Source organism: Campylobacter sp. CFSAN093229 (genome assembly GCF_011068225.1).
GTDB classification, from domain to species: Bacteria; Campylobacterota; Campylobacteria; order Campylobacterales; family Campylobacteraceae; genus Campylobacter_D; species Campylobacter_D jejuni.
In genome coordinates this window covers 1-115,343 of the sequence record NZ_JAAMXB010000004.1, presented here as the reverse complement: position 1 = coordinate 115,343, position 115,343 = coordinate 1, and the positions used below count along the sequence as shown (strand labels likewise).

Annotated in this window: 105 protein-coding genes, 10 tRNA genes and 5 pseudogenes (1 of these 120 running past the window's edge); 36 read left to right on the top strand and 84 right to left on the bottom strand. The window is 30.0% G+C overall.

Annotated features, from left to right (window positions below; translation table 11 throughout):
• The 6 genes in view from FBE93_RS01895 to FBE93_RS01870 are tightly spaced (each overlapping or abutting the next) and all read right to left on the bottom strand, a layout consistent with a single transcriptional unit that may run on beyond the window.
• Window positions 1-1,706: the 5' portion of a flagellar hook-length control protein FliK gene (locus tag FBE93_RS01895; protein ID WP_004315515.1), read on the bottom strand. It extends 544 nt beyond the left edge of the window; 1,706 of the gene's 2,250 nt are visible here — the first part of the coding sequence; it begins with the start codon at window positions 1,704-1,706; its stop codon lies off the left edge, out of view.
• Entirely contained in the window at window positions 1,699-2,886 is a 1,188-nt protein-coding gene (locus FBE93_RS01890; protein ID WP_002916132.1) for an MFS transporter, read from the bottom strand. Before FBE93_RS01890 ends, FBE93_RS01895 begins: the two co-directional genes overlap by 8 nt.
• Window positions 2,864-3,367 (bottom strand): hypothetical protein, encoded by a 504-nt coding sequence (locus FBE93_RS01885; RefSeq protein WP_004315511.1) that lies wholly within the window; start codon window positions 3,365-3,367, stop codon window positions 2,864-2,866. The genes FBE93_RS01890 and FBE93_RS01885 overlap by 23 nt, the downstream gene beginning before the upstream one ends.
• On the bottom strand, window positions 3,367-3,696 hold the full coding sequence (locus tag FBE93_RS01880) for an AtpZ/AtpI family protein (protein WP_165434120.1): 330 nt from the start codon (window positions 3,694-3,696) through the stop codon (window positions 3,367-3,369). The genes FBE93_RS01885 and FBE93_RS01880 overlap by 1 nt, the downstream gene beginning before the upstream one ends.
• Window positions 3,693-4,967, bottom strand: coding sequence for a glutamate-1-semialdehyde 2,1-aminomutase (hemL, locus tag FBE93_RS01875; RefSeq protein ID WP_004315506.1), 1,275 nt, complete (start codon window positions 4,965-4,967; stop codon window positions 3,693-3,695). Before hemL ends, FBE93_RS01880 begins: the two co-directional genes overlap by 4 nt.
• Complete coding sequence (locus FBE93_RS01870; protein WP_002916139.1) at window positions 4,964-5,311, bottom strand: c-type cytochrome; 348 nt, start codon at window positions 5,309-5,311, stop codon at window positions 4,964-4,966. The genes hemL and FBE93_RS01870 overlap by 4 nt, the downstream gene beginning before the upstream one ends.
• 79 nt (window positions 5,312-5,390) lie before the next feature.
• Between FBE93_RS01870 and folD the strand changes: the two genes are divergently transcribed.
• Both folD and lepB read left to right on the top strand, forming a co-directional pair.
• Window positions 5,391-6,239 (top strand): bifunctional methylenetetrahydrofolate dehydrogenase/methenyltetrahydrofolate cyclohydrolase FolD, encoded by an 849-nt coding sequence (gene folD, locus FBE93_RS01865; protein WP_002852542.1) that lies wholly within the window; start codon window positions 5,391-5,393, stop codon window positions 6,237-6,239.
• A gap of 9 nt (window positions 6,240-6,248) precedes the next feature.
• A complete protein-coding gene (gene lepB, locus FBE93_RS01860) occupies window positions 6,249-7,097 on the top strand; it encodes a signal peptidase I (protein WP_004315500.1) in 849 nt (282 codons plus the stop codon).
• A 21-nt stretch (window positions 7,098-7,118) separates the two neighbouring features.
• On the opposite strand, the gene FBE93_RS01855 is transcribed toward lepB, so the two are convergent.
• The 3 genes from FBE93_RS01855 to fspA1 all read right to left on the bottom strand — a co-directional run bounded on the left by FBE93_RS01855 (window position 7,119) and on the right by fspA1 (window position 10,026).
• Window positions 7,119-8,279, bottom strand: a complete 1,161-nt coding sequence (locus FBE93_RS01855; RefSeq protein ID WP_004315495.1) for a molybdopterin molybdotransferase MoeA — start codon at window positions 8,277-8,279, stop codon at window positions 7,119-7,121.
• On the bottom strand, window positions 8,276-9,532 hold the full coding sequence (gene murA / locus FBE93_RS01850; protein WP_004315494.1) for a UDP-N-acetylglucosamine 1-carboxyvinyltransferase: 1,257 nt from the start codon (window positions 9,530-9,532) through the stop codon (window positions 8,276-8,278). Before murA ends, FBE93_RS01855 begins: the two co-directional genes overlap by 4 nt.
• A 65-nt stretch (window positions 9,533-9,597) precedes the next feature.
• Window positions 9,598-10,026: a flagellum-secreted nonflagellar protein FspA1 gene (gene fspA1, locus FBE93_RS01845; protein ID WP_002860516.1), complete on the bottom strand. Its 429-nt coding sequence runs from the start codon at window positions 10,024-10,026 to the stop codon at window positions 9,598-9,600.
• A gap of 95 nt (window positions 10,027-10,121) precedes the next feature.
• Between fspA1 and FBE93_RS01840 the strand changes: the two are divergent.
• A pseudogene (locus FBE93_RS01840) lies at window positions 10,122-10,984 on the top strand (DMT family transporter).
• Here the strand turns inward: FBE93_RS01840 and FBE93_RS01835 are convergent.
• From FBE93_RS01835 to FBE93_RS01825, 3 genes are read right to left on the bottom strand one after another with little or no spacing between them, the layout of a single operon-like run.
• Window positions 10,971-11,537 carry an aminodeoxychorismate/anthranilate synthase component II gene (locus FBE93_RS01835; protein ID WP_004315489.1) on the bottom strand — a complete coding sequence of 189 codons (567 nt, stop codon included), beginning with the start codon at window positions 11,535-11,537 and terminating at the stop codon, window positions 10,971-10,973. The pseudogene FBE93_RS01840 and the gene FBE93_RS01835 sit on opposite strands and share 14 nt — an antisense overlap.
• The gene (locus FBE93_RS01830) at window positions 11,534-13,318 is read right to left on the bottom strand and encodes a bifunctional anthranilate synthase component I family protein/aminotransferase class IV (RefSeq protein WP_165434119.1); all 1,785 of its coding nucleotides are present in this window, start codon (window positions 13,316-13,318) and stop codon (window positions 11,534-11,536) included. The genes FBE93_RS01835 and FBE93_RS01830 overlap by 4 nt, the downstream gene beginning before the upstream one ends.
• Window positions 13,308-14,372, bottom strand: a complete 1,065-nt coding sequence (locus tag FBE93_RS01825) for a tyrosine-type recombinase/integrase (RefSeq protein ID WP_002871813.1) — start codon at window positions 14,370-14,372, stop codon at window positions 13,308-13,310. Before FBE93_RS01825 ends, FBE93_RS01830 begins: the two co-directional genes overlap by 11 nt.
• Before the next feature lie 628 nt (window positions 14,373-15,000).
• Between FBE93_RS01825 and FBE93_RS01820 the strand changes: the two genes are divergently transcribed.
• The 4 genes from FBE93_RS01820 (at window position 15,001) to FBE93_RS01805 (ending at window position 19,014) form a co-directional block, all read left to right on the top strand.
• Window positions 15,001-15,531, top strand: coding sequence for a hypothetical protein (locus FBE93_RS01820; protein WP_004315487.1), 531 nt, complete (start codon window positions 15,001-15,003; stop codon window positions 15,529-15,531).
• The gene (dsbI, locus tag FBE93_RS01815) at window positions 15,528-16,325 is read left to right on the top strand and encodes a protein-disulfide oxidoreductase DsbI (protein WP_165434118.1); all 798 of its coding nucleotides are present in this window, start codon (window positions 15,528-15,530) and stop codon (window positions 16,323-16,325) included. The genes FBE93_RS01820 and dsbI overlap by 4 nt, the downstream gene beginning before the upstream one ends.
• 99 nt (window positions 16,326-16,424) lie before the next feature.
• Window positions 16,425-18,287 carry an aryl-sulfate sulfotransferase gene (locus tag FBE93_RS01810; RefSeq protein WP_207307188.1) on the top strand — a complete coding sequence of 621 codons (1,863 nt, stop codon included), beginning with the start codon at window positions 16,425-16,427 and terminating at the stop codon, window positions 18,285-18,287.
• Window positions 18,288-18,372: 85 nt separating this feature from the next.
• Complete coding sequence (locus FBE93_RS01805; RefSeq protein ID WP_038816858.1) at window positions 18,373-19,014, top strand: thiol:disulfide interchange protein DsbA/DsbL; 642 nt, start codon at window positions 18,373-18,375, stop codon at window positions 19,012-19,014.
• A 33-nt stretch (window positions 19,015-19,047) separates the two neighbouring features.
• Here FBE93_RS01805 and FBE93_RS01800 read toward each other — a convergent pair whose 3' ends face one another.
• A complete protein-coding gene (locus FBE93_RS01800; RefSeq protein ID WP_038816859.1) occupies window positions 19,048-20,034 on the bottom strand; it encodes a c-type cytochrome in 987 nt (328 codons plus the stop codon).
• Window positions 20,035-20,243: 209 nt separating this feature from the next.
• Here FBE93_RS01800 and FBE93_RS01790 point away from each other — a divergent pair.
• Window positions 20,244-20,394, top strand: a pseudogene (locus FBE93_RS01790) (hypothetical protein).
• Here FBE93_RS01790 and FBE93_RS01785 read toward each other — a convergent pair.
• Genes FBE93_RS01785 through FBE93_RS01765 form a run of 5 tightly spaced genes read right to left on the bottom strand, consistent with a single transcriptional unit; the run spans window position 20,372 to window position 24,853 of the window.
• Complete coding sequence (locus FBE93_RS01785; RefSeq protein ID WP_165434117.1) at window positions 20,372-21,004, bottom strand: hypothetical protein; 633 nt, start codon at window positions 21,002-21,004, stop codon at window positions 20,372-20,374. The pseudogene FBE93_RS01790 and the gene FBE93_RS01785 overlap by 23 nt on opposite strands.
• Window positions 21,001-21,243, bottom strand: a complete 243-nt coding sequence (locus tag FBE93_RS01780) for a hypothetical protein (protein WP_002852415.1) — start codon at window positions 21,241-21,243, stop codon at window positions 21,001-21,003. Before FBE93_RS01780 ends, FBE93_RS01785 begins: the two co-directional genes overlap by 4 nt.
• Window positions 21,227-22,273 (bottom strand): DHH family phosphoesterase, encoded by a 1,047-nt coding sequence (locus tag FBE93_RS01775; protein ID WP_165434116.1) that lies wholly within the window; start codon window positions 22,271-22,273, stop codon window positions 21,227-21,229. Before FBE93_RS01775 ends, FBE93_RS01780 begins: the two co-directional genes overlap by 17 nt.
• Window positions 22,274-22,281: 8 nt before the next feature.
• Window positions 22,282-24,456 carry a flagellar biosynthesis protein FlhA gene (gene flhA / locus FBE93_RS01770; RefSeq protein ID WP_002852599.1) on the bottom strand — a complete coding sequence of 725 codons (2,175 nt, stop codon included), beginning with the start codon at window positions 24,454-24,456 and terminating at the stop codon, window positions 22,282-22,284.
• On the bottom strand, window positions 24,443-24,853 hold the full coding sequence (locus FBE93_RS01765) for an RrF2 family transcriptional regulator (RefSeq protein WP_165434115.1): 411 nt from the start codon (window positions 24,851-24,853) through the stop codon (window positions 24,443-24,445). Before FBE93_RS01765 ends, flhA begins: the two co-directional genes overlap by 14 nt.
• A gap of 174 nt (window positions 24,854-25,027) precedes the next feature.
• Between FBE93_RS01765 and rpsO the strand changes: the two genes are divergently transcribed.
• On the top strand, window positions 25,028-25,300 hold the full coding sequence (gene rpsO / locus FBE93_RS01760) for a 30S ribosomal protein S15 (RefSeq protein ID WP_002852579.1): 273 nt from the start codon (window positions 25,028-25,030) through the stop codon (window positions 25,298-25,300).
• Window positions 25,301-25,384: 84 nt separating this feature from the next.
• On the opposite strand, the gene FBE93_RS01755 is transcribed toward rpsO, so the two are convergent.
• Both FBE93_RS01755 and flgL read right to left on the bottom strand, forming a co-directional pair.
• Entirely contained in the window at window positions 25,385-28,225 is a 2,841-nt protein-coding gene (locus tag FBE93_RS01755) for a DNA translocase FtsK (RefSeq protein ID WP_165434114.1), read from the bottom strand.
• Window positions 28,226-28,334: 109 nt separating this feature from the next.
• Entirely contained in the window at window positions 28,335-30,587 is a 2,253-nt protein-coding gene (flgL, locus tag FBE93_RS01750) for a flagellar hook-associated protein FlgL (RefSeq protein ID WP_165434113.1), read from the bottom strand.
• Between the two features lie 180 nt (window positions 30,588-30,767).
• On the opposite strand from flgL, the gene FBE93_RS01745 reads away from it, so the two are divergent.
• Together FBE93_RS01745 and FBE93_RS01740 are read left to right on the top strand one after the other, a co-directional pair.
• A tRNA-Leu gene (locus tag FBE93_RS01745) sits at window positions 30,768-30,854 on the top strand.
• Window positions 30,855-30,863: 9 nt separating this feature from the next.
• Window positions 30,864-30,938 (top strand) — tRNA-Gly (locus FBE93_RS01740).
• A gap of 28 nt (window positions 30,939-30,966) precedes the next feature.
• Here FBE93_RS01740 and abc-f read toward each other — a convergent pair.
• The 10 genes from abc-f to pheS form a co-directional block, all read right to left on the bottom strand.
• On the bottom strand, window positions 30,967-32,898 hold the full coding sequence (abc-f, locus tag FBE93_RS01735; protein WP_165434112.1) for a ribosomal protection-like ABC-F family protein: 1,932 nt from the start codon (window positions 32,896-32,898) through the stop codon (window positions 30,967-30,969).
• Between the two features lie 3 nt (window positions 32,899-32,901).
• Entirely contained in the window at window positions 32,902-34,191 is a 1,290-nt protein-coding gene (locus tag FBE93_RS01730; RefSeq protein WP_002934323.1) for a HAMP domain-containing sensor histidine kinase, read from the bottom strand.
• Window positions 34,185-34,847 (bottom strand): response regulator transcription factor, encoded by a 663-nt coding sequence (locus FBE93_RS01725; RefSeq protein WP_002934322.1) that lies wholly within the window; start codon window positions 34,845-34,847, stop codon window positions 34,185-34,187. Before FBE93_RS01725 ends, FBE93_RS01730 begins: the two co-directional genes overlap by 7 nt.
• The gene (serA, locus tag FBE93_RS01720) at window positions 34,834-36,417 is read right to left on the bottom strand and encodes a phosphoglycerate dehydrogenase (protein ID WP_002934321.1); all 1,584 of its coding nucleotides are present in this window, start codon (window positions 36,415-36,417) and stop codon (window positions 34,834-34,836) included. The genes FBE93_RS01725 and serA overlap by 14 nt, the downstream gene beginning before the upstream one ends.
• Window positions 36,414-36,902: a hypothetical protein gene (locus FBE93_RS01715; RefSeq protein WP_059110920.1), complete on the bottom strand. Its 489-nt coding sequence runs from the start codon at window positions 36,900-36,902 to the stop codon at window positions 36,414-36,416. The genes serA and FBE93_RS01715 overlap by 4 nt, the downstream gene beginning before the upstream one ends.
• Window positions 36,902-38,572 (bottom strand): 30S ribosomal protein S1, encoded by a 1,671-nt coding sequence (locus FBE93_RS01710; protein ID WP_165434111.1) that lies wholly within the window; start codon window positions 38,570-38,572, stop codon window positions 36,902-36,904. The genes FBE93_RS01715 and FBE93_RS01710 overlap by 1 nt, the downstream gene beginning before the upstream one ends.
• Window positions 38,573-38,703: 131 nt before the next feature.
• A complete protein-coding gene (locus tag FBE93_RS01705) occupies window positions 38,704-39,537 on the bottom strand; it encodes a 4-hydroxy-3-methylbut-2-enyl diphosphate reductase (protein ID WP_002857098.1) in 834 nt (277 codons plus the stop codon).
• Entirely contained in the window at window positions 39,527-40,813 is a 1,287-nt protein-coding gene (aroA, locus tag FBE93_RS01700) for a 3-phosphoshikimate 1-carboxyvinyltransferase (protein WP_165434110.1), read from the bottom strand. The genes FBE93_RS01705 and aroA overlap by 11 nt, the downstream gene beginning before the upstream one ends.
• Window positions 40,810-43,131, bottom strand: a complete 2,322-nt coding sequence (gene pheT / locus FBE93_RS01695) for a phenylalanine--tRNA ligase subunit beta (protein WP_002877346.1) — start codon at window positions 43,129-43,131, stop codon at window positions 40,810-40,812. Before pheT ends, aroA begins: the two co-directional genes overlap by 4 nt.
• Window positions 43,128-44,120, bottom strand: a complete 993-nt coding sequence (pheS, locus tag FBE93_RS01690; protein WP_002852567.1) for a phenylalanine--tRNA ligase subunit alpha — start codon at window positions 44,118-44,120, stop codon at window positions 43,128-43,130. Before pheS ends, pheT begins: the two co-directional genes overlap by 4 nt.
• Window positions 44,121-44,242: 122 nt before the next feature.
• Between pheS and FBE93_RS01685 the strand changes: the two genes are divergently transcribed.
• Window positions 44,243-44,608, top strand: coding sequence for a histidine triad nucleotide-binding protein (locus FBE93_RS01685; protein ID WP_002857192.1), 366 nt, complete (start codon window positions 44,243-44,245; stop codon window positions 44,606-44,608).
• 29 nt (window positions 44,609-44,637) lie between these two features.
• Here FBE93_RS01685 and FBE93_RS01680 read toward each other — a convergent pair whose 3' ends face one another.
• Together FBE93_RS01680 and FBE93_RS01675 are read right to left on the bottom strand one after the other, a co-directional pair.
• Window positions 44,638-45,207: a DJ-1 family glyoxalase III gene (locus FBE93_RS01680; RefSeq protein WP_002869165.1), complete on the bottom strand. Its 570-nt coding sequence runs from the start codon at window positions 45,205-45,207 to the stop codon at window positions 44,638-44,640.
• Window positions 45,200-45,379: a hypothetical protein gene (locus FBE93_RS01675; protein ID WP_011812746.1), complete on the bottom strand. Its 180-nt coding sequence runs from the start codon at window positions 45,377-45,379 to the stop codon at window positions 45,200-45,202. Before FBE93_RS01675 ends, FBE93_RS01680 begins: the two co-directional genes overlap by 8 nt.
• An 82-nt stretch (window positions 45,380-45,461) precedes the next feature.
• Here FBE93_RS01675 and FBE93_RS01670 point away from each other — a divergent pair, with 82 nt between their 5' ends.
• Window positions 45,462-46,205, top strand: coding sequence for an amino acid ABC transporter permease (locus tag FBE93_RS01670; RefSeq protein ID WP_059110922.1), 744 nt, complete (start codon window positions 45,462-45,464; stop codon window positions 46,203-46,205).
• Window positions 46,198-46,926, top strand: a complete 729-nt coding sequence (locus tag FBE93_RS01665; RefSeq protein ID WP_002934313.1) for an amino acid ABC transporter ATP-binding protein — start codon at window positions 46,198-46,200, stop codon at window positions 46,924-46,926. Before FBE93_RS01670 ends, FBE93_RS01665 begins: the two co-directional genes overlap by 8 nt.
• A gap of 27 nt (window positions 46,927-46,953) precedes the next feature.
• Here FBE93_RS01665 and FBE93_RS01660 read toward each other — a convergent pair whose 3' ends face one another.
• The 4 genes from FBE93_RS01660 to FBE93_RS01645 form a co-directional block, all read right to left on the bottom strand.
• Window positions 46,954-48,420, bottom strand: a complete 1,467-nt coding sequence (locus FBE93_RS01660; protein ID WP_165434109.1) for a sodium:alanine symporter family protein — start codon at window positions 48,418-48,420, stop codon at window positions 46,954-46,956.
• Window positions 48,421-48,523: 103 nt separating this feature from the next.
• The gene (locus FBE93_RS01655; protein WP_002857075.1) at window positions 48,524-48,991 is read right to left on the bottom strand and encodes a tRNA (cytidine(34)-2'-O)-methyltransferase; all 468 of its coding nucleotides are present in this window, start codon (window positions 48,989-48,991) and stop codon (window positions 48,524-48,526) included.
• 2 nt (window positions 48,992-48,993) lie between these two features.
• Entirely contained in the window at window positions 48,994-49,980 is a 987-nt protein-coding gene (locus FBE93_RS01650) for an alanine racemase (protein ID WP_002934311.1), read from the bottom strand.
• Window positions 49,981-50,958, bottom strand: a complete 978-nt coding sequence (locus FBE93_RS01645) for a murein L,D-transpeptidase family protein (protein ID WP_002856863.1) — start codon at window positions 50,956-50,958, stop codon at window positions 49,981-49,983. It abuts the gene before it with no gap.
• A gap of 156 nt (window positions 50,959-51,114) precedes the next feature.
• Between FBE93_RS01645 and FBE93_RS08285 the strand changes: the two are divergent.
• The 4 genes and pseudogenes from FBE93_RS08285 (at window position 51,115) to FBE93_RS01625 (ending at window position 53,102) form a co-directional block, all read left to right on the top strand.
• A pseudogene (locus FBE93_RS08285) lies at window positions 51,115-51,584 on the top strand (hypothetical protein).
• Window positions 51,585-51,669: 85 nt separating this feature from the next.
• The gene (locus FBE93_RS01635) at window positions 51,670-52,089 is read left to right on the top strand and encodes a copper chaperone PCu(A)C (RefSeq protein WP_002934307.1); all 420 of its coding nucleotides are present in this window, start codon (window positions 51,670-51,672) and stop codon (window positions 52,087-52,089) included.
• Window positions 52,090-52,092: 3 nt separating this feature from the next.
• Window positions 52,093-52,545 carry a hypothetical protein gene (locus tag FBE93_RS01630; RefSeq protein WP_165434108.1) on the top strand — a complete coding sequence of 151 codons (453 nt, stop codon included), beginning with the start codon at window positions 52,093-52,095 and terminating at the stop codon, window positions 52,543-52,545.
• Window positions 52,542-53,102: an SCO family protein gene (locus tag FBE93_RS01625; protein ID WP_165434107.1), complete on the top strand. Its 561-nt coding sequence runs from the start codon at window positions 52,542-52,544 to the stop codon at window positions 53,100-53,102. Before FBE93_RS01630 ends, FBE93_RS01625 begins: the two co-directional genes overlap by 4 nt.
• Window positions 53,103-53,108: 6 nt before the next feature.
• Here the strand turns inward: FBE93_RS01625 and cysM are convergent, their stop codons facing one another.
• From cysM to ciaB, 3 genes are all read right to left on the bottom strand, one after another.
• The gene (gene cysM, locus FBE93_RS01620) at window positions 53,109-54,008 is read right to left on the bottom strand and encodes a cysteine synthase B (RefSeq protein ID WP_165434106.1); all 900 of its coding nucleotides are present in this window, start codon (window positions 54,006-54,008) and stop codon (window positions 53,109-53,111) included.
• Between the two features lie 126 nt (window positions 54,009-54,134).
• Window positions 54,135-54,431: an HU family DNA-binding protein gene (locus FBE93_RS01615; protein WP_002859562.1), complete on the bottom strand. Its 297-nt coding sequence runs from the start codon at window positions 54,429-54,431 to the stop codon at window positions 54,135-54,137.
• Window positions 54,432-54,532: 101 nt separating this feature from the next.
• A complete protein-coding gene (gene ciaB / locus FBE93_RS01610) occupies window positions 54,533-56,365 on the bottom strand; it encodes an invasion protein CiaB (protein ID WP_002934304.1) in 1,833 nt (610 codons plus the stop codon).
• A gap of 61 nt (window positions 56,366-56,426) precedes the next feature.
• On the opposite strand from ciaB, the gene FBE93_RS01605 reads away from it, so the two are divergent.
• The gene (locus tag FBE93_RS01605; protein WP_002853544.1) at window positions 56,427-56,840 is read left to right on the top strand and encodes an acyl-CoA thioesterase; all 414 of its coding nucleotides are present in this window, start codon (window positions 56,427-56,429) and stop codon (window positions 56,838-56,840) included.
• 39 nt (window positions 56,841-56,879) lie between these two features.
• Here FBE93_RS01605 and kcuS read toward each other — a convergent pair whose 3' ends face one another.
• The 9 genes from kcuS to FBE93_RS01560 form a co-directional block, all read right to left on the bottom strand.
• On the bottom strand, window positions 56,880-57,077 hold the full coding sequence (gene kcuS / locus FBE93_RS01600) for a KCU-star family selenoprotein (protein WP_002867452.1): 198 nt from the start codon (window positions 57,075-57,077) through the stop codon (window positions 56,880-56,882).
• Window positions 57,058-59,169 carry a carbon starvation CstA family protein gene (locus FBE93_RS01595; protein ID WP_165434105.1) on the bottom strand — a complete coding sequence of 704 codons (2,112 nt, stop codon included), beginning with the start codon at window positions 59,167-59,169 and terminating at the stop codon, window positions 57,058-57,060. The genes kcuS and FBE93_RS01595 overlap by 20 nt, the downstream gene beginning before the upstream one ends.
• 166 nt (window positions 59,170-59,335) lie before the next feature.
• Window positions 59,336-60,265: a ribose-phosphate pyrophosphokinase gene (locus FBE93_RS01590; protein WP_002856539.1), complete on the bottom strand. Its 930-nt coding sequence runs from the start codon at window positions 60,263-60,265 to the stop codon at window positions 59,336-59,338.
• Between the two features lie 107 nt (window positions 60,266-60,372).
• Entirely contained in the window at window positions 60,373-61,032 is a 660-nt protein-coding gene (locus FBE93_RS01585; RefSeq protein WP_059110924.1) for an amino acid ABC transporter permease, read from the bottom strand.
• A 10-nt stretch (window positions 61,033-61,042) separates the two neighbouring features.
• Complete coding sequence (locus tag FBE93_RS01580; protein WP_002853332.1) at window positions 61,043-61,795, bottom strand: amino acid ABC transporter permease; 753 nt, start codon at window positions 61,793-61,795, stop codon at window positions 61,043-61,045.
• Between the two features lies 1 nt (window position 61,796).
• Window positions 61,797-62,576 carry a bifunctional adhesin/ABC transporter aspartate/glutamate-binding protein PEB1a gene (peb1A, locus tag FBE93_RS01575; RefSeq protein WP_002853252.1) on the bottom strand — a complete coding sequence of 260 codons (780 nt, stop codon included), beginning with the start codon at window positions 62,574-62,576 and terminating at the stop codon, window positions 61,797-61,799.
• Window positions 62,577-62,597: 21 nt separating this feature from the next.
• Complete coding sequence (locus FBE93_RS01570; protein ID WP_002865902.1) at window positions 62,598-63,326, bottom strand: amino acid ABC transporter ATP-binding protein; 729 nt, start codon at window positions 63,324-63,326, stop codon at window positions 62,598-62,600.
• Between the two features lie 135 nt (window positions 63,327-63,461).
• Window positions 63,462-64,250 carry a CheR family methyltransferase gene (locus tag FBE93_RS01565; RefSeq protein WP_002865901.1) on the bottom strand — a complete coding sequence of 263 codons (789 nt, stop codon included), beginning with the start codon at window positions 64,248-64,250 and terminating at the stop codon, window positions 63,462-63,464.
• A gap of 15 nt (window positions 64,251-64,265) precedes the next feature.
• The gene (locus FBE93_RS01560; RefSeq protein WP_002934273.1) at window positions 64,266-64,820 is read right to left on the bottom strand and encodes a chemotaxis protein CheB; all 555 of its coding nucleotides are present in this window, start codon (window positions 64,818-64,820) and stop codon (window positions 64,266-64,268) included.
• 165 nt (window positions 64,821-64,985) lie between these two features.
• Here FBE93_RS01560 and rpiB point away from each other — a divergent pair, with 165 nt between their 5' ends.
• The 6 genes from rpiB to ychF are packed head-to-tail and all read left to right on the top strand — an operon-like array spanning window position 64,986 to window position 69,463.
• A complete protein-coding gene (gene rpiB / locus FBE93_RS01555) occupies window positions 64,986-65,423 on the top strand; it encodes a ribose 5-phosphate isomerase B (RefSeq protein ID WP_002934272.1) in 438 nt (145 codons plus the stop codon).
• Window positions 65,423-65,755: a membrane protein gene (locus FBE93_RS01550; protein WP_002853247.1), complete on the top strand. Its 333-nt coding sequence runs from the start codon at window positions 65,423-65,425 to the stop codon at window positions 65,753-65,755. Before rpiB ends, FBE93_RS01550 begins: the two co-directional genes overlap by 1 nt.
• Window positions 65,752-66,300 carry an adenine phosphoribosyltransferase gene (apt, locus tag FBE93_RS01545; protein WP_002934271.1) on the top strand — a complete coding sequence of 183 codons (549 nt, stop codon included), beginning with the start codon at window positions 65,752-65,754 and terminating at the stop codon, window positions 66,298-66,300. The genes FBE93_RS01550 and apt overlap by 4 nt, the downstream gene beginning before the upstream one ends.
• Before the next feature lie 18 nt (window positions 66,301-66,318).
• Complete coding sequence (locus tag FBE93_RS01540) at window positions 66,319-66,915, top strand: DedA family protein (protein WP_165434104.1); 597 nt, start codon at window positions 66,319-66,321, stop codon at window positions 66,913-66,915.
• Window positions 66,912-68,363 carry a leucyl aminopeptidase gene (locus FBE93_RS01535; protein WP_002934270.1) on the top strand — a complete coding sequence of 484 codons (1,452 nt, stop codon included), beginning with the start codon at window positions 66,912-66,914 and terminating at the stop codon, window positions 68,361-68,363. Before FBE93_RS01540 ends, FBE93_RS01535 begins: the two co-directional genes overlap by 4 nt.
• On the top strand, window positions 68,360-69,463 hold the full coding sequence (ychF, locus tag FBE93_RS01530) for a redox-regulated ATPase YchF (protein ID WP_087699923.1): 1,104 nt from the start codon (window positions 68,360-68,362) through the stop codon (window positions 69,461-69,463). Before FBE93_RS01535 ends, ychF begins: the two co-directional genes overlap by 4 nt.
• A gap of 21 nt (window positions 69,464-69,484) precedes the next feature.
• On the opposite strand, the gene argH is transcribed toward ychF, so the two are convergent.
• Genes argH through FBE93_RS01505 form a run of 5 tightly spaced genes read right to left on the bottom strand, consistent with a single transcriptional unit; the run spans window position 69,485 to window position 76,982 of the window.
• Entirely contained in the window at window positions 69,485-70,867 is a 1,383-nt protein-coding gene (argH, locus tag FBE93_RS01525) for an argininosuccinate lyase (protein ID WP_165434103.1), read from the bottom strand.
• Between the two features lie 9 nt (window positions 70,868-70,876).
• Complete coding sequence (gene pckA, locus FBE93_RS01520) at window positions 70,877-72,451, bottom strand: phosphoenolpyruvate carboxykinase (ATP) (RefSeq protein WP_002934267.1); 1,575 nt, start codon at window positions 72,449-72,451, stop codon at window positions 70,877-70,879.
• A gap of 12 nt (window positions 72,452-72,463) precedes the next feature.
• Window positions 72,464-74,263 (bottom strand): biotin/lipoyl-containing protein, encoded by a 1,800-nt coding sequence (locus FBE93_RS01515; RefSeq protein WP_165434102.1) that lies wholly within the window; start codon window positions 74,261-74,263, stop codon window positions 72,464-72,466.
• 31 nt (window positions 74,264-74,294) lie between these two features.
• On the bottom strand, window positions 74,295-75,635 hold the full coding sequence (locus FBE93_RS01510; RefSeq protein ID WP_165434101.1) for a sodium-dependent transporter: 1,341 nt from the start codon (window positions 75,633-75,635) through the stop codon (window positions 74,295-74,297).
• Between the two features lie 12 nt (window positions 75,636-75,647).
• The gene (locus tag FBE93_RS01505) at window positions 75,648-76,982 is read right to left on the bottom strand and encodes a sodium-dependent transporter (protein ID WP_165434100.1); all 1,335 of its coding nucleotides are present in this window, start codon (window positions 76,980-76,982) and stop codon (window positions 75,648-75,650) included.
• Between the two features lie 232 nt (window positions 76,983-77,214).
• Between FBE93_RS01505 and FBE93_RS01500 the strand changes: the two genes are divergently transcribed.
• The 5 genes and pseudogenes from FBE93_RS01500 (at window position 77,215) to FBE93_RS01480 (ending at window position 79,820) form a co-directional block, all read left to right on the top strand.
• Window positions 77,215-77,553, top strand: coding sequence for a F0F1 ATP synthase subunit C (locus tag FBE93_RS01500; protein ID WP_002853683.1), 339 nt, complete (start codon window positions 77,215-77,217; stop codon window positions 77,551-77,553).
• A 35-nt stretch (window positions 77,554-77,588) separates the two neighbouring features.
• Window positions 77,589-77,674 (top strand) — tRNA-Leu (locus tag FBE93_RS01495).
• 1,077 nt (window positions 77,675-78,751) lie between these two features.
• Window positions 78,752-78,968, top strand: a pseudogene (locus tag FBE93_RS01490) (type II toxin-antitoxin system HicA family toxin).
• 3 nt (window positions 78,969-78,971) lie between these two features.
• Window positions 78,972-79,331 (top strand): type II toxin-antitoxin system HicB family antitoxin, encoded by a 360-nt coding sequence (locus tag FBE93_RS01485; protein ID WP_002779573.1) that lies wholly within the window; start codon window positions 78,972-78,974, stop codon window positions 79,329-79,331.
• Window positions 79,332-79,475: 144 nt separating this feature from the next.
• Window positions 79,476-79,820 (top strand): hypothetical protein, encoded by a 345-nt coding sequence (locus FBE93_RS01480; RefSeq protein WP_002922649.1) that lies wholly within the window; start codon window positions 79,476-79,478, stop codon window positions 79,818-79,820.
• A 24-nt stretch (window positions 79,821-79,844) separates the two neighbouring features.
• Here the strand turns inward: FBE93_RS01480 and FBE93_RS01475 are convergent.
• Both FBE93_RS01475 and traN read right to left on the bottom strand, forming a co-directional pair.
• Window positions 79,845-82,563 (bottom strand): annotated as a pseudogene (locus tag FBE93_RS01475) (conjugal transfer protein TraG N-terminal domain-containing protein).
• Window positions 82,564-82,825: 262 nt separating this feature from the next.
• Window positions 82,826-83,329 carry a conjugal transfer protein TraN gene (traN, locus tag FBE93_RS01470; protein WP_223209628.1) on the bottom strand — a complete coding sequence of 168 codons (504 nt, stop codon included), beginning with the start codon at window positions 83,327-83,329 and terminating at the stop codon, window positions 82,826-82,828.
• A 530-nt stretch (window positions 83,330-83,859) separates the two neighbouring features.
• Between traN and FBE93_RS01465 the strand changes: the two genes are divergently transcribed.
• Window positions 83,860-84,771: an AEC family transporter gene (locus FBE93_RS01465; protein ID WP_002853470.1), complete on the top strand. Its 912-nt coding sequence runs from the start codon at window positions 83,860-83,862 to the stop codon at window positions 84,769-84,771.
• Window positions 84,772-84,778: 7 nt separating this feature from the next.
• On the opposite strand, the gene FBE93_RS01460 is transcribed toward FBE93_RS01465, so the two are convergent.
• The 12 genes from FBE93_RS01460 to secA form a co-directional block, all read right to left on the bottom strand.
• Window positions 84,779-88,291 (bottom strand): acyl-[ACP]--phospholipid O-acyltransferase, encoded by a 3,513-nt coding sequence (locus tag FBE93_RS01460; RefSeq protein ID WP_165434099.1) that lies wholly within the window; start codon window positions 88,289-88,291, stop codon window positions 84,779-84,781.
• A gap of 44 nt (window positions 88,292-88,335) precedes the next feature.
• Window positions 88,336-88,716 carry a hypothetical protein gene (locus FBE93_RS01455; protein ID WP_165434098.1) on the bottom strand — a complete coding sequence of 127 codons (381 nt, stop codon included), beginning with the start codon at window positions 88,714-88,716 and terminating at the stop codon, window positions 88,336-88,338.
• 66 nt (window positions 88,717-88,782) lie between these two features.
• Window positions 88,783-88,859, bottom strand: a tRNA-Asp gene (locus tag FBE93_RS01450).
• 51 nt (window positions 88,860-88,910) lie between these two features.
• Window positions 88,911-88,986 (bottom strand) — tRNA-Val (locus FBE93_RS01445).
• Window positions 88,987-88,992: 6 nt separating this feature from the next.
• Window positions 88,993-89,068, bottom strand: a tRNA-Arg gene (locus tag FBE93_RS01440).
• A 19-nt stretch (window positions 89,069-89,087) separates the two neighbouring features.
• A tRNA-Lys gene (locus FBE93_RS01435) sits at window positions 89,088-89,163 on the bottom strand.
• Between the two features lie 4 nt (window positions 89,164-89,167).
• Window positions 89,168-89,244: transfer RNA gene (locus tag FBE93_RS01430), tRNA-Asp, on the bottom strand.
• 51 nt (window positions 89,245-89,295) lie between these two features.
• A tRNA-Val gene (locus tag FBE93_RS01425) sits at window positions 89,296-89,371 on the bottom strand.
• A gap of 7 nt (window positions 89,372-89,378) precedes the next feature.
• A tRNA-Lys gene (locus FBE93_RS01420) sits at window positions 89,379-89,454 on the bottom strand.
• Window positions 89,455-89,515: 61 nt separating this feature from the next.
• Window positions 89,516-90,301: an amino acid ABC transporter permease gene (locus FBE93_RS01415; RefSeq protein WP_002934401.1), complete on the bottom strand. Its 786-nt coding sequence runs from the start codon at window positions 90,299-90,301 to the stop codon at window positions 89,516-89,518.
• Between the two features lie 22 nt (window positions 90,302-90,323).
• The gene (locus tag FBE93_RS01410) at window positions 90,324-91,529 is read right to left on the bottom strand and encodes an ABC transporter permease (protein ID WP_165434097.1); all 1,206 of its coding nucleotides are present in this window, start codon (window positions 91,527-91,529) and stop codon (window positions 90,324-90,326) included.
• Window positions 91,526-94,114, bottom strand: a complete 2,589-nt coding sequence (gene secA, locus FBE93_RS01405; protein ID WP_002934403.1) for a preprotein translocase subunit SecA — start codon at window positions 94,112-94,114, stop codon at window positions 91,526-91,528. Before secA ends, FBE93_RS01410 begins: the two co-directional genes overlap by 4 nt.
• A gap of 100 nt (window positions 94,115-94,214) precedes the next feature.
• Here secA and lolA point away from each other — a divergent pair, with 100 nt between their 5' ends.
• On the top strand, window positions 94,215-94,724 hold the full coding sequence (lolA, locus tag FBE93_RS01400; RefSeq protein WP_002934405.1) for a LolA-like outer membrane lipoprotein chaperone: 510 nt from the start codon (window positions 94,215-94,217) through the stop codon (window positions 94,722-94,724).
• Here lolA and FBE93_RS01395 read toward each other — a convergent pair.
• Entirely contained in the window at window positions 94,721-95,455 is a 735-nt protein-coding gene (locus tag FBE93_RS01395) for a hypothetical protein (RefSeq protein ID WP_002934406.1), read from the bottom strand. The genes lolA and FBE93_RS01395 overlap by 4 nt on opposite strands.
• Before the next feature lie 9 nt (window positions 95,456-95,464).
• Window positions 95,465-96,808 (bottom strand): ATP-dependent DNA helicase Pif1, encoded by a 1,344-nt coding sequence (gene pif1, locus FBE93_RS01390; RefSeq protein ID WP_002934407.1) that lies wholly within the window; start codon window positions 96,806-96,808, stop codon window positions 95,465-95,467.
• A 48-nt stretch (window positions 96,809-96,856) separates the two neighbouring features.
• Here pif1 and FBE93_RS01385 point away from each other — a divergent pair, with 48 nt between their 5' ends.
• On the top strand, window positions 96,857-98,203 hold the full coding sequence (locus FBE93_RS01385; protein ID WP_002934408.1) for an SH3 domain-containing C40 family peptidase: 1,347 nt from the start codon (window positions 96,857-96,859) through the stop codon (window positions 98,201-98,203).
• Window positions 98,204-98,214: 11 nt separating this feature from the next.
• Here the strand turns inward: FBE93_RS01385 and FBE93_RS01380 are convergent, their stop codons facing one another.
• The 14 genes from FBE93_RS01380 to rpmH all read right to left on the bottom strand — a co-directional run bounded on the left by FBE93_RS01380 (window position 98,215) and on the right by rpmH (window position 112,198).
• Entirely contained in the window at window positions 98,215-99,087 is an 873-nt protein-coding gene (locus FBE93_RS01380) for an N-carbamoylputrescine amidohydrolase (RefSeq protein ID WP_165434096.1), read from the bottom strand.
• Complete coding sequence (locus FBE93_RS01375; protein WP_002853697.1) at window positions 99,084-99,971, bottom strand: cation diffusion facilitator family transporter; 888 nt, start codon at window positions 99,969-99,971, stop codon at window positions 99,084-99,086. Before FBE93_RS01375 ends, FBE93_RS01380 begins: the two co-directional genes overlap by 4 nt.
• On the bottom strand, window positions 99,968-100,945 hold the full coding sequence (locus FBE93_RS01370) for an agmatine deiminase family protein (protein ID WP_002934410.1): 978 nt from the start codon (window positions 100,943-100,945) through the stop codon (window positions 99,968-99,970). The genes FBE93_RS01375 and FBE93_RS01370 overlap by 4 nt, the downstream gene beginning before the upstream one ends.
• A 98-nt stretch (window positions 100,946-101,043) precedes the next feature.
• The gene (locus FBE93_RS01365) at window positions 101,044-101,478 is read right to left on the bottom strand and encodes an META domain-containing protein (RefSeq protein ID WP_002866888.1); all 435 of its coding nucleotides are present in this window, start codon (window positions 101,476-101,478) and stop codon (window positions 101,044-101,046) included.
• 9 nt (window positions 101,479-101,487) lie between these two features.
• Window positions 101,488-103,080, bottom strand: coding sequence for a methyl-accepting chemotaxis protein (locus tag FBE93_RS01360; RefSeq protein ID WP_165434095.1), 1,593 nt, complete (start codon window positions 103,078-103,080; stop codon window positions 101,488-101,490).
• 98 nt (window positions 103,081-103,178) lie between these two features.
• Window positions 103,179-104,711 carry a bifunctional phosphoribosylaminoimidazolecarboxamide formyltransferase/IMP cyclohydrolase gene (gene purH / locus FBE93_RS01355; RefSeq protein WP_002934415.1) on the bottom strand — a complete coding sequence of 511 codons (1,533 nt, stop codon included), beginning with the start codon at window positions 104,709-104,711 and terminating at the stop codon, window positions 103,179-103,181.
• 2 nt (window positions 104,712-104,713) lie between these two features.
• Window positions 104,714-105,484 (bottom strand): DnaJ family molecular chaperone, encoded by a 771-nt coding sequence (locus FBE93_RS01350; protein WP_002934420.1) that lies wholly within the window; start codon window positions 105,482-105,484, stop codon window positions 104,714-104,716.
• Window positions 105,481-107,667, bottom strand: coding sequence for a phosphoribosylformylglycinamidine synthase subunit PurL (gene purL, locus FBE93_RS01345; protein ID WP_002934422.1), 2,187 nt, complete (start codon window positions 107,665-107,667; stop codon window positions 105,481-105,483). Before purL ends, FBE93_RS01350 begins: the two co-directional genes overlap by 4 nt.
• 10 nt (window positions 107,668-107,677) lie before the next feature.
• Window positions 107,678-109,006, bottom strand: coding sequence for a tRNA uridine-5-carboxymethylaminomethyl(34) synthesis GTPase MnmE (gene mnmE, locus FBE93_RS01340; protein ID WP_165434094.1), 1,329 nt, complete (start codon window positions 109,004-109,006; stop codon window positions 107,678-107,680).
• A complete protein-coding gene (locus tag FBE93_RS01335; protein WP_002934424.1) occupies window positions 108,999-109,817 on the bottom strand; it encodes a Jag N-terminal domain-containing protein in 819 nt (272 codons plus the stop codon). Before FBE93_RS01335 ends, mnmE begins: the two co-directional genes overlap by 8 nt.
• Window positions 109,814-111,406, bottom strand: a complete 1,593-nt coding sequence (gene yidC, locus FBE93_RS01330; protein WP_002892955.1) for a membrane protein insertase YidC — start codon at window positions 111,404-111,406, stop codon at window positions 109,814-109,816. Before yidC ends, FBE93_RS01335 begins: the two co-directional genes overlap by 4 nt.
• Window positions 111,403-111,744 carry a membrane protein insertion efficiency factor YidD gene (gene yidD / locus FBE93_RS01325; protein ID WP_002865962.1) on the bottom strand — a complete coding sequence of 114 codons (342 nt, stop codon included), beginning with the start codon at window positions 111,742-111,744 and terminating at the stop codon, window positions 111,403-111,405. The genes yidC and yidD overlap by 4 nt, the downstream gene beginning before the upstream one ends.
• Window positions 111,741-112,067, bottom strand: a complete 327-nt coding sequence (rnpA, locus tag FBE93_RS01320; protein WP_002934425.1) for a ribonuclease P protein component — start codon at window positions 112,065-112,067, stop codon at window positions 111,741-111,743. The genes yidD and rnpA overlap by 4 nt, the downstream gene beginning before the upstream one ends.
• A complete protein-coding gene (gene rpmH, locus FBE93_RS01315) occupies window positions 112,064-112,198 on the bottom strand; it encodes a 50S ribosomal protein L34 (RefSeq protein ID WP_002776864.1) in 135 nt (44 codons plus the stop codon). The genes rnpA and rpmH overlap by 4 nt, the downstream gene beginning before the upstream one ends.
• A gap of 130 nt (window positions 112,199-112,328) precedes the next feature.
• Here rpmH and FBE93_RS01310 point away from each other — a divergent pair, with 130 nt between their 5' ends.
• The 3 genes from FBE93_RS01310 to FBE93_RS01305 are packed head-to-tail and all read left to right on the top strand — an operon-like array spanning window position 112,329 to window position 114,600.
• Window positions 112,329-112,808: a GNAT family N-acetyltransferase gene (locus FBE93_RS01310; protein WP_002934426.1), complete on the top strand. Its 480-nt coding sequence runs from the start codon at window positions 112,329-112,331 to the stop codon at window positions 112,806-112,808.
• Complete coding sequence (locus FBE93_RS08280; RefSeq protein ID WP_002922565.1) at window positions 112,805-113,413, top strand: uracil-DNA glycosylase family protein; 609 nt, start codon at window positions 112,805-112,807, stop codon at window positions 113,411-113,413. The genes FBE93_RS01310 and FBE93_RS08280 overlap by 4 nt, the downstream gene beginning before the upstream one ends.
• Window positions 113,410-114,600, top strand: a complete 1,191-nt coding sequence (locus FBE93_RS01305; RefSeq protein ID WP_002865964.1) for a hypothetical protein — start codon at window positions 113,410-113,412, stop codon at window positions 114,598-114,600. The genes FBE93_RS08280 and FBE93_RS01305 overlap by 4 nt, the downstream gene beginning before the upstream one ends.
• On the opposite strand, the gene FBE93_RS01300 is transcribed toward FBE93_RS01305, so the two are convergent.
• A complete protein-coding gene (locus FBE93_RS01300) occupies window positions 114,592-114,966 on the bottom strand; it encodes a thioesterase family protein (RefSeq protein ID WP_002934427.1) in 375 nt (124 codons plus the stop codon). The genes FBE93_RS01305 and FBE93_RS01300 overlap by 9 nt on opposite strands.
• Window positions 114,967-115,343 lie beyond the last annotated feature (377 nt).

The following is a 115,343-nucleotide window of genomic DNA, read 5'->3' as shown; positions in this document are numbered from 1 at the left end:
TTGGTAGAAAGATTGAGTTTGTGTTCGAGATTTTTAATTTCTGCTTGATTAAGCTTGGCATTTTGAGTATAGGGTTCAAGTTCTTTTAAGCTTTCATTAAGTCTACGAGAAAGATTGTTTAAATTTTTACTTAAATCTTGCACTTGTTCTAGATCTAAATTTTCTACATTAAATGCTAAATTTTTTACAATATTTTGTTTTATAAATTCCTGATTTTTAAAAATATTTTGCATAGTTTGGTTATTGTTAGATTGAATATTTTGAGAATTATTTAAATTTTGCGTGTTGTTTGTGTTAGGATTTGAAGTGTTGGTATTTGTATTGATTGAAGTTTTGTTTTCTGTTTTTGTTTCATAAAATTTTGGATTTTCTTTGATATTTTCTTTTGATTTTTCTTGTTTTCCATCTTTAATTTTTTCTTGGTTTGGAGTAGAGTTTTTTATATCATTGTCTGGCTTATTTTCTGTTTCATTGTTTTGAATATCATTTTTTGTATCTTGGGTATCTTCTTCGTGAGTTTTTATATCAGAATCTAAATTTTCATCTTCTTTTATATCAGTTTCTTTTGCATGCGAATTTTCTTCGTTTTTTGAATCTTGCTTAATATCGGTTTTAGTATCATCTGTGAGAGTTTCTTCTTTTGATGCTTTTATATGTTTTTCTTCATCTTGGTTTTTTGTGTTATGATTAAGTTTTTCTTCTTTCATATTTTCTTTGTTACTTAAAATATTTTCTAAAATATTTTCTTTATCTTGTATTTTAGAAGCTTGATTGCCTAGTATATTTTTTAAAGTATTTTCAAGTTTTTCAAAGGCGGTAGCAGTTTGCTTAAGGATGTTTGGATCTTTTATCATTAAATTTTCTGGCTTATTAAGAGCTTTGAAAAAATCATTTTTGATGGAATTTAATTCTTTTAAAATTTTATTAGCTATAGGGGTGATTTTTTCTTGAGCATGACTGGGATTTTTACTTATATAATTTTTAAAATTTTCCAATTTAGAACTTAAATTTAAAAGTGCTTTAAAAGAACTTTGATTTAAAATTTGCTTATTTTCATTTTTGCTAGAATTAATAATATTTTTTAATTCTTTTAAAGTGTCTTTTGGGCTTAAATTTGTATTTGCAAGCTGGGCTATCTGAACGCTTAGTTTTTCGCTACTAAGACCTTTGATTGTACTTAAAAGAGAGTGAAAACTTTTGGGTAGTAATTCTTCGTTTAGGGCATCTTTTAATTTAGCTTCTAAAAATACGCCTGAATTTTTAAACAAAGGAGCTAAGTTATTGTTTTTTATTTCACTGGCAGGTTTTAAAATTTGATTTAATCTGTCTAAAACTTGTGTAAAAGTATCACTTTTTGCAAGTTCTGTACTTAAAGTTTTTAATTCATTAGCAAAATTAGGAGCTAAATTTAAATTTTTTCCTTGTTTAAGTACAGGGGAATCGGGATTTTTTTGAGCATTGATTTGATCTAAAAGTTTATTAACAAGTTCTTTTAATTTGGTACCTGTTTCATTTTGAACAAATTTTGCTAGTATTTCCTCACTACTAGCGTCCTTGCTTAAACCTAAATTTTGCTTTAAAGCTTGTGCAAGTGCTTCTTTTGGATTGTCTTTTAAATTTGTTTTATCTTTTGAAGCAGAGTTATCTACTTTTAAATCATTTTTTTGCGTATTGGCAATTTGACTTGCTAGTTGAGTATTAATCATCAAATATCACCATATTTCCAGGCTTTTTCTTAAATTTTTTATTTAAAATATTTGGTTTATTGATAGCAAAAAGAATTAAAAATGCTAAAGAAACTATATAAAACCATATAAAACCTTTGATTTCAAAATATTGCATTAAAAAACCTAAAATTAAAGGGCCAAACAAAGAGCCCAAAGAATAACAAAAAAGAACCCCACGACCTAACTCTACACCTTTATTTTTGCTTACTAAAACATCATTTGCTCTAGCAAGTGCTAAAGCATATAAACAAAATATTCCTATACCAAGAGTAATTCCTAAAAAATATTGCATATACAAATGAAGTTTAAAAAAGATAAATATAAGCATAGTGATAAATCCTATGCTTGCGCAAGTGATAATGGCAAATTTGCGACCAAGTTTATCTGAAATAGTTCCTATGATGGTTTGTGCAATAAAACCACCTAAAACCCCACAAAATATAAAATAAGAAACCGCTTTTGTATCAAAACCTTGCAAAAGTATAAATAAAGATGCCATAGAAAAAAAGCCATTTATAAGCATTCCGGCTATAAAGCTTGTGACGATAGCTAAAGGAGCTATATCAAAAATTTTAGGTATAGAAATAGGACTTGATGCGGGCAAAACAGGTTCTTTGATTTTAATTAGATTTAAAGGTAAAGATGAAAGTAAAATTAAAGTTGCACTGAGAATAAATACACTATGTTTGCTCAAATTTAACGCTATGATTAAAACTCCAATACCAAACGCAAGATAAAAAACAATTTCATAAAAACCTAAAATTCTAGATCGAATGGCATTTTTGCTTTTTTCATTAAGCCATGATTCTATGACCATTAAAAGTCCATAGTAGCAAATCCCTATGAAAAATCTTAAAATAGCCCAAAAGATAAGATTTTCGCTTACTGTATGAAGCATAGCTGAAATTCCAAAAATAGCACCAAATAGCCCAAAAGAGCGTATATGACCTATACGAGAAATAATTTTATGAGCACTGATAGTTCCAACAAGAGCACCTACAAAAAAACAAGAACTTACTACTCCAACAGCTAAAGAACTTTCTCCGTTTTCTTTTAATATAACACCTATAGAGCTTACTATCAAGGCATTACCTGCAAATAAAAATGCCATACCAGCAAAAAGTGCTGTCATTGATTTAATAATTTTTTTTGGACTCATACTTTTTTATATATAAAATAAAAATAAACACACAAACTAGCAAGGATGAAATTCCACAAATATAAGCAAAGATATCTAATTTATCTTGGCGATGTAAAAATAAAAATCCAGCAACCAATATTACATAAGCCATCAATTTAAAGAGAGTAAAAAACATAGCAAAAAAATGGATTTTCTCTTTAACATTTGGCTTTAAATCGTCTTTTAGAACTTTAAAATGAATAATTTTTGATAAATTTTGTTTTTTTTTGATAAAAAGCGATGAAATGAAATTAAAATCTTTTTCATAATTTTTTGATTTTTTTATAATGGCTTTTTTATAATTTAAATAAGAAGCAAAAATAATCAATAAAACACTAAAAAAAGCTATTTCATAGCTTAAAAATGTATCTAATTTAAAATGATTTAACGATGAAAATATGATCCAAAAAAATAAATGAATAATGGCAAAAATACAAAATAGAGCTTTTTTATGTTCCATTATTTGTTCTTTTCTTTTTGAATTTTTTCTTTGATCAACTCATCTCTTTCTTTAAATTCTTCATAGCTTTTTATTTGAACTTTATAAGCTTTGTAAACATTAAGTATAGCAGCACTGATCCCCCAAAAAACTCCAAGCCAAAAAAGCCAAGGATAAGGAGTAAATTTTTTAAGTAAATATCCTATTCCCACACCTATAAATACAGCAACAACCATAGAGATACCAAGACTTAAACCATCCGCAGCTTCAAGAGTTTTGCGAATGATTTTTTGTCTTTTGCTGTTGGAATTTTCTAAGTGATTTTTTTCTTCTTTTAAAATATTGCTCATATTCTTTTAAAGCTTTCCCTAACAGCCTCTAGTGTTGTATCTATAATTTTATCATCCATTTTTGAACATATAAAGCCTGTTTCAAATTGAGAAGGTGCTAAATAAATTCCATTTTCAAGCATATTTTTGTGAAATTTTGAAAATAATGCTAGATCAGATTTTAATGCATCTTGGTAGTTTGATACAGGATCTTTGGTGAAAAAGTATCCAAACATAGAACCTACATGACAAGCTTGCAGCGGAAGTCCTTTTTCATCTGCTAATTTTTTCATTCCTTGGGTAAGTTTTTTTGCTAATTTTCCAAGTTTGTCATAAAGCTTGGTTTTCTTTTTGGCTTTTGTAAGACTTGCTATACCTGCAGCCATTGCCAAAGGATTTCCACTTAAAGTTCCTGCTTGATAAACTCCACCCAAAGGACTTAAAATATCCATAATTTCAGCTCTAGAAGCAAATGCTGCTGCAGGTAGACCACCTCCTATTACCTTACCAAAAGTAATTATATCTGCTTGGATATGATTGATTCCATAGGAACCAAGGTAAGATGCTCTATATCCACTCATTACTTCATCAAAAATCAGCAGAGTTTGATTGTTTTTACAGATCTTAGCAAGTTCTTCTAAAAAATCTTGTTTAGCTGGAACTAACCCCATATTTCCAGCAATAGGCTCAATGATAACACATGCAATATCTTTATTTTTTTCAAAAAGCTCTTTAACGCTATTTATATCATTATATTTCGCTACTAAAGTGTGTTTAGCTACATCTTCTAAAACACCTAAAGAACTAGGAGAGTTAAAAGTAGCAGCACCACTTCCTGCACTCACCAATAATGAATCAGAATGCCCGTGATAACATCCTTCAAATTTTAAAATTTTATCTTTTTTAGTAAAGCCACGGGCAAGACGAATAGCACTCATGGTTGCTTCCGTTCCACTGCTTACAAAGCGGATTTTTTCTAAATGTGGAAAATCAGATAAAACAAGCTTGGCAAGTTCAGTTTCTAATAAAGTTGGAGCTCCAAAACTTGAACCTTTATGAAGTGCTTTTTGACAAGCTTTTTGTATATCTTTATCGCAATGTCCAAAAAGTAAAGGCCCCCAGCTTTGAATATAGTCTATATAAGAATTTCCATCTATATCGAAAATATAAGCACCTTTTCCATGAGAAATAAATTTTGGCTCACTTTGAACATTTGCAAAAGCACGAACTGGAGAATTTACACCGCCTGCGATGAATTTACACGCTTCTTTAAAAGCTTTTTTGTTTGTCATTTTTCTTCCTTGCTAAATTGCTTGATGTAATTATATAAAGTTACAATTTCATCATTTGTTAAAGAGTAATTTGGCATGATTGATTTTGCGTCTTTACTCTGATTAAGAGAATTTTTAAAATTCTCAAAACTAAGATTTTGTATACTTGGAACTTTATAAGCTGTTTTAATACCATTTTTCATATAATATCCTAAAATTTGTTCGCTTCCATCTGCTCCATGACATTCTTTACAACTAATGCCCCTTGGATTTTCATAAAGCATTTTAGAGTATTCTTTAAGAGTGATAAAATCAGCACCAAAAAGATTGATACTAAATAAAAAAAACATTAAAACAATTTTCAAAGTTTCACCTTGTTAATGAAGTTTTAATATGATACAATTTTTACTTTAAAAAAGTGATTAAATTTATAGAAGGAAAATAATGACTTTGCTTGATGGTAAAGCTTTAAGTGCAAAAATCAAAGAAGAATTAAAAGAAAAAAATCAATTTTTGAAAAGCAAAGGGATTGAAAGCTGTTTAGCTGTTATCTTGGTTGGAGATAATCCTGCAAGTCAAACTTATGTAAAATCTAAGGCTAAAGCCTGTGAAGAATGTGGAATTAAATCTTTAGTTTATCATCTTAATGAAAATACTACACAAAATGAACTTTTGGCATTGATTAATACCTTAAATCACGATGATAGTGTTCATGGAATTTTGGTTCAGCTTCCCTTACCTGATCATATTTGTAAAGATTTAATACTTGAAAGTATTATAAGTAGTAAAGATGTTGATGGCTTTCATCCTATTAATGTAGGATATTTAAATTTAGGCTTAGAAAGTGGGTTTTTGCCTTGTACTCCACTTGGAGTTATGAAGCTTTTGAAGGCTTATGAAATTGATTTAGAAGGAAAAGACGCTGTTATTATAGGTGCTTCAAATATAGTAGGTCGTCCTATGGCTACTATGCTTTTAAACGCTGGAGCTACAGTAAGCGTTTGTCATATTAAAACCAAAGATTTGAGCCTTTATACTAGGCAAGCTGATTTGATTATAGTAGCAGCAGGTTGTGTGAATTTACTTCGATCGGATATGGTAAAAGAAGGAGTGATTGTTGTTGATGTTGGAATCAATCGTCTTGAAAGTGGAAAGATAGTTGGAGACGTGGATTTTGAAGAGGTATCTAAAAAATCTAGTTATATAACTCCTGTTCCAGGTGGAGTAGGTCCTATGACTATAGCCATGCTTTTAGAAAACACAGTTAAATCTGCTAAAAATAGACTTAATTAGGGAAAATCTATGGAAATTTTAAAGAAATTATATAAATTTTCACAGTCTTGGACTGGAACAGTAGTTATTGTTCTTTTGGTGATTTTTTTCTTTATACAAGCTTTTGTTATTCCTTCTGGTTCTATGAAAAACACCTTATTGGTAGGGGATTTTTTATTTGTTAAAAAATTTAGCTATGGTATCCCAACTCCTCATATTCCTTGGTTGGAAATTCCTGTTTTGCCAGATTTTAATAAAGATGGACATTTGATAAAAGCACAAGGGCCACAAAGAGGAGATATAGTTGTTTTTAGAAATCCTAGAAATGAAAAAGAACACTTTGTAAAGCGTTGTGTAGGTACAGGAAGAGATAGGATAGTTTATGCAAATAAAACACTTTATGTAAGAATGCATGAGGGTGATGATTTCATGAGAGAACATTATCCAAATGATCTTGTTACTCTTGGAGGACAAATTTATGTAAAAGAACCTTATAAACAAAAAGGTATTCATTATAATCCAAAAAAAGATATAGAAAGCGATATTTTACGCTTTCTTAGCATAGGTGATTTTGCTATGTCTCCAACTTATATTAAAGAACTTGGAAATCATATAGGTTTTAGCGGAGGAAATGCTTATGTTTTTGATGTACCTGAAAATGAGTATTTCATGATGGGTGATAATCGTGATTATTCTTATGATAGTCGTTTTTGGGGCTCTGTTCCTTATAGGTTGATAGTAGGTAAACCTTGGTTTGTATATTTCTCTTGGGATAAAGATAAAAATGTTCGCTGGGAAAGGATAGGGCGTTTTGTTGACACCTTGGAAAATGATGAACAATATATCCATGATCATGATGATGAGGATAAATTAAGCTAATGTTTGTGAAAAACACAAACATTATATTTTTAAAAGCGTGATTTCATCACCTTTTTTTAATTCGCTTGTATTTTCTTCACTTATAAGTAAAAACTCACTTTTAACAAGTGGAAGTATCATGCCAGAGCCAAATTTGTTTTCATTAAATGGTGTAAAAATATCTTTTTCTAAATTTCCTAAGATGAGATTATTTCTTCCATTTTTAAGCTTTAAATCTATGCCCATTGTAGCATGAAATTTTAAAGGATTGTCTAGATTTCCACTTAATAAATCAATGATTTTTTTAGCAAAAATAAAACAAGAAAGATAAGCTGCCATAGGATTTCCTGGTAAAATCAATACGAAATTTTTACCCTTTCTATAAAGTTTAGTAGGTCTTGCAGGGCGTGCTTTTAGGCCTTTAAAAAGCGGAGTAAAGCCTAATTCATCTAAAGCTTTTTCCATAAAATCAGCCTCGCCAACGCTTGCACCTCCTGAAGTGATTAAAAGATCAAAATTTGTATTTTCTAAAGCCTCTTTAGTGCTTTTAAAATCATCTTTAATAATACCCAAATAAGAAGCATTTTGAAGCATGGTTAGTAAAGGCAAAGCATTGGCATTATAAATACTTTCTTCATCGCATTCTTGCCAAGGTTCTTTTAGCTCATTTCCACTTGAAAAAATACCTATGCGAATTTTTCTTATGACTTCTATTTTATAAAGCCCTTGAGAAGCAAGCAGGGCGATATGTTTATCATTAAGTTTGGTGCCTTTTTGAAGTAAAATTTCACCTTTTTTTAATTCTTCGCCTTTATAGCGATAGGCATTGTATTGTTTAGGGGCTTTTTTAATGATGAGTTTATTTTCTTCTATATACTCATCTTCTAACATTAAGATAGTATCAGCATTTTTGGGCATTTTAGCCCCTGTCATGATTTTATAGCATTCATTCTTAGCAACTGTATAAAAATTTTTATCTCCTGCAAGAATAGTCCCTTTAATCTCCAAAGCCTCATTGATATCAGTATAATTAAAAGCATAGCCATCAAGAGCAGCATTGTCAAAACTAGGTAGATTTTTTCTAGCGTATAAATCTTTAGCTAAAATTCTATCCTTTGCTTTTTCAAGGCTAATAAGCTCACTTTCATCTAAGCATGAAATTTGATTTTCTAAGTCTTTTAAGGTTTCAAAGATATTTTTCATTCTTCAAGCCTTGTGATTTTAACACCTAAACCTTTAAATTTTTCTTCTAAATTTTCATAACCTCTATCAAGATGATAAATTCTATGGACTTTGCTTGTGCCTTTAGCTGCAAGAGCTGCTAAGATAAGGGCTGAAGAAGCACGCAAATCTGTAGCCATGACATCAGCAGCGTTAAGTTCTTTTCCGCCTACTATAGTAGCAATATGACCGTTGAGTTTAATATCCGCACCCATTCTTAAAAGTTCGCTTACATGCATGAAGCGATTTTCAAATAGTCTTTCATCGATAATGCTAGTTCCATTAGCCTTTAAAGCTAGTGCCATAAACTGCGCTTGCATATCGGTTGGAAAGCCTGGATATTCACTTGTCATGATTTCTACAGGTTTAATTTCTTTAGCAGGAAGTAGGGTGATACTATCTTCTGCAATCAAAGTTTCAAAACCCATTTGATGAAGTTTTGCTAAAACTGCACTAAGATGAGTGGCGTTAACTTTATCTAAAGTAATTTTAGAATTTGTAATAGCCCCTGCACAAAGATAAGTTCCTGCTTCAATTCTATCAGGTATAACGCTAAATTCTTTAAATTCTAAAAGTTCTCCATCGCTGCCATAAATTTCAAGTTCATCTGTGCCTATGCCTTTGATTTCAAGTCCTGCGTCTTTTAAAACTTCGCAAAGTTGAACTACTTCGGGTTCTTTTGCAACATTTAAGAGTTTGGTTTTACCTTTAGCTAGAGCTGCTGCCATGATGATGTTTTCACTACCTGTAACCGTGATTTTATCAAAAAGAATTTCATTGCCTTTTAAATTTCCACTAGCTACGACATAGCCTTGTTTAATTTGTATATTTGCCCCCATTTTTTCCAAGGCTAAAAGATGTAAATCAATAGGTCTTTGTCCTATGGCACATCCACCAGGCAAAGATACTTCACAATGCCCAAAACGAGCAAGCAAAGGCCCTAGAGTAAGTATAGAAGCACGCATTTTACGTACAATGTCATATTTGGCTATGGTTTGATTAAGAGTGTTTGTGTTTAATAAAGCACTATTGTTTTGAAAATTGACTTTAGCTCCTAAATTTTCTAGCAAAGATATAAGAGTTTTTATATCAGCAACATTAGGAATATTGTTGATTTTTACTTCATTTTTAGCAAGTATGCTTGAAACGATCAAGGGTAGGGCAGCATTTTTTGCCCCGCTTATTGTAACATTTCCGCTTAGATGATTTGTGCCTTCGATTTCTAGATAAGTCATATTTTTCCTTGAAAAAGTTTAAAAATGCATTATTATAGCATTCTTAAACTTTTGAAAAAATATAATCAAGCTTGTTGGCTTTGGAGTTCTTGAATTTGAGCTTGAATAGTTGAAGCTTGGGCATTTAATGTTGCTATTTGACTTTCAATACTTTTGATTTGATCCTCATTAGCTTTAGACATTTTCGCAGTTAGTTCAACAATTTTTGCTTGAATTTCTGCAAGCTTTTGTGTTAATTCTGTAAGTTTATCTTCACTATTGCTGCTACTATCTTGTTGCGTGTTGTTTTGTGCGTTTAAAGCTTGAGCTGGAGCTTGAGAATTGTTTTGATTAGAAGTATTTGATTTTTCTTTGGCTTCTTTGCTGATATTTACCTCTACAGCTGGATCTTGCGCTAAAGCGTTTTGTTCTTGATTTTTAGAGTTTTGATTTTCTTCGTTTGAGTTGACTTTAACATATTGACTTAAGCTATTTAAGGAATTGTTAATTTGCATATTTTCTCCTTAATTTATAATATATATTACACTAAATCGACATTATTTTAAAAAAAATATACTATAATTTAAAATAATTTTTATTAAGGTTTGTAATGGGTGTATTTTTAGTTCTTTTGGGAGGTATTTTTTGGGCTATTAGCGGTGTTTTAGCTGAATACCTTTTTAAAAATTAGATTGGGTTTGTTTTTATAGGCTTTTATCTACAGGGTTAATTTTAATTTTTTTAAGTTTTAAAACTCAAAAAATTTTCGTTTTTGCAAATTTAAAAGAAAGCTTAAGTATTTGTATGTTTGGATTTTTTGGGCTTTTGCTAACACAATTTGGTTATTTTAAGGCTATTTATTATACCGATACTGGAACTGCAACAATGATACAATATTGTGCACCTTTGATTATAATGCTTTATTTGTGCTTTAAAAATAAAAAATTTCCTAAATTGATAGAAATTTTGGCTTTGATTTTGATTATTTTTGCTTTGTTTTTGCTTGCAACTAAAGGAGATATTGAAGCGGTGGTTTTAAATTATTGGGGTATTTTTTGGGCTGTTATAGGAGCTTTTGGGGTTGCTTTTTATTCTTTAAGTGCTAGAGAAGTGATATTAAAATATGGTCTTTTTTGGATAATGGGTTGGGTAAGTCTTTTTGCTTCTTTTGTATTTTTATTAATCTTGCAATTTGATAAGGGTTTAATTCACTATGCTTTTAACTTAAAAGCATTTTTTTCTATGGGCGGGATTGTCTTTATCGGAACTATAGGGGCTTTTTGTTTGTATTTAAAAGGAGTGGAATATATAGGCGCTCTAAGAGCCAGTATGATTGCCTCCATAGAACCTGTAGCAGCTGCTTTAATGAGTTTTTTATTTTTAAAAACCCGTTATAGCTTGCTTGATATTTTTGCTTTTGTTTTGATTATATTGAGTGTTATTTTAAATGCAAAAAAGACTAAAGCTTCATAAAGTTTTTAAGTATTTTTTTGCCTTTTTGAGTTAAAACCGCTTCAGGGTGAAATTGCAATCCATAAATAGGATATTTTTTATGTTTAATTGCCATAATAATATTTTCTGAATTATGAGCTAAAATTTTGCATTTTTCAGGCATGGAACTAATGTGTAAAGAATGATATAAGCAAATTTCAATTTCTTTTTTAATACCCTTAAAAATAGGATCTTTTTTAAAATAAAGTTTAGAAATTTTACCATGCATGGGATTTTGCATTTTAGAAACCCTGCCGCCAAAAACTTCAGCTATACACTGATGTCCTAAACATATGCCTAAAATTTTTTTATTTTTTTTAAAATATTTGATTGCTTTTAAGCTTAATTTAGATTCCTTGGGAGAATGAGGGCCAGGAGAGATGATAAGATGAGTAAAATCAAATTTTTCTAATTCTTTAGCTTTTTTAAAGGCATCATTTTTTATCACTTTACATTCAAAACCAAGTTCTTTAAGATAATAGATGATGGTATAACTAAAAGAATCATAATTATCTATAAATAAAATTTTCTTCATTGTAATTTTACCTTTTTTAAACCACGCACGGAATTAATACAATAAATATTTTCTGCTTCAAATAAATCTTGTTTAAATAATGCTTTTTCTTTTATCAAACCAAGATTGATTAAGAAATTTCTATATACGCCATTTAACATACCGCTTTGAATTTGTGGAGTATAAAATTGAGCGTTTTTTTCTAAGATGAGATTGGTTCTTGAGCCTTCGCAAAGTTCATCTTTTTCGTTAAAAAAAGCTATGTCATAACACAAGTTTTGTTGCCATTTGTATGAGTGTTGATTATAAAAAGTACGCAACGAGCTTTTGTGATAGAGATTGTCACTTTTTGAATTAATTTTATCATCACTTAAAAGCAAAATATCGTTTGAATTTTGTCTTAAGGCACTTTGTTGAAAATCGTATCTTCCGTCTTTGTATAAAATAAGCTTTAAAATTCCTTCTTTATGTGGATTTTTAAAGGGTAGGGGAAAATTATAAAATAAAGAGTGTTTTTTGTGGAAAATTTTTTCATCGAGTTTAAAAAGTGTAAAATTTTGATATTCTTTATAAGAACTTTTTTGATTTAAAATATTATAAAAATCTTTAAAGAGCTTGTGAGTGTTAAAATTAAATTTAAGAGCTGAATTTATAAGCCTTAATAAATGTTCTTTTAAAAATAAAATTTGAGAATTTTTAAAATACATGGTTTCAAAAAGATGAAAATCACAAGGATTTAAGATCGCACTTTTAAGTTTTAATTCTTCAAATTCATCTTTGAAATTTGAGTCCCAAACCAAGCCACTACCCGTGCTATAAGTATAAATTTCATCTTGTTTTTCTAAGGTGCGTATGGCTACGCTAAATTTATTTTTATTTTTGTGTATTAAACCTATAGTTCCGCAGTAAATACCACGATCTCTTTGTTCTAATTCTTCAATAAATTTAATGCTTTCAAGCTTTGGAGCACCTGTAATAGAACCGCAAGGAAAGAGAGCTTTAAAAATTTGATATAAAGAAATATTTTTTTTAAGTTTTCCTTGTACGCTTGAAGTCATTTGATGTAAAGTAGGGTGACTTTGAATTTCAAAAAGTTTGGTTTTTAAGCTTTTTTTTGTGATGATTTTTGAAAGATCGTTGCGTAAAAGATCACAAATCATAACATTTTCACTTAGATTTTTTGTATCATTTTGCAAGAAGGTTTTATTTTCTTCATCTTTTATAGGATCTTTATCACACTTAATTGTGCCTTTCATAGGTTTTGTAAATATTTTTCTTTTTTTGGTCTTGAAGAAAAGTTCAGGTGAGAAGGACAAAATTTCTCTTGTTTCATCTTTTATAAAAGCTTTAAATTCAGTATCTTGTCTAGAAAGCAAAAGTTTAAAAAGTTCAAAAGAATCCATTTTGCTATGAAATTTAAAATTTTGAGTGAGGTTGATTTGATAAACTCTTCCTTTGGAGATTGCCTCTTTAACCTTGATGAAATTTTCTTTGTAATTATCTTGATCTAAAAAATTTATAAATTCAGGAATAAATTTTTCTTCATCAATATCTTCTTTTTGAAATTTTTTTCTTTTTTTAAAAGCAAATACAGACAAATAAGCTTTTTTGCTTGTGAAATTTTTATCTTGAAAATATCTATATAGCTCATAATCAGCAAGCATTAAAATATAAAAATCATTTTTATATTTTTCTATAAATTTAAAGCACTTTTTACTTTCTTTGTGGTTAAAGGCTTTTAAAATGTGTTTTAAATCATGGTAAAAATATCCACCAAAAATAGCATAGTTTTCAAGAGTCACTTAATTCCTTTGCAACCTGTGCGGCAAGTTTTAATTTATCATTATCAAAATGAGTATAAATTCTTGAAGTATTTAAACTCGCATGCCCTAAAGCTTCTTGAACTAAAACTAAATCTTTTTGCTTTTTATAAAGTAGGGTGGCAAAAGTATGACGCAACATGTGAGCACCATTTTTTTGTTTGCGAATTCCTGCACGAAATAAAAGCTGTTCTACTATGCGACTGACATAAGATTGAGTCAGTGGAGTGCCTTTTTTATTGACAAAAAGTAGGGCGTCTTTGCTCATATAATTAATACTTACATTTTTAAGCAAATCGTAAATAAGTTCTTTTTTTATCATTACAACACGATATTTATTGCCTTTAGCTCTTATTCTTATGATATAAAGATCGTTTTCTTCGCTAATATCACCCATTTTGATATTGATAGCTTCGCTTACCCGTATGCCTGTAAAAATGATGATTTTAATAATAAGTTTATTGCGTACAGTATTGTTTCTAAAATCTGCATTTTCAATAGCATCAAGAAATTTTTTAAGCTCTTCTTCACTCATAAATTCAGGTAATTTTACCCCTTTAGAACCTGCTATACCTGCCCAGTTTTTAAGATTGATATCGAAAATATGCGCTTTTTCATCTTCTTCATTTTGCTTGTCTAAAAAATCAAAAAAATTAATCACAGCAATACGGTAATTTTTTTTACTTGCATCTGATAAAGCACCTGTTATACTTGCCAAAACTTCTACAATGAGTTCTTCATCAATCTGTTTTAAAGAATAAAGCTTGTAAAAATTTAAATATTCAAATACTTTTTTTAAGGGGTTAAAATAAGTATTAACTCCACTTAAACCAGCATTTCTTGCTTTTTTTGCTAGAGCATCAAGTTCATCAATATTTTTTACACCTTTTGTAAGAGCAAAATTAACTTCTGCTAAAGCTTGTGGATTTTTTAGCTCTTTGTTAGATAGCGAATTGAGTTTAAATTTTACATATTTTGCCAGCCAAAATAAGAATGATTTTTCAAAATTTTCTTCACAATCTAAAGGGTATTTCATAAAAACTTTTCCTAAAATCTAAAATTTTTAGCTTTTTAACTATAAAAGGTATTTTAGTATTAACTTAGTAAAAAAAAGCTTTTTTAGGAAAAAGTTTGTTTTTATATGCAAGGCAAAAAGATTGAAATATTTTTATTAAATAAATCTTATATCAATCATAAAAAGATATGATAAAAGGTAAAAATATGTAAAATTTATAATTTTGTATTGAAAACTATAATTTTCAAACTTTTTTATATATACCTAGATTATTCTACTTTGATATAGATTAAGCTACTATTTTTACATACTTTTATGATTTTACCTTTTGAGTGAAATAAACTTATCCATAAAATATAATGTAAAAAATTGATAATTTTATTTTGTAAATTAAAATTATATTTTACTTTTATTGAAAACTATAAAGAATATTTAAAAATTAAATTATTTTATATTATTATCAAAATATACATAAAAATGATAACTTGTGCATTAAATTTTTTAATCCCCTATTCTTGATTTTTAGTTAAAGTAAATATGCTTAGTTATAAAATTTTTAAGAATATTTTTATTTTAATAGTTTTATAATGGTTATTACATAAAAACTTAATAAAAAGTTTTATCAAAACCAAATTTCAAGGAGAAGGTAATGAAATTTCCAGTAAAATTAGCAAGATCTATTGTTGTATGTGCTTTTTTAGCAGGTATAAGTGCTAGTGCATTAAGTGAAGGTAAAGAATATGTAACTATTGCTAACGCTGATAATTCATTGATTGAAATTTTTTCTTATCGCTGTACTCATTGTTATGATCATCACAAATTTAATACCATGGGTAAAGTTAAAGAAAAATTACCTAATTTAACTTATAAATTTTATCCTGTAAGTTCTATGGGAGATTATGGAAAGCAAGCTAATGAAATTTTTGCTTTTGCGGCATTTAAGGATGGTGTAAATAAAATTGATCCTACGGATAAAAATAGTTTGACTCATAAAGTCGCTGAAGCTTATTTTAATGCATATTTTAAGAAAAAACAAAGATGGGAAAATGGTAAAAATCCTGAAGCTTTTTATAGTGTCGGTTTAAAAGCAATGAATGTAAGTAAAGCTGATTTGGAAAATTTCTTAAAAACTCCAGAGGCTTTGATTGAAATTACTAAAGAACTTAGCAAGCAAAAATGAGTTGTATAAAAATGAAAGATAATTGCAGAAATTTTTCACTTTCCAAATGGCAAGATACGCGCAAACCTTGGTTAATTTTGATTATAGTTACTATAGGGCTTACTTGTATAGCACATTTTTTATTTCAAGAATATCTTTTTATGGAACTTTGTGAACAATGTGTGTATATAAGATTTGATATGCTTGTTATGGCTATAGGCGGTATGATTGCATTAATCAACCCTACAAATAATATTATAAAAATTTTTTCTTATAGCTTAGCTTTTTATGGAATTTGGCTTGGCTTTGAGCATTGTCTAACTTTAAATCATATTCATGAAGTGGTTCATTCTGAAAATCCTTTTGCAGGTGTAGATGGATGTCGTGAAATTCCTATTTATCCATTTAATTTACCTTTGCATGAGTGGGCTCCTAGTTGGTTTTTGCCAACAGGAGAATGTGGGATGGATACCCCTGTAGTTCCAGAAAATGCTTATAATCATCTCAATGCTTTTCAAAAATTTTTTATAGGAACTCCACCTGATTTTGAAAATGGGCTTTATAGCAATGGTTGGTATTTGATTCCTAGTTTAAAGTTTATGAATATGGCAATTTGCTGTCTTATAGCATTTTTATGTTGTTTTATTGTGCTTTTTGCAATGTTTATAGCTTATGTTTTAGATAAAAATAAACCTAATGCTAAAATTTTTGCATTGGCGATTGTTATTTTGGTTTTAGTGCTTAAATTTATAGGCGAACCAAAGAATCCAAATCAAAATATAGCTAGTTTAAACCATTTAAATCAAGTTGTTTAAAGATACTCTTAAAATACGCAACAAATTATTTTTGTTGTGTATTATTAAAATTTTATTAAGCTATCTTAGGATAGCTTAAATAATTTTAAAGGATTGATCATGAGACTTAGCAAAACTCTTTGCATGGCACTTTTGGCGGGTTCTACCCTACTTGCACCTAATGCTTTAATGGCCATGGGTGGTCCTAGTGGAGCGAAAATAGATTGGCAAATTCAAGGACAAATAGGTGCGATTAAAATGAATCCTTATGGATTGTCTCCTTTGACCGCTATTATTATGGATAATGGTTATGTCTTAAGTGATATAAAAGTAACCATTGTTCCTAAAGCAAATGGCCAAACTATCTCTTATAATGTGAATTCTAAAATGGCTAAGACTTATGGTGGAATTCCTATTTTTGGACTTTATCCTTCTTATTTAAATACAGTAAAGGTAAGTTATACTAAAACTGCAAATGGTAAAAGTCAAAAAGTCATTGATGAGATTTATAAAATTACAACTCCAGGGGTTAGCATAGAACCAAGTGGAAGTACTGATCAAAGAGGAACTCCTTTTGAAAATGTGAAAGTATTAAAAATGGATCCAAAATTTTCAGATAGGTTATATTTAGTAAATAATGTTCCTGGAAAACAATCTGGCAAAGGCTCACAATCTGTATGGAATAATCCTGTAGGTGGCGCTATGGAATGGGATGAAAATTCAAATGTCTTTATCATAGATACCAAGGGTGAAATCAGATGGTATTTTGATAACGATAAGCTAATGAACTGGGATAATATTTACAATCGTGGAATTATGATGGGCTTTCATCAAAACAAAGATGGAGCTTTAACTTGGGGATTTGGTCAAAGATATGTAAAATACGATGTCTTAGGAAGAGAAATTTTCAATCGCAAATTACCTGCTGCCTATATAGATTTTTCTCATGCTATGGACAATATGCAAAATGGGCATTATTTATTAAGAGTAGCTTCAGCAAATACTTTGCGTCCAGATGGTAAGCATGTACGCACAGTGCGTGATACTATTATAGAAGTAGATGAGAATGGTAATGTTGTTGATGATTGGAGATTGTATGAGATTTTAGATCCTTATAGAAGTACTATTATCAAAGCTTTAGATCAAGGTGCAGTGTGTTTAAATATAGATGCAAGCAAAGCGGGTAAAACTTTAAGCGATGAAGAGCTTGCCAAAATGGATGAAAGTGACAAATTTGGAGATATAGCAGGTACAGGTATAGGTAGGAATTGGGCTCATGTAAATAGCGTTGATTATGATCCAAGCGATGACAGTATTATTATTTCTAGTCGCCATCAAAGTGCTGTTGTTAAAATTGGTCGTGATAAAAAAATAAGATGGATTTTAGGGGCACATAAAGGGTGGAATAAAGAATTTCAAAAATATTTATTGCAACCTGTAGATAAAAATGGCAAAAAAATTATTTGCGATGATGATTATAGCAAATGCCCAGGTTATGAAAATGAAAATGGTGGATTTGATTTCACTTGGACGCAGCATACAGGCTGGAGAATTGATAGTAAATCAAACAAGCGTTATATTTATATAAGTGTTTTTGATAATGGTGATGCAAGAGGAGCTGAACAACCTGCATTTGCAAGTCAAAAATATTCTCGTGCTGTAATTTATAAAATCGATCAGCAAAATAAAACTGTGGAACAAATTTGGGAATATGGTAAAAATCGTGGAAATGAATGGTTTTCTCCTGTAACTTCTTTAACTCAATATGAACCAGATAAAGATTCTATTATGGTTTATAGCGCAACAGCTGGAATGGCTTTTGATCTTAGCAAAGGTGTAAGTCTTGGAGAGCCAAAACCTGAAATTGATGAATTTAACTGGGGTGCTAAGGAGCCTTCGGTTCAAATTCAATTTAGCGGTTCAGGCACGGGTTATCAAGCAATGCCTTTTAGTGTTGATCAAGCATTCAATCCTAAAAAATAACAATAAGCCTAAAAATAAATTTGGGCTTATTTATTTTTTTTAAATAAAATTATCTTTGAAAATTTTATTTAACCAAGGATATAATATGCGTAAATTTTTTTGCAAATTTGTTTTAGCTCTTGTATTTTATTCAAGTTTTGCATTAGCAAATAATAGTTTTATTACTCTTAATCCAAGTTTACCCAACTCTGAAAATAGTGTAATAGAAGCATTTTCTTATAAATGTATACATTGTTATAATCATCATAAATTTGGAACTCTTGAAAAACTGAGAGAAGCTTTTCCAAATTTACATTTTAAACTCTATCCTGTAAGTTTAATGAATGGGGAATTTTCCAAAGAAATGAATGAGCTTTTTGCCTTTGCTCAATACAAAGATGAGCAAAATGGTAAAGATGCGAGTTATTCTGATAGTTTATCTCATAAACTTGCTGATGTTTATTTTGTTTCTTATTTTTTAAATAAGCAAAGAAATTTTTCAAATTTAGATGAATTTTACGACATAGGTTTAAAGGCTATGAATGTAAATAAAAATGAAGTATTAAATTTTTTAAATACCCCAAAAGCTAAAGAAATTTTAAGCGAGTTTCAAAGAGCTAATGATATAGCTAAAACCTATGGCACCCCTGCTTTTGTTGTTAATGGAAAATATCAAATTAACCCAAGCGCAATCAATTCAATGCAAGATTTAGAAGATCTAGTTAAAAAATTAAGCAATATGAAATAATAAATTTTTAAGGTAATAAAAATTGCCTTAAAATTATTTTTTGATCATATTTGTATAAGGTCCATAGCGATGTTGGGTTGTAGAAAAGCTATCATCATAAGGTTCTACATCCATATCTAAAGGCTTAACTTTTCTATCCGGAAAGTCTTTATCTCTATTTGCTTTAATAGGACGAGCTTGTGAATTCATGTAAGCTGCTACATCATAAGCATCTTCAAGACTTAAGTCAGGCGCACCTTGAGGCATATTTTCTTTAATATAAGAAGCAGCTTTGATAAGACGATACATTCCAGCTCCTGTATTATAACTATCATCACCCCAAAGTGGTGGATAAAGATAATACGCCCCTGCGCTATCCTCATTTTTAAGCCCTAAGCCATTTTCTTGATGACAAACGGCACATTTATCCATATAAATTGCCTTACCTTTTTTAGGATCAGCTGCTCTTGAGATGAAATCTATCTTCTTAAGTCCCTGCCCTTCTATCTTAGCTCCTACTGGAACTCCTTGAGATAACCATTGCATATAAGTTAGCATGGCTTTCATTTCAGGTGCATCGCTAGGCATTCTTTTGCCATTCATAGAGCGTTCAAAACAGCCATTGATCCTATCTGCTAAGGTAATTACTTTATCTCCTCTGGCATTATATTGTGGAAATCTTGCCCAAATTCCTACAAAACCCGATTGATTTTGCACACTTCCACCATTAGCATGACAGCTTGAACAAGAAAGATTATTTCCCGCAAATCTTTTTTTAGGATCTTTTGCCTGTGGACCCACATATTTGCTTGTTTCATTAAGAATTTTATTTCCTAAAATAACCATTTTGCTATATTCTGAATTTTTTGGCATCTTAGTTTCATCTATAGTGCCATCTTCATTTAATGCCTTAGGCAAATTCCATTTAGCAGTAGGCAGGTCAATACCTGTTGCACTCTTGGTTTTTTCCAAATTTGGATCTAAGGCTAAAGCACAACTTCCACATAACAACAAAGTTAAAACTATAGAAAATTTATTCATCAATTTTCCTCCTTATTTTGCGTAATTTAAATTCAGTATAAGACTTTATTTAGAAAAAGTCAATAAAACCTAATTATATTTTAAGAAAAAAGCTTTAAACCTTAAAATAATATTCATTTATATTTAAAATAGAACTTATAAATATTTAAAGCAAAAATAAAGTTTTTTCGCTATAATAAAATCTTGCAATATTTTTAAAGGTTAGGTTAATGAAAAATTTAAGCATTCAAGAAAAAAAAGACTTAGACAACTGTGTTTTTCAAAATCTTGGAAGGCAAGATACTTTTACTTTAAGCGCGATTTTTAAAAATTTTTATTTAAAAATTAAAGCATTTATTTATTCTAAATAATACCACTTAAAATCTTTTTTTGTGTAGGAAAGATCTTTAAAAGAAGGTGATTGGATAAATAGTTTGCACTCTTTATCCAAATTTTCTATTCCGTATATTTTCATAGCCATTCTTGAGTCATGTCTTGTAAGTTCTATTCCAACGCAAGCTTGATTATTGATTTTGTAAAGTAAAGTGCCACCGTCTTTTTCATCTATATTTAAAATATCCAAATTCTTATTTTTACTCATATCTTTTACATCTTTACTAAAAGAATATCGGAGTTTATAATATATCATAATATCCTGCATGGTATTTTTCAAATTTTGTAAATTTTCATTAATCACGTATCCATTATTTTTATAAAGTTTTAAAAAATCTTCATTAAGAAATTTTCGAAAACTTTCATCTTTAGATAATTTTTGACAAGAATTATAGCTATTTAAAATTCTAACTTGACCAGCTTCTATTAAAAGTTCAAGGCAATCTTTATTTTCTTGTGAAAATTGTACTAATTTAACTTCTTGAATCTTAAAATCTTTATTTGGTTTTTTTTCATAAGCAAAATCATTTAATTTTTCATAAATATTGGCAAAACTTAAAGAATATAAACTAAAAAAAAATAAAATACACTTTTTCATTGAAAAAAATCTTTGTATTTATTTTTTAGAAATTCCACAACTTCTAAAATTTCATCAACCCCTTCTTTATTGGAATTTTCGAGCACATTATCTATATTATCAATATAAGCTTCTATTGCATTTTCTAATTTTTCTCTTTTAACTCCAGCGTATAAAAGCATAGCTTCTAAAACTATGCTAAGCTCATATTGTAAATCTTCTAGTTCATTTTTTAAGGTTTTATTATTGTTTTGATTCATTGTTTTCCTTTTTAAGTTCTTTGCTTTTAATTAAATCAATAATTTGAGCCTTAATATGATTATAATTTGCCCCATCTTTAAATGTCGCAAAAAGTCCACCACTAGCATTTTTATGTCCACCACCACCTACTAAATTTTTAGCCATTAAACTTACATCTATTTTTCCATTTGCACGAAAACTTAAGGTTTTTCTAGAACTAACATCAATAAAAAAGTCATAATCAGGATTTTTTACTAAAAAATCATTTCCAATAACAGAAGTATTGCCTATATTTGAAGTTAAGATGCCTTTATGACCTTCATATTCTATGCTGAAATTTTCTTTTAGCTCACTTAGTTTTTCAACTACAAAGTAAGAAATTAAATTAGAAAGAGTATCATCATTTTTTCTGGCAAAATAATCCTTTTTTATAAAATGAGTAGCATTATCGAGTAAAATATTCGCATTTTCTTTTTCTATAAATTTCCAAGCCTTATCAAGCAAGAAAAACATATAATCGATTTGAGATTCTTTAAACATCACGCGATTGATTTCTTTTGCATTGGCAATCAAGCTTAAAAAAACCTTTCCAAGTTCAAAATTTTCATCCTCGCTTAGCCAAATATCAACAGCATTAACCACATCAACAAATTTTGAAAGTTCTAAAACAGGAGTGCAGATTTTAGAGAAAAAATCATAAACGATTTTAGTTGCACATCTTTTAGAATCAAGTAAATACCAAGAATATTTTTGAGCACATTCTTCGCCACTTTGATGATGATCAAGAAGAAAAATTTTAATATTTTTCTCTTGGCAAATTTTTTCAAATTCTTCGCATTGATTTAAATTTAAATTTAAATCTGTTATTAGAATAATAGCTTTTCCGAAATTTTCATCTTTTTCTATATCGCCTATAATAGAGTTAAAATTTTCATTAATTTCTTTACCATAATTAGAATTATAAAATTTCACATTTTTAAAATAAAAATTTACTACAAATTGACAAGCATAACCATCAAGATCTGTATGCGAAAGATGATAAATTTTCATTATATTCCTTAAAGTTCTATCCTAATAATACCCTCGGTATTAAAATTTGTATTTTCTGCAATTTCTGCAAAACTTAACACTACTATATTAATGCTAAAATTATAACAAATATCAGCAATGAATTTTCTAAGCTGCGGTTCAACGCAAAGTATAAAAGGCTTGATACGACCATTTGCTACCGCGGCAACTTCAGCCCTTAGAGTATCTACTAAAGTACCTGTTTGAGCTACACTTAAAGGCAAGTGATAACTTCCATCTCTAAATTGTACATTTTCCATTAAAACTGCAGAGCTAGCAGAGTCTAAGATAAAAATATCCAAATTTCCTTTATCATCTAAATACATATTTGTAATCATCCTAGCTAAAGACGCCCTTACATGTTCAATAATCATATCAAAACTCTTGCTTACTTCTGCTATATCGCTTACAGATTCTAAAATAGTAAGCATATCTTTAATTGGTATGTGATGCTTAAGCAAGTCTTTGAGAATTTTTTGAATAAGACTTACAGGTGCAACACCTAAAGCACCTTCTACGATGATTGGATAATCATTTTTAACCTTATCAAGAAGATTTTGCACCTCTTGGCGTGTGAGAAGTTCGCTTGCGTGTGCTTTGATAAGTTCGCTCATATGTGTTGAAATAACACTTGCAGGATCTATTACTATATAGCCATTTAATGTTGCTTCATCTTTTAAATTCGCATCAATCCAAAGTGCATCAGAGTTAAAAGCGGGTTCTTTTGTAGCAATCCCTTCTATCTCTTCTGTGATAAAACCACTATCCATGGCTAAATATTTATCCGGATAAATTTCGGCACTTGCTATAGACACGCCCTTGAGTTTAAAACTATACTCATTTGGTTTAAGTCTTAAATTATCTCTTATTCTTATTTTTGGCATTAAAAATCCTAAACTTTCAGCAATACTTCTTCTCATTGAGCGAATTCTTTCTGTAAGTTCGTTTTCAGCAAGCTTAATAAGTCCGTATCCAAGTTCAAGTTCTAAAATTTCAACTTTGAGTATGTCGTTAATCTTGTGCTCTTCTTCTTTGAGAATTTCTTCTTCGCTTTTCTTAGCAGGCGCTGCCGTTGTCCCACCTGCTCCACTTTGAGATGCAGCTGCAGCACTTGGTTTGCTTTTTTTAACTGTAGTTATATCAATTTTACCTTCCTTAACCTGCTTGGTAAGATAACCAAGGCTTAAAAATACTAAAGCCATAAAACCTAAAGATAAGGTTGGTAAGCCAGGCACTAACGCAAAGATAAAAAGTACAAAACCTACTATTAAAAGCGTGCGATATTCACTTAAAAGTTGAGTTAAAGTTCCTTCTGCAAAATTTTCCTCATCTTTGCTTGCACGAGTGATAATTATAGCGGTTGCGGTAGAAGTAATAAGCCCTGGAATTTGCGATACAAGTCCATCACCTATGGTTAAAATAGTATAAGTAGATGCAGCATCGCTTAAAGCCATATCGTGCTGAAAAGATCCTATTAAAAAACCACCTATGATATTTATAATAGTTATGATAATTCCTGCAACAGCATCTCCTTTGATAAATTTAGAAGAACCATCCATTGCACCATAGAAGTTTGCCTCAGCAATAACTTCTTGACGTCTTGCTCTAGCGGTTTGTTCATCAATAAGTCCTGCATTTAAATCCGCATCAATAGCCATTTGTTTACCTGGCATCGCATCAAGCGTGAATCTTGCCTGTACTTCAGAAACCCTTGTACTACCTTTTGTTACAACCATGAAATTAATCAATACTAAGATACAAAATACAATCACACCAATGACCATATTTCCACCAACAACAAATTCTCCAAATGCTGCTATAATCTCACTCACGGCTTCAGGACCGTTTTGTCCTTCGCTTAAAATCATCCTTGTAGTAGCTATATTTAATGAAAGTCTAAATAAAGTAATAATCAAGATTAAAGTTGGAAAAGTTGTTAAATCTGTCGGTTTGGGTATATAAATAGAAATTAAAATAATTAATACCGATAAAGCTATACTTAAAGCTAAGAAAAAGTCCAAAATAGGACTTGGTAAAGGAACTATAATAATAGCCAAAATACAAACTAAAAAACCAACAATAGTTAAGCTTTTAGCTTTTAAAACAGGGGCAATTAAAGGCCCCAAGAAAGGAAAAACTAAATCGACTATTTTATTTTTTGCCATTATTTTTCATAATATCTTCTAAAGTAATAGAATCTAAAATTTCATCTACTTTATTTTGTAAATTTACTAACATAGGCATTAAGGTGCAATTTTCTTCTTTATTATTTGGACAAGTGCCACCACTGCATTCAAATACACTGATATCCTTTTTTTCAGCACTATTAACAATTTCTTTTATAGTATATTGACTTGGTTCTTTGATTAAAACAAAACCGCCTTTTGCCCCTTTAAAGGATTTTAACAAGCCATCTTTAGCTAAAGTTTGTAAAATTTTAGCTAAAAAACTTTTAGGAATATCAAGCTCTAAAGCTAAAGAATCTACATCTTGAGGTGTTTCTTTTTGAGAAATATAAATTAAAGAAAGTAAAGCGTATTCGCTAGCTTTGGTAAATAGCACAGATTCTCCTTATTATAACTACAGAAATAGCTGTAATTATAATAAATAATTCTTAGAAAAAGACTTAAATTTTGACAAAACCTTCTAAAAAAGATAAATTCAGTTTATTTTTTGCTTTTTAAGGTAAAATTATAGTTCTTTAATTTTATTATTTTACCAATCAGGAGGTCTATCATGGCTTTGGATTCGGCCAAAAAAGCAGAAATAGTTGCGAAATTCGCTAAAAAACCAGGTGATACTGGTTCAACAGAAGTTCAAGTAGCTCTTTTAACTGCAAGAATTGCAGAACTTACAGAACATTTAAAAATCTACAAAAAAGACTTTTCATCAAGATTAGGACTTTTAAAACTTGTAGGTCAAAGAAAAAGACTTTTATCTTATCTTAAAAGAAAAGATTATAATTCTTATAGTAAGTTAATTACCGAATTAAATCTTAGAGATAAATAATTTTAAGCCCTTTTTATAGGGCTTTTATCTTTATAAATTTCTTCTTTTGTAATTAGTTTTTATATCAAAAATACAAGAAAAATCTTATAAAATTTCCCTTTGTCCTTTGGCATCAGGTTCGCTTAAAACTCCATTTTGCGTAAGTTGTTCAATAATATTTGCAGAGCGGTTATAGCCGATTTTTAAACGGCGTTGCAAATAAGAAATGCTTGTTTTTCCATCTTCTAAGATTACTCTTTTAGCTTCTTCATAAAGCTCATCTACTTCCCCATCAAAGCTTTCATTTGTTGTAACACCCACGCTTTGCTGATCTTTTAAAAAGCTTTCATCATATTCTACGCTTTGTTGATCCTTTAGAAAATCCACGATTTTTTCTATTTCAAATTCACTCGCAAAAGGCGCATGTAAACGCACTATAGAGCTTGTTCCAGGAGGAGTAAATAAGCAATCTCCTCTTCCAAGTAAACTCTCAGCGCCCATAGCATCTAAAATAACTTTAGAATCAATTTTTTGCCCTACTTTATAAGAAATTCTACTTGGTAAATTCGCTTTGATCAGTCCTGTTACAACATCAACAGAAGGTCGTTGTGTAGCTACAATCAAGTGAATTCCACTTGCTCTTGCCATTTGTGCAAGTCTTCCTATATAAAATTCTACATCTTTACCTGCAGTCATCATTAAATCAGCAAGTTCATCGATAATTACTACAATAAAAGGAAGTTCTTCGCCGCCTAATTCTTTCATTTTTTCATTGTAATTTTCTATATTTTTGGTTTTTGCATCAGCCATTAAACGATAGCGTCTTTCCATTTCAGCCACCATATTTGAAAGCGCATTGACTGCTTTTTTTGGATCTGTGATAACAGGAGTTAAAAGATGAGGAATATCATTATAAATGCTAAATTCAAGCATCTTAGGATCTATCATCATCAAACGCAAGGTTTTTGGAGAGTTGCGATATAAAAGACTTAAAAGCATAGAATTTATCCCCACACTTTTACCACTACCTGTAGTTCCTGCGATGAGTAAATGCGGAAGTTTTTTAAGATCAGTTACAAAAGCGTTACCTACTATATCTTTGCCCAAAGCTATGGTTAAAGGACTTTTAGCGTTTTTAAAAACTTCGCTTTGTAAAATTTCTCTTAGATAAATAGTTTGAATTTCATCATTTGGGACTTCTATGCCTACAACATCTTTTCCTGGTATTGGAGCTTGAATACGGATTGATTTTGCCATTAAAGCCATAGTTAAATCATCTTGTAAATTTAAAATACGACTTACTTTTACATCTGCACTAGGACGAAATTCAAAAGTAGTTACCACAGGACCAACGTAAGTGCTTATAACATCACCGCCTATTTTAAAACGACGCAACTTTTCAAGAAGATTGTAAATTTTTTTATCTATTTCACTTTCATTGATTTCTTGTCTATGTTCTTTTGGATTAGCCAAAAAATCTAATGGTGGCAAGGTGAAATCTTTTGGTTTTTCTACTTCGCCCTGCTCTATTTCACGCAATAAAGCTTGGTTAATAGCAATTTCTTTGGCTAAAACTGCTTTTTGAAGTTTAATTTCTTGATCATTTGTTTTTTTATCATCAATTTCAGTTTCTGTATTTTGGATAAAATCGAGTGTATTTTTTTCTTCTATAACTATTTCATTTATATTTTTTATAGGAGTAGGTTCTATATAAGGATGATTTAACTCTTCTACAATGGGAGCAAATTCAAAGATATTGTCTGCTTTATCTGGGTTTTTATTTTCATTTATTTTGTTTGATTCCTCTGTTTCTGTTTTGATTGTTGTTAAGTTATTAAAACTATATTTATTCCCTTCTATAATATCGCTTGAATTTATCGCATCATATTCTTCTAATTTTTTAATTTCTTGTTTTACTTTATTTTCTAAAATTTCATTTTGATAGGCTTTGTATTCTTGTTCTAGTTTTTCTTTTTTTATCAAATTCTCTCTAAGTTCAAGCTCTTTTGTAAAAATTTTTGGTTTAACTTCTTGTTTAGAAACTGGAATTTCAATATTTTTACGCTTATAACTTGGCTCATCTAAATTTTTATTTGTATCTATTTGCTTTATATCTTCAAGTTTTTTAGGTTTTAAAAAACGTTCAGGAATCATATCTACCTCTTCTTCTGAAATAAAATTAAAATCTTCATCAAGACTAATGCTCATTTTACTAGCTTTTTGTGCGAAATTTCGCACTTGTTGAGAATGCTCATGAACAAAACTTCTTGATTCTTTTAAACTTTGTTTATCAATCTCTATGGTTTCATCTAAAATTTGATTTTTTAGTTTTTCAAAATTTTCCTTAGCTGTGGTAATTGAATTTTTACTTGCATTGATATTGCTATCTTTAATTATCTGTTCTAAGTTATTGGTTTTTTCTTTTTCATTTATTTGTGAATTTTTGTATATATTATCTTGTAAAATATTTAATTTTGGCGCCATAGGTTCTGATTTGCCTATATCTTCTTTCTCATTTTCTCCACCAAATACACGCATAAGTAAAGATTTAAAAGCTTGCTCTACTTTTAATAAATAAGTAAAATCCAATTCTATTTTTAAAATTTCTTTTGCAAATTTTGGAAACAATAAAACCAAAGAAAATAGCAAAAGCAAAAGAGCGAAAATTCCACTCCCTGTATACCCTAAGATTATAGAAAAAAATCCATATACAATTTCTAAAATATACCCAAACCCTCTATAAAAGACAGAAAATAAAAGCAAAGTAGAAAAAAGGGCTAAAGAAAAACCAAAAAGCTCTCTACGCTTAAAATTTTCTATTTTATAATTTTTTTTATAATAGAGATAATTTAATATAAGCAAAGAAAATGGATAATAATACCCAAATTCTCCAAATAAAAATAAATTAGCCTTGTAAACCCATTCTCCCATGCTAGGTGCTAGCATACAAAGACAAAGATAAAAAATAACAAGTGTAGAGCTGGTAAAAATGGCTTCTTTTTTAATATTCTTTCCTTGAAAATAAAATCAAAACCAAATTATACCATAAAAAATTTTACATATAATTTAATAAGCTAAGTTGGGAAATTGTTGTACTAGCTTTAAGAGAAGCTTGATATGCAAGTTGAACTTGCATTAAATTCATCATTGCTTCACCATAATCTACATCAATAACATTTGATTTGATAGATTGTACATTTACGCTTAAAAAAGTAGAACGAGTATTCACATCTTCTATTGTGTTGTGATATGCACCCATAGTTGTATTAAGCTTACTAATGTGATCTGCTAAATGATCAAGCCTTTCTAAAGCTCCTTGCATACCTGTATTTCTAGGATCTTCACTTTCGGAATCTGCTCTCATATTGCCTTTTAAAACAGCATCAATCATTGAATCTAAATCTTTAATAATATCCACATTTGGCTCATCAATAACCAAAGAGTTGTTTGCGCTAAAACTAAAATTTGGACCATCTTCTACTTTGGCAGTTGTACTTAATGGAGGAGTTGGAAATTTACCACTTTGAGAATCGCTAAGAGAAATTTCTATATTAGTACCTGAAGAAAGTTTGTCAGTAACACTAATACGGCCTTTATAATCCATACTTACATCAACAGTAGCTTGTGAATCTTTCATGAGTTGTTGTAAATTATTATAACCATTTGCATCAACTTTTCCATTTGTAGCTGTTATGCTTTGGGTTGGAATTTTATCTGCAGCAAACATACCTATAATATCATTAATTTGACCATAAGTAATATCATTTGATCCTGTAACAACTCCACTATTTCCAGTTGCAGGATCGGTATGGGTTATAGGAAAACTTATAGTTTGACCTGGATTATTAGGATCAGGATAGCTTACAGTTGAAGTTTGTAAATTTATAGTAACATCGTAAGAATTTCCACCTTTGGAATTGACTTTTAAATTTAAAGTAGTACCATTTAGGCTATCTCCTGCCATTACCTCGCTAAGTTTGGTTGAATCAGTTGCATAAGCATTGCTTCCTTTGATAACTTGAGAAACATTACCATAAACAGTATTTCCATTTTTTTCAAAATATACATTATCATAATCAGCCCCATTAGTAGCATTTCCATCTGTATCTGTCATTTTACTTTTGATAAAATCAGTTTGTTTTAAATCGATTTCAAAGTCTTGTCCGTTGATTTGAATGGTTACAGGGCTGTTTAATTTTGTTATATCTCCGTTACTAGGAGCAGCTGTAGCAGCTTGCATAACCCTATTTGTAACTTCATCCATTGAAATGCCTTCTTGTTTGGCAGCATCAATAATACCTGTAAGTTCAGCTCTATCATCGGCTTGTGGTGTGAAAGCTACAGCGTGAAAATCGAGTTTGTTGTTGCCTTGCTTTAGATCTGTAATTTGAATTTGACCACTATCATTCATGCTTACTTCTACTACTTTATTATTTGGAGTATTACCATAAAGAGCTCCGATATTTTCCATTACATCTTCTAAAGTATCTTCAGGTTTTACAAGTACAGCGCTTTTAAAGCTTGTTCCATCAGGTTTAGTACCTTGAACATAAAGAGTTGTTGGAGGAAAATCTAGCTTGCTATCATCATATTCGAAGTCTTTGTCAGCATCTAAGCTATTATCTTTTACATAACCTTGTCCGATAAGCTGTTGCCATTTAGAATCTCCTGTGAGATATTTAGTTTTATCAGGATTTTGAGTAAGATCCCAACGATTATCTGTAAAACTAACATTGGTGCTTATTTGTTTTTTATAGTCTCCGTCTGCTTTAAAAAATAAATCCCAGCCTGGTATATTGTATGGGCTTTCAGTTCCAGCTCCAGTTACTACATTAATATTATTTTTATCTCCATAATAATTTCCATTAGAATCAAAAGGTTTGTTTGCAACTTGAGAACCTGCAAAAAGATACTGACCATTAACACTGGTATTTGCAAGCTGAACTATACTTTCTTTTATGCGTTCTAGTTCTTTTGCTATAGCCTCTCTTGAAGTTTGAGAATTGCTATCGCTTGCAGCTTGAGTTACTTTAACTTTAAAATCTTCAAGAAGTTTAACCATATCTTGCAAGGCTTTCATACTATTTTGAGTCATTTCTTGAGCTCTACTTGTTGATTCTTTTACTTGTTCTAATGTTTTAATTTCATATTCAAGACGCGTATTATCTATATAAGTGCTTGCATCTTCATATGAATTTTGTATTTTTAAACCTGAAGCAAGTTGTTGAGATATCTGATATAAAGCACTTTGACCACCCATAGAATTATTCACACTATTTGTGAAGTTAAGTTTATTTGTAATTCTCATTTTTTTCCTCTAAAGTATTAAAGTTAAAATCTTTTCAAACATTGCTAATAGATAAAAGCAATAACTGTTCCAAAAATTTAAATTATATAATTTTATATCGTCTTTTCGAAAATACTTTTTATTTTTAAAGTATTTTTTAGCCTAAAAAAGTATAATTTTAGCTTTAAATCTTAAAAATTAGCCCGAGTGGTGAAACTGGTAGACGCGCCAGACTCAAAATCTGGTAAGGGCAACCTTGTGTCGGTTCGAGTCCGACCTCGGGCACCACTTATTTTTGCGGGAATAGCTCAGGGGTAGAGCACAACCTTGCCAAGGTTGGGGTCGCGAGTTCGAATCTCGTTTCCCGCTCCATAGAATAAAAAATATAAAATCTTTTTAATTATAAATTCTCGCTTTTCTCTAATACTAAAAAATACTCATTTTCTAGAATTTCAAGTTCTTTTTGCATCACTTCAAGTTCTTGATAAAGCTTGTTAATACCTATTTCTTGATATATATTTGGATCGGATAAATCTTGATTTAATTTAGCTATCTTTTGCTCTAAAAAATCTATTTTTTCAGGATGGTTTTTTAATATCTCATTTTCTTTGTAGCTTAATTTTTTAGAGCTTTTTTCTTTTTGGTTATTATTTTGCTCTTGGGTTTGAAGCTCTAAAGCAAAATTATCCAATTCTTCAATTTCTTTTTCATTTTCAAGATATTCAGTATAAAGAGTGTGTAAAATATTTATATATCCATTTCCCTCAAAAGTATAAAGTTTTGTTGCGATTTTATCAACAAAATATCTATCGTGTGATACTAGCAAAATAGCCCCTTCAAAACTAAGTAAATATTCTTCTAATATATTAATCGTAGCTATATCAAGATCATTAGTTGGCTCATCTAAAATCAAAAGATCATATTCTTTAGTAAAAAGCAAGGCTAAAGCAACGCGATTTTTCTCTCCACCGCTTAAAAGAGCTACGCTTTTATCTAAAAATTCCTTAGGAAATAAAAAATTTTTCAAATATCCATAAACATGCATATTTTTACCGCGAACTTCAACCCTATCTCCACCATTGGGACAAAAAATTTCAAGCAAGCTTTTATCAGAATTTACCAAGCTTCTAGCCTGATCAAAATATCCTATCTTAAGCTCTCCACGTTTTATTTCGCCGCTATCTTGTTTGATTTGTCCTAGAAGAATTTTTAACAATGTCGATTTCCCACAACCATTTCTTCCTACGATAGCTATGCGTTCACCTTGTAAAATACGCGTTGAAAAATCTTTAAAAAGATTTTTATCGTTTATATTTTTGCTTATATTTTTAAGCTCAAAAAGCATTTTTTTACGATTGATCGTTTTTTCTCCATTAAAATTTAAAGCCGCTCTTGAAATTTCAAGTTTTAAACGTTTAATTGCTCCGGGATTTTTTTTCGCTTCTTCACGCATTTTGAAAATACGTTCTTTTCGTCCTTCATTTCTTTTAAGTCTTGCTTTAACCCCTCTTCTAAGCCATTCTTCTTCACTTTTTAATTGCTTTAAAAGAGTTTCATGGCTCTTAGCAAGGCTTTGTAAAATTTGTGTTTTTTTCTCTAAATAGTTTGCATATCCGCCTTTAAAAATACTAAGTTTACCCTGCTCTACTTCTACACACTTGTGTGCTATAGCGTCAATAAAATATCTATCATGAGAAATAAAAATCACACACATCTTTGAATTTTTTAGCAATTCTTCCAAAAAGCTTGTCATATATACATCTAAATGATTAGTTGGTTCATCAAGCAATAAAATATCAGGATTTTTTAGTAAAAGCATGCAAAGCCCAACGCGGCGTATTTCTCCGCCACTTAAAGTAGACATAATGCGATTTTCATACTCAAGCAAACTAAATTCTTTTAAAACGCGTATTATTTTAGATTCTATATTCCAAGCATCTTTACTATCAATCAAAGTCATAAGTGTATCTATTTTTTTAAGATAATCTTTATTACTAGGATCTTCTTCTAATTTTTTATGCAGTATTTCATATTCTTCTAAAGCATTGTAAATTTCTGCAAGCTCTTGCTTGATGGCTTCTTTTACACTTAAATTTGCGTTAAAATCAACGGTTTGTGAAAGCATGGCTATGCTTTTTCCATTTTGTCTTATTACTCTACCACTATCTAAAGGAAGTATGCCTAAAAGCGTTTTTAAAAAAGTAGATTTTCCTTCTCCATTTTTCCCTATAATAGCAATCTTTTCTCCCTCGTTTGCACTAAAATTTGCTTCATTTAAAACTATTTTGTCTCCAAATTTTTTTGAAGCTTCGATTAAATCTATAAGAGCCATTTTTTATCCTTGACTGAGTTTAAAGCTAAAACTAGAACCATAGCCTAAAGTGCTAGAAATTTCAAGATAACTTTTATGTATATTTAAAATTTTTTTTACTAAAAAAAGTCCTAAACCAAAAGAATTATCGCTTTTTACATCAATTTTATAAAATTTTTTTGTAATCAATTTTATTTTATCTTCTTCTATGCCTTTTCCAAAATCTTGCACTATTATTTTTTGATCTCTTGCTGTTAAAATGACTTCTTTTTGACTATATTTTAAAGCATTAGAAAGCAAATTTATAATCACTTGCTCGATTAAAAATTCATCAGCCTTAACTTTCGTGCTTTTACCTTGCAATACAACTCTTTCAAAGCCTGGGTTTTTAGTGATTTTTTCACATAGAAAAAAAAGATCAAATTCTTGCATTTGCAAGGCTTCACTATTAAGATTAAAAACAAAATTAAGCTTATGGGTTAAAGCATTAAGTTTAATACTTTGACGCGAAATTTTTTCTAGTAATTCCTTTTTTAATTTTTTATCTTCCAATTTCTCGTCTTTTAACATCTCTAAGCTAAGATCAATCACGCTTAATGGATTTTTAAGCTCATGAGAAATAGCAGAAATCACACTAGCAAGCTGAGTATTTTTTAAAGTGATTTTATCGCTTTGTTTTTTATTTTTTTGGGTATTCTTTAGAATTTTATCCTTAGTTTTTAAAAGTTTCTCATTTAGCAAATTAAATTCTTTAAACATTCCTTTTTCTAATATAACAACTTTATGATCCCCTATAGAATCCAAAAAATCCAAAATTTTATTAAAATTTTTCTCTATTTTTCTACCTAGCAACAACATTAAAATAAAAACAAACAGCAAGCATACTCCAAAACCGATTGCTATTTTTGTCCAAAAAAGTTCCAAATCTAAAAAACGAGGATAAACAATAATAATATATTTATATCCTTTGTAAATAAAGCTTTTAGTGAGAATTTTTTTTGAATTGAAATTTAAAATTTCTCCTTCTTTAAGATTAGAAAAAAAATCAGGATTTTTTACAGAACTTATTTTCATATTATTGTTTAGGATAATAAAATCAGCCCTAGTATCTTTAGCAAAATCCTTGATATTAGCATCATTTAGATGCTCTAAGAGAGAAAACTTTAAAACATCATCAAGGCTTTTGATTTTTTGTTCATATTGTTTTATAAGCAAGAAATTAAAATAAGAGTTAGTAAAAGTATAAAAAATAAATCCAAAAATCAAAGCCAATACAACAAAAAAAACTATAAAAATATTTTTAGTTTTTAGCATAATTTATAGCCAACACCCCTAACACTTATAATATGATCTTTTAGTTTTGGAAATTTATTTCTAAGTCTTGTTAGAGCTATATTGATTGTTTTATCGCTTGTAGTATCATCTTTCCAAACACTTTCACTTAAAAATTGTCTAGTAAGCAAGGTATTTGGATTTTCAAAAAAACATTTTAAAAGCTCATAGTCAAGATTTGAGATTTCTAATTTTTGATTTTTGTAAAAGAATTCATAATTAGCCAAATCTAAAATAAAATCACCAAAAGATAGCTTTTCTTCTTCTTTCTTATGGTGTTTTAAAATTGCTTTAATGCGAAGCAAAAGCTCATTAAAATCAAAAGGTTTGCAAACATAATCATCACAACCACTTTCAAAGCCTTCGAGCAAATCTTGATGCAAAGCCTTGGCTGTAAGAAAAATAACTGCTTCTTTGTATCCTTGCTCTCTTAAATCTTGAATTTTTTCTAAAGAATCCCCACTTGGCAAATTTCTATCGACTATCAAAAGATCGATTTGCTCATTATCGAGCAAATCTTCAACTCCAAAAAAATCCACTAAAGATATAACTTCATAACCACTAGATTTTAACTTTAAAACAAGCAGTTCATTTAAATCTATATCATCTTCTATAATTAAAATTTTAAATTTCAACATATTGGACAAATACACACGCCTCTAATTGTTTTAGTTCATCTAATACTTCTTTTTGAACTTTTTCATCAATCAAAACAACAGCCAAAGCATACCCAAAACCATCTCTACCAAGCCTAAAATCAGCTATGTTGATATTTTTAGCTGCCAAAACGGAACTGATTTTAGCTATAACTCCTGGTATGTCTTTGTTTTTAAAAATAATCATTTTTCCTTTTGGCTTAAAATCAGTTTTAAAGCCATTTAATCCAACTATGCGTTGTTCATTTTCATTAAATACTGTTCCTGAAACACTGATATTTGAATTTTCGGTGATAATTTTAACGCTAAGTTTATTATTATAACCACTATTTGGAAGAGTTTCGCAAGATAACTCAACTCCTTTTTCTTTGGCTACAAATTCTGCATTAACATAATTAATTTTCTCTCCTAAAATTCCACCCAAAGCACCAACAGCTGCAAAGGTTAGCATAGAATTTGCATACTCGCCAATAATTCCTTCAGCCTCTAATTTAATACTTTTTATAGGATTTTTATCAATTTGAACAGCTAAAAAAGCCATTTTAGAAACAAGTTCTATATAAGGAGCTACAAAAGGTGGTAAATCTTCAGTTTTAATTGGTAAATTTAAGGCATTAGGATAAGCCACGCCTCGTGCTGCGCTTAATGCTTGCTCACAAGCTTCTCTTGCGATATTGTCTTGACTTTCTAAAGTATTTGCTCCTAGGTGAGAAGTAACTGAAATATTTTCAAAGTCTAAAAGAGGATGATTAGTCGCGGGTTCTTTATCGAACACATCTATACCAAGCCAAGCTATTTTACCACTTTTTAAACCTTCATATAAAGCCTCTTCTGTGTACAATCCTCCACGAGCACAATTTATTAATCTTATTCCATCTTTCATTTTTGCAATTTCTTGCTTTCCTATCATACCATTGGTTTCTTTGGTTTTTGGTGTGTGAATGGTAATAAAATCACTTTTTTCTAAAATTTCATCTAAATTTTTTGCTTGCTCCATATCTAAATCTGTAATTTTAGAAGCAGAAATATACGGATCATAGGCTAAAATTTTCATACCAAATGCTTTAGCGCGGATAGCTACTCTTGAACCTATATTTCCAAAACCTATAACCCCTAGCGTTTTGTTCATCAATTCAATGCCATACCATTTTTCTCTTTCCCATTTTCTTTCAATTTTTAAAAAATTATGAGCATTGACAAAGCTTCTAGCTGATGTTAAAAGATGTGCCATTGTTAGTTCAACTGCGGCAATAGTATTTGCAGTTGGGACATTCATCACAATCACTCCTCTTTTAGAACACTCTGGAATATCAACATTATCTACGCCCACCCCAGCACGCACAAGCGCTTTTAATTTTTTGGCATGATTTAAGAAATTTATATCTACATCTGTAGAACTTCTAGTAATAGCAACTTCAACATCGCTTAGCATTTGCATAAGTTCATCTTTTGGAACTTTTGCAGCTTCTATAAGCTCAATATTTTCAGCTTTTCTTAGAATATCGACACCTTTATCCAAAATAGCATCACATACTATAATCTTTTTTTTCATAACCAAATTTCCTTTACTTCTGTATTTATTTTATATTTTTTTAATTCTTTGATAATATCATCTATAAGTTTTTCATTACCTGTATCCAAAAAGATTTCTGGACTATCACCTGATTTAAGAAGAAAATACTTCACATTAAAAGAATTTAAAGTCTGTCTTAAGCAAAACATAGAATAAATATCATATTTTCCAACTATAAGTTGATAATATTTATTTTTCTCCTTAAGCTCGCTAGTATCCGCATCAAAATATAAGGTAAATTTTTCTGCTGCTGGGGTAAAATCTCTTGTAGGCCATTTTGCTAATTCTTCTTGCCATGAAAGATCTTGATTTTGGGTTTGAATGCTTGGCTGTGTATTTGTATCTTTAGCAAATTGTGGAATGAAATTTACATTAGCTTTAAATTGCCAAAGCAATGTAAAAACAACAGCAAGCAAAATGAGTAATAAAATACTCAAAATGCTTATTATAATGTATTTTCTCATTAAGCTAGCTGATCTTTAATGATATCACCTAAAGTCACTTTATCATCATTATTGATTTCATTAAGAACTTCTCTTTCTTTCATTCTAACAAGATTTTTAACACTTAGGCGAATTCTATTTTTCTTTTCATCAATAAAAACTATAGCAGCTTCAATATCGTCGCCAATTTTTAAATTTTCAAGCATAGAAGTGCTTATATCTTCTTTATGAATTAAAGCATCAACATTTTTACTTAGCTCTACAAAAACACCAAAATCTTTAATATCACGGATAGTACCTTTTACAATATCGCCGACTTTATGAATTTTGGCATATTCTTGCACTGGAGAACTGCTTAATTCTTTTGTGCTTAATGATATTTTTTGGTTTTCTTCGTCTATTTTGATAATTTTTACCTTGATTTTATCCCCTTGAGAGAATTTGTCTTTGCATTTATCGTTTCTATCCCAAGAAGCATCTTCATTATGCAATAAACCTTCAATACCACCAAGTTTAACAAATGCACCAAAAGAAGTTACTGAGGTAATTTCTCCTTCAACCACATCTGCAATTTTGTAAGATTTCATAAATTCATCAAAAGGTCTAGAAAGTAAATTTCTTAAAGATACTCTTAAGCGTCTTTCATTTGGATTGATTTCAATTACTTCAACATCAATTTCTTGACCTTTGTTGATATAATCTTTTGGATTTTTAATATTTTTATCCCAAGAAATTTCACTGATATGTAAAAATCCTTCTATATCATTTCCTAAATCTACAAAAGCACCATAAGGTTCTATATTTGATACTATTACTTTAATGGTATCACCTACATCAAGAGTATCTTTTATCTCGCTCCATGGATCAGGTAAAGCCGCTTTTATAGATAAGGATAAATGTTTGCGTTCTTTATCATACTTTATAACTTTAACTGGAACTTTATCGCCCTCTTTATAAAGTGTTCCAGGATTTACAGGTCCTTTGTAAGAAATTTCGCTGTAATGAACAAGACCATCAACACCTCCTACATCTACAAACATACCATAAGTGGTAATTTTTTTTACAATACCTTCAATTAAATCTTCTTGTTGCGCTATATTATTGATCAATTCTTTGCGTTTTCTTCTCTCATCATCTAAAGTTTTTTTACGAGAAACAATGATACTTTGCTCATCTTTGTTGATTTTAATAATTTTAACTTTAAACGTTTTGCCTATAATATTATTTGTTTCTTTGAAGCCATATTGAGATTTTGGTAAGAAAAATTCAACATCATTTTCATCAACAACTATCAATCCGCCTTTATTTTTCCCAACTACTTTTACGGTAAAAATATCATCTTGATTTTCTTGATAGTTTTTAATAAATTCAATAACTTTTTCTTTTCTCAAAGCTTTTTTATGAGAAAGTAAAGATCTGCCACCACGAGAACCCATAACAGCAACTTTAATACTATCGCCTACATTAAATAATAGCTTAGAATTATCATCTTGTATTTCGCTAAGAGCTAAAATACCTTCAGATTTTTTACCTATATCTACATAAACTTCATCATTTTTGATCTCTACAATCACACCCTCTGTTGTAGCCTCTTCTCTTGATTTATCGAAAGCTTCTAAAAGCTGTCCAAAATCTTCTTCCTCAAGATAATCATCTACGCCGCCTTGAACTTTTTTGTTCACCTCGCTCATTATGGTCCTTTAAAATAATTTTTAGAAATTGATTGATTTTACCTTATTTTTCTTTAATTAGTGTTAAGTTTTTTTATTTTTGTTAATTTTTTTTAAATTTTTGACTTTTTTATTCTATTTGAAAACATTTTTTAATTAATCTTAAAATTTTCTATTTTGGCGATAACTTTTTGTATGATCCAATCAGGAGTACTAGCACCTGCACTAATGCCACAATGTTTTTTATCCAAAAACCATTCTTTTTTTAACTCTTCTTCGGTTTCAATTAGATAGCTATCTTCACAATTGGTTTTTGCAATCAAAAAAAGTTGTTTTGTATTGGCTGAGTTTTTACCCCCTACAACAACCATAACATCACTTTTAAGCGAGAGTTCTTTAATAGCATCTTGATTTTTAAAGGTTGCATCACATATAGTATTAAAAACCCTTACTTCTTTGGTTTTAAGTATTAAAAAATTTACTATCTCCATAAAATGCTCAGGCTTCTTAGTTGTTTGGCTTACCACAGCTATTTTATTAGGAAGTTTTATATTTTGAAGTTCTTTTTTATCCAAAACCACATAAGCTTTTGTACTTACATAACTTTTTACTCCTTTAACTTCGGGATGATTTTCATCTCCAAAAATAACAACTTCATAACCCTCCTTGCTCATTTGCTCGCAAATTTGTTGTGGTTTTGTAACAAAAGGACAAGTGGCATCAAAAATTTCTATATCTTTTTTTCTCAATTCTTCTAAATCTTGCTTTGTAATACCATGAGTTCTTATAATAGCCTTTTTTTCATTGCTTAAAGCTTGTATATTTTCCAAAGTTTTGACATTAAAATTTTTTTGCAAACGAGAAATTTCTTCGTTATTATGAATAAGAGGGCCTATAGTTGCGGCATCTTTTATTTGTTCTGCTTTTTTAATAGCTCTTTTAACACCAAAACAAAAACCATAGTTTTTTGCTAATTCAATAATCAATCCTAGCTCCTAAATTTGATAAAATCTCTATAAAATTTGGAAAAGAAGTTTTTATACAATCACTATCATCAATCTCAATTCCACAAAGCAAACCTAAAATAGCAAAACTCATAGCAATACGGTGATCTCCATAGCTTTTAATTTTTGAAGATTTTAGTTCGCATCCACCTTCTATTTCAAAACCATCATCAAGTTCTCTAGCTTTAACACCACAAAGCTTTAGATTTTCAACCATCACAGCAATCCTATCGCTTTCTTTAACGCGTAATTCTTTAGCATTTATTAAACTAGATTTACCCTTAGCCAAAGCAAAAGCTATAGCCAAAGCAGGCGCTTCATCTATCAACCAAGCAATATTATCTTTAACTTCTATGCCATTAAGCTTGCTAGACTCCACCCTGATCTCACCAATAGTTTCAAAATCATTTTGAGTTATTGTCATTTCAAGTTTTGCACCCATTTTTTGCAAAATTTTATACGCCTCTATACGAGTAGGATTAAGTAAAATATTTTTTAAAATAATTTGAGATTTAGGCAAAATAATAGCAGCTAAAGCAAAATAAAAAGCCGAAGAAGGGTCATTAGGAATGATTATATTTTGAGCTTTTAAAGGTTTTTTTAAAGGACTTATTTCAAGACTTAAGCCATCATTGCTAACCCTTATTGGAGCTTTCATAGCCTTTAACATGTTTTCACTATGATTTCGACTAAGAGAAATTTCACTAAAAGTGCATACATTACCAGCTCTAAAAGCAGATAAAATCATAGCTGTTTTAACTTGAGCCGAAGAAATTTCGCTTTTATAGTTAAAAGCTTTTAAATTTTGACCTTCTATGCAAAGTGGAGCTAAATTTGCCTCATTTCTTCCATAAATTCTAGCGCCTATTTGAGTAAGTGGTTTGCTTATCCTTCTCATAGGACGATTGTTTAAATACTTATCTCCATTTAAAACAAAAAAACCAGAAATTCCTGCTAAAAATCCTATCATCAAACGCATAGCAGTTCCTGAATTTCCACAGTCTAAAATACAATTTGGAGATAAAATTTCTTTAGGGGGTATAATTTTGACGCAAGAATCTTTTTGTTCAATTTTAGCTCCAAGATTTTTTATAATTTCAAGAGTGTTTAAAGTATCTTGAGCTAAGAGATAATTTTGAGCCTTATTTTCTTCTTGTGTTAAAAGCGAAAATATAGCAAAACGATGAGATATGCTTTTATCTGCTGCTATATTTTCAAGTATGGCATTTACAGGGGTTTGCAATTTGTAAATTTTCATCTTAAATCAAGACCCAAATTTTTAAGAGTATTTAAAATTTTATCCATACATTCATTGACTTGATTATCCTCTAGAGTTTTATTTATATCCCTAAAAGAAAAACTTATAGTAATGCTATAAAATTCTTTAAGGTTTTCATCACTATAAATATCAACTAAACGAAAATTTTCAAGTATTTCTAAATTCAATTCTTCAATACAATTTTTAATCTGATTGTATTCAAAACCTTTAGGTATTAACACGCTAAGATCTCTAGTGATAGCTGGGAATTTGGAGTAAGGCTTAGCTATTTTAAAATCTTGCCTGATTAAATCTAAATCAAGTTCACAAATATATGTTTTTGGTAAATCTCTCTCATTTTCTATTTTTAAATGCAAACGGCCTATAAAACCTACTTTAATATCCGATAGATAAATATCTGCTTGTTCATAAGGGCTTAAAATATTATATTTTGATGATTTTAGCTTAAAATCACCTATAATATTTTTAATGTCTAAAAGAAAATCATAAAATTGCACCGATTCAGGTTTTGCCTTGTTGGAAATTTTAGCTTCTTCTTTTAAGCCAGAATGGATAAATGCGATACGATTTAATTCTTGATTATTAACATTGAAAACAGCCCCTAGTTCAAAAAGTTTAATAATTTTTTTAGAATTTTTTGCATTTAAACTTGCTGCATTTAACAAATGATTTAAAAGGGTTGTTCTTAAAGTATTAAGTTCTGCTGTAATTGGATTAATTAGTTTTAATTTAACAGAGTCAAAACCCAATCTTTTAAGTTCTTCTTCATTATCCAAAACATAATGTAAGCTTTCAAAATAACCACTAGCTACTGCTCTTTTCCTTAAATTCAAAAACTCAATATAATTTTTATATGCAGAATTTAAACGATTTTTTTCTATAAATTCTAAACCCTTAGAAGCAATATTATCAATACCTATAATTCTTACAACTTCCTCGCAAATATCTGATAAATTTTTAATATCAGGACGATGTAAAGGTGCTTTAACATTTATAAGCCCTTCACCTGAAAGTATGAGCTCAAAACCTAATTTTTTCAATATTTTTAATACTTCATCTTTATCAACATTTTGCCCTATTATATCGCCAATACTTTCAATACTTATTGGTATGATTGGTAATTCTTTGTCAGTTAAAATTTGTTGAGAAGAACTATAAATAACAAGATTTGGAATCTGCTCAAAAATACTAAGCAAAAAATCCATTCCTAAATTTAATTTAGGTTCACTTCCCCTAAAACTTCTATAAAGCATTTTTTCATCTTGATCTTTATGATATATTTTAGCATCTGCAATTACCAATGGATCGGTATAATTAGCCTCAATAATAATTATTTTAGAATCATCTTTACATCTACTTTCATTATTTTGGAAAATTCCGCTAAAGCTTAAAAGTTTATCTTTGCAAGATACTTTTGTTTCTCCATGCACTTGCTTGCTTAAATTAATGGTAAATTCTTCATCTTTTTCAGAAAAACTACTTAAATCATAAGCATTAAAAAGAACACCAGTTGAATGCGTTGCATAATTTAATAAATTTTCTATGGAATTTTTTCCCAAACCTTCAATTTGAGCAAGTCTTAAACTAAGTAATAAGTTTGTTTGAATTTCTTCTTTTAACTCTATGGCTCGATAATTATAAAGTCCATTAAGTTCTTTCTCAGCTGCTAAGCGCAAAATTCTACCGATACCTAAAACATTTTCACTTTCTTTAAATGGTTTTGGTTCTTTTAAATTTAAATTTAAAGCTGTAGCCAAATCACGAGCAATACCATAAATACTTAAACAATCACCCCTATTAGGAGTAAGTTCTACTTCTATTAGCTCATCATTAAAAATTTCATAAGTATTTAAAGCTCTCCCAAGTTCTAATTTCCCTATACTCTCATCTAAAAGCATAATTCCTTCATTGATTTTTTCAAAACCCAGTTCTAAACTAGAACAAAGCATACCACAAGAATCCACTCCTCGTAATTTTGCTTCTTTTATTTCCATACCGTTTGGCATGATAGCACCTTTAGTTGCAACAGCTACAAATTGTCCTGCATCAACATTCGCAGCACCGCAGACAATTTGCAAGGTTTCACTTCCGATATCAACTTGACAAATGCTTAATTTATCTGAATTTTCATGTTTAATTTTTTCCTTAACATAGCCTACGACAACTTTATCTGGAGCCTTTAAAGCGCCAACCCTATCAACTTCTATACCTATAGAGTTTAAAGTTTTAGCTATTTTATCCGAACTTATTTCTTCAAGTTCTAACCAATCATTCAACCAACTTTTAGTAATTATCATCTAAACTGCTCCAATAATCTCAAATCACCTTCAAATAAAGATCTTAAATCTGGAATTTGATGCAAAAGCATTGCAAAACGCTCTACTCCCAATCCAAAGGCATAACCACTTACATTTTCATAACCAACAAAATTATAAACATTAGGATCAACTATTCCACATCCTAAAACTTCAAGCCAACCTGTATGTTTGCAAACTCTACAACCCTTTCCTTTGCAAAACACACAAGAAATATCAACTTCAGCAGAAGGCTCTGTAAATGGGAAAAAACTTGGACGAAAACGAACTTTCACATCTCCGAACATATAACGCAAAAAATCTTCCAATACACTTTTTAAATTTGCAAAGCTAACCTTTTGCCCTTCTTCCACCACAAGGCCTTCAACTTGATGAAACATAGGAGTATGCGTAATATCAAAATCTCTTCTAAATACAGCACCAGGGGCTATCATCCTAATAGGAGGTTTTTGTGCAAGCATTGTCCGTATTTGCACTGGCGAAGTTTGTGTTCTTAAAAGCCTTTTATCATCAAAATAAAAGGTATCTTGCATATCTCTTGCAGGGTGAGATTTAGGCAAATTTAACGCTTCAAAATTATGAAAGTCATCTTCTATTAAAGGCCCTTTTTCTATGCTAAAATTCAAAGCTATAAAATACTCTATGATTTTATCCATGGTGCTCATAACAGGATGCAAGGCACCTGTTGTAATACTTTCATCAAAATAGTTAAAATTTAAAGCATCTTGTTTCATTCTTTCTTCTAAAGCAAGATTTTCCAAATCTTTAAATTTGGCTAAATAAGCCTCATTAAATATTTCTTTTTGTGCATTTAATTTAGCAGCAAATTCTTTTTTCGCCTCATCTTCTAACTCTTTAAGCTTTGTAAAGCCTTCTGTTAAAATACCTTTTTTTCCAAGAACGGAAATCCTAATGGCTTCCAAATCATTTAAATTCTCACATTTTTGAATCTGTTCTATAAAATTTTGCAATTTTCTTACCTTAAATAAAATATTTCAAGTTCTAATTCTATTAAAAACTATTTTAAATTCAGCATAAAAACCAAACTTTAAAGATATAATTGTATCAAACCAACAATAAAAAAGGATAAATAATGCAAGAAAAAACAATTTTTGAACTCATAGTTGAAGGTAAACTTCCATGCAATAAAGTGCTTGAAAGTGACGATTTTCTAGCATTTCATGATATTGCACCCAAAGCACCCATACATATACTTATAATCCCTAAAAAACATTTTAAAGACTTTCAAGAATTTGATCCTGAACTTATGGCCAAAATGACAAGTTTCATACAAGAATTAGCTGTTCTTTTAGGTGTAGATAAAAGTGGATATCGCTTGGTAACAAACTGTGGAAAAAATAGCGGACAAGAAGTTTTTCATTTGCATTTTCATATGCTTGGAGGTTTTGAACTGCCTAAGGAAAAAACAAAAAAAGAAAATCCTCAAGCTTTATTTTAGTTTAAATGGTAGAAAAACTACCATTTAAACTATTTTGTCAAAGGTAGCAACATTCCCTCATATAATTTTTGATAAATTTCATCACCGCATAACTTTTTAGCTAGCTCTAAACCAAAAAGAATTGCCGTAGCTGGACCTGCTGAAGTTATAACATTTTTATTTACAACTACAGCCTTGTTAACACGATTTCCATTAAGTCCAACTTCACAACTAGGATAGCAAGCAAACTCGCCCTCTAAAACACCTGCTTCATTTAAGACTATAGGAGAAGCACAGATTGCGGCAACAATTTTATTTTTGCTATGAAGTTGTTTAATGATATTTAAAATAACATTTGAATTCTTAAGATTCATCATACCTTCAAAGCCACCCGCCAAAGCAATGGCATCTAAATTTTCTATATCAACATCCTCTATAGAACAATCTGCTTTTATACTAATGCCATTAGCACCTTTTACTAATAACTCACTGTTTAACGAAGCTATAACAACTTCCAAATCTGGATTTAATTCTCTTGCTCGTTTTAAAACATCCGCAATTCCTATAAATTCAGCTTCCTCAAAACCTTGAGCCAATGGAATTAATACTTTTTTACTCATTTTGTTCTCCTTTTTTATATTTTTTAAATCTTTCTTCTCTTTCTTTGTTTTTTTGCATCATTTGACGATTAAAACCTATGACCAAAACAATCATTAAAAACACAAAAATAACTATTAGAATGAAATCTAAAATTTCCATAAATACAACCTTATTTTTGGGAAATTCTAACACATTTTTTTAAATCTTTAGAGAAAATTCAAAGATATTTCTATAAAATCTTTTTTTAAATAATTCCTCTGAAAAGGTTTACAAATTGAATCAGAAAAATATAAGAATTTTTGTTTTTTTTGTTATTATTATTTTATGGGGCTATTTTTCTTTCCCGATAGAAATATTAAAAATTCAAGATCCTAGTGGAGTTGTAAGCTATGGCTATACAGAAAATGCAAAAGCTTATTTAAAAAGTTATCTTATTACGCTTTTATTAACTGCTTGTGCTGTTATTATCGGAGTGATTGTTGGTTTTAGCTTAGCTATTTTACGCTTCTCTAAATTTAAAACACTTAATTTTATTATAGATGAATATATAGACATTATACGAGGAACACCGGTAATTTTACAATTGATGATTTTTGCTTTTGTAATTTTTACTTTTATAGATAACCTTTATGCAGCCATTCTTGCACTAGGACTTAATAGCTCGGCTTATATAGCAGAAATTGTAAGAAGCGGCATTAATAGTGTAGATAAAGGACAAATGGAAGCTGCAAGAGCAATGGGACTTGATTACAAAACTTCAATGAAAGAAATTATTCTTCCTCAGGCTACTAAAAACATTCTACCTGCATTAGCTAATGAATTTATTTCTTTATTTAAGGAAACTTCTGTTGTAGGATTTATTAGTGTTATTGATATTACCATGCAAAGTCAAAGCTTGCAAGCCGTACTTTACAATCCAAAACCTATTATTTTCACTGGACTTGTTTATTATGTAAGTGTAAAAATTTTTAGTTATTTTGCAAAAAAACTTGAACTTAGGATGAATAAAAATGATTGAAGTTAAAAATTTACAAAAAAAATATGGAGAATTAGAAGTTTTAAAAAATATTAACACTACAATCTCAAAAGGCGATGTAATAGCTATCATAGGTCCAAGTGGAGGCGGAAAAAGTACATTTTTACGCTGCATCAATCGCTTAGAACTAGCTGATAGTGGGGAAATTTTAATCAATAAACAAAACATACTTGATAAAGAAATTGATATTAATAAGATCAGGCAAAAAGTTAGCATGGTATTTCAGCATTTTAATCTTTTTGCTAATAAAAATGTTATGGAAAATTTATGTTTAACACCCATTAAAACAGGAATTTTAAGTCAAGAAGAAGCCATAAAAAAAGCAAAAATACTTCTTGCTAAGGTGGGTTTAGCAGACAAAGAAAATATAATGCCCCATAAGCTCTCTGGCGGACAAAAACAACGCATAGCTATTGCTAGAAGCTTGATGATGAATCCTGATGTTATTTTATTTGATGAGCCTACTTCAGCTCTAGATCCTGAAATGATAGGCGAGGTTCTAAGCATTATGAAAGATGTTGCAAAAGAAGGTTTAACTATGCTTGTAGTAACTCATGAAATGGGCTTTGCTAGAAATGTTGCCAATCGTATATTTTTTATGGATAAAGGAAAAATTGCTGTTGATGCAAGCCCTAAAGAAGTATTTGAAAATCCTAGCAATGAAAGATTGAGAGAATTTTTAAACAAGGTTTTAAATCATTAATTCATAAGCCATTAAGGCTTATGAATTTTAATCCCAACATTCAGCGTTTTTAATTCCAAGTTTGCTAGCATTAAATTTAGGATCTATACCAGATTTTTGTTGCGTATTAAAATCTTTTAAAACTTTATTTACTATACCACCTAAAAGCAATAAAGATATAATATTTGTCGTTGCCATGAAAGCCATAGTCAAATCAGCCAAATTCCAAGCAAGTTTTAAATTCATTTGCGAGCCTATAAAAATCATAGCCACAGCTGTAATTCTAAACAAATTCATTACAAATTTGGAATTTGTTAAATATTTAACATTAGCTTGAGCATAATAATAATTTCCTATTAAAGAAGTTATTGCAAAAAGAACAATAGCTATAGTAATAAAATGGATTCCAAAGCTACCATAATACTCACGCATAGCTTCTTGAACTAAAGGCATTCCACCATCAATTTTACTTTCTCCAAGTCCTAAATATGCCATAGAAAAAAGAACTAAAAATCCAGAACTTGTACAAACAACAACATCAATCAAAACTGAAAAGGCTTGTATAACACCTTGTTTAGCTGGATGACTTGTCAAAGCTGCTGCAGCTGCATTAGGTGCCGAGCCCATACCTGCTTCATTTGAAAAAAGTCCTCTTTTAATCCCTATAACTAAGGCAGAACCAGCAAAACCACCAAAAATCGCTTTAAAATCAAAAGCACTTTGTAAAATCATATGAACCACATAAGGAATTTTATCAAAATTCATTAAAACAGCAATCACAGCAAGTAAAACATAAGCTAAAGCCATAAAAGGAACAATTAAAGAACTAATTTTACCTATTTTAGTATGGTGAGAAAAAAACATCCATGCACCAAAAATAGTTAAAACAATACCAATAATCATTGGCCAAGAACTTGATGCAAAATCTACAGCAGCATTTGGATTAAACATATCATAATAAACTTTAAAAGACGAAGTCATTGTTTGACTTTGAAGTCCGTTAAATCCATAAGCATAAGTAATAATAAGAATAAAAGCAAAAAAAGCTCCAAAAAAATGTGAGCCTAAGGCTTTTTTTATATAATAAGCTGGACCACCTTTAAACCCGCCTGTATCATCTTTTGATTTGTAAACTTGAGCTAAGGTGCTTTCAGCAAATGCTGAGGCACCGCCAAAAAATGCCATAACCCACATCCAAAATAAAGCACCAGCGCCACCTGTAGCCAATGCCAAAGAAATTCCAGCGATATTTCCTATACCAACTCTAGAAGCAGTTGAGATCATCAATGCCTGAAAAGGTGAAATATGTTCTTTAGTGTGTCCTTCGTTTTTTTCTGTAAGAATTTTAAATACAGAACTCAACATACGAAACTGAACAAAGCGAGTTAAAAAACTATAATAAAGCCCACAAACAATAAGTAAAATTACCATAATAATGTCTGTATTTGGGACAATCTTATTAGCTATAATATCAGACGCTTTATTGGCAAAATCTAGCATAATATCTAAATTCATCCAAACTCCTCAAAAAATAATCTAAATTTTACTTTAACATAATTTCTATAAAAAGGACTTTATGATTTTATTTGTTTTAAGTTATTGTGTAAATTTGAAACTTTTAAGAAACAAAATTGCTAAAATTTTGTCTTAAAGCTTCATAAGAGATTATACCAACGCTTGTAGCTAAATTTAAACTTCTTCCATAAGATTTCATAGGTATAGTTATAGCATTTTCCCAATTTAATTGCATTAATTCCATAGGTAAGCCATAACTCTCACTTCCAAAGAATAAGAAATCATTTTTCTGAAATTTTGCATCAAAATAAGCTTTTTGACTCTTAGTTGTTGCGAAAAAAAAGCGATTTTTATAAATCATATTTTCATTTAAAAATTCTTCAAGATTCTCCCAAATAATGGGTTCTAATTTATCCCAATAATCAAGCCCTGCTCTTCTAACAGCCTTTTGAGAAATATCAAAAACAGTTGGTTTAACGATATGAAGTTTAAAACCAGCATTAAAACACATTCTACCTATACTACCTGTATTTTGCGGTATTCTAGGGTGAACTAAAACTATATTAAACATATTTATACTAGAACTCTTTGAATGTTAGGATTTAATTTTACTAAAATTTCATAGTTAATAGTATGAAAAAAATCAGCCCAAATATCAGCATCTTTAAACACGCAAATTTCCTCGCCAGAATTTTCACAAGAAAAACTATCCATTGACATCTTTCCAAGCATTGCTTTTCCATTTCCAAGCACTAACTCCCCTTTTCCATTGTATCGGAAAAGACCATCAGCATAACCCAAATCATAAGTCGCTACTTCCATATCCTTTGCAGCAGTAAAAATGCCTCCATATCCTATACTCTGTCCTTTTTGTAAAATCCTTTGACTTAATCTATGAGCATACAAGCTTAAAACTCTTTTTAAATTTGAATCCCCATATCCAAATTGAACAAGCCCAACTCTACAATATTCATCTTCGGGAATTTTCCCTCTAAATAATGCTGCAGAATTATGCGAATGAAATAATAAATTTGAAAAATATTTTTTTACTATCTTTTTAGCTTTTTGAAAATTTTCTTTTTGAACAAAAAAACTTCCATCCATTTCATCTGCACTAGCAAAATGTGTAAACATTCCAGTAAGTTTTAAATCACTACTTTGAATAAGATCTATAGCATGTTCTAAATTTTCTACACAAATTCCATTGCGATGCATGCCTGTATCTATTTTTAGATGTATTTTTATATCTTGCTTGTATTTTTTTACTTGGGAAATATCATTTAAAGCATAAATAAATCTAGAATTTTCATTACCATGAGGACGATGTGATAGTATTAATATATTCTCAAAAAATTCTTCGATTTCTCGAGCTTCTTCTTCACTCTTAACAGCAACAAAAGAAACTCCTAAATTTTTGGCTAATGGAGCTAAAAGCTTAGCTCCATGTCCATATGCATTATCTTTAAAAACGCAAATTAATCTTTGAAAACTCCCTATTTTTTTAGCAATATGTCTTAAATTATATTCATAAGCTTTTTGATCAATTTTTATTAAAGACATTTATTGCTCTGCTAAAATTTTCATTTTACCTTTACTATCTATCTTAACGTATAAAATTTTATCGCCTCTAAACTGATAGTTTTTAGTGTAATAATCCTCATAAAATGAAATTCTATACATAGTTTCATTTTCTAAATTCGGATAAGGGCTGATATTAATATCTGAAAATTTAATCTTTTTATCTTCTTTACGAGAAAAAATAGATTTTTTCATGGAAGCAAACTGTTCAAATTTCATTTTATCAAAACGTTTAAATTCTTGCTCATCATAAAAACTTAAATAGGTATTAGTGTCACTATTTGTCCAAGCTAGTTTCCATGTAAAAAGATCAGCCAATAAACTAGCTATTTGATCCTTTTTAGCTCTAATTTTTTCTTTTTCTTCTGTCATAACAAAAACTTTTTTATCTTGTACAACTTGTGCAAATTTCTCCAAATTATTATTAAATAAAGCAATACATCCTCTTGTTTTAAATTCATCAAGTCTAGAACCATCTAAAGGATAGCCATGGATCCAAATACCACCACCTGTTTTTCCTTGTACTTTATCAAGTAAATTTGGATAAGTTGTAGCAAAAGCAAAGGGACCATAATAAGGATCACCTGGATTAAACTTACGGCCTAACTCATAAAAACCTACTGGCGTTTTCAAATCTCCTTCTATTTTTTTATCGCCCATTAATCCAGTTATTATTTCTTTTTGTTCAAAATCTTTTCTTATTTTTCCGTCCTCGTAAGAATAAACACGGAGAATTTTATCTGTTTTATTTGTAAGCACGATAGCAACATTATCATCATAGTATCCAAGTGAAATATTTTTATCTCCTATTTCACTTAACCAAAAATCCTTTTGAGTTAATTCTTTTTCAATCGCTACACCAACAGCATCTAACCCTTGATTAAGATAAATTTTAACAAGATCTGAGGCATGTAACATCAATGAAGAAAGTGTAATTAATAAAGCAAGTCGTTTTAACAATGTTTTTCCTTAGGTATTTCAAAATTTTTTAAGTCAAAAATGTTTGTGATTATAATATTTTTTTTCTTAAAAAATATTAATTATATTAACAATGCGGCCTTATTTATGATATAATTTTTATAAATCATAAAGGCTTGTTTTAAAAGGTTGTCTATAATGATAAGAAATTTTTTTATAGTAATGTCTTTTTTAGGCATTTTGTTTTTAGCTTTTTATGCATTATATGATAAAAAGAAAGAAAGTGTATTTAGCTTAAATACATGCCAACCTCTAACTTGTGACTTAAATTTACAGGATTGTGTTTTTTCTTTTAATAAAAAAATATTGAAGTTTCAGCCTACCCAAAACCTATAAAAATTTTCAATAAAACTACTATAAAAATTAAAAATTTTCCTCATTATTCTAATTTAAAGATTAAAATTTATAGTTTAAATTCCTATATAGGCGATATCATTCCTAAATTTAATATAGTTAATGGTGATATTCTTATAAATTTTATAGGTAGAAGCATTACCGATGATTCTAGATTTAGGGTTGAATTTTTAAACAATAATGCTCCAACTGGTTTTTTCTTTGATTTTGATGTTACTATGCAAAAAAATTTTCAAACAGGTAACACACATTGAAAAATTTTCAAAATTTTATATTCAAATAAAAATATTTTTTGATATAATGAACAAATATTTAATATTATAAAAATAAGGATACAATATGAAAAAAATTCTTCTCTTAGGTGCTCTTTTTGCTGTAAATCTTTGGGCTGTTAATGATATAGAGGTAAAAAATGCCTTTGTAAAACAAACTCCACCTCATGCGCAAAATAGTGCTATTTTTCTTACCATTTTTAATAATACTAATAAGGATATTGCTCTAATAAGTGCCAAAAGCGATATCAGTGAAGTCAGTGAGCTGCATACACATATACATAAAGATGGAAAAATGATGATGCAAAAAATTCCTGAAATTATTATAAAAGCTCATTCAAGCACAGAGCTTAAATCAGGAGGTTACCATATAATGCTTTTAAAACTAAAAAAACCTATTATTAAAGACACGAAGGTAAATTTAGATTTAAAATTTAATAATCATAAAATCATAGAGTTAAAAAATATTGATTCTAAAGAATTTTAATTAATGAGAAAAATTATTTTTATCCTAGCTTTTGCTTTTGTTATTGCTATTTTATATATTATTTTTGATTTTTATATAATAAAAGATTCTAAAAAAATAACAAAAGCTGATTTTTCTACCCCATTGACTTGCGATCTTAATGTTAAAGACTGCACATATAGTTTTAATAATAAAGAAGTCTTAATTTCCCTAAATCCCAAACCCTTACAATCTTTAGATGTTACAAATCTAAAGATTGTAAATCTAGGAAATTATAACAACTTAGGAATTAAAATTTATGGATTAAATATGTATATGGGTGAAATTAAACCTAAAATACATCGATTAAATTCAACAGACTATGAAAGTAAAATAGTTCTTGCTGCTTGCGTTTTAGATACTATGCGTTTTAGGGTAGAATTTATAGATAATAATAAACCCATAGGGTTTTATTTTGATTTTGAGCTAAAAAAATGAAAAAAAATATTATTTTGTTTATAGTTATAGTTGCCATTATTTTAGGTGTAATATTTTTTATTAAAAATCATCAAAATTCTTATGATTTTATCTTAAAATCAGATTTAAAAGAGGAAAACACCCTAAAAGATTTTAAAGGAGATAAGCTTATTATCTATTTTGGATACACTTATTGCCCTGATGTTTGTCCGGCAACTCTTAGTTTAGTAGGCAAAGCCTTAAAGCAAATCAATAATCCTAAGGCTCATCTTCTTTTTATTTCTTTAGATCCAAATAGAGATAACAACTTAAGCAATACAAACGAATGGTTACGATACTTTTACCCAAAAGCAGATGCCTTAATTGCAAAAGATGAAAAAACTCTTCAAAAAATAACAAAACAATATAATGTTCAATATCAAAAAATAGATCTAAATGATTCTTTTATGGGTTATTCTATAGCACATAGCAATATGCTTTATCTTATTGATGAAAAAGGTCATTTTTATAAAGAAATTAGCGATTTAAATCCACAAGAAATTTTAAGAGAACTTAGAATTTTTCTAAATTCTCAATAATTATACTTAAGCAAAAAGATCAGTTGAGAGGTATCTTTCAGCCGTATCGTTTAGCATAGTTAAAATTCTTTTATCTGGAAATTTCTTTGCTAGCATACTTGCGGCAAATACATTTGCTCCACTTGATATACCTACCATTAAACCACTTTTGGCAAGTTCTTTGGCTGTATTTATAGCATCTTCATTACTTACCGTGATCACTTCATCTATAATTTCTTTATTTAAAATAGCAGGTATAAAATTCGCCCCTATTCCTTGTATTTTATGGCTTCCCGCTTCACCTTTGCTAAACAATGGAGAATTTAGAGGCTCGACTCCAACAATATGCACTTTTTCTAATTTTTCTTTTAGTATTTCCCCAACTCCACTAATAGTACCGCCAGTTCCAAAACCAGCTACAAAAATATCAAGTTTATTATCCAAATCTCTTAAAATTTCTAAAGCCGTATTCTTACGATGCGCATTTTTATTTGAAATATTTTCAAATTGAGAAACCATAAAAGAATTTGGAGTATTTAATAATATTTCATTTGCTTTATCAACCGCTCCTTTCATTCCTAAATTTGCAGGAGTTAATTCTAACCTAGCACCAAAGAGTGTTATCATTTTTCTTCTTTCTAAACTCATAGATTCAGGCATTACAGCAACAAATTTAAGTCCCAAATCTGCACAAATCATAGCCAAAGAAATTCCAGTATTTCCACTAGTTGCTTCAACTATTGTAGTATCTTGATTAATTTTTTTACTATCTAAAGCATCTTTAATCATTTCAAAAGCTGCTCTATCTTTTATAGAATGACTAGGATTTAAAAATTCACATTTAGCAAAAACATTGATACCAAATTTTTTCAAATGTATAATAGGAGTATTTCCTATAAGCTCGCTTACTTTTTCATATGCTTTCATAATTTTAATATCCTTTTTTATTTAATAATGATAGTTTTATAAAAGTTTAAAAAAATAAAGTAAATAAAAGATACAAAATATCTGAATTAATTAAGAAAGAAGGCTAGAATTTATCTAGCCGAAGTTTTATTTTTTCTTTTTGCCGCTTGCTTTTGCAACAGCTTCTTTAAGGTTTTTACCTACCTTAAATTTTGCAACTCTTGTAGCAGGAACTTTGATTGTTTTTCCTGTGCTTGGTACTCTAGCTTCTCTAGCAGCTCTTTCTTGAGTTGAAAAAGTACCAAAACCAATAAAACTGATGCTATCACCTTTAGCTAAAACATCAGTAATAGTAGAAATAACTGCATCAGTAGCAGTAGTAGCGTCTTTTTTTGTTAGCCCAGCTGTTTGAGCAACTAATGAAATGAAATCTGCTTTAGTCATAAAAGCTCCTTTGTTTTAATTGAAACGCCTAATTTTAGCATATTTAAAAAACAATATCAAGTAAAAAACAGCCTTTTTTAAGTTTTTTTCAAAAAACTTTATTATTTTTTCTTATATCTTTCAAATTCTCCGCTATTATCAATTTCATTGCCAATTTTCTCGTATAAATCATAATAAAATTTAACAAATTCTTTACACTTAGGCATAATAGGAAGAAAAATATTATCTTCAATTTCACAAAATCTACTTAAAAACTCTTTTGCATCAAGTCTTAAAGCATAGTATTTTGCTAATTCATGATAATTTTTTAAAGTTAGTTCTTTAAATTTTTCATAATGCCCTAAATCAAAATTTATCTTCAAATTATTATTTTCAAAAATCAATACTTCACTTTCAAAAAGCAAACTAAGATGAATAAGTCCTTCTGTATAATAAGGTCTAACTTCATCAACCCTTTGCCAAGAAATAAGTCCAATAGCTCTTTTTATAAGTTCATGAAAAACAGGCATTATCAAGTCATCTTGTTCATGATAAAAGAAATTTATAAGTCCACCTGTAGTAGCTTTATATTCTTCTATATTTTTAAAAAAACCACTCTGATTCATTGTTTTTTCGGTATCATTAGCAATAAAAAATATATGACCAAATTCATGACCTATAGTTGATACCTCATAAACCCTTTTCCAAATTTTTTCCTGATAAAATAAAATATTTCTTCCAAAATCCAAAAATTCTTTATCAAAAATCTCGCTAGAAATTTTCATAAAAGGCTTTGTTTTAGCATTTTCATATACAAAATTTATAAAGGCAAATATTTTTTTGCCCGCCTTAGAACTTACAAACTCATCATTTGGAACAACTTGAGCTGAGAATAAACCTTTAAGTTCAGCACCATAAAATATCATCGGAGTGCAAATATAAAGTTGAGTTTTTTCTATATTAGATAAAACTTCTTTTTCTAATTCACAATCTTCAAGTCCTATATTTTTATAAACATGTTCAAAACTTTCTTTAATTTCATTACCAAATTTCAAAACATCAAAATCATTTTCATCTTCTATTCTTATATCCCATTCTAATGCCACCGCATGAGTATAATTATCTTCATAATATTCTAAAGGATGTCCCACTTGTAAAGGTGATTTTACTTTCATCCAAGCAAATTCAGCTTCTTGCCAAGCTTTTATAACTCTATCTTCATCTTTTTCACAAAACGCCAATTTTAATTTTTCAAAATATTCTATATAAGCTTTTTCCTCTTCGTTGCTAGCAAATATTTTAAGCTGATCAATCATATTTTCAAAAGCAAATTCTAATTTTAAAATTTCATTCTCGAAAAATCTCGCATAAGGAACAAATTTCCATAAATTTCCTATTCTAACTAAAACACCATAGCTTCGCTCACAAATTTCTCCTTCTGGAGTTTTTTGATATAAATGATTTTTACGTAAAAATTCCATTGCATCATCTAAATTTGGAAATTGAGTAGATAAAATTTTATTATTTTTTTCTATAATTTCTTTAGTCCAAGAAATTTCAAAAATATTCATAATTAAACCTATATTATGCACTCCTTGTATTAAGGACTGATAAAAATTATTTAAAAGTTTTTTCTCTTTTATTTCATTAATTAAATTTTGATGTTCTTTTTCGTAAAACTTTCTAACCTCTTCATAGAACTTATGTTTTAACTCTATAATCTTATCTTCCTTAAAGTTGTTTTTTTTCCACTCTTGAACTAAATTTTCTTCCTTTAAATCAACCAAACGCCTAAGTATGGCTAGCATAGTTGTTGTATCTTGTTTTAACTCACTTAAAGAAATCAAAGATCTAAAATACTCGCCCACATCTTCTTTGTCTAAAAACTCATATAACGCATTATTTTTTTCTTTGTATTTTCTAACCAATTTAGCTATTTCTTTAAAATTATTCATACTTTTATTCTCCTTTTTAACTTTTTTAATTATAATTCATTTTTTAAAATAAGGAGTAAAAATGAGAGATATGGGAGAACCAAAATTAAAAATTGTAGCTATGCCAAGTGACACAAATCCAGCAGGAAATATTTTTGGCGGATGGATACTTTCACAAATCGATTTAGCAGGAGCTATCGCAGCAAGAGAACTTTCTCCTGAACGCGTTGTAACCATCTCTATGGATAAAGTAGTTTTTAAAGAACCTGTTTTTATAGGCGATATAATTTCTTGCTACTCTAAAGTTGTAAATGTGGGCAACACTTCAATCAGCGTTGAAGTAGAAGTCACAGCTCAAAGAGTGGATTCTCAAGGTTGTACTTCTTGCATTAATGTAACTTCGGCTTTAGTAACTTATGTAAGTGTTACAAGAGATGGAAAGAAAAAGCCTATTAGTGAAGAACTTAAAAGAATTCATGGCTTTTTAAATGCTTAAAGCTTATTTTGTATGATAAAACTTTATCCTTTAAGCTTATCAGCATTTATTTAAACCGCCACTATTATATTTTTTATCTAGACATTCTTTGAAAAATTCCCCTCTGGTTTTTGGAATTTTTCCTGGATGTTTTTGTTTCATGTGTTCTAAATACTTATCATAACTAGAAAGTCCCACCAAGGGATGAAAAAACCTTTCGGCTTTTTCATAATAATACTTAAATTTTTTGAAATTCATCAATCTTAATATACTTAGTTTCTTTAAGAGGAATTTTAATTTTACCTAAGCAAATTCCTATACAAGAAATTATAACAAGCAAGGTAGCTATCATAAAGAACACACAAAGAATTGCATTAAGTAAATTTCCAACTTTACTTTGAGTGGCTATTGAAATTTCTTTTTTAATTGTAGAAATTTCTTTTTCATCTTTAGTATTATTTAATTTAAATTCTAAATCTTTAATTTTTTGACTTTGTATGCTAACGGCGGCTACATGACTTACCGCATTTGCTACTTTATTGCCTTCTTCATAAGGCATAATTTTTTGAATTCCTCCATACAGAGTTGCCACTAAGACAAATACCGCAGGTACTAAAGTAACCCAAGTATATCTTGCCTTGCCCATTTTTACAAGTATAGTTGTAGCAAGAAGCAAAGCCATACCCGCAAGCATTTGATTACTCACGCCAAAAAGAGGCCAAAGTGTATAAATTCCTCCCTTAGGATCAATGGCGCCTTGATAAAGAAAATATCCCCAACCTGCAACACTTAAAGCCGTAGCCAAAAGTCCAGCTGGATAATTATGAATATCTCCTAAAGGTTTATAAACATTACCCAATATATCTTGCACCATAAAACGACAAGCCCTTGTCCCAGCATCCACCGCTGTTAAAATAAATAAAACTTCAAACAATATAGCAAAATGATACCAAAAAGCCATCAAATCCACGCCGCCAAAAAGTTCATGCAAGATCAAAGCTACACCTATAGCAAAAGTTGGAGCTCCACCTGTTCTTGAAAGTATAGTATGCTCTCCTATATTTGCGGTTAAAGTAGTAATTTCTTCAGGAGCAATACTAAATCCCCAACTTGAAATGGTTTGTGCTACATTTACAACATCTGTTCCTATCAAAGCAGAGCTTGAGTTTATAGAAAAATAAAGACCTGGATGTAAAATACAAGCACAAATTAAAGCCATAATCGCCACAGCGCTTTCAGCAAGCATAGAGCCATATCCAACAGCCAAAGCATGAGTTTCGTTTTCAAGCATTTTAGGAGTAGTTCCACTAGAAATCAAAGCATGAAAACCACTGATCGCACCACAAGCAATGGTAATAAATAAAAATGGAAACACTCCACCTGCAAATACTGGACCTGTTCCATCAAAATACTGAGTATTTGCTTTTGGCATTTGTAAATCAGGAGCAACCAAAACAATAGCTACAGCCATTACCACAATAACACCGATTTTCAAAAAAGTTGAAAGATAATCTCTTGGAGCAAGCAAAAACCACACAGGTAAAACAGAAGCAATGAAACCATAAGCCATCATAACAATTGCCAAAGTTGGAGCTTCTAAAGTAAATATTTTAACCCAATAAGGATCAGCAGCTACAACGCTACCATAATGAATAGTCAAAATTAAAAGCACAAAACCTATTATAGAAGCCTCCCCTACTCTACCTGGACGGATAAAACGCATATAAATTCCCATAAATATTGCTATAGGAATAGTCATTGCGATAGTAAATAAACCCCATGGAGATTCTGCTAAAGCTTTTACAACTACCATAGCTAAAATGGCAATAATAATAAGCATAATGCCAAAAATCGCTACCATAGCAACTCCACCTATAAATTTACCCATCTCATCCTTAATCATTTCGCCAAGACTTCTACCTTTTCTACGAGTAGATATAAAAAGAACAACAAAATCATGTACAGCACCTGCTAAAACTCCTCCTACTAAAATCCAAAGCATAGAAGGCAAATATCCCATTTGAGCAGCCAAGATAGGTCCTACCAATGGACCCGCTCCTGCAATAGCAGCAAAATGATGTCCAAATAATACAGCTTTATTTGTAGGCACAAAATCACGCCCATCATTTTCTACAAGTGCTGGTGTTGCACGATTTTTATCAAGTTCTAAAACCTTATAAGCTACAAAACGCCCATAAAATCTATATCCTATCATATAAATACATACAGCAGCAACCACCAAATAAATCGCTGATACACTTTCGCCATTTTGTAAAGCTAAATAACCAAAACAAATAGCGCCTAAAGTTGCAACAAACAACCATAAAATTTTAGTACTTAACTGAGTCATATTTCTCCTAAGAAAATAAAATATTTTCAAAGAATAGCAGATTTATAGATTAAATTGTATAGAAAGATGTTTAGTTTTTTCACATTTTTAACAAAATATATGTTTTTTGTTTCTTTAAGTAGTATAAAAATGAAAAGCTTAAAAATAATCTTTAAGCTTTTTTAATCTAAATAAAAAGAGAATTTACACTTTCGTTATGATAAACACGACGTATTACTTCAGCAAAAACAGGTGTAACGCTTAATACTTTAATATTTGGTAATTGCTCTTTTAAAGGTATAGTATCTGTTACCACAAGCTCATCTAAAGCTCCACTTGCTATTCTCTCATAGGCTTTTCCACTTAAAACTGCATGAGTACAGCAAGCCATAACAGATTTTGCACCTTTTTCTTTTAAAGCTTCCGCGGCTTTAACTATAGTGCCAGCAGTATCAATAATATCATCCACTAAGATAACTTCTTTATCTTTTACATCTCCAATAATATTCATTACTTCACTTTCATTGGCTTTTTCACGACGCTTATCAACTATAACTATATCAAGTCCTAAATGCTTTGCAACACTCCTAGCTCTTGCAACACCCCCTATATCTGGACTTCCTATAATAGCATTTTTAAAATGTTTGGCTTTAATGTAATCATTAAAAACTATACTTCCATAAAGATTATCTACTGGAATATCAAAAAAACCCTGAATTTGTCCTGCATGCAAATCTATCGTAGCTACGCGATCAATCCCAGCTGCTTGAATCAAATTAGCCACAAGTTTAGCAGTAATTGGCACTCTAGGATTTGCTTTTCTATCTTGTCTCGCATAGCCAAAATATGGGATAATAGCCGTAATTGAATTTGCACTTGAGCGACGCAAAGCATCTGTAAGAATTAAAAGTTCCATTAAATTATCGTTTGTAGGAGCGCAAGTACTTTGAATAATAAAAACATCCTTTCCGCGTACACTCTCATCAATTTGAACGCTAATCTCTCCATCACTAAACCGCTTTACTCCAGCATCACTTAAAGGCAGGGAGAGATATTTAGAAACTTGTCTTGCAAATTCGACATTAGCTGAGCCTGAAAAAATTTTATAACCTCGCATAAAAAACCTTAATCAATAAAATTATGAATTAATACAAAAGATTTTAATAAAAAAAATGTTAAAAACTGCTGTAAATTTAAAAAGCTTATATAAAAATATAAGCTTTTTTAAGAAATGCAAGCTGTCTTTTTGGCATAATATCTTACCAACATAGAAAGCGAAAAACATATTATAAAATAAATTCCCGCAACAACACCTATCATCGCTAAAATTTCTTCAAAACTTGTTAGTTTTGCCAATATAGTTTTTGAATTATAAGTAAGTTCAGCTATACCTAAACCCGCTAAATAAGCTGTATCCTTTACAGTGGTTACAATTTGAGATAATAAAGCAGGTATTATTTTTCTAAAAGTTTGTGGTAAAATAATATAAAAAAGAGTAAAAAATTTACCAAAACCTTGAGAATAAGCTGCTTCAAACTGACCTTTTGGTATAGAATTTAATCCACCTCTAATAATTTCAGCCATAACCGAACTCGTATAAAGTGAAAATCCTATAGTACCCCAAAAAGCTTGAGGAAATTGTCCAAAAAATACAGGTAGAACAAAACAAGCTGCAAGCATCCATAATAACAAAGGAGTATTTCTAAAAATATCTATATAGCAAGCTGCTAAAAATTTACTTAATCTATCCCCATAATTTTTAGTTATAGCTAAAAAAGTTCCAAAAACAATCGAAATAATACAAGTTGCTAAGGCTATTTTTAATGTCAGAAATAAACCTTGCATTAAAAATTCAATATTTTGTGCATTAAAAACATTTTCCATTAACAACCCTTTATCTCGTTAAATGTGCTTTTTTTAATTTATTTTCATAAGCCTTTGCAAAATAAGCCAAAGGATAACAAATTATAAAATATAAAACCGCTGCAAATATATAAGCTGGCGCATAATTTCCATAATCAGCTGCATAGCTATCAGCAGAATGCATTAACTCAGCTCCACCTACAATAAGCAATACAGAGGTATTTTTGATTAAATTTACCATTTGATTTGTCATCGGTGGTAAAATAATTCTAATGGTTTGAGGTACTATAATATAACGCATTTGTTGAATATAAGTAAACCCTTGAGAAGCAGAAGCTTCAAACTGACCTCTTGGCACAGCCAAAATTCCACTTCTAACCACCTCGCTTACATAAGCTCCGTGATAAGCTCCAACACCCAATACACCAATAGTAAATATATCAAGTCTTATACCTAAAACAGGCAAGGCATAAAACAAAAAGAAAATTTGTATTACCAAAGGAACATTTTGAAAAAGCTCTACGTAAATTCTAGTGTAGGCTCTGATAATTTTAAATCTACTTGTAGCCATAACTCCGCCTATAGTTCCAAAAATTGTAGCTATAAGCAAAGCAAGAATGCTTACTTCTAAAGTATAAATAAAACCATTAATAAAAGCATCTTTATTATCCAAAGCATCTAAAAATTTCCATACCGCAAAAGGGCTTATACTATTTTCATCATATAAACCCCAAGAAGTAAGAATTTGTCTTAAATGTTCAACAAAACCTACACTTTCATTCATATTATAAACCCCATTTTTTCGCTAAAGCATCAATTTCATTTTTATGTTCTTTTACAAAATCATCAACATATTTTGCAAAAGCTGGATCATCTTTTTTGGTTACAATACCATAACTTTGTGGTTCAAAACTATCTGGCAAAATTTCACTTTTATCATCCACATAGCCTAACAATATTGATTTGTCTACAGAAAACGCATCAACTCTTTTAGCATCTAAAGCAGCTTTTATACTTGGATAATCAGGAAATTCACTAAATTTAACATCAATACCAATTTTTTTAGCAGCTTCACCTATAGCTTTTTTTGTAGTTGCAGCTTGAGCCACTCCAATATTTGCACCTTTCATATCAGCTAAAGATTTATATTTTTTTTCTTTTAAGACTAAAAGCCCTATAGCATCTTGATAATAAGGCTCTGAGAAATTATAAATTCTTTTTCTCTCTGGAGTAATAGTAAAAGTTGCTATCACTGCATCTACACTACCATTATCAAGCAAAGGGCCTCTTGTTTTAGCATTAACTGCAACTAGTTTTATTTTTTTATCATCACCCAATATACTTTTAGCTAGCAATTTAGCAACATCTACTTCGAAACCTTTAATTTCACCTGTTGCTTGATCAAGTAAAGCATAATGCGGAACATCATTTTTAACACCAACTATTAATTGTCCTTTAGATTTAATAGACTCAAGTTTACCTTCTGCTGCATTAGCATTGCTAAATGCAACACAAGCACCTAGAGCAAAAACTGCCAACTTTAACAAAGATTTTCTAAAAACCATTTTTTCTCCTTTCAATTTTGGTTAATTTTTAAGAATTTTCCCTAAAAAGAGTCGCGCTCTTTCAGTTTTTGGATTTGAGAAAAATTCACTAGGAATATTTTCTTCCACAATAGCACCATCTTCCATAAAAATAATCCTATCTGCTACTTCTTTTGCAAAACCCATTTCGTGTGTAACAACCACCATGGTAGTATTGCTTTGATGTGAAATTTCTTTCATTACATCTAAAACCTCTTGTATGGTTTCTGGATCAAGGGCTGAAGTAGGTTCATCAAATAAAATATAGGGTTTTTTAGTACAAAGTGATCTTGCTATAGCAACGCGTTGTTGTTGTCCGCCTGAAAGGGTTGCTGGATAAACATTTGCTTTATCCACTAAACCTACGACTTTTAAATACTTAAAAGCTGTTTCTTCAGCTTCTTTTTTAGATTTTTTTTGAAGTTTCATTGGAGCTAAGGTCAAATTTTGCAAAACCGTCATATGTGGATATAAATTAAAATGCTGAAAAACCATTGCACAATATTTTCGACAAATTTCAATTTTATTTTTATGATTTAAAACAAGATTGTTAACTACGACCTCGCCTGAACTAACTTCTTCAAGCCCATTCATGCAACGGATAGTTGTACTTTTTCCACTTCCACTTGGACCTATAATAACAAGCTTCTCACCTTCTTTAACAGAAAGATTAATATTCTTTAGAACATGATGAGTTCCGTAGTATTTGTTTACATTTTTTAATTCAATCAAGTTTTTTCCTTTATTTTTAACTAAATATAAAATTAATTAAAATTATTTTATCATTAAATAAAGAAAACCACTTCAAAATGTAACTTATTTTTACTAATAAATTTCTAAAGTGTAACTTTTAGTAATTTTTAGAATTTATACTTTTTCATAGTAAACACCTCTTGGAGAGAAAATCTTTTTAAAATAAATAGTCTCTGGAATTAAATCAGCATTGCCAACATAAAGCCTTCCTTTATCATTTAAAATTCTATGAAATCTCTCCATAAGTTTTAGTTTTGATTCATGATCAAAATAAATAATCATATTTCTAGAAGCTATAATATCAAATTTTCCCAATCTTGAAAATTTTTCTTCAAAAACATTGCAAAGTTCAAATTTACAAGTACAAAGCTCATTTTTATTAATAGTATAAAATTTATCTTCGCTTTCTAAAAAAAACCTTCTTTTTTCACTCTCGCTCAATCGCTGTAAAGTTCTTCCTTGATATTTTCCAAGTTTTGCTTTTTCAATCACGCTTGAATTAATATCAATGCCTAAAATATACATATCTTTAATAAAATTCTGTGCAGCCAATAATGCCAAAGAATATACCTCTTCTCCACTTGAACAAGGGGCGCTTAGGATATTTACTCTCTTTTCTAAGCTTTTGGCATAATAAATTATTTCTTTCAATTGAGCCAATTCTCTTAAAAAATAAGTTTCACCTATGGTTACAAAATCTAAAGTTTCTTGTTTAAGTTGTCTATTGCTTTTTAATTTTCCCAAAAATTCGGAAAAATTTTTAGTATTAGTTCCTTCAAGAAATTTATTCAACTTTAAAGCTAGTATATTTTTTTTATCGGTTAAATCAATACCGCTCATTTCGTTGATAATTTTTATAAATTCATTAAGTTCTAATTCGCTAGGAGTTATTTTTTTTTCCATGCAATTTTCCTTTTATTAATCCTGATCAATAAAATTTACAATTTCTTTTTTAATTTCTTTTAAGCTCATAGGTTTTAAATGCGGATTCATATCTTTTGCTCTTTTTGGCATACCATAAACGACGCTATCTGCTTCATTCTCGCATAAACATCTAACTCCTGTTTTATAAAGCTCAAATAAACCTTTTGCGCCATCATCTCCCATGCCCGTTAAAATAATAGCAAGTATTTTATTTGTTTTTGCCAAAGAAACAGCGGAATGAAAAAGTAAATCCACACTCGGTTTAAAGCTTGAAGCCACATCTTGCCAAGCAGCTACAATATTTAAATTTCCAGATAAAATAGTATTTTTAGGGCAAATATAAATTTTATTGCTTAATATCTCTTTATCATTCAATAAGCACACTTCACTAAAAGCTTCTTTATTAAATTGCTCCACAAAAGATGGAATAAAACTGGCACTCATGTGTTGAGCTATAACTACACAAGTATTTTTTATATCAATATCCTTTAAAAGAAATTTAAGCTGATTAGGACCACCTGTTGAAGATCCTATGAGTATGAGCTTCATTTTCTTCTCCCCTTAATTTATTGAAATTTTATTTTTCTTGTCACGTAATTCTAACATATATAAAGAAAAATAAAGCTTATTTTTAAAAAAAGAAAAGCTGTTTTTATGATTTAATATGATAAGATTAGGTTTTTATCTTATTTTATATAGTAATGTAGGAAACCAATGCTTAGGGAAAAAATTTATATTGCTAGTGATCATGCTGGTTTTGAATTAAAAGAAAAAATTTGCGTATTTTTAAAAGAAAAAAATATAATTTTTAACGATTTAGGAACAAACACTTGCGCAAGCTGCGATTATCCTGATTATGCACATTTACTTGCCGAAAAAATAGGCGAACGAAGCTTTGGCATTCTTATTTGTGGAAGTGGAATTGGAATTTCTATTGCAGCAAATCGTCATAAAAACATTCGTTGTGCATTATGTCATGAAAGCTTAAGTGCAGAACTTGCAAGAAGGCATAATGATGCCAATGTTTTGGCATTAGGCGGAAGATTAATCGGGGTTGAATTAGCTATAGATATTATAGAAAAATTCATTCAAACTCCTTTTGAAGAAGGGAGACATATGCAAAGAATTCAAAAAATTGAGGTAAAAATATAATGTTTACAAACTGGCTTGTTTTAACTATATTGATTTGTGCAACTATCTATCTTATTGTAATGTTGTTTTACTATAAAACTCTACTTAATAAAGAAAAAACATCAAAAGATTTTATCAAAAACAATCTTGATGATACTGAGATTGTCATTAGAAAACTACAAATTCAACTTCAAAGAAGTCTTGGAAATATAGATATACTCACAGAAGAACTTAATAAAATCAAAGCAGACCTTACATCTTTAAGAACTAGAAATTCTCAATATCGTTTGGAAAATGACAAACTAAGACAAAGAATTAAAGAATTAGAAGCAAAAATCGAGGCATTATTATGATAAAACTAACACAAGAAGAACAAAAATACCTGCTTGATAGCATTAGGATTATTCCTGATTTTCCAAAAAAAGGAATTATTTTTAGAGATATTACCACTCTACTAAATAACAAAGAGGCTTTAAATTTTCTACTTAAACATTTAAAAGAACGCTACAAAGATTACAATCTAGACTTCATAGCAGGAACAGAAAGCAGAGGATTTATCTTTGCATCTATGATTTGTGCAAAACTTAATCTTCCTTTTGTGCCTATTAGAAAACCTGGAAAACTCCCTTTTGAAACCTTTAGCTGTGAATACGATCTTGAATATGGCAGCGATAAAGTAGAACTTCATAAAGATGCATTTAAAAATATTCAAAATGCAAGAGTTTTACTTATAGATGATTTAATAGCAACTGGCGGAACAGCTATAGCTTCATATGAACTCATTCAAAAAGCTGGAGCAAAATGTGTTGAAGCTTGTTTTTTAATGAATCTTAAAGATTTAAATGGAGCAAATAAACTTGAAAAACTTACTTCAGTTTATAGTGTTTTAGAAATTTAAAACTATAGAAAGGTACAAATGGAAGAATTTTTAAAAAATTTACTTTACCAATACAAAGATCTAGCTTATATTATTATTTTTTTATGGTGTATTTTAGAAGGAGAGTTAGCTTTAATTTTAGCAGGTATTTTTGCCCATCAAGGACATGTAAATTTAGGCTTTGTTATATTTATAGCAGGTCTTGGCGGTTTTGTAGGCGATCAAATTTATTTCTATATAGGAAGATATAATAAACGCTACATACAAAAAAAATTAAAAACTCAAAGGCGTAAATTTGCAGTAGCACACCTACTTTTACAACGTTTTGGTTGGCCTATTATTTTTATACAACGCTATATGTATGGCTTTAGAACCATTATACCTATGAGTATAGGAATCACGCGTTATAGTGCAAAAAAATTTGCTATTATCAATCTTTTTAGTGCTTGGGTTTGGGCATCAATCACTATACTTTTAGCTTGGTATTTTGGAGAACAAATTTGGAAGATGGTGACTTGGGCTGAAGAACATTGGTATTATGCAGCCATTATTATTATAGCTTTTTTATCCCTTTTATTATTTGGTTTTAAACAAATGGAAAAAGCTATACTTAAAGATAAAAGGAAAAGATCATGAAATTTGAATTAAACGATAAAAAACTAGATGCTATAAAAGCAGACTTTGAACTTGTTTTTATACAGGATAAAAATTTAAAAAATTTCAACAAAGAAAAAGATTTTTTTAAACTTAATAATTACAAAGGCGAAGGTGTTTTATTGGACTTAAACAATAAAAAGCTTTATTTAGAGCTTAAAAGCCTTGCTTATGAGGATATAAGATTAAGTCTTTGCACAGCATATAAAACTCTTGAAAAGCTTAATATTAAAAGCGTAAAACTTCCTAGCATAATAGGAGATTGTGTAGTTAGAAGTTTTGCATCTTTGGTTGAAGGCGTACTTTTTGGAGCTTATAAATTTGACAAATATAAAAACGAGAAAAAAACAAGTACTTTGGAAAAATTTATTATTTCAAGCGAAGAATTAAATGGTAAGAAATTTAATAAAGATGAAGCTAAGATAGGTTTAGAGCGTGGAGAAATTTTAGCTAATGCCACAAATTTTACTAAAAATATAGTCAATGAAATTCCTGAAATTTACACCCCTTTAAAAATGGCAGAAGATGCACAAAATTTAACTAAAGAAAATAAAAACATCACTTGTAAAATTTATGATGAAAAATTTTTAGCCAAAGAAAAAATGAATGCCTTTTTAGCAGTAAATCGTGCCTCGGTACATCCACCACGCCTCATTCATCTAAGCTATAAAGCCAAAAATGCAAAAAAACGTGTTGTATTTGTTGGAAAAGGCTTAACTTACGATAGTGGTGGATTAAGCTTAAAACCAGCTGATTTTATGCTTACAATGAAAGCTGATAAAAGCGGTGCAGCAGCAGCAATGGGAATCATAAAAGCCGTAGCTGAACTTGCTTTAGATTTAGAAGTGCATTGTATTTTGGGCGCAACTGAAAATATGATAGGTGGCAATGCTTACAAGCCTGATGATGTGTTAATCAGTCGTGAAGGTGTAAGCATAGAGGTAAGAAATACAGATGCAGAAGGACGCTTAGTTTTAGCTGATTGCCTTTCTTTTGCACAGGATTTAAAACCTGATTTACTTATCGATATGGCAACTCTTACTGGGGCTTGTGTTGTAGGACTTGGTGAATTTACAAGCGCTATTATGGGAAATAATGAAGATTTGCAAAATGATTTTTATCTAAGCTCTAAAAAAAGCGGGGAATATACCACAATCTTACATTTCAACCCTCACTTAAGAGAACTTATAAAATCAAATATTGCCGATGTTAGCAACACTGCCTCTAGTCGCTACGGAGGTGCAATTACCGCAGGATTATTTTTAGATAAATTTATTCGTAAAGAATATAAAGACAAATGGCTACATCTTGACATAGCAGGACCTGCTTATACAGAAAAATCTTGGGGATATTCTAGTTTTGGCGCAGGTGGAGCTGGAGTTAGAATGTGCGTTAATTATTTAATTCAAATTTTAAGGAAAGCTAAATGAGTTTAAGTGTAGGTATAGTAGGACTTCCAAATGTTGGCAAATCAACAACTTTTAATGCTTTAACTAAAGCACAAAATGCCCAAAGCGCAAACTATCCTTTCTGCACCATAGAGCCTAATAAAGCCATGGTTGAAGTTCCTGATTTAAGACTTAATGAACTTGCTAAAATAGTAAAACCTGAAAGAATTATGCATTCTTTAATAGAATTTGTAGATATCGCTGGACTTGTTAAAGGTGCAAGTAAAGGAGAAGGCTTGGGAAATAAATTTCTTTCAAATATACGTGAAACTGAGGTTATTTTGCATATAGTACGTTGTTTTGATGAAGAAAATATTACCCATGTTGAAGGTGGAGTTGATCCTTTACGTGATATAGAAATTATCAATACAGAGCTTATTTTAGCAGATATTGAGCAACTTAGTAAAAAAATAGAAAAACTCACCAAAGAAGCCAAAGCCAATCAAAAGGGCGCTAAAGAAAGTCTCGAACTTGCAAATTCCTTACTTGATCATTTAAACAAAGGCTTAGCTGTAAGCTCTTACCCTGAAAAAGAAAGTGAAATTTATCAAGCCTTAATCAAAGAATTAAGACTGCTTTCTGCTAAAGAAGTGATTTATGGTGCAAATGTTGATGAAAATGGTATTAGTGAAGATAATGATTATGTAAAAGCTTTAAAAGAATATGCTAAAAAAAATGATCATGAAGTTATCAAGCTTTGTGCAAAAATCGAAGAAGAATTAGTAGGATTAAGTGATGAAGAAAGTCATGAATTTTTAAGTTCCCTAGGAGTTAACGAAAGCGGTCTTGATCAAATCATACGCACTGCTTTTGCTAAGCTTGGACTGATCAGTTATTTTACCGCTGGTGTAGTTGAAGTGCGTTCTTGGACAATCAAAAAAGGCTGGAAAGCACCAAAAGCAGCAAGTGTAATTCACAATGACTTTGAAAAAGGTTTCATAAAAGCTGAAGTTATCTCTTATGAAGACTATATCCAATACAAAGGCGAAAATGGCGCCAAAGAAGCAGGAAAGCTACGCCTTGAAGGAAAAGACTATATCGTTTTAGATGGCGATGTAATGCATTTTAGATTCAATGTTTAGGCAAAATAGCCTAAACAATATTTATAAATTTTGAATAAAACCTTCCAAAATTTGAATTTGCTTTTCTACGCTTGCAATAGAACTTGAGCCTTCACTTTGCTTAGAATTTAAAGAAAATTCAAAATTTAAAAGTTCCATAGCTTTTTCATCAAATACAGGATCTATTTTTGAAAGATCTTTAATTTCACTTATATCAATGCCTTGTGCTTCAGCTTGTACAACAACATTTCCCACTATAAAATGTGCTTTTCTAAAAGGAATATTTTTTTCACGCACCAAATAATCTGCCAAATCGGTAGCCAACATATGACCTTTTTTACAAGCATTAAGCATATTTTCTTTGTTGATTTGTATTTCTTTTAACATTGCATTTAAGATAATTAAGCTGTCTTTAGCGGTTTTTACACTATCAAAAATCCCCTCTTTATCTTCTTGCATATCTTTATTATAAGCTAAAGGTAAAGCTTTCATTATAGTTAAAAGAGAAATTAAATTTCCATAAACACGCCCTGTTTTTCCACGTATAAGCTCACAAACATCGGGATTTTTTTTCTGAGGCATAATAGAACTTCCCGTTGAAAAACTATCACTTATGGTTATAAAAGAAAATTCTGAGCTTGAAAATAAAATCATTTCCTCACAAAGTCTTGAAGTGTGTGTAAAAATAACTGCTATATCATAAAGCAAATCAAGAGCAAAATCCCTATCACTCACTCCATCCATAGCATTTGGCATAATATCTTTAAATCCTAAAATTTTAGCACTCAACTCACGATTGGTAGCATAGCTTGTTCCTGCACATGCACAAGATCCAAGTGGTGAAAAGTCTGCAAGTTCTAGGCTATTTTGCAAACGCTTAACATCTCGCATTAACATAAAAGCATAAGCTAAGATATAAAAAGAAAAACTCACAGGCTGAGCGTGTTGTAAATGTGTAAAACTTGGCATAATAGTTTTTTTATGCGCTTTAGCATGTTTGAGCATGGTTTGAATCAATTCTTTTAAAAGCTTTATAAGTTCAATATGAGATTTTTTTACAAAAAGTTTAAAATCAGTAGCCACTTGATCATTTCTACTTCTTGCAGTATGTAGTCTTCCGCCAATTTCACTACTTATAATCTCGCTTAAACGCTTTTCTATAGCCATATGAATATCTTCATCTTTGATATCAAAAACAAATTTACCTTGCTCTATTTCACTTTTAACTTGTTCTAGGCCTTTTATAATAGCATCTAATTCTTCTTTTTTTAAAATATCACAACTTTCAAGCATTGTAGCATGTGCTATGGATCCTTGTATATCTTCATTAAACAAAGTTTTATCTACATTTAAACTCGCATTAAATTCCTTTAAAAGCTCGTCGCTTGCACCACTAAAGCGTCCTGACCACATTTCATTTTTCATTTAAACGCCTTAAATTTTTGGTCCAAATTTGCTAAATTCAATGCCTTCTTTGACATCTTCATAGCGTTTGAAATTTTGTATAAACATATGTGCTAATTTATCTCTTGTTGCAATATAATCATTTTTATCTGACCAAGTATTTATAGGATTTAAAAGCATGCTTTCTACACCTTCTAAAGCTTTTGGAATAGCTAAATCAAACACTTCAAAATTTTCAAATTCGCATTTTGTAATACTTCCATCTAAAATAGCATTAATGCAAGCCCTAGTAGCCTTAATGCTCATTCTTTTACCCACACCGTAGCTTCCACCGCTCCAACCCGTATTAACAAGATAAACATTAACTTCATGTTTTTCAATCTTTTCACCAAGCAATCTCGCATAAACCGTTGGATGCAAAGGCATAAAAGGTTCTCCAAAGCAAGCTGAAAAAGTTGCTTGAGGCTCTGTTATACCACGCTCAGTTCCAGCTACTTTTGCTGTATAACCGCTTAAAAAATAATACATAGCTTGCTCTTTACTTAATTTACTCACCGGAGGCAAAATTCCAAAAGCATCTGCACTTAAAAATATAATATTTTTTGGATGCCCTGCTTTTAAGCTAGGCTCATGATTTTCAATATGCTCTATAGGATAAGAAACTCTCGTATTTTCTGTTTTTGAAGCATCAGCATAATCAACACTCTTATCAGCTCTTAAAACTACATTTTCCAAAAGTGCATTTCTTTTAATAGCTCCATAAATTTCAGGCTCATGCTCAGGATCAAGATTGATTGTTTTTGCATAACAGCCACCCTCAAAATTAAACACACCTTCATCATCCCAACCATGTTCGTCATCACCTATAAGTTTTCTTTTTGGATCGGTTGAAAGCGTAGTTTTTCCAGTGCCACTAAGTCCAAAGAAAAGCGCTACATCGCCTTTTTCTCCGACATTTGCACTACAATGCATAGAAAGTTTATTTTCTAGTGGCAACCAATAATTCATCATAGAAAAAATACCTTTTTTCATTTCTCCGCCATACCAAGTTCCACCAATAACCGCTATATTTTCTTCAACATTAAAGATTACAAAAACCTCTGAATTTAAACCATCTTGTTTGTAATCTTCATTGATACATTTGCAAGCATTATAAACAATAAAATCTGCTTTAAAATTCTCAAGTTCTTCTTGACTTGGGCGAATAAACATATTTTTAACAAAATGTGCTTGCCATGCAATTTCAGTAATAAATCTTACTGCTTTGCGACTTTGCAAAGAAGCACCACAAAAAGCATCTTGAACATAAATTTTCTTTCCACTTAATTCTTGTTTTGCTTTAGTCAAAAGCTTATCAAATAATTCTTTTGTAATGGGCTGATTTACCTTTCCCCAAGCAATATACTTACTAGATGGATCTTGTTTTACAAAATATTTATCTTTAGGACTTCTACCTGTAAAAATCCCTGTATCTACACAAAAAGTATCATTATCCGTACTTAAACCTTCATTATTTGCTTTTTCATGAGCATTTAATTCATCATAACTTAAATTATGAAAAATTTCTTTTATATTATCCAAACCTAAATTATCAAATTTTTTCATCTTTCCCTCACTTTAATTCTTATAGATAGCTAATACTTCGCCTTCGTTAACAGTATCGCCTATTTTAATACAAAGCTCTGAAATAATTCCATCTTTTGGAGCATTAACTTCAATCTCCATTTTCATTGCTTCTAAAACCATGATGGCTTGACCTGATTTTACTTCTTCACCTTCGTTAACATAAATTTTAAAAACATTACCTGAAATACCTGCTAAAACTTCATTTTCAGCATCTACAGAACTTATTGAATTTGAAGAAACAATATTTTTATTTTCTTCTACTTTTTTTACACTTTTAACATTAACATCTTTATCAAAACCATAGCTTACCTCTACATGATATTTGTTACCATTTACAGCTACGGTAAATTTGTTTTCATCTACACTCATAGGTTTTGGCATACTAGCTAATTTGCGTACATTTACCTTTGCCTCTCCTTTTAAAAATGCTATACCTTTTTCTTTACAAGCTGCTGCAATAAATATATTTTCTTCACTCGTTTCTATACTCTCTTTTTCAAGCAAGGTTTTGGTATAAGCTATACTTTTACTCTCATCTTTATCAGCTATATTAATAGCAAGCTCTGTAGTAGGTTCTAAATTAAGCTGTTTTGAAGCAAGTTCAATAATGTTTACATCGGGTGCAACTGGAGTTTTTCCAAAATAACCGAGCACCATTTTTCCATAACCTTCTGCGATTTTTTTCCAAGATCCAAACATCACATTATTAAAAGCTTGTTGAAAATAAAATTGAGAAACTGGAGTAACTGAAGTACCAAATCCACCTTTTTCTACAACTTCTCTCATAGCATGAATGACTTGTGGAAATTTATCTAAGATATTATTATCTCTCATCATTTGTGTATTTGCTGTTAAAGCTCCTCCTGGCATAGGGGAAAAAGGAATAAGTGGATTTACCATAGTAGCTTCAGGTGGTAAAAAATATTCTTTTAAACAATCTTTTAAAACTTCTTCGTATTTTAGAATTTTTTCTTCCTCAAGTCCGCCTAAATCATAATCTTTGCCTTTTAAAACATGCATCATGGTTAAAATATCAGGCTGAGAGGTTCCGCCACTTACTGGAGCCGCAGCCAAATCAATACCATCAACCCCTGCTTCAAGTGCTGCAAGATAGCAAGCTATACTCACTCCTGCAGTTTCATGCGTATGAAGCCTAATGTGTGTATCTTGAGGTAAAATTTTTCTAGCCATTTTAATGGTTTCATAAATTTTATTTGGATTAGAAGTTCCACTTGCATCTTTGAAACAAATACTATGAAAAGGAATTTCTGCTGCTAAAATTTCTTTTAAAATTTTTTCATAAAAAGGCACATCATGGGCACCTTTACAATTTGGCGGTAAATCCATTAAAGTGATAGTAATTTCATGCTTTAACCCATGTTTTACTATGCATTCACCACTAAATTTTAAATTATTTACATCATTAAGGGCATCAAAATTTCTTATCGTTGTAGTACCGTGTTTTGCAAAAAGTTTTGCATGCAAATCAATAAGCTCACTACTTCCAGTGTCTAAAGTAACGGTATTGACCCCTCTTGCTAAAGTTTGAAGATTGGCATCTTTTCCTACAATAGCTCTAAATCTATCCATCATGGCAAAAGCATCTTCATTAAGATAAAAATACAAGCTTTGAAATCTAGCACCACCGCCAAATTCAAAATGTGTAATGCCTGCTTCTTTTGCTGCTTCTACTGCAGGAAAAAAATCATCCATTAAAACCCTAGCTCCATAAACAGACTGAAAACCATCCCTAAAGCTTGTATCCATTACATCGATGAATTTTTTAGCCATTATTTTTCCTTAAAAAAATATTTTTTCATTATTATACAAAAATTTGATAACACATTGCCAAAATTATTGCTATAGGCGATATAAAACGAATAAAAAACAACCAAATTAAGAAAATTTTTCGACTTATAAATTTAGAAAAAATTTTATAAATTTGTTTTTTATTCATAAAAAAACCTACAAATATAGAGCATACTATAGCACCAAGTGGAAGTAAAAAATTTGAAGTTAATTTATCCAATAAAGTAAAAAAATCTTTTCCAAAAAAACTAAACATAGAAAAAAAATTTAAATTTAATGACAAGATACAACAAATTCCAAAAACAAAAACAAATAAACCTATTAAAAATAGAGCTTTAGTACGAGAAATTTGATAGTTATTAATCATATAAAAAGTTAAAGGCTCTATCATTGAAACAGCTGAAGTAATACCAGCAAAAAAAAGTGCTAAGAAAAAACAAAATGCAAAAATATAGCCTAAAGCTCCAAGTTGATTAAACAAACTCATCAAGGATACAAAAACAATTCCTGCTCCTTGAATATGCGGATCGGCTCCAAATTCAAAGATAAAAGTAAAAACAATAAGTCCCATGATAAAAGAAATCAATAAGTTAATCAAAGCAATATACACTGAACTTTTTATAAAATTTGTTTTTTTATCCAAAGCCGATGAATATGTAACTATACAACCTATTCCTAAGCATAAGGTAAAAAATGCAAGCCCTAAAGCTTCGGCAATAGAGCTAAATTTAAAATGTGAAAAATCAGGATAAAATAAATAAGAAAAAGCATTTGCAAAACCTTGCTTAAATCCCATACAATAAAACAACATAAAAACAAGCATTAAAAATAAGCTAGGCATTATAACAACGTTTAATTTTTCAATCCCTTTGATTAAACCTTTAGATACTATTAATAAAGTAAGAAAAAAAGATAAAGTGAAGAAAAAAACAGAACTTGTCAAATTTGTAGTAATTAAATTCTGAAAATTACTTGCTGCTTCATCTAAGGTTTTAGGAAGATAATAAAGACTAACTACAGTATATTTTAAAACCCATCCCATAATAACTAGATAAAAAGAGAGAACAAAAATACCACCTAACATAAAAACGCCGCCATATCGCCATCTATTGCCATATTTTATGGCAAGATTTGAATAAGCATTTGCAAGATCACTTTTACTTAAACGTCCCATAGCCACTTCAGCCAAAAAAATACTAAATCCTATGGTTAAAGTAAAAAACAAATATAAAAGCACAAAAACAAAACCACCATTTTCTGCACTTAAAGTTGGAAATTTCCAAGCATTACCTAAACCAATGGCTCCACCAGCAACAGCCAATACAAAACCGATTTTTGAAAAATATATTCTCATTATTTTTCAAACTCACTTTAAAAAAGCGGCTATCATAACTATAACAACAGCCAAAGGGGAAATAAATCTCAAAAACACATACCAAAGTTCAAAAAATATACCCCTCATATAAGGTTCAAATAAAATTTTTAAAGCTTCTTTTTTCATCACAAATCCCACAAAAATAGCTGCCAAAATTCCACCTAAAGGCATAATAACCTTACTTGAAATACTATCAAGCAAATCAAAAAAACTCATTCCAAAAAATCCAAACTGAGTACTTTTTAAAGAAGATAAAATACACAACATTCCTAAAATATAAACAACAATTCCTATTAAAATCAAAGCTTTTTTACGACTCATGTCAAAAGTATTAATAAGATAAAAAGCAAAAGGCTCTATCATTGAAACAGCTGAAGTAATACCAGCAAAGATTAAAGAAATAAAAAATGCTGCTCCAAAAATACAACCAATCACTCCAATCTTTTCAAATAAAGTAGCCAAGGAAATAAAAACAAGTCCTGGTCCTTGCTGATTAGGATTGTAACCAAATTCAAAGATAAAAGTAAAAACAACCAAACCCATTAATAAACCAACTAAAAGATTGATAAAAATAATATTTAAAGTACTGGTAATAAAATTGGTTTTATCAGGCAGACTAGCAGAATAAGTAATAATCGTTCCAACACCCAAAGAAAGACTAAAAAAAGCAAGTCCTAAGGCTTCAAGAACATTTGAGGTGTTGATTTTGGAAAAATCAGGTACAAAAAGAAATTTAACCGCCATCATAAAACCATCTTTACTAATAGCATAAACAAGCATCAAGATTAGTAAAATAAATAATGAAGGCATCATCCAAACATTTAATTTTTCAATCCCATTCTTAACACCTTTAGAAACAATATAAAAAACACATAAAAAAACCAAAGTAAAACAAATAAACTGACTTAAAAAATCCTCGCTTGTAAAAAATCCAAACTGCGCTTTACTTACTTCTAGATCCATAGGCAAATTTCCAGTGATACTTAAAAACACATATTTAACTATCCAGCCAATCACCAAGGTATAAAAAGAAACTATTAAAATCGCCCCTATCATAGTAAAACCAACATAAGACCAAGCTTTTTTATTTGAAGGTGCTAACTTTTCATAGGCATTAACCGGATCTTTTTCACTAATTTTTCCTATGCTAAGCTCAGCTAAAAATATCACAAAACCTACACCCAAAGTAAGAATTATATAAAGCAAGATAAAAGCAGATCCACCACTTTGACCTACTAGTGTTGGAAATTTCCAAGCATTACCCAAGCCCACCGCTGAACCTGCTACCGCTAAAATGAAACCTATTTTTGAAAATTTAGAACTCAATGTTGCAACCTTAACTTAAAAATTATTTTAAAATATTATTAAAGCAAAAAAACTTTTAAGCTTTATTGAAAACAATCAAATTTAAATCAAAAATGTGAATTTTTGTAAATTTCAATAAAAATAAAGATACTTTTGGTTATAATTCGGCTTTATTTTTAAGTCTTAAGTAGGGATACGCAAGCCGAACTGATTTAAAAATTGAAAAAATTTTTTTTATAGAAAGGTTAAGATAATGAAAAAAGTTCTTTTTTTATTATTAGCATGTGCAGCAGTAGCTTTTGCAGCTGAAACTAACGCTCCAGTAGAACAAGAAGCTATTAATGTATGGATTAAAGCATTTTCAGTTCTTGCAGCAGGCTTAGGTCTTGGTGTTGCAGCACTTGGTGGTGCTATCGGTATGGGTAATACTGCAGCGGCAACAATTGCAGGAACAGCTAGAAACCCTGGTCTTGGGCCAAAATTAATGACAACTATGTTTATCGCTTTAGCGATGATTGAAGCACAAGTTATCTATGCTCTTGTTATCGCGCTAATAGCACTTTATGCAAATCCTTTTATAGTTTTACAATAAAACTTATTAAAGCCCTTTTTTGGGCTTTTTTCTATGCGGTTATGGTGGAATTGGTAGACACGCCATCTTGAGGGGGTGGTGCGCTCTGCGTGTGCGAGTTCAAATCTCGCTAACCGCACCATTTATACTGCTAACTACATAAATTAACATAAATATAAAACTTAAAAAATATCTATAAAATAGGACTTTAAAACTATCTAAAATCTAAATTAAATTTTTCCGTTAAAATCCATTTTAAAAATTTTTCCCTAACTTTTCTCCTAACTTTTTATTTTTTGTTTTAAAAAGTTAGGAGAAATTAGCTTAAGGAGTTTATTTTAAATGCTTACACAAAAAGACATAATAAAAAAGATAAAAACTATTTTTATAAGAAGTTTTTTGTATTTGATTATAAAGATATCCAAAAATAAGAAAATTAACAAGAGACTAAAAGTATTAAGGTGCATTGATTTGCGGAAAGGAAATTCTATCACACAAATAATCAATAAGATGATAAAATATTTATTCAAAAATACTATAATTAAAGCATATTAGGCATGGCTACTCTTTCGGTTGCAAGAAAGAGACATGATGAGTAAGATCATTGAATTTTTAGTTCTTGTCTTAGAATTAATTAATGAGATAATCAAGCTCATTTGATATAACCATTGAAAAATTTTATAAAAACCACGCTTAGTCTAAGCTTAATACATTTATACTAAAAAACATTTAACCGAAAGAGAAGTGGCTTTCGGTTACGAGAAATTCATAGCAAAAATACTTTTACAAAAAAATAGAAAAGATTGGCAAAAAATTAGAAAAGCAAAAAACAAGATTCACTATAATAAAAAATCCGCCTTGAGTTTTCACTCTTGGCGGAAATTTATCAATCAAGACTAACTATGAAACGACATAGTAAGCGTTTTGTGAGATTATACCTAAATTTTAGGTTTTTTAAGCTTAAAGTTGAAGTATTTTTCTAACAAAACCGCAGGGGCAGAGAAGCCCCTTGCCTTTGTTAGTACATGAAACTACAAATTCTCATTCATTTTTCCAAGTCAAATAAAAAAGAAATCCGTTTCAAAACACAGCTAAATAATCCCAGTCTTAATACTTTTAATTAAATATACAAAGAGAGTAAGATTAAAAGAATTGCGTTCGGTTTATAAGTGATACTTAATAAAAAGTGTGTATAATACATACTCATAAGGATATTATAGTGAGTAAAAAAGATAAAATTAAAAAATAATCCTAACAATGTGCGCTTTGAAACGCTTAAGATTTTATTAGAAAGCGAAGGTTATGAATGTTTTAATAAAGGCGGATCACATTATCAATTTAGAAAAAAAGAATGTGATCTTATTACTATTCCATTTAAACGCCCTATAAAGGCTATATATGTCAAAATGGTTTTAAAAGCTATAACAGGAGAATGAATGATGAAAGACTTAGATTACTATCTTAATCTACCTTATGAAATTATTATAAAAAAACTTGATGAAAAAGATGGCGGAGGATATTTTGCAAGATATAAAGATTTCCCTTATATTATGGGAGATGGTGAAAATGAAATAGAAGCCTTAAAAGATCTCAAAGAAGCATTTAAAGGAGCATTAGAAGTTATGCTTGAAAAAGGTGATTATATTAAAGAACCTATTGATAATGAAGCAAAAATTAGAATTAATATTACCTTGCCTAAAAGCTTAGTAGAGGCAATAGATACAATAAGCGATAATAGAAGTAAATTCTTAGCCGATCTTGCAAATAGCGCTATAAAGTCTTATAAAATAAGCACTTAAAAATTGACATAGTTAAATAAAAAAAGAAACCCGTTAAAACCCCTAAAAAATAGGCATTTTATAGCAAAAAAACTTGCAAAAATTATTAAAATATGGTATAATTTTATTAAAAATATGAATAAGTTATAATTGAAAGGAATAAAGATGGATAAAGCAGTAAATATGAAATCACCAAAAATGAAATTAATAAATAAAATAGCAATAGGATTAGGAGTAGCAGTAATGTTTGCTTTGATATTATTAAGCTGTTTATTAATAAATATTTATAATATAGGCATTAAACATATAATTTTAAGTTTTATAATTAGTTTAGTGTGTTTATTTTTAGTATTACTTTTAATAAACGCCACAAATAAACCGTTCAAAAAAACTTATCCTAAAAGAGACAACTGTTATGATACGCATTTCAAACAAAGCGGAATATCAAAATATTCAACCCTTTCGCTGTCTAATCCTTTTTATAACAATTTATATTCCAATGAAGATTAATTGAGAAATTAATCTCAATTAATCTTAGTGTATAGCAGGATCTCCTGCTTTTCCATCTATTAGATGATTGGCTTTTTTAATTTTTTCTCCAACTTCATTGTTTAAATTAGATTTGACTGCTACACCCTTAACTTCTTGACTATCTGGCATTGTTGTAGTATTGCTTGTTCTTTTACTGCTTTTATTTACTTGATCTTGGTTTAAATTAGATTGAGTTAAAACACTTTTTTCTGATCCATCAACAGTTTTAAAATTCATACCTGCAGCGTGTGGCATAGTAGTATTATTTGGACTAACAATGCTTTGAGCGCCATATTGACTATTATACTGTGCAAGTTGTGCAGGATCATTCTTAATCATATCGGATACATAATTACCTGCTTTTGCAAAGTATTCATTTTGTTGAGCTGTATTAAGGCTGCTAAAGTCTTTATTATCTCCTGCAGCAAGATCTCTTGCAACCACATTAAGTGTATTGTCAATATTATTAGTACTGACAGATTGAATACCTTGTTCTGTTTGGGTATAGCTTTGAGCATATCCAACTATTTTTGAATAAGCTGTAGAATCGCCACCTAAAAGCGTATTGCTCCAAGAAGAATCCATACCTTTTGTGATAGATAGAGTTTTAAGAGAAGCTCTTTCCATTATTTCATTATATGCAGCTTTTTGAGCTTCTGAAAAAGTTTCAACATTTCCTATACCTCTTTTTGAACTCGCACTTGATTGAATTTCAGCACCATTTCCAAGAACGCTAAAACCTGCATGAGCAGAAGCTGCTAATGCAATTTCCGCCTTTTCTTCGCTAGTTAAATCAGTTCTATTTTGAATCTCTTGTCCAATATTATTTGCAAAAGCCTTCTTAAATGCTTCATCTCCTTTCTCCATAAATCCTTTAGCTTCATTTAATGCACTAGCTCTACCGCTTTGACTCATATGCGAATATTGATCATTAAAGTTTTTATTCCAAGCATCAGAATTTGCTTGAGATACGCTATTAATAGTTGTCATAGCTCCTGCACTAAGTTTGGCACCTGACATCATACCATCAACATTTGTTCCTGTCATATTTGCATTAGAGATTTCAGAATTCTTTGTATTGTCACCCATAACTGATTGAGTATTAAATTTAGTAACCGCACCATCTATATTTCTTGCATATTGAAGTGATGCTACACCTGCATTCATCGCCCAAACTTCATCTCCCCTAGGAGCAGCAATGTTAGTTTGTGTAGATAAGGCTTGCTGATTTGCAAAGCTTCCAGCAGCTCTTGAAGCACCTGTTAGAGCTTGAGATAACCCAGAAGCAAAAGTTATAAATCCTTGCTCACTTGCTTTAGCTATAGCATAAGCTAAAACAGGAGTACTCATTACAAGATAATTCATGAAATTTGATCTATTTGCTACTTCTTTAAATATAAGCATGTTATCTCCTAAGCTTAAAGCTGCTTTTCCACCTGTTATTACTTGTGCAACATTCATAAGATTAAAATCATTTATAAAATTAATAATACAAAGTATAGGAGTCCAAAGCACTATCCAAATACACAGAGTAAAAAACATCTTAATATGAGCGTAAGAGCCAAATACAATAGAAAGCAAAGCAACAAGCCAAGATAAACCTATGATAATAGCTGTTAAATAAGCTTTAGCTAAAGGCAAATAAGTTTGTGCCATGTGTCCTTGTGCTTGCATACTTGCGTAAAATTGCTGATCCGCATAAGCAGTATTTGCAGCCACAGAAGCAGGATTTAAACCTACTGATTTAGCGGTATTAATGATTGCATCTTGAGAAGCAAGCATTATCATGGATTGCTGTAAATAAGATCTAGCACTTACAGCTTGTTCGTTATAGATTTGTGCAGCGCCTAAGAACTTTTGCTCATAATTTGCCATATCATTCGCCATGCCAAGCAAAGCAGCATGGATCTTCATAGCTTCATCTGTATCGTTTTGAATCATTTCAACGATTTGAGGACCTGCATCAGAACAAGGCGCAACACTTTGTTCTTCAATATTATTGTTATTTTTAAACAAAGGAGTAAGCTGAGAGCCATTGCCTATGTTTGTAAAAAGATCTTGCATTAAATTATCAGAGTTTTGAAAAAGATTTCTACCTTGTTGATTAAGCAAGATGCCTACTGAAACGCAGTTTCTAAAGTAAAAATCAATATTTTTTTGTAAAGTTGCATCAATAGCCGAAAGCTTTACACTTGGTAAAGTACTCATCACTTGAAGTGAAAAACCTAAACCTGCATTAGAGAAATTTGTAGATTGTGGAGTTGAAAAATGTTTTTCCATGGCTTCTAGGATAACCTTCTCAAATTGTGTCATTAATGCAAAGCTTTTTCCTATACCTATAGGAATTTGAGAAATGACATAATCTTTACTAGCGACTTCATCGTGAATCATGAAGCGGTGATTATTGTCATTTGGCGCCCTTAAAAACATGTGCCACACTACAACAAAAAGCATAAACATTTTTTCCAAGTTCAAACACAGGGTTTGTTTGTCCATCCATTGCTTTTTTGATACTAAAAAGCAATAATGAAATAGCTAAGGCTGCTTTAACGATATAACCTGTTTCAGTGGTTATACCTTTAACCGCTTGCATGATTTCATTCATTACATCGCCATAACCCCAAGTATAAATTAAATTGCTATTAGCTATTTCAGTTGCACCAAATAAAAATGAAGGTGCAAAAAACAAAGTGCTAAGGAATAACAAGTAAAATCTTTTCATGGACTGTTTTAAGAAGTTAAAGAGTTTATTTGGTATAATTGCATTAAGGGTTTTGCCACAAGGCTGCAACCCTGTGGCATAATCACGCCCTAGAAAGGGGGTGAACTATATGACACGACTCATACTTATAATTATACTAATTTGTATAATTACTGTCAAGGCTTATTAGCCTTGCCCCTTTGGGGGTAAGTTTCCCCTTGTGGCTTACACCAAACAAACTTTTAACTAAAATTATCTCCTTTCTAATAATTTATTTTATTTTTTAATTTGTAGGTTTTTTCGTTGCATTCTCGATATTGTTTTGAATCTTTTCTTGTATTTTCACAGAATCAGCTTGTATTTTTCCTGTGTCAAAACTTCCTACAATATCAGCAATGAACTCACTTAAATCAATTTCACTAAAATCTAATTTTTGAAATTCTTCAGGAGTGAAGCCTTTGCATTGCGGACCTTCCTCACTACCCCACCCTTTTCCAAGCTGAGGGCATCCTTGTTCATTGAAAATTCTTCCTAATTTAGAATTGAAGCAACAAAAACTTTTCTTTTTTTCAACGCAAATTTTAGTAAAACCTAAACTAACCTTTTTAGAACAATAAGTTCCTACTTCATGACATTTTCCTGCATCGTTTAATTTAGCAAGCTTTTTCTCATCTTCTTTACAAGCTACAAGTCCTAAAAATACATTATCCTTATCACAACATCCACCACCAAGTAGTCCGCCAAACATATCCCAATTTTTACAACGATTATCCTGACCATTGAATATTTATAGATACTGAACTATTTGAAACCTTATTATTAAAAAATACAAAATCAGTGCAAATGTGAAAAAACCGCTATATAACCTTAAAGAAATTGAAAAAAATAATTTCAAATTCAAATGATGCACAGTGAAAATAAGAAAAGCAATAAGATAAACTTTCAAAATAAATCTGTCTTATTGCGTGAATATTAAAAATAAAAATAACTAAAGTAGATGATCTCCGCCTAAATAAGTTTAAAAATATTCAAAAATTAAAAACAAAAGCTATATTAACTTATTGTTTTTATATCATTCTAAATACAATATATAGTATTTTAATTAAGATTAAACCGCACCATTATTTAAAATTATAATCATTCAACTTAAAATACTAACTATTTAAAATCAAATTTCAACTTACAATTTCTTAAAGTTACAAAAAATAAAAAATATTAGTTTTTTTAAAAAACTTAAAAAATATTAAGATTTTTTTTAACCATAAAGAATATAATTTTATCCGTTTTCAAAAACCATCCCTTAAAAAGAATTATTCAATGTTTGTTTTTATACCATTATTTACAATTTTTATTTTACTTGCAGGCGGATATTTTGCCAAAAGAATTGGTGTTTTAAAGCAAAAACAAGCTAGGACTTTTTTAGATTTTGCTATTATTTTTGCTTTACCTTGTTTGATTTTCGATAAAGCATATCATTTAAATTTTGATTTTTCATTGATTATTTTTATTTTTATTGGATTGTTTAGCTGTATATTAGCAGCTTTTTTTGCTATTCTTATTGGAAAAGTTTTTCATTTTTCTAAAGTAACTTTAGTCAGTATGTTTTTGCTTTCTTGTTTTGGAAATACTATATTTGTGGGTATGCCTATTGTTGCTGGTGTATTTAATGACCCACAATTTAGTGCTGAAGTTATATTTTACGATGCTTTAGCCACAACTTTACCTATATCACTTTTTGGACCTTTTATACTTTCTTTGGGAAATGGAGAAAAAGTCAGTTTGCTTGCTAATGTTAAAAAAATTCTTAGCTTTCCACCTTTTTTAGCTTTGCTTTTTGGTTTTTTGTGTAAATTGATTACTTTACCTGAATTTATTTTCTCTCCTATTCGTTTATTTGGTGCTTCTGCAACCCCTGTCGCACTTTTTGCTATAGGTTTAGGACTTGGCTTTATGGCGATTAAAACCTCTTACAAACCTACAGTAATTGTCATCTTTGCTAAAATGATTTTAGCTCCTTTATTTTTTGTATTTTGTTTAAAAATATTTAATTTAGAATTAAAAGATTCTACTATCGTTGCTATTATAGAAAGTGCAGCTCCTACTATGACTTTAGCAGGAGCTATGGTAATGAAAGCTAAACTAGATAGTAATTTAGCCGTAAGTGCTGTAGCCTTTGGAGTTCTTTTTGCTTTTGTTTCTATGCCAATTTTAATTTGGGCTTTGTTATAAGCTCAAATTATATGGCTAAATTTTTAGCTAATTCTTTAACTTTTTTAAGATCAACTTTTCCTGAACCTAGGAGGGGAATTTTTTCTATTTGAAAATAATATCTAAGTTTAAAAAGTGTAGGTATATTAGAATTTTTTATAGCCTCACATACTCTTTCAAAAATTTCATTATTACATTCTATGAGTAAAACAATTTGTTCTCCTTTTTTCTCATCTTCTAAAGATGTGGCACAAAATTGGACCACTTCAGTGTCTATGAATTTGGCAATTTCTTCTTCTATTGCACCCAAAGAAATCATCTCTCCGCCAATTTTTGCAAAGCGAGAATAACGATCGACAATATATAAAAAACCATCTTCATCTAAATGCCCTTTATCTCCCGTGTTGTACCATCTTATACCATCAATTTCTTTAATCACTTCATCGGTTTTTTCTTTGTCATTAAGATAGCCTACCATAACTTGATGACCGCCTATAAGTATGAGTCCATCTTCATTTGTTTTTAAATTTTCATAATTATTTGGATCAACAATACGTACCGCAGTTCCAGGCAGAGGCATTCCTACACTTCCTTCTTTATTGGCACGATGTATAAGCCAATAATCCGCATCAAAACGATTTGGTAAATTTACACTCGCTACAGGTGTAGTTTCCGTAGCTCCATAACCTTCAAAAATGCTTTTTTTAAACTTCATTTCAAAAGCAGTTCTTACTTCATTTTTTAGTTTTTCAGCACCTGATACAACTATTCTTAAGCTTTCAAACATTAAAGCATCAAGTTTTTTATTTCTTGCATAAATTCCTAAAAAGGTTGAAGTTCCACACATAATAGTGATATTATTTTTAGCAACAGCTTTGGCAACCCCTAAGGCATCAGTTGGATCTGCAAAAGTGATACTTTTAATACCTTCAAGCAAAGGCAAAAATGTAGTTACAGTAAGTCCAAAAGCATGAAAAGGTGGTAAAGATGAGAGAATGACATCATTGTTTCTTGTGCAAAGCACATCAGAAATTTGTGCTATATTGCTTAAAATATTACGGTTATTGAGCATAACACCTTTTGGAGAACCCTCACTTCCGCTACTAAATAAAATAGCTGCGATGGCAAGATTGTTTTTTGAAGGAGTGAAGATGCTTTTGAGTATAAAACTAGGTATAATACTAACTGCCAACATCATGCTAAAAATTTTAGTTTTTTGCATTTTAAAATCTTCTACAATATCTTCAAAATAAATTAAATGTATATTTGTATCGAAATTTAGGTTTATACCTTTATTTGCTAATTTTTCTAAAAAAGTTTTAGAAGTATAAATTTGTGAAATTTGCGCATTTTTTATAGCTGCTTTTAGAGCTTTTTCTCCAGCAGTAAAATTAAGATTTACTGCAATTTTTTCTGCGATTAAAACAGATAGATTGGTTAAAGAACTTGCAAAAGAAGCAGGTAATAAAATTCCTATAGCTTCCTCTTTAGGAGCGTAACTTCCACGCTGAGGGTTAATGTTTAATTCTTTGGATTTTCTTTTAATAAAAAAATTAAGAATTAAACTAAGACTCAACATTTTTCTATAAGAAATATCTCCAGCTAGTGTATCGATAATAGCTATTTGATTTAGATTTTTTTTAGCTGTATCTATCCAAGCTCTTGCTATAGTATGCATAGCTTCGCATTGTGATTTCCAAGCCATAAAAGAAAGTTCAAAAACTTTAGCTTTAACTTCATCTTTTTTAGAATGCAAAGGCATAGCTTTACCAAAAGCTATAGCAATTTTTCTTTTATTTAAAGTGCGGTTTCTTGCTGAAAATTCTTCATCGCTTCTTGAAAAAGCGCTACCCCAAAGTCCTCTTATATAAAAAGGAATAATTTTTCCATCATCTTCGCTTAAATATTCACAAGCTAATTCAAATCCTGCTTTAAATTCATTTAATTGTCCATGTCTTGAAAGCGTACCTTCAGGAAACAAGCAAACTAAATTACCTTCTTTGATATGCTTTGCTATCAGTTCTAAACTCGTCTTACTTCCTGTACTTGATACAGGAATAATATCAAATTTATCAAGAAAAATTTTAATATACCATTTAGAATAAATACTTCTTTCCATAACAAAATAAATTTTTCTTGGAATTGCCATTTGCACAACAGCCCAATCAATAAAAGAAATATGATTACCCAAAAGCAAAGCTCCACCTTTTTCTGGTATATTTTCAAAACCTTCTACAAGTAAGCGGTATCGTTGCAAAAAAGCTATGCTTAAAAGTATACGCACTAAAGAAAAGGGAAGTTTTAAAAGTATATAAAAACTTCCTATAAAGGTTACTAAAGTAATAAAATAAAATAAATAAACCACATTGATTTCAAATTTTGCAAATAAAGTTGCTAAGAGTAAAAATCCTAACATGGCAATATTTTGAAAAAAATTGTTTCCTGCAAGAATTTGCCCCAATTCATTTTCTTTGGCATGAAATTGGATTAAAGTATTTAAAGGAATGATAAAAAGAGCTCCGCAAAATCCAAAAAAGAAAAATAAAAAACTATAACTTAATAAACTTATAAAATAAGGCATTAAAAAAGCCATTAAAAACATACCCAATGCACCAAGTGGAATAAGTCCAAGTTCTATATAATTTTTTGAAAATTTACCAGCTACTAAAGAGCCTAAAATCACTCCTATGCCAGAAAAAGCGAGTGAAATTTGCACATAAAAAGTATTTTCTATAAAAAGTTCATTTTTAGCAAAGACAGGAAAGCTGACAAGATAAAGTTGAGATATAGCCCAAAAAAATGAAATTCCTATTATGCAAAGCCAAATAGTTTTATTTTTAAAAACAAGCTTAAGATTATTTATTAGAAGTTTTCCACGGATATAATCTTTTTTATTAAAAACTAAATCTTTATTTGTTTGTTTGAGCTTAGGTAAACGCCACGCAAAAAATACTTCAATACAAGAAAATAAAATTAGCACAATTCCTAAAGGCGCTACTTCTTTTAAAATTTCATCTGTTTGATTATACGTAGAACTATAAAGACTTTCAAAACTTAAAGAAAATAAAGCCATTCCTGCTAAGATTGCCATAATGCTTACTGCATTAATTACACCATTGCCCATAGCAAGAAAGTCTTTTCCTACAAGTTCTTTGATAAAACCGTATTTGCTTGGTGAATAAATCGCTGCTTGTACTCCCATTATAAAAGTAAAAATAAAAGCCATCCAAAAAGCACCGCTATAGTAACAAATGCAAATTATTAAAGTGAGTATAACATTGAAAATTGCTGAAATTTTCATTATAATATTTTTTGAATATTTATCCGCTAAAAAACCTGAGGGAGAAAGAATGAGAATAAAAGGAAGTAAAATCAAAGCATTAACTATAGTATTTAAAAATAACTGCTCACTTCCTTCATAGGCCTTATAAATAGTATTTTGAATAATAATTTTATGTCCCAAATCCACAAAAGCATTGATGAATGCTATAAGTAAAAAAGGAATTAATCCGTAAATTTTCAAAAAAGATTTTTTTTGCATTATTTAAACCTCGTCAATTAGCACTTATTTTACAAAAGAATTTATCAGTTTTTAGGAAAATTATCTATATTATCTTTTAAAATAATTCCATCGATTTTTAATTTATAAAATTTTTTAAAATTCTCTAATTTATCAACAATCATTAAAACCCTACTATCAAAAACATAAAATTCTGCAACCTTGCTAGCAAATTTTACAAGTTTTTTATCATTACAAAGCAAAAACTTAGCTCCTAAAGCATTGGCTAAAAATATCTCGTCTTTATTTTGAACTAAAATAGCAAATTCAAAATCATTTTGACTTAAATAAGAAATCAATTTTTCATCATAAACAATACAATAAACTTTATTACCTTTAACTTCTTCAACACTTTCAATAAAAGAAAAATCTAAATTTTTTAATAATTTATGTCCAATAATAAGCATTTTTTTCCTTAGTTCTATTTTTTATTATTTTGCAAATTATACTTATAAAATTGTTACCAAGCAAGATGGCGCAGCGGACGGGGCTCGAACCCGCGACCTCCGCCGTGACAGGGCGGCATTCTAACCAGCTGAACTACCGCTGCATCCAAAGTAAAGAAGTAGAGATTATAAAACCTATTTATGATTTTATAAAATGGTGGTCACTATAAGACTCGAACTTATGACATCCACCTTGTAAGGGTGGCGCTCTACCAACTGAGCTAAGCGACCTATGATTGGCGACCCCTAGAGGATTTGAACCTCTGTTTCCACACAGAGAGAGTGTTGTCCTGGGCCACTAGACGAAAGGGTCATAACCCTAACAATAAAAATGGTGTCCCGTGTTGGATTCGAACCAACGGCCCCCTCCTTAAAAGGGAGATGCTCTACCGGCTGAGCTAACGAGACAAGATGGCGCAGCGGACGGGGCTCGAACCCGCGACCTCCGCCGTGACAGGGCGGCATTCTAACCAGCTGAACTACCGCTGCATCCAAAGTAAAGAAGTAGAGATTATAAAACCTATTTATGATTTTATAAAATGGTGGTCACTATAAGACTCGAACTTATGACATCCACCTTGTAAGGGTGGCGCTCTACCAACTGAGCTAAGCGACCTTTATAATGGTGTCCCGTGTTGGATTCGAACCAACGGCCCCCTCCTTAAAAGGGAGATGCTCTACCAGCTGAGCTAACGAGACATTTTCTGAAATAAAAATGTGATTATGCCAAAATTAGCTCTATTTGTCAAGCTTTTTTAAATCATTTTTGGCATTTTCTCTCCAAATAACGAGAAAATATACTTATAGGTAAAGTCAAAACAAGATATGTAATAGCCAAAATTACATAAGCTTCAAGAGTAGCAAAAGTATAAGAATTTATCTCTTGCGCACTTTGGGTTAATTCATTTGCAGCAATAACACTTAATAAGGAACTATCTTTAATTAAATTTGCAAATTGTCCACTCAGCGGTGCTAAAATATTTTTTAAAGCTTGGGGAAAAATTACATACGCAAAAACCTGCATCTCTTTTAACCCTAAAGCCCTAGCGCTCTCAAGCTGAGATATAGAAATACTTAAAATTCCAGCTCTAAATATTTCAGCTAAGTAAGCAGCAGAAAAACATGATAAAATAATAACTCCAGCCACATATCGATTATCAAGTCCTAAATTATTTGCAACGATATAATATATCAATAATACCTGCACTAGTAAAGGGGTTCCTCTGATAAGCTCTATGTAAAATGTAGATAAAAATCTTAAAAAAACAATTGAACTTAAAGAAAAAGCACAAAAAACTCCACCCAAAATTATACTCAGTAATAAAGAAAAAAAACTGATTATTAAAGTATTTAAAAAACCTTGAAGAAATTTTTCTTTATAGGTCGCAATTGCACTAAAATCAAAATGATAAGCACTTATACTAAAACTACAATAACAAAACAATATTAAAAATAAAATCAAAAGAATTAAATTAGTGATTATTTTTGACTTTGATAGAGGTTTTAAAGGTTTAAAATTCTTATTTTTTTGGATAAACAAAGACAATAAAAATCTCCAAAATTACAATTTATTCATTTCTTAAAGTATCTAAAATGTTAATTTGAGTTGCTTTTTTTGCAGGATAAAAAGACGATAAAGCTATGATTATTAAAGCACCCACAATGGTTAAAGAAAAATCCATTAAAGACAAATCAAGTGGTAATTTACTGGTTCCATAAACATCAGCAGGTAAAGTTACAATATCAAAATTTCCTAAAAGCCATAAAGCAAAAAACGCAAGTACCACACCCACTATCATACCACCACCACCAATAAGCATACCTAAAGCAAAAAAACTCTTTTTTACCTCATTTTTGCTTGCACCTAGGGCAAGTAAAAGTGCTATTTCACTGCGACGATTCATTACTATCATCAATAAAGAACTTACTATATTTAAACTTGCAACCAAAATAATAAGCATCAATACTATAAAAAGTGCTCTTTTCTCAAGCTCTAAGGCTGAAAAGAAATTTTTATTTTGTTCCCACCAACCTACTACAGCATAATCGTCTTTTAAATAAGATTTAATTTTTTCGACATCCTTAAAAGCATTATCACTATATACATGAACTCCATCATAATTTGGATTTTTAGGCATTCCAAGTACTTTTTTCAATGCATCAACATCTGTGTACATATAAGCTTTATCATAAAATGCAAGCCCTGAAGTAAAACGCGCTTTAACATCAAAACGTTTAGTTTGCGGTACTAAAGAAAATCCACTAGGATTAAGATTTGAAAAAATAAGCAAAAGTTTGTCATTTTTATGCAAACCAAATTCATCAGTAAGTGCTGATCCTACAAGTATATCAAAACCACTTAAATTCTCATCCTTTAAAGCTTTAGCAACCACTTCGTTTATTTTTTTTTCATCATTAAAATTAACGCCAAAAAGCACACCGCCTTCAAAACGATTATCTCCCTTTACAACGACTTGAGTACTTATATAAGGGCTAAATAACAAATTTGGAAATGTTTTTCTTAACTCATCTATAAATTCATCATTTACAGGAGCGTAGAATTTAGGCAAAATAGTAATAGGATAATTCATCACAAAAAAGCGTTTTTCAAATTCTTTATCAAAACCATTCATAATTGCCATAGCTACAAGCAAAACGCAAAGTCCTACACAAACTCCTAAAAAGGCCAAAAGCATAGAAAGATTGATAAAGGGTTGTTCTTTATCAAATCTTAAATATTTAAAAAGTAAATATTTTAAAACGCTTTTATTCAAGCTAAAATTCCTTGCTTAGGACCACTTTTTCCATGGCATTCTTTAAATTTTTTTCCACTTCCGCAAGGACAAGGAGCATTGCGTGGAACTTTTTTAAACTCAGCTTCGCCAAGATTATCTTCGCTTGCGCCCATTTCTACTGAGCTTTGAAGTAGCTTTTCATTTTCTTCATTGGCTTTATTTTCTAAATTTTGTACCTCTTCTTGATTAAATTGCACGCTAAAAAGTAGTTTAATACTATCAAATTTAATACGATTAACCAACTCCAAGAAAAGATTATAACTTTCTTTCTTATATTCCACAAGAGGATCTTTTTGATTGTATCCACGAAGCCCTATTCCTGTTTTTAAAATATCCATTTGATACAAATGCTCTCTCCAAGCATTATCCAAAACTTGCAAATATAAAATACGCTCTATATTACGCAATTCTTTAATCTCAAGTCTTGACATCTTTTCGTTATAAGAATTTTCAAGAATTTGACTTAGCTTATCTTGCATTTCAATGACGCTTAAATTCTCAAAATCTTTTTCACTAATCTGAGTTGAACATTCATATAAAATTTTTGCTTTCAAATTTTCAAAATTTACATTAGAACCGCTTTCATCAAGTATATAATCATTCATTACATTTGCACTATATTCAGCGATATTTTGAGAAATTTTAGCTCTAATATCATAGTTTTCATCTAAAAGCTCATTGCGATAACGATAAATAGTTTTTCTTTGTTCATTTGCTACATCATCGTATTCTAACAAATGCTTTCTGCTTTCAAAATGTAAGCTTTCTACTTTTTTTTGCGCATTTTCAACCGCTCTTGTAACAATTCTTGACTCTATGCTTTCGCCCTCTTCTATGCCCAAGCGATCCATAATACTTTTAATACGATCCCCGCCAAAAATTCTTAAAAGATTATCTTCTAAACTTAGATAAAAACGACTTATTCCAGGATCGCCCTGCCTTCCTGCACGACCACGAAGTTGATTATCAATACGGCGGCTTTCATGTCTTTCTGTACCGATGATATAAAGCCCACCCAAAGCCCTAATCTCATCATCGATTTTTATATCCACACCACGACCTGCCATATTTGTAGCGATAGTTACAGCACCTTTTTTACCTGCATCTTGGATAATCAAAGCTTCTTGCTCGTGGTTTTTAGCATTTAAAACATGATGAGGGATTTTTTCTTTTACAAGCATATTGTGAAAAACTTCACTGCGTTCTATACTTGCAGTTCCCACAAGAACAGGCTGACCTTTGGCGTTGGCTTTTTTGATCTCTTCAATTACAGCTTTAAATTTTTCATTTTGAGTTTTATAGATAAGATCATCTTTATCTTGTCTTTTAATAGGAATATTTGTCGGTATAGAAATAACATCTAAACTATAAATTTGAGAAAATTCAGTCGCTTCTGTTTGTGCAGTTCCTGTCATACCTGCGAGTTTGTTATACATTCTAAAATAATTTTGAAAAGTAATATCTGCTAAAGTTTGGCTTTCTTCTTGAATTTTTACATTTTCTTTGGCTTCTAAAGCTTGATGCAACCCTTCGCTAAAACGACGCCCTTCACTTAAACGCCCTGTAAATTCATCAACGATGATAACTTCATTATTTCTTAAAACATAATGCACATCTTTTTCAAAAAGATTATGCGCCTTTAAAGCTTGATCAAGCTGATGTGCTAAGATAGCATTATCAAGACTGTATAAATTTTCTACACCAAAAAGTTTTTCAGCCTTAGCAATACCTGCTTCCGTGATTAAAATATTACGATTTTTCTCATCTACTACAAAATCACCCTCAGGTTTTGCAGGGGGTAAAACTGCTTCGCCTTTTTGCATTTGCTTGGCTACTTCATTGGCTTTAATATAACCATCTAAAGTGCGATTTGTAGGACCGCTGATGATAAGCGGAGTTCTTGCCTCATCAATTAAAATACTATCTACTTCATCTACAATAACAAAATTATGCTCTCTTTGAACTTTTTCAACTTTTGAAAATTTCATATTATCACGCAAATAATCAAAACCAAACTCATTATTAGTTCCATAAGTAATATCGCAATCATAAGCTTGCTTGTGCTCTATGTCACTGTTTTGAGAAGAAAGAATCACGCCTACACTAAAACCTAAAAAGTTATAAATCGCACTCATTTGCTCAGCGTCTCTTTTGGCTAGATAATCATTTACTGTAACGACATGTACGCCTTTTCCACTCATGGCATTTAAAACAACAGGCAAGGTCGCTACAAGGGTTTTACCCTCCCCTGTTTTCATTTCTGCAATTTTTCCATCGTGCAAAACCATACCACCGATTAACTGCACATCAAAATGACGCATATTTAAAGTTCTCTTACCTGTCTCTCTGACTATAGCAAAAACATCATTTAAGATATCATTTTCGTTTTTTTCTCCGCTTAAAATTTGCTCTTTAAATTTTGCAAATTCGGCTTTTAATTCATCATCGCTTAAATTTTGATATTTGCCTTCTAAAGCATTGATTTGTGCTACGCGCTTGAAGTATTTTTTAACTTCACGATCATTTTTTGTTCCAAAAACGGCTTTTAAGGTATTTAAAAACATTTTTAAACCTTTATAAATTTTTCAAACTATCATTATAACGATTATTTAATTAAAATTAGCTAGAATGATATAAAAAATATAATTTTTTTAAGGAAAATAAATGAAAAAAACATTCTTGATATTTTTTATTTTTATAGGACAACTTTTTGCCCTTGATCTTAATTTTAATACCTTTTCAAGCAATTTTACCCAAATAGTGAAATCCAAAAACTCTACACTTTCTTATTCTGGGCATTTTATACTGAGTAAAGATCAAGCATATTGGAGTTATGATACTCCTAGTAAAAAAGAGATTTATATCAACAAAAATCAAGTAACCATAGTAGAGCACGATCTAGAACAAGTCATTTTCTCTCATCTTGATAGTATTCCAAATCTTAATGAAATTTTCAAAAAAGCAAGCCTTATAGACAAAGATAAACTTGTAGCAAAATATGATAATATAAATTATACAATTAAACTCAATCAAGAGCAAATTCAAAGCATATCCTATAAAGATGAATTTGAAAATGATGTTATAATCAATCTAAACAATCAAATTAAAAATCCAAAAATCAACTCCGATATTTTCAAGGTAAAAATTCCGCAAAATTATGATATAATTCGCTAATTTTGCGTTGAATTTTCATCAAGCTTTATATCATAGCCTGTTTGTGGCAAATGATAAGGCTTGCTTGCATTATTTTCTTTGAATATTTGTGGAGGATTGGCGATTAAATCTCTTTTAATTTTTTCTTCTATATCTGGAGTCATTTTAGGTGTATTTAAATTATCTATATTGATTTCTCCATTGTCATTTTTATTTTCTTCATCTAAATCTTTGAAAAGCTGTTCAACTTGCTTGGCTTCTAAATTTGGAACACTAGGAGTTGGGATCTTTTCAACACCAGGAACTTGAGTTTTAGGAACTTCTAAGTTTTCAAGTGCTTTTTTTACCTCGCTGCCCATACCTTTCTCTTTAGCCTCAGTGCTTTCTAAAAAGCGTTTAAACTCCTCTAAATCAAATTTTTCCACTCCGCTTAAAGATATGATATATATATCATCTAATTTAATCTTATACTTCTTATCTAAAAATTTTTCTAAAGTTTTTTTAAAATTATTTTTTCCAATTTCTGTAAAAATATCTTCATAAAAAAACCCTGAAATTACTGTATTTACAGCATCAATTAACTTATTTTCATTTTCTTTTAAATTATTCCCATCAAATTCCAAAGAAATTTCAACTTTTTTAAGAACATTTGCTCCACTTTTAGAATACAAATCTGTTCTTATTTTATCTATTTCAAGATTTTGAGCATTTAAACTCAAAGCCAAAAAAACACTTAAAAATATTTTTTTCATTTAATGCCTTTAAATGATTTGTTCTTGTATTTCAAGATCTAAAAAATTATGTTTTTTATAAAATTCGATCACATTAGAATCTATTTTTAAAATATTAGCAAAATAAAATCCAAAATTTATCTTTTTTGTAGAATAAATTTTTAAAGTATTTGGGTTTGTAGCGCGAGAAAGAGCGACATAAAGCTGTCCATTTTCAAAAATATGATCAATATCACACACTAATTTTTCAATACTCATACCTTGTGATTTGTGTATAGTGATAGCATAAGCTAATTTAATAGGAAACTGTGTAACACTTGCAAGAATATTAACAACAAAATCTTTACCTGATTGTTCAAGTTCTTCCATGAAAAAAGTATAAGGTTCAAGTAAAATTTTCATCCCATTATTTTTAATAATACTAATATAAATTTTCTCCTCTTCATAAAGAATATCTTCTATAATGCCTTGCTCACCATTATAATAATTCTTATCCCAATTATTTACACAAAAAATAATACGAGCACCTATTTTAATATTTAATTCTTCCAATATATTTAAGCTTCCAACCCAAGAATCAAGTTCTTCATCTTTTATTCTCTTATCTTCTTTTTTAACCTGAGCCTTAAAGCATACAAGTGGGGTCTCAAGTTTGCTTAATTTTTCTTGATTGATATTGTTTACTTTTTTATTGATACCACAAAGTAAAGTATAATCATCTTCTAAATTTTCTAATTCTTTATAATCAATTCGCAAAGATTCAAAAAAGCTTAAAATTTTTTCATCTAAAAAACCTTGTCTAATCAAAGATAAATAGTTATAAAATTCCATATTTTGTGTTCTTTTAGGTTGAGAAAGTTTAATATTCTTAAAATTTAAATCTTGCCAAAAAAATGAAGAAAAAGCATAATAAGAATGATTAAATAAAGTTTCTTTTTTTTCTTTAATTACGGGAGGCAGTTGAAAAAAATCTCCTACAACTAAAATTTTTCCATTAAATTGAGAATTTTTAAGTCTAAAGCCTATCATTTCAAAAACATTTGCACTAACCATGGAAATTTCATCGATAATAATAAGCTCAATCGTTTTTAAAAGCTCTTTAAGTTTTGTTAATTTTTCTTTTTGTTTTTGATTGCGATCCAATGCGCTTAATTTCATCATATCATCACAATACCCTAAACAAAAAAAGCTGTGTAAAGTAACACCACCTATATTAAACGCCGATAGAGCACTAGAACCAAGAGCTATGGCTAATTTTTTTTGTTTTCTATAAGATTTGATAAGCTCATTTGTCAAAAAGCTTTTACCAACTCCAGCACCACCACTTAAAAAAACATTATCATAAGCTAAAATTTTTTCTAGTTTATCAAGCATTATATTTCCTTGGCTTTAATTATAACTATTTTTTCTAAAAGGTTGATTATGAAATCTTGTTTATATTTTACTTTTATAGTGCTATTTTTAACAGCTTGTTCAACAAAAAATTTAACTTCACTCCATCATGAAAATTTAGAACAAAAAAATGAAAATCAACATTATGCAAAACTTGAATACGAACAAAATGTAAGCATTTTGCCACAATTTGCTTACGATATTAATTTTGATGCAAAACGATATAAAAAATATTTCTTTAACCCTTGGCATGATTCGTTTAAAAATTACAAAGGACAAAATATTTTTTGGTCCTTTCCTTTATATTTAAATTCAAAAAATACTTATTATTTTTTCAATAAACAAATTATTCCACTTTCATGGTTTAAAAACGCTATAAATAACGCAAATATCCAAGAATTCGGTAAACTTAATCAAAAAGCTTTAATTATCCAAAATACAATCATTAAAAATCTTCCAACCCAAAGAGCTATCTTAAAAAATCCTTTTTTTGAAAATGAAGGAATTCCTTTTGACTATGCAAGCGATGGCATTTTAAATGCTGGAACCCCTGTCTTAATTTCACATTTTAGTAAAGATAAACGTTATGCTTTTGTTTTAGGTGAAGCTGGATTTGGATTTGTTGAAAGTAAAAATTTGGAATTTTTCTCAAACGATAGAGCGAAAATCTATGAAAATCTCAACTTTATCACACCACTAAAAGAAAAATTTCCTATCTATAGTGAGGATGGTAAATTTTTCTTTGAAAGTAGAATTGGCGCTATTTATCCTTACTACAAAGAAGATAAAAACTATTTTTATGGAAAAATAGGTTCTAAAAAATATAAAATTTCTAAAAAAGATGTATCTAAATTTCCTTTACAATTCAATGATAAAAATTTAAAAAATCAACTTTCACAAGTTTTAAATTTGCCTTATGGCTGGGGCGGTTATAATTTTGAAAGAGATTGTTCTTTACTAACTCGTGATATCTTTTCAGCTTTTGGACTTTATCTACCAAGAAATTCAGCTGCACAAAAAAATTCTTTTAATCATTTTGATATAAGCACTCTTAGTAATTCTCAAAAAAAAGATTTTTTAAACCGCTTTGGGAAAGCTTATCTTAGTTTACTTTATTTACCTGGACATATTATGCTTTATGCAGGACAAATTACAGATAATAATATTGCCATACATAATATATGGGGCTTAAGAAAAGATGCAACCCAAAGACTTCTCATAAGTTCTAGCGTCATCACTTCTTTAGAGATAGGAAAAAATGAAATTTTAGAAGATAATTTGCTTTTATCAAGACTTAAAGAAATAAGTTTTATAAATTTAAACGAACAAGAAAAAGAGCAAATAAAAAGCTATCTTGAAAATATACAAAACAAATAAGATTTATTGATTTAATCAATAAATCTTTTAGTTAAATCTGCAAAATATTCTATGCGTCTATCTCGCAAAAAAGGCCACCAGCGACGCACATTTTCACTTCTTTTTTTATCTATTCCTATGATTTTTAAACATTCGTTTTGAGAATCTAAAAGACAAAGTTCTTCACCTTGAGGGCCAAAAACAAAAGAATTTCCCCAAAATCTAATGCCCTCTTCTACCCCGCTTACATCTTTTTCAAAACCTACCCTATTGATAGCTACTACATATAAACCATTAGCTATAGCATGTCCTTTTTGTACGCCAAGCCAAGCATTGAGCTGTCTTTGTTTTTCTTCATCTTTATCTTTATCAAACCAACCAATTGCCGTGGGATAAATAAGAATCTCAGCTCCTTTTAAAGCCATAATTCTTGCTGCTTCAGGATACCACTGATCCCAACAAATAAGCACTCCAAGCTTGCCTAAACTTGTATTTATAGGTTCAAAACCCAAATCTCCAGGAGTAAAATAAAATTTTTCATAAAAACAAGGATCATCGGGTATGTGCATTTTGCGATATTTGCCTGCTATAGAACCATCTTTTTCAAAAACCACTGCAGTATTATGATAAAGTCCAGCACTTCGTTTTTCGAATAGTGAAGTAATAAGCACTATTTGATTTTTTCTAGCTATATTTGCCCAAAATTTCACATCTTTTTCATAATCATTAGCATAGTCAAAAAAATCCACATTTTCACTTTGACAAAAATACTCACTTTGATGAAGTTCTCCTAAACAAACAAGCTCAGCTCCTTGTTTAGAGGCTTCTTCTATAAATTCGCAAGTTTTTTTTATAGTTTGTTCTTTATTTGAATGAAATTTTTGTTGTATTAAAGCGATTTTCATTGTCTTTGCCTTTCTTGTTCTGCATCATCATAAGGATCTAAATGAATTTGTATATCCCATTTTTCATTTTCAAACATCTTACGCACACCTTCTTCTATTTCATCTGAAATTTTATGCGCATTTAAAAGCGAAATTATAGGGCAAAAAACCAAATGCACGCTTAAATAATTACAACTTGGAGTTTTACGCGTCTTTAATTCATGATAGGAAATTATTTCAGGATTATTAGAAATCAAAGTACAAATTTTATCCACTTGTTCCTTAGGTAAAGCCTCATCCATTAAAAAAGCCAAAGCTTTTTTAATGATTTTAAAAGCAGAAAACGCCGTATAAAGACTGATCACTATCCCAAAAATAGCATCAATAATATGTAAATTTGTAAAATAAATCAAAACCAAAGCCCCTAAAGTACAAGCATTGGTTAAGCAATCTGTTTTGTAATGCAAAGCATCACTTTCTATAATCAAACTTTTGGTTTTTTTAGCTACATAATTTAAAAAAAGTACAAGAAAAAAAGTCATAATTAAAGCAAAAATCATCACATAGATGCTTGAATTTAAATCTTTAATTTCTTCTTTATAATAAATTTTTAAAATACTCTCATAAAAAATAAAAATCCCCACGCCAACTATAAAAACACCTTCTAACAAACCCATTAAAGCTTCAATTTTAGAAAAACCAAAATTATAATTTTCATTCGCCTTTTGTGAGCTTTTTTTAAGAGCTAAAAAATTAAAAGCAGAAATAGCAAAATCCATTAAAGAATCAATCGCACTTGAAAGCACCGCAACAGAACCACTTGTTAAGCCTACTATAAATTTAACCAAGGCTAAAACAATAGCACATAAACTTGCTACAAGAGTTGCTTTTTTTTGCAAACTCATCTTAAACCTTTGAAACGATTTTGACAAGAACAATGCAAAGAACCGTTTTGTCGTAAAAACACTCTTGCATCTACTCCTATAATTTTATGACTAGGTAAAGCTTTAGAAAGTCTTTTAGCTATGATTTCATCATTTTTATCCTTATAAAAAGGCACAATTAAAGCATTATTTATAAAAACAAAATTCGCATAAGTCGCTCCTAATCTTCTTCCTTCATAGTATAAAGGCTTAGGTATAGGAAGTTCTAATAAATCAAAGCCTGTTTTTTTAAGCTCTTCTTTCATTTTTTGCAAAGGCAAATAATGCTCATCCTCTTCATCTTCACAAATACAATGCGCTATGGTATTTTTATCTATAAATCTTGCCAAGGTATCGATATGATGATCTGTATCATCACCTTTTATGAAACCATTTTCTAGCCAAATAATTTGCTTTAAACCAAAAATTTCTTTTAATTTTGTATCAATTTGAGTTTTGTTTAGATGAGAATTTCTATTTTCATTTAAAAGACAATGAGAGCTTGTAAGCATCACATCCTCTCCATTAAAATCAATACTTCCTCCTTCTAAAATAAAATCAACCTTTTTAAGCTCCTCTTTAAATTTTTCTTTAAAAAGCTTAGAATTTACAGCATTATCAAGCTCACTTTGAAATTTATTTCCCCAAGCGTTAAAAGTAAAATCAAGAGCCTTTAAACGACCATTTTCCACTATATCTATAGCTCCAAAATCGCGTATCCAAGTATCATTGGTATCACATTTAAAATACTCTACATTTTTTATATCTTTAAAATTTTCAAAATCACTCTGTTTAGGAGCTATAAGTAAAACTTTTTGAAATTCACTCACTGCTTTTACAAATTCTTTATAACTTTGCAAAATTTCCTCTAAATAGGGATTCCAATCGCTTTTTTCATGGGGTAAAGAAAGCATGAGGTATTCTTGCTCACTCCATTCAGGAATTGATTTTATCATTTAACTACCTTTTTTGATAATAAAATTATAATTGTATCATTTTTTAGACTTTTGTCAAATTTAAGAAGATTACCTCGATATTTCGAGGCTTTAGGGTATTATTTAAAAAAGATTTTCATTTCATCATTACTTAAAACAAGTTTTCCATTTTCATTTGAAATTTTAAAAGTTCCTTTGAAATTTGAAAGGAAAGAATTTTCAAAATCCATTACATCCATTGGGTGACAAAGCATTTGAGTTGAAGCTACGCGATCACCTTCGATTTGTAAAGTATCCGCCTTAGTTTGGTAAGAACCAAAAAAACGATTGCATCCTGAATAACCATAAAATTTATTATTTTCAAAACTGATATTTGGACTTTCCTCTGCGTTTTTTGGATCAAAAGTTTTACCATTAACTATAATTTTTTCTATTTTGAAAAGCTGATTTTGCACAAGTTCATTATTACCTTTAGAGGTAGATGAAGTAACAGAAGTACTAGCACAACCTGCAAAAAAAGCTGCAGCTAAAGCAATTTGAAGCGTTTTTTTCATTTTATTCCTTTAAATTTGAAATTGGTTAAGTTCGCTTTCGAGATTATGACACACTATTTTTAACTCATCTGCAACTTGAAGCAGAATTTTAGAAATTTCTTCATTCTTTTCACTTACTTCAACATTTTCTTGCATACGAGAAAGTAAATTTTGTATATTCTCTTGGGAAATTTTTATTTTTTCAGTACATTGAGTTACCAAAGCCCTAGCATCTTCGTTACATAATTTAACCTCATTAGCATCATCAACCAATAAAGTGGTGTCATCATTTAAAGCTTGTACACTTTGAGCATTTTTCTTTAATTCTGCGCTAACCTCATTAATACTTTGCAAAAGCTCTTTTGTAATTTGAGCTACATTTCCCAAAAATTCTTCACTGTTCTGAGCCAACTGCCTAACATCCTCAGCAATTACAGAAAAACCTCGTCCAAATGCACCAGCTCTAGCTGCTTCTATACCAGCATTTAGGGATAGTAAATTGGTTTTATCTGCGATCTCATCCATCATTTGGGTTGCTTTTTGTATATTACCTGCTTGATTGACCATGTTTTCAACTTTTTTAGCCAATTCATTTTCATTTTGGGATACTGTTGATACTTTATTAGCAACATTAAACAAAGATTTAAGCATTTGTTCTAATAATAAAAAGGATTTTTCATTGGCGCTATTTGCCTTATTTGACAAACTAGCAAGTTCTCCAAGTTCATTGCCAACATTTGCACCAAGTTTAAAACTTTGATCTATTTGCTTATGACTTTGTGAACTGATATCACTTAAAGAAATAGCATTTGAATTTAAAAGATTGCTTTGTTTTTCTACATTTTTTGAATTATGACTTGCACCGCTAACTGCCTTATGAGTTTTTTCGATAAATTGATTGATATATCCACAAGCTAAAGCAATTTCATCTTGACCTTTAACTGAAATACGAGCTTTTAAATTGCCACTTCCTTGAGCTAATTCTTTAGCATGATTTAAAAGCTCTAAAACAGGCTTTCCAACAACAACTTTAAGCATTAAAAGAACCACACAAAGGGTAAAAATCAAAGCAATAGTAAATATTATAATATAAGATTGACTGGTTTTACTTATATCTTTTTGAACACCTTCTAAAGAATGCGATATATCCATAACCCCTATCACACTCCCTACATTAGCATTTGCATGACAAGCAACACAACTTTCATCTGCAATCAAAGGGCGTATCAATCTTAAATGCACAACACCATTTACATTTTCTTCTAAAGCTTGAATTTTAGGATTTGAAAATTGTTCTATAATACGCTTATCATTTGAAATTTGAGGGGCTTTCATCTCAAAAAGATCTATAGTATCTTTTGAAGGATAAATTTTAATATCACTAATACCCTCTATACTTTTTGCATCTTCAATGGCTTCTTTAATTTTTTCAGGATCTCCTAAATTCATAGCCATTCTCATTGTTTGAAAAACAGAAGTACTTACGGTATCTAAATTTGCCCTGCTCATTTTATTGGCAGTATTTTTAAAGTCCAAATTTAAAATCACTTGCATTACAATAAAACTTATAAGCAACACCACAAAAATTGCAGCAGAAACCTTAAATCCTATAGTTTTAAACATCATAGTTTCCTAAAAATAAAATTTTTCGGAAATATTTTACACATAATTTATTTAATTTTTATTGAATTATGTGTAAAAAACATAACATTCCATTAAACTTAATGTAAAAAATGTCTTACTCCTGTAAAATAAAGCGCCATACCATACTCATCAGCCGCCTTTACCACTTCATCATCTCTTATGCTTCCGCCTGGTTCTACTATAGCTTTAACCCCTACTTTACTCGCTTCATCTATGCTATCTCTAAAAGGAAAAAAGGCTTCACTTGCTAAAACGCAACCTTGCAAATCAAGTCCCATTTCTTTAGCTTTAGCAATCGCTGCCTTTGCTGCATCGATTCTACTTGTCATACCCATACCTATAGCCACCATAGCGCCATTTTTTACATAAACAACATTGTTTGATTTAGTAAATGCTGCTATTTTCATAGCGATTTCGAGATCTTTTAATTCTTCCTTACTTGCCTCTCTTTGACTCATAAGCTTTGCATTTTTAAGCTCATCTTCGCCCACTTCATCGCTGTTTTGATATACAAAACCCCCATCAATATGTTTAAAATCATATTTATCAAAACCGCGGATTAAAAACGGGCTTTCTTGAGTGAAAATTTTAATGCGTTTTTTACCTTCAAACACGGCTAAAGCTTTTTCATCTACATTGGCTGCGATGATTACTTCTACATAAATTTCATTGATTTTATTTGCTAAAGCCTCATCAAGAGTCCCATTGATTGCAACCACTCCTCCATAAGCACTAACACTATCGCATTTTAAAGCATGTATATAGCTTTGTACTAAATTTTCTTTTATAGCAAAACCGCAAGGATTTCCATGTTTTACTATAGCAATAGCTGGAGCTTTATCAAAGCTACTAGCTAAGTTTAAAGCTGCATTAATATCGGTTAGATTATTAAAACTTGCTTCGCCTTTAAGAGCTTTAAAATTTGCACTAAAAAAGGCATCAAACTCATATAAAGCCCCTTTTTGATGTGGATTTTCTCCATATTTTGTATCAAATACTTTTTGTCCTACTATAAATTTACTCGCTCCAAAACCTCCGTTAAAGCGTTCATTCATATAATTTGCAATATAAGCATCATAATTTGCCGTATGCTCATAAGCTTTTATCATCAAATTTAAACGAAAATTCTCATCATTTTGACCTTTTTTTAAAGTCTCAATCACTTTTTCATAATCAAGTGGATCGCAAAGTACCATCACATCTTTATAGTTCTTTGCTGCACTTCTTATCATCGCAGGTCCGCCTATGTCGATATTTTCTATAATTTCATCAAAATCATCGCTCATGATGGTAGTTTTTTTAAAAGGATATAAATTTACACAAACTAGATCAATACCTAAAATTTCATTTTCTTTTGCTTGTTTGATATGATTTTCATCGCTTCTTTTATGCAAAATCCCACCGTGAATCTTAGGGTGCAAAGTCTTCACACGCCCTTCAAAAAGCTCAGGACTCTTTGTAAAATCACTCACTTCTATAACTTTTATTCCATTTTCTTTTAAAAGCTTAAAAGTCCCCCCAGTTGAAAGAATCTCAAAACCTAAATTTTCAAGCTCTTTGCCAAATTCTACTATGCCTTCTTTATCACTCACACTAAGCAATGCTCTCATTTTTACCTTTCTAAATGTTTTTTAACTTTTTCATAAGCTTCGTTGATTTTTTGAAATTTCTCTACGCCGATTTTAAGCTCTTCTTCATTGACATTGTTTGCGTTTAAAATATCAGGATGGTATTTTTTTGCTAAATTGCGGTATTGTTTTTTTACCGCATTTAAATCCGCATTATTTGGAAGTTCTAAAATAGCAAAAGCTTCATCAAGACTTAATTCTTTTTTAGTACTTTTTAAATTTGAAAGACTTGCTATAAAAGCGTCTAGTTCGCTTTTTGCTATATCAAAGGCTTTAGCGATTTGCTCTAAAATTTCACGCTTTTTAGCATTAAAATCTGCATCGATTAAAGCCATAAAAACAAGCACACGCAAGACATTAAAACGCTCATTTTTAGGTAAAGGCACTTCTTTTAAAAAATCTTTTGCCACATAAAAAGCATCGCTTAAATTTTCTTTATGTTCGTTAAAACTTGCTTTTAAAAAAGCTCTTTCTTTTTCATCTTTAGCATTTGCATCTAAAAGATCTTTGATCATTTCAGCTTCATTTTCACTTACTCTGCCATCGCTTTTTGCAATTTTTGCCAAAAGTGCGATAATATAGTAATTCATACGCCTTTTAAACTCATCCATTCTTTCTTCCATAACCCCACGAGCAAAACCCTTAGCAAAGCCTTTGGCTCCTTTTGTAGCTGAGTTTAAAAAATCCTGTTTTCCCCAAGTTTTATAATACCAGTAAAACACCAAAACAACGAGTATAATTAAAACTAAAGTCATTGGATTTGCTCTTTAAAACTTTCAAAATAAAGCTTATCAAGTTCAGCCTTGCTTAACTCAATGCTATCAAGTTTAAAATGTTTTTGGCTTGTACTCACACCTAATTTATAAGCTTTTACTCCAAATTCTTTAGCTAAATTTAAAAAAGCTTCTTCATTTTCTTTGCTAAGTCCTACTATAGCACGACTTGCACTCTCATCAAAAATCATTTTTTCATCATCAAAATCACTTGTTAAATTTGCACCTACACTAGAAATAGCAAACATTTTTGCCAAAGTCATAGCAATACCCCCTATTCCTACGCTATTGGCACACTCAAGTAAAGAATTTTGATTGGCTTTATAAAGTAAATCCCAAAGTGCAAGTTCAGCTTTATAATCAAGCTCTTTAAGACTTCCTGATACTTTTTTATCTTGGATTTTCATTACCATAGATCCGCCAAATTCTCCTAAACTTTCACCTAAAAGATAAACGCTTAAATTTTCTTTTTCAAAACTAGCTTTTAAGGTTTTATTTGCATCTTCTAAAACCCCTACGCTTACTATAGTAGGACTTGGATAAATACTTACGCCTTCAGTTTCATTATAAAGTGAAACATTGCCGCTTACTACTGGGGTATTTAACTCTTTACAAGCTTCTTTAATACCTTCGCAACCTTGTGCAAATTGCCACATCACTTCAGGATTTTGCGGATTTCCATAATTTAAACAATCACTTATTGCCAAAGGCTTAGCTCCTGTGCAAGCAACTTTTCTTCCTGCAGAAGCTACTGCTAAAGCTGCTCCTATTTTAGGATTTACATAATTTAAGCGTGAATTACATTCTATAGCCATAGCCACACTTGCACCATTTTCTTTGATACGAATAGCACTAGCACCTAATTTTCCATCAGCTTTTATGGTATTGGTTTGCACGCTTGAATCAAATTGATCATAAATAAAAGCTTTATTATTAATATTTTCATTTTGAAGCATTTGTATAAAAAGCTCTTGAACGCTTGATTTTAACTCAAATTTATAGTCTTTAATTTCACTTAAATACCTTGGCTCACTTATAGGACGGCTTAAAATCGGCGCTTTTTCACTTAAAGGCTCGATAGGAATAAGTCCTACAAGCTCATCATGCCAAAAAAGCTCCATTTTTCCTGTATTGGTAACTTCACCCATAACCACAGCATCTAAATCCCATTTTTTGAAAATTTCTATAACCTTATCTTCATAGCCTTTTTTCGCACAAATAAGCATTCTTTCTTGGGACTCGCTAAGCATTAACTCATAAGGGGTCATACCGCTTTCACGCATAGGAGTTTTATCTAAGTAAAGTTTCATGCCACTGCCACTTCTTCCTGCCATTTCAAAAGAACTTGAAGTAAGCCCTGCAGCACCCATATCTTGAATACCCACAATATAATCGGTTTTAAAAAGCTCTAAACAAGCCTCCATAAGAAGTTTTTCACTGAAGGGATCGCCAATTTGCACTGTAGGACGCAAAGATTTGCTTTCTTCATTGAAGCTATCACTTGCCATAACCGCTCCACCAAGTCCATCACGCCCTGTTTTTGAACCCACATAAATCACAGGATTTCCTACACCTTCAGCCTTAGCATAAAAGATATCTTCACTTTTACAAATCCCTAAAGCAAAGGCATTAACTAAGATATTTCCATTAAAACACTCATCAAAAGCACATTCTCCACCTATAGTTGGCACACCCATGCAATTTCCATAATGAGAAATTCCATTTACCACACCTTTAACAAGGTATTTTTGATGTTTGCCGCATTTTTCATCATGAATATCGCCAAATTTTAAAGAATTTAGCCCCGCAACCACTCTTGCACCCATAGTAAAAACATCACGCAAAATTCCCCCTACTCCTGTAGCCGCACCTGCAAAAGGTTCGATAAAGCTAGGATGATTGTGACTTTCTACTTTAAAAACTGCTGCCATACCTTGCCCGATATCAATAACCCCTGCGTTTTCACCTGGGCCTTGAATCACCCAAGGTGCTTTAGTTGGAAAACCATTAAGATATTTTTTGCTGGATTTATAAGAGCAATGCTCACTCCACATCGCAGAAATAACCCCAAGTTCTAACAGATTTGGTTCTCGTCCTAAAATTTCTAAAATTTGTGCATATTCTTCATCGCTGATTTTATGTGCTTTTATGGTTTCTTTATCCATTTTTATCCTTTCATTTTCCTAAACAAAAATTACCAAACATTTCGTCTAAAATTTCATCTCTTTGAAAATCTTTGGTAAATCTTGCAAGTTCATTAATAGCTAAATTAAGTTCAAAAGCAAAAAGTTCTAAAGAACTTTCCTCTAAAAGCCCTTTAGCTCTAAAAATCGCTTCACTTGAAATTTTACAAGCATTAATAAGATCTAAAGAACTTACCATAATACCTTCGCTATCAAAAGAATTAAGATAATTTTGCAATTCTTCTTTTAACAAAGTGATGTCTTTTTGAGCACTAAGCTTGATAAAATTTTTATTTTGAGTATTTTTGAAAACATTTTCTAAATCACTTTTATTTAAAATCCAAAAGATTTTTTTATCAGTATTTGCCAATAAGTCAAAAATTTTCTCATCTTCTTTATCTTGCACTCTTGAAGCATCAAAGACTGCCAAAATAATATCTGCATCTTCTAAACTTTTTTTACTTAAAGCTATGCCGATTTGTTCTATAGCATCTTTACTTTCCCTAATACCCGCTGTATCTATAATGCGTAATAAATGCGTTCCTAATTTAAAGCTCTCTTCTATAGTATCACGAGTGGTGCCTGCTATATCTGAAACAATAGCTCTTTCATAAGAAAGCAAGGCATTTAAAAGCGAAGATTTGCCTACATTTGGCTTACCTACAATAGCGATTTTAAAACCTTCTATGAGTCCTTTTTTGCTTTGAGAAAGTGTATAAATTTCTTTTAAAATTTTAGAATTTTCTTCACACATAGTAGAAATTTGTTCTAATAAATCAGAAGGTAAATCATCATCAGCATAATCAATGCTAGTTTCTACAAAAGCCAAGGTTTTAACCAAATCTGTGCGAATTTTTTCTAAAAGTTCTCCTAAGTTTCCTTGCATGTTGCGTGCTATAATTTTAACTGCAAGTGCAGATTTTGAAAGTATGAGATCTTGTATATTTAAAGCTTTTAAAGGAGTCATTTTGCCATTTAAACACGCTCTTTTGCTAAATTCCCCTGCTAAAGCAAGTCTTGCTCCTAAACTCACAAGTTCTTCGAGTAAAACTTCACTCACACTAAATCCTCCATGAGTTTGAAACTCTACTATATCTTCCCCTGTAAAACTATAAGGGGCTTTAAAATATATCATTATAGCTTCATCGATAATTTCATTATTTTGATTAAAAAGTTTTGTAAAAGTAGCATGGCGGGGGGTGAGTTTGGTTTTGTGGCTAAGCTTTAAGGCAAATTCTAAAGCCCTTTCACCGCTTAATCTTACAATAGAAATCGAACCCACACCATGAGCTGTGGCAATAGCCGCTATAGTATCACTCATCTTTTTTGAAAAAGTCGTTTATTACAACAAATCTTTGATCATTATTTTGCTTAATTCCTACATACTTATCTGGAAATTCAGCTCTTAACTGCTCTAAAGCGATTTTTATCAAAACCCCATCTAAAGGTTTGGTTTGTCCGCGTCCATGAATTTTAATTTTTTCAATCACGCTTTGTAAATAAAGCTGCATACCTTGAATTTGATTTTCTAAAAATTGAGCGATCTCAAGGCGTACTAAAAGATTATATTTTAAATTGATCCAATTATGCAAAAGATAAGAAATAGCCTTGTAACGATGTGCTTCTTTGCCTATCATCAAAGCAGCATCTTCCCCATCCAATCGAATCAAAACACAATCTTCATTATACATTTTAAGTTCACTAAGCTCTATTTTAAACTGAGAGCTTTCTAAAAGTTTTACAAGCTGAATACGAATCTCATCTAAAATATCCTGAGTATTACGCACTCCTTTGCTTTCTCGATGAAAACTATCAAAAATTTCATCACTTTTTACTGTGTATTTTTCTTTTTGACTTTTATTTTTTTCATTTTTTATTTCAATCTTGTTTTCTTGTTTTGGCTCATGTGTTTCTGGTTTGTGATTTTTTGAACTTGTAAATTCTTTTTTAGGATTTTTTTTCAAAATCCTTTTTTTTGCTTTAGCCTCTATAATTGCCTTTTTTCTTCCAAATCCAAAAAAACCTTTTCTTGGATGCTGAATAATCTCATATTCTAAGTCCATAACAGAACATTCTAAACTTCTTGAAGCTTCTGTTAAGGCACTTTGAAGATCAATGGCTTCGATTTTCATTTTTCATGCTCCACTTGTTTTTTGTGATGTTCTTTAGCAAATATTTTATTGATAACCCATTGTTGAACCAAAGAACAAAGGTTATTTACAAACCAATAAAGCGTAAGTCCTGCTGGGAAAGTGATAAAGAAAAAAGTAAAAATCACTGGTAAAAATTTCATAATCTTGGCTTGCATAGGATCTTGTATAGTCATAGGTGTAATAAGCTGTTGTAAAAACATCGTTGCACCCATTAAAATAGGCAAAATAAAATAAGGATCCATTACCGATAAATCATGTATCCAAAACGCCCAAGGAGCTGCTTTTAGCTCAATAGCATTAAGCAAAACGCGATAAATAGCAAAGAAAATAGGAATTTGTAAAAGTATAGGCAAACAACCACTCATAGGATTTGCACCATGTTTTTTATAAAGCTCCATCATGTGCATATTCATTTTTTGTGGATCGCCTTTGTAACGCTCTCTAATATCTTTCATTTTAGGAGCAAGATCTTTAAGTTTATTCATAGAAATCATAGACTTATAAGTTAGTGGGAATAAAATAATACGCACAATTAAAGTCATCACAACGATAGCCCAACCCCAATTTCCTATATACTGATGCAAGAAATTCAAAAACTCAAACATAGGCTTAGCAATAAAAGTAAACCAACCATATTCAACAACTGCTTCAAGGCGTGGATCTATACTTCTTAAAATCACATGTTCTTTAGAACCTATATAACCCCCTGCTTTAAATTCATTATCACTATAAGCAAAAACTATAGGGTTTTTATTAGCATCCTTGCTGATTGCCACATTTAAAGGTTTATCAAAATTATAAAAGAAAGTTGCATAGTATCTATCAAAAGCCGAAGTCATTACGACATTATTAGCACTTTCATCCTTTTCTACATCTCCATCTTTATAAGTTTCGATGGTTTCTTTATTATCCATTACCAAAGCACCATGAACTGTATAACTATCTACGGCAATATTTGGACGATATCCTGGACTTATAAAATAATTTGCATTCTTGCTGAGTTTAACTTCTATCTCATAATTTCCTTTTGGATAAAAAGTAATATCTTTTTCGATTTTCAATCCAGAAAGATTTTGAGTGAGTTTTAAAACTTGACTTCCATTTTCATCAACAAAAAGATTGCTAGAGTTAGCAACATAAGGAATTTTAAAAGCCTCTGAGTTAATACTTGGATCACTAAAACGCATTTCTAAAGGATAAGGACTATTTTCCTTGCTAACAAGATTTATAAATTCTCCTTTCTCATTTTGGTATTTTTTATCTTTCAAATAAAAAGCAGAAATTCTACCAAAAGAGTCAATTTGTGCTTCAAAATGCTTGCTTTGAACCTTAGATATCACACTATCTTGCGAAACTAAAGCTGCACTTGGAGTATTTGTGGTGGTATTTTGTATATTAGGAGTGTTATTTATGCTTGTGTTTTGTTGATTTTGTTGTGTAATGTTTTGTTCTATTTTTAAAGGTTGCTTTGGAATGAAAAAATAATCATAAACAACAAAAAATAAAAAAGAAATCACAACAGCTAAAAGTATACGCTTTTGCTGAAAAATATTATTTGAATTATTCACTGATTTGTCCTTTTAAAGATGATTTTTATAAGATAAAAACTTTTATTTTTATAAGGTATATATAAAAAACAAAGTTGTTTTTTTGCTAAAAATATAGGCTTAAAACATAAATTCATAGGATAAAAATTTTTAGAAACTCTAGGATAATCAAAACCCCCTTTAAAAAAAGGGTTACATCTTAAAATTCTAAAAAAAGTAGAAAAAAAAGCTAGAAAAAAATTCTTTTTTTGAAACTGCCAAAGCGCATACTCAGAACAACTAGGATAATACCTACAAGCAGCGGGTTTTAAAGGGCTTAAAAATTTCTGATAAAAACGGAGTATTTTTAGGCATATCATTTGAAACATTCTAGTTTTTTCAATCCCCATTTTAGATTTTTTTCTAACCTAGAAAAAGAAAGTTCAGTGATTTCATTTTTAGCTACAAAAATATATTTGCCATCTTGAAGATATCTTTCAAACTTAGCAAACAAAGCCCTTAAAATTCGTTTTGAACGATTTCTAATCACTGCTTTTCCAACTTTTTTACTAGCAACAACTGCTATTTTTTTTTCATAACTATTCAGATAAAAAATGATCACACCCTCGCAATGCCATTTTTTACCTACTTTATATACAGATGAAAATTCCTCGTTTGTGCTAAATTTATCAAAATTTTTCACACAGCAAGTCTTTTTCTACCTTTAGCGCGTCTTGCATTGATCACCTTGCGACCATTTTTAGTTTTCATACGAACACGAAAACCATGAGTACGTTTTCTTGGAGTGCCATGTGGCTGATAAGTTCTTTTCATTTGATTTTTCCTTAAAAAATTATAAAATAAACTTGTATTTTATCTTAATCTTACTTATAAATTGCTTTTGATTAAGAGTAATTTTTAAATTCTTTTGATAAATTTTGAAATTATTTTTAAAAGGTTAAAAATGTCAGAATTTAAAATTATTGATTTAAGACAAGAAGATTTAGATATTTTACAAGAAATGATCATAGAATTTGCAAAATACGAAGATATGTTAGATTTTCTTCAATGCGCGAAAGAAAAACTGGAACATTCTTTACTAAAAAATAAATTTGCTCGTGCTTTTTTGTTAAAAGAAAATGAAAAAACTATAGGCTATATGATTTATTTTTATACTTTTTCGTCTTTTTGGGGCAGCGGTGGAATTTACCTTGAAGATATTTATATACGAGAAAATTTTCGTAAAAAAGGTTATGGAAAAGCTGTGTTTAAATTTTTAGGAGAAATTTGCAAAAAAGAAAATTTAAAAAGACTCGACTGGGTTTGCTTAAATGATAATATTTTAGGTATTAATTTTTATGAAAGTTTAAACGCTAAACATCTTAAACAATGGAGAAATTATCGTCTAAGTGGAGAAAATTTAGAAAAATTGTGTGATTTATGATAAGAAGTCTTTATTATTTAAAAGCTATGGGGTTTAACTTTGTTGATACACATATAAACCACTTTGAACAAGTACAAAATTTTCAAGAATTAAAACAACTTGTTTCATCTTGCACCTTATGCCAATTTTCCAAAACAAGAAAATTTAGTCTTATGGAACCTAAGATAAAAAATGCCAAACTACTAATTCTTGATGTTTTTGGGCAAAAGAGTGAAAATGAAAGTGGAATTTTACTTAATTCAAAAAAAGGTGAAAAATTAAAACACTATATTTATCAAATTTTAGGGCTTTGCGATGAAGATTTTTATTTTTCTTATTTATTTAAATGTTTTTGTAATGGAAAATTTGATGATTTTTCGCTACAATCTTGCTTACCATTTTTCTGGAACGAACTAAAACTGATTCAACCTGCTTTTTTGCTTTGTCTAGGAGAATACACATTTAAAAGCTTGGGATTTAAAGATTATCACATTTTAAAAGGTGAAGTTTTTGCTTATAAAAATTTTTTCATAATGCCAAGTTATGATTTAGATTTTATAGAAAAAAATCCAAGTTATGAAAAAAATTTCATACAAGATTTAAAAAAAATTAAAGGATTTTTATGAAAAAAATATTTCTAATATTTTTCTTATCTTGCTTTTTGCTTAATGCAAAAGAGCAAAAATTAGTCGATGTAAAACCTGTTGAAAATTTTTATCCTAAATTAAGCGTTCAAGAATGCAACACAAATTGTCTTTTTGATCTTTTAGAATCAAGATTGTATCTCAGTTTTTTAAGTGAATTTGCAGATCAAAACGATCAATTTCTATCTAATGTTTATGCAAAATTATTAAATTCCATTACTGATTTTGAAAAAAATGTTCAAAAAATTACTTCTGTTAAACTTGCGATAATTATCCCAGAAAAAACTATAAAAAGTTACTCAAATACTATAATAAATTCAAGCATAGCTTATCTTTTAAGACAAAGAGCTGAAATCAAAGTAAAAGTTTTTTTAACCGGCACAGAAGATAGTGATAAAATCCGAGCCGCACTTGATGCAGCACAAGCTCAAGGATATCAGTATGCCATAGCTGGATTTACTCTAAAAGGTGCTAATGAGTTGAAAAATTACTCAGGAAATATGAAAATTTTCATACCAACTATCCATAAAAACAACATACAAATTTCAAATCAAAATATTATTTTTGGAAGTATTGACTATGATGCTCAAATTGCCACACTTTTAAGCAAATCAAATGCTAATATCGCAATATTTAGCGATGGCTCTGCCTTATCAAGCAATCTAAATTCAAGAATTCTTGCTCAAAATAATAATGCTAGAATATATACTATAGAAGGCGAGAAGCTTGATTTTAGCAGGCTTTTAAGATCACAAGGTGGAGTTAATAATGCCTCAATATTTTTTAACACTCCATTGATCAAAACAGCTCTAGCAAGTTCTCAACTAAGAATTTATAACATTCATCCTTATGTGCTTTTATCCACTCAAATCAACTATAATCCAACATTTTTAAGTTTAACACAACAAGGAGATAGAGAAAATTTCATCATTGCTAATTCCATCAATAACCACGATGATAACTTAGTCTATCTTAATGAAATTTTTAATCAAAGTATAGATTATAACTGGATTGCTTATGCTACTAGTATAGGAGTTGATTACTTTTATACCGAATTCTTAAATAAAAAAAGCGAAAGTTTATTTGATGAGAAAATCAAAAATTCTCAAGTTGATTACAAAGTGCGTCTTATGCAAGGCAAACAAGCAAGCTTTGAAGAATTAAAATAATTCTTCAAAGAGCTTTTTTAACTGCGTATCCATTCTAGCTGGTTTTTCGTTTTTAATAAAAGCTAAAGTTAATTCCATTTTAAAAAGCAAAATTTCATCTTTATAAATTTCTTGTAAAATTTCCACAGAAACATTTTTAACTTCTAAAATTTTTGTTTTAATCTCTATCATATCTCCAAGTTTTGCAGGTTTTAAGAAATTGCAATTTGCTTTTGCAAGCAAAAAATGTCCCTTAGACGCATCAAAAATATCTACTTTTTTATTGAAAAAAATTTCACTTCTTGCTCTCTCGCAAAATTTTAAATAATTACTATGATACACCACTCCACCCGCATCAGTATCTTCATAATACACACGCATTTTCATCGCTTTACCTTAAAAAATATTTTACATTTAAAAAACATTGGATTATACAACGGAAATTCTTTGATATCGCTTTTTAGTTTATATTAAAAAATTCCGTCCAATCTTAATTTAATAAAGCTTTTTAATAATATTAAATATATATTATAAAAATAAAATTAAAAAATAACTTTTTTATTATTAATATTATTTAAATATTTTATTTATAATTAATATATATTTAAGAATATTATAATTATAATTACGCTTACTTTTAATAATATTTACAGATATTGTTAAATAGTTAAAATATAATAATCAATATTCAAGGACATCTATGCCAGCTATTAAGCTTTTTAACTTCATGGGGGGGGGTATAGAGAAATTTTGTTTTAAACTTT

Coding starts and splice junctions, on each gene's coding strand:
- FBE93_RS01805 (WP_038816858.1), top strand. CDS start 18,373: ATGCGTAAATTTTTTTGCAAATTTGTTTTAGCTCTTGTATTTTATTCA.
- FBE93_RS01800 (WP_038816859.1), bottom strand. CDS start 20,034: ATGAATAAATTTTCTATAGTTTTAACTTTGTTGTTATGTGGAAGTTGT.
- fspA1 (WP_002860516.1), bottom strand. CDS start 10,026: ATGCAAATTAACAATTCCTTAAATAGCTTAAGTCAATATGTTAAAGTC.
- pckA (WP_002934267.1), bottom strand. CDS start 72,451: ATGAAAAAATTTGATAATTTAGGTTTGGATAATATAAAAGAAATTTTT.
- secA (WP_002934403.1), bottom strand. CDS start 94,114: ATGTTTTTAAATACCTTAAAAGCCGTTTTTGGAACAAAAAATGATCGT.
- FBE93_RS01755 (WP_165434114.1), bottom strand. CDS start 28,225: ATGCTAGCACCTAGCATGGGAGAATGGGTTTACAAGGCTAATTTATTT.
- rpsO (WP_002852579.1), top strand. CDS start 25,028: ATGGCTTTGGATTCGGCCAAAAAAGCAGAAATAGTTGCGAAATTCGCT.
- FBE93_RS01375 (WP_002853697.1), bottom strand. CDS start 99,971: ATGAGTTTGCAAAAAAAAGCAACTCTTGTAGCAAGTTTATGTGCTATT.
- FBE93_RS01350 (WP_002934420.1), bottom strand. CDS start 105,484: ATGACTTTAGTTTTAATTATACTCGTTGTTTTGGTGTTTTACTGGTAT.
- dsbI (WP_165434118.1), top strand. CDS start 15,528: ATGAGTTGTATAAAAATGAAAGATAATTGCAGAAATTTTTCACTTTCC.
- FBE93_RS01365 (WP_002866888.1), bottom strand. CDS start 101,478: ATGAAAAAAACGCTTCAAATTGCTTTAGCTGCAGCTTTTTTTGCAGGT.
- murA (WP_004315494.1), bottom strand. CDS start 9,532: ATGACTTATCTAGAAATCGAAGGCACAAATCATCTAAGCGGAAATGTT.
- FBE93_RS01305 (WP_002865964.1), top strand. CDS start 113,410: ATGAAAAAAATATTTCTAATATTTTTCTTATCTTGCTTTTTGCTTAAT.
- FBE93_RS01835 (WP_004315489.1), bottom strand. CDS start 11,537: ATGAAGAAAATTTTATTTATAGATAATTATGATTCTTTTAGTTATACC.
- peb1A (WP_002853252.1), bottom strand. CDS start 62,576: ATGGTTTTTAGAAAATCTTTGTTAAAGTTGGCAGTTTTTGCTCTAGGT.
- rpmH (WP_002776864.1), bottom strand. CDS start 112,198: ATGAAAAGAACTTATCAGCCACATGGCACTCCAAGAAAACGTACTCAT.
- FBE93_RS01500 (WP_002853683.1), top strand. CDS start 77,215: ATGAAAAAAGTTCTTTTTTTATTATTAGCATGTGCAGCAGTAGCTTTT.
- ciaB (WP_002934304.1), bottom strand. CDS start 56,365: ATGAATAATTTTAAAGAAATAGCTAAATTGGTTAGAAAATACAAAGAA.
- FBE93_RS01715 (WP_059110920.1), bottom strand. CDS start 36,902: ATGAGAAAATACATTATAATAAGCATTTTGAGTATTTTATTACTCATT.
- FBE93_RS01890 (WP_002916132.1), bottom strand. CDS start 2,886: ATGAGTCCAAAAAAAATTATTAAATCAATGACAGCACTTTTTGCTGGT.
- FBE93_RS01660 (WP_165434109.1), bottom strand. CDS start 48,420: ATGAATTTAGATATTATGCTAGATTTTGCCAATAAAGCGTCTGATATT.
- FBE93_RS01820 (WP_004315487.1), top strand. CDS start 15,001: ATGAAATTTCCAGTAAAATTAGCAAGATCTATTGTTGTATGTGCTTTT.
- FBE93_RS01780 (WP_002852415.1), bottom strand. CDS start 21,243: ATGAATCAAAACAATAATAAAACCTTAAAAAATGAACTAGAAGATTTA.
- folD (WP_002852542.1), top strand. CDS start 5,391: ATGACTTTGCTTGATGGTAAAGCTTTAAGTGCAAAAATCAAAGAAGAA.
- kcuS (WP_002867452.1), bottom strand. CDS start 57,077: ATGAATTTCAAAAAATTTAAGTATTATTATGAAAAAGCCGAAAGGTTT.
- FBE93_RS01310 (WP_002934426.1), top strand. CDS start 112,329: ATGTCAGAATTTAAAATTATTGATTTAAGACAAGAAGATTTAGATATT.
- FBE93_RS01590 (WP_002856539.1), bottom strand. CDS start 60,265: ATGCGAGGTTATAAAATTTTTTCAGGCTCAGCTAATGTCGAATTTGCA.
- lepB (WP_004315500.1), top strand. CDS start 6,249: ATGGAAATTTTAAAGAAATTATATAAATTTTCACAGTCTTGGACTGGA.
- mnmE (WP_165434094.1), bottom strand. CDS start 109,006: ATGAGTGATACTATAGCGGCTATTGCCACAGCTCATGGTGTGGGTTCG.
- FBE93_RS01605 (WP_002853544.1), top strand. CDS start 56,427: ATGAGAGATATGGGAGAACCAAAATTAAAAATTGTAGCTATGCCAAGT.
- FBE93_RS08280 (WP_002922565.1), top strand. CDS start 112,805: ATGATAAGAAGTCTTTATTATTTAAAAGCTATGGGGTTTAACTTTGTT.
- FBE93_RS01485 (WP_002779573.1), top strand. CDS start 78,972: ATGAAAGACTTAGATTACTATCTTAATCTACCTTATGAAATTATTATA.
- FBE93_RS01810 (WP_207307188.1), top strand. CDS start 16,425: ATGAGACTTAGCAAAACTCTTTGCATGGCACTTTTGGCGGGTTCTACC.
- aroA (WP_165434110.1), bottom strand. CDS start 40,813: ATGAAAATTTACAAATTGCAAACCCCTGTAAATGCCATACTTGAAAAT.
- FBE93_RS01635 (WP_002934307.1), top strand. CDS start 51,670: ATGAAAAAAATTCTTCTCTTAGGTGCTCTTTTTGCTGTAAATCTTTGG.
- FBE93_RS01385 (WP_002934408.1), top strand. CDS start 96,857: ATGAAATCTTGTTTATATTTTACTTTTATAGTGCTATTTTTAACAGCT.
- hemL (WP_004315506.1), bottom strand. CDS start 4,967: ATGACAAACAAAAAAGCTTTTAAAGAAGCGTGTAAATTCATCGCAGGC.
- cysM (WP_165434106.1), bottom strand. CDS start 54,008: ATGAAAGCATATGAAAAAGTAAGCGAGCTTATAGGAAATACTCCTATT.
- FBE93_RS01465 (WP_002853470.1), top strand. CDS start 83,860: ATGTTTGTTTTTATACCATTATTTACAATTTTTATTTTACTTGCAGGC.
- FBE93_RS01730 (WP_002934323.1), bottom strand. CDS start 34,191: ATGCTAAAAACTAAAAATATTTTTATAGTTTTTTTTGTTGTATTGGCT.
- FBE93_RS01630 (WP_165434108.1), top strand. CDS start 52,093: ATGAGAAAAATTATTTTTATCCTAGCTTTTGCTTTTGTTATTGCTATT.
- FBE93_RS01510 (WP_165434101.1), bottom strand. CDS start 75,635: ATGAGAATATATTTTTCAAAAATCGGTTTTGTATTGGCTGTTGCTGGT.
- FBE93_RS01625 (WP_165434107.1), top strand. CDS start 52,542: ATGAAAAAAAATATTATTTTGTTTATAGTTATAGTTGCCATTATTTTA.
- FBE93_RS01515 (WP_165434102.1), bottom strand. CDS start 74,263: ATGGCTAAAAAATTCATCGATGTAATGGATACAAGCTTTAGGGATGGT.
- FBE93_RS01560 (WP_002934273.1), bottom strand. CDS start 64,820: ATGAAGCTCATACTCATAGGATCTTCAACAGGTGGTCCTAATCAGCTT.
- FBE93_RS01585 (WP_059110924.1), bottom strand. CDS start 61,032: ATGGAAAATGTTTTTAATGCACAAAATATTGAATTTTTAATGCAAGGT.
- pif1 (WP_002934407.1), bottom strand. CDS start 96,808: ATGCTTGATAAACTAGAAAAAATTTTAGCTTATGATAATGTTTTTTTA.
- flhA (WP_002852599.1), bottom strand. CDS start 24,456: ATGGCAAAAAATAAAATAGTCGATTTAGTTTTTCCTTTCTTGGGGCCT.
- FBE93_RS01825 (WP_002871813.1), bottom strand. CDS start 14,372: ATGAAATACCCTTTAGATTGTGAAGAAAATTTTGAAAAATCATTCTTA.
- ychF (WP_087699923.1), top strand. CDS start 68,360: ATGAGTTTAAGTGTAGGTATAGTAGGACTTCCAAATGTTGGCAAATCA.
- FBE93_RS01650 (WP_002934311.1), bottom strand. CDS start 49,980: ATGTCTTTAATAAAAATTGATCAAAAAGCTTATGAATATAATTTAAGA.
- FBE93_RS01380 (WP_165434096.1), bottom strand. CDS start 99,087: ATGAAAATCGCTTTAATACAACAAAAATTTCATTCAAATAAAGAACAA.
- apt (WP_002934271.1), top strand. CDS start 65,752: ATGATAAAACTAACACAAGAAGAACAAAAATACCTGCTTGATAGCATT.
- FBE93_RS01550 (WP_002853247.1), top strand. CDS start 65,423: ATGTTTACAAACTGGCTTGTTTTAACTATATTGATTTGTGCAACTATC.
- FBE93_RS01460 (WP_165434099.1), bottom strand. CDS start 88,291: ATGCAAAAAAAATCTTTTTTGAAAATTTACGGATTAATTCCTTTTTTA.
- FBE93_RS01335 (WP_002934424.1), bottom strand. CDS start 109,817: ATGAAAATCGAAGCCATTGATCTTCAAAGTGCCTTAACAGAAGCTTCA.
- FBE93_RS01885 (WP_004315511.1), bottom strand. CDS start 3,367: ATGGAACATAAAAAAGCTCTATTTTGTATTTTTGCCATTATTCATTTA.
- FBE93_RS01785 (WP_165434117.1), bottom strand. CDS start 21,004: ATGAAAAAGTGTATTTTATTTTTTTTTAGTTTATATTCTTTAAGTTTT.
- lolA (WP_002934405.1), top strand. CDS start 94,215: ATGAAAAAAACATTCTTGATATTTTTTATTTTTATAGGACAACTTTTT.
- FBE93_RS01455 (WP_165434098.1), bottom strand. CDS start 88,716: ATGCTTATTATTGGACATAAATTATTAAAAAATTTAGATTTTTCTTTT.
- FBE93_RS01685 (WP_002857192.1), top strand. CDS start 44,243: ATGCAAGAAAAAACAATTTTTGAACTCATAGTTGAAGGTAAACTTCCA.
- rpiB (WP_002934272.1), top strand. CDS start 64,986: ATGCTTAGGGAAAAAATTTATATTGCTAGTGATCATGCTGGTTTTGAA.
- FBE93_RS01775 (WP_165434116.1), bottom strand. CDS start 22,273: ATGAAAATTTATCATCTTTCGCATACAGATCTTGATGGTTATGCTTGT.
- FBE93_RS01710 (WP_165434111.1), bottom strand. CDS start 38,572: ATGAGCGAGGTGAACAAAAAAGTTCAAGGCGGCGTAGATGATTATCTT.
- FBE93_RS01580 (WP_002853332.1), bottom strand. CDS start 61,795: ATGAATGAAAGTGTAGGTTTTGTTGAACATTTAAGACAAATTCTTACT.
- FBE93_RS01680 (WP_002869165.1), bottom strand. CDS start 45,207: ATGAGTAAAAAAGTATTAATTCCATTGGCTCAAGGTTTTGAGGAAGCT.
- flgL (WP_165434113.1), bottom strand. CDS start 30,587: ATGAGAATTACAAATAAACTTAACTTCACAAATAGTGTGAATAATTCT.
- FBE93_RS01360 (WP_165434095.1), bottom strand. CDS start 103,080: ATGTTTAAAACTATAGGATTTAAGGTTTCTGCTGCAATTTTTGTGGTG.
- purL (WP_002934422.1), bottom strand. CDS start 107,667: ATGGATAAAGAAACCATAAAAGCACATAAAATCAGCGATGAAGAATAT.
- FBE93_RS01535 (WP_002934270.1), top strand. CDS start 66,912: ATGAAATTTGAATTAAACGATAAAAAACTAGATGCTATAAAAGCAGAC.
- FBE93_RS01615 (WP_002859562.1), bottom strand. CDS start 54,431: ATGACTAAAGCAGATTTCATTTCATTAGTTGCTCAAACAGCTGGGCTA.
- FBE93_RS01480 (WP_002922649.1), top strand. CDS start 79,476: ATGGATAAAGCAGTAAATATGAAATCACCAAAAATGAAATTAATAAAT.
- FBE93_RS01595 (WP_165434105.1), bottom strand. CDS start 59,169: ATGACTCAGTTAAGTACTAAAATTTTATGGTTGTTTGTTGCAACTTTA.
- abc-f (WP_165434112.1), bottom strand. CDS start 32,898: ATGGCTCTTATAGATTTAATCGAAGCTTCAAAAAAATTTGGAGACAAA.
- FBE93_RS01300 (WP_002934427.1), bottom strand. CDS start 114,966: ATGAAAATGCGTGTGTATTATGAAGATACTGATGCGGGTGGAGTGGTG.
- FBE93_RS01855 (WP_004315495.1), bottom strand. CDS start 8,279: ATGAAAAATATCTTTGAAACCTTAAAAGACTTAGAAAATCAAATTTCA.
- pheT (WP_002877346.1), bottom strand. CDS start 43,131: ATGATAATTACTAAAAGTTGGTTGAATGATTGGTTAGAACTTGAAGAA.
- FBE93_RS01655 (WP_002857075.1), bottom strand. CDS start 48,991: ATGTTTAATATAGTTTTAGTTCACCCTAGAATACCGCAAAATACAGGT.
- FBE93_RS01540 (WP_165434104.1), top strand. CDS start 66,319: ATGGAAGAATTTTTAAAAAATTTACTTTACCAATACAAAGATCTAGCT.
- yidD (WP_002865962.1), bottom strand. CDS start 111,744: ATGATATGCCTAAAAATACTCCGTTTTTATCAGAAATTTTTAAGCCCT.
- FBE93_RS01665 (WP_002934313.1), top strand. CDS start 46,198: ATGATTGAAGTTAAAAATTTACAAAAAAAATATGGAGAATTAGAAGTT.
- serA (WP_002934321.1), bottom strand. CDS start 36,417: ATGAAAAAAAAGATTATAGTATGTGATGCTATTTTGGATAAAGGTGTC.
- purH (WP_002934415.1), bottom strand. CDS start 104,711: ATGAGAGCATTGCTTAGTGTGAGTGATAAAGAAGGCATAGTAGAATTT.
- FBE93_RS01880 (WP_165434120.1), bottom strand. CDS start 3,696: ATGAGCAATATTTTAAAAGAAGAAAAAAATCACTTAGAAAATTCCAAC.
- FBE93_RS01725 (WP_002934322.1), bottom strand. CDS start 34,847: ATGTTGAAATTTAAAATTTTAATTATAGAAGATGATATAGATTTAAAT.
- argH (WP_165434103.1), bottom strand. CDS start 70,867: ATGAAAAATGAAATGTGGTCAGGACGCTTTAGTGGTGCAAGCGACGAG.
- FBE93_RS01395 (WP_002934406.1), bottom strand. CDS start 95,455: ATGAAAAAAATATTTTTAAGTGTTTTTTTGGCTTTGAGTTTAAATGCT.
- FBE93_RS01565 (WP_002865901.1), bottom strand. CDS start 64,250: ATGGAAAAAAAAATAACTCCTAGCGAATTAGAACTTAATGAATTTATA.
- FBE93_RS01370 (WP_002934410.1), bottom strand. CDS start 100,945: ATGATAAAATCAATTCCTGAATGGAGTGAGCAAGAATACCTCATGCTT.